Source organism: Kitasatospora sp. NPDC057015 (genome assembly GCF_042673745.1).
GTDB lineage: Bacteria > Actinomycetota > Actinomycetes > Streptomycetales > Streptomycetaceae > Kitasatospora.
Genome location: NZ_JBHUSG010000039.1, coordinates 17,323 through 106,448, shown reverse-complemented (window position 1 = coordinate 106,448; position 89,126 = coordinate 17,323). Strand labels below are relative to the sequence as shown.

The 89,126-nt window shown below is 74.0% G+C and carries 74 protein-coding genes; 45 read left to right on the top strand and 29 right to left on the bottom strand.

Features of this window, described 5'->3' with window-relative positions; genetic code table 11:
* The first annotated feature begins 295 nt into the window (after positions 1 to 295).
* The 4 genes from ACFTWP_RS29750 (at position 296) to ACFTWP_RS29735 (ending at position 3,506) form a co-directional block, all read left to right on the top strand.
* Positions 296 to 889, top strand: a complete 594-nt coding sequence (locus tag ACFTWP_RS29750) for a hypothetical protein (RefSeq protein ID WP_380268018.1) — start codon at positions 296 to 298, stop codon at positions 887 to 889.
* 397 nt (positions 890 to 1,286) lie between these two features.
* Positions 1,287 to 2,405, top strand: coding sequence for an IS630 family transposase (locus tag ACFTWP_RS29745; protein WP_380268017.1), 1,119 nt, complete (start codon positions 1,287 to 1,289; stop codon positions 2,403 to 2,405).
* Between the two features lie 235 nt (positions 2,406 to 2,640).
* Positions 2,641 to 3,069, top strand: a complete 429-nt coding sequence (locus ACFTWP_RS29740; protein WP_380268016.1) for an organic hydroperoxide resistance protein — start codon at positions 2,641 to 2,643, stop codon at positions 3,067 to 3,069.
* A gap of 65 nt (positions 3,070 to 3,134) precedes the next feature.
* Positions 3,135 to 3,506, top strand: a complete 372-nt coding sequence (locus tag ACFTWP_RS29735; protein WP_380268015.1) for a VOC family protein — start codon at positions 3,135 to 3,137, stop codon at positions 3,504 to 3,506.
* A gap of 252 nt (positions 3,507 to 3,758) precedes the next feature.
* Here the strand turns inward: ACFTWP_RS29735 and ACFTWP_RS29730 are convergent, their stop codons facing one another.
* Positions 3,759 to 4,328, bottom strand: a complete 570-nt coding sequence (locus ACFTWP_RS29730) for a TetR/AcrR family transcriptional regulator (protein ID WP_380268014.1) — start codon at positions 4,326 to 4,328, stop codon at positions 3,759 to 3,761.
* A gap of 70 nt (positions 4,329 to 4,398) precedes the next feature.
* On the opposite strand from ACFTWP_RS29730, the gene ACFTWP_RS29725 reads away from it, so the two are divergent.
* Positions 4,399 to 4,890, top strand: coding sequence for an FBP domain-containing protein (locus ACFTWP_RS29725; protein WP_380268013.1), 492 nt, complete (start codon positions 4,399 to 4,401; stop codon positions 4,888 to 4,890).
* 184 nt (positions 4,891 to 5,074) lie between these two features.
* On the top strand, positions 5,075 to 8,332 hold the full coding sequence (locus ACFTWP_RS29720) for a tetratricopeptide repeat protein (protein WP_380268012.1): 3,258 nt from the start codon (positions 5,075 to 5,077) through the stop codon (positions 8,330 to 8,332).
* Between the two features lie 64 nt (positions 8,333 to 8,396).
* On the opposite strand, the gene ACFTWP_RS29715 is transcribed toward ACFTWP_RS29720, so the two are convergent.
* The 3 genes from ACFTWP_RS29715 to ACFTWP_RS29705 all read right to left on the bottom strand — a co-directional run bounded on the left by ACFTWP_RS29715 (position 8,397) and on the right by ACFTWP_RS29705 (position 11,084).
* Positions 8,397 to 9,095 (bottom strand): phytanoyl-CoA dioxygenase family protein, encoded by a 699-nt coding sequence (locus ACFTWP_RS29715; RefSeq protein ID WP_380268011.1) that lies wholly within the window; start codon positions 9,093 to 9,095, stop codon positions 8,397 to 8,399.
* Positions 9,096 to 9,270: 175 nt separating this feature from the next.
* Entirely contained in the window at positions 9,271 to 10,509 is a 1,239-nt protein-coding gene (locus ACFTWP_RS29710) for a DUF1116 domain-containing protein (RefSeq protein ID WP_380268010.1), read from the bottom strand.
* Positions 10,506 to 11,084 (bottom strand): O-methyltransferase, encoded by a 579-nt coding sequence (locus ACFTWP_RS29705; protein ID WP_380268009.1) that lies wholly within the window; start codon positions 11,082 to 11,084, stop codon positions 10,506 to 10,508. The genes ACFTWP_RS29710 and ACFTWP_RS29705 overlap by 4 nt, the downstream gene beginning before the upstream one ends.
* A gap of 153 nt (positions 11,085 to 11,237) precedes the next feature.
* Here ACFTWP_RS29705 and ACFTWP_RS29700 point away from each other — a divergent pair, with 153 nt between their 5' ends.
* From ACFTWP_RS29700 to ACFTWP_RS29655, 10 genes are read left to right on the top strand one after another with little or no spacing between them, the layout of a single operon-like run.
* Positions 11,238 to 12,170 carry an LLM class flavin-dependent oxidoreductase gene (locus ACFTWP_RS29700; RefSeq protein WP_380268008.1) on the top strand — a complete coding sequence of 311 codons (933 nt, stop codon included), beginning with the start codon at positions 11,238 to 11,240 and terminating at the stop codon, positions 12,168 to 12,170.
* A 57-nt stretch (positions 12,171 to 12,227) separates the two neighbouring features.
* Positions 12,228 to 13,244 carry a thiamine pyrophosphate-dependent dehydrogenase E1 component subunit alpha gene (locus tag ACFTWP_RS29695; protein WP_380268007.1) on the top strand — a complete coding sequence of 339 codons (1,017 nt, stop codon included), beginning with the start codon at positions 12,228 to 12,230 and terminating at the stop codon, positions 13,242 to 13,244.
* A complete protein-coding gene (locus ACFTWP_RS29690) occupies positions 13,241 to 14,194 on the top strand; it encodes an alpha-ketoacid dehydrogenase subunit beta (RefSeq protein WP_380268006.1) in 954 nt (317 codons plus the stop codon). Before ACFTWP_RS29695 ends, ACFTWP_RS29690 begins: the two co-directional genes overlap by 4 nt.
* Positions 14,191 to 15,384, top strand: a complete 1,194-nt coding sequence (locus ACFTWP_RS29685; protein WP_380268005.1) for a pyridoxal phosphate-dependent aminotransferase — start codon at positions 14,191 to 14,193, stop codon at positions 15,382 to 15,384. Before ACFTWP_RS29690 ends, ACFTWP_RS29685 begins: the two co-directional genes overlap by 4 nt.
* A complete protein-coding gene (locus ACFTWP_RS29680) occupies positions 15,381 to 16,631 on the top strand; it encodes an aminotransferase class III-fold pyridoxal phosphate-dependent enzyme (RefSeq protein WP_380268004.1) in 1,251 nt (416 codons plus the stop codon). Before ACFTWP_RS29685 ends, ACFTWP_RS29680 begins: the two co-directional genes overlap by 4 nt.
* The gene (locus ACFTWP_RS29675; RefSeq protein WP_190213341.1) at positions 16,621 to 16,893 is read left to right on the top strand and encodes an acyl carrier protein; all 273 of its coding nucleotides are present in this window, start codon (positions 16,621 to 16,623) and stop codon (positions 16,891 to 16,893) included. Before ACFTWP_RS29680 ends, ACFTWP_RS29675 begins: the two co-directional genes overlap by 11 nt.
* On the top strand, positions 16,890 to 17,582 hold the full coding sequence (locus ACFTWP_RS29670; protein ID WP_380268003.1) for an RraA family protein: 693 nt from the start codon (positions 16,890 to 16,892) through the stop codon (positions 17,580 to 17,582). The genes ACFTWP_RS29675 and ACFTWP_RS29670 overlap by 4 nt, the downstream gene beginning before the upstream one ends.
* Before the next feature lie 6 nt (positions 17,583 to 17,588).
* Positions 17,589 to 18,824 (top strand): cytochrome P450, encoded by a 1,236-nt coding sequence (locus ACFTWP_RS29665; RefSeq protein WP_380268002.1) that lies wholly within the window; start codon positions 17,589 to 17,591, stop codon positions 18,822 to 18,824.
* A complete protein-coding gene (locus ACFTWP_RS29660; RefSeq protein ID WP_380268001.1) occupies positions 18,821 to 20,083 on the top strand; it encodes a hypothetical protein in 1,263 nt (420 codons plus the stop codon). The genes ACFTWP_RS29665 and ACFTWP_RS29660 overlap by 4 nt, the downstream gene beginning before the upstream one ends.
* Entirely contained in the window at positions 20,080 to 21,507 is a 1,428-nt protein-coding gene (locus tag ACFTWP_RS29655) for a condensation domain-containing protein (protein ID WP_380268000.1), read from the top strand. Before ACFTWP_RS29660 ends, ACFTWP_RS29655 begins: the two co-directional genes overlap by 4 nt.
* 85 nt (positions 21,508 to 21,592) lie before the next feature.
* Here the strand turns inward: ACFTWP_RS29655 and ACFTWP_RS29650 are convergent, their stop codons facing one another.
* The 4 genes from ACFTWP_RS29650 to ACFTWP_RS29635 are packed head-to-tail and all read right to left on the bottom strand — an operon-like array spanning position 21,593 to position 25,721.
* On the bottom strand, positions 21,593 to 22,399 hold the full coding sequence (locus ACFTWP_RS29650; protein WP_380267999.1) for an ABC transporter permease: 807 nt from the start codon (positions 22,397 to 22,399) through the stop codon (positions 21,593 to 21,595).
* Positions 22,400 to 22,455: 56 nt separating this feature from the next.
* Entirely contained in the window at positions 22,456 to 23,250 is a 795-nt protein-coding gene (locus ACFTWP_RS29645; RefSeq protein ID WP_380267998.1) for an ABC transporter permease, read from the bottom strand.
* A 33-nt stretch (positions 23,251 to 23,283) separates the two neighbouring features.
* Complete coding sequence (locus tag ACFTWP_RS29640; RefSeq protein WP_380267997.1) at positions 23,284 to 24,228, bottom strand: ATP-binding cassette domain-containing protein; 945 nt, start codon at positions 24,226 to 24,228, stop codon at positions 23,284 to 23,286.
* A complete protein-coding gene (locus ACFTWP_RS29635; RefSeq protein ID WP_380267996.1) occupies positions 24,225 to 25,721 on the bottom strand; it encodes a condensation domain-containing protein in 1,497 nt (498 codons plus the stop codon). The genes ACFTWP_RS29640 and ACFTWP_RS29635 overlap by 4 nt, the downstream gene beginning before the upstream one ends.
* Before the next feature lie 740 nt (positions 25,722 to 26,461).
* Here ACFTWP_RS29635 and ACFTWP_RS29630 point away from each other — a divergent pair.
* The 17 genes from ACFTWP_RS29630 to ACFTWP_RS29550 all read left to right on the top strand — a co-directional run bounded on the left by ACFTWP_RS29630 (position 26,462) and on the right by ACFTWP_RS29550 (position 45,775).
* The gene (locus ACFTWP_RS29630; RefSeq protein WP_380267995.1) at positions 26,462 to 27,739 is read left to right on the top strand and encodes a hypothetical protein; all 1,278 of its coding nucleotides are present in this window, start codon (positions 26,462 to 26,464) and stop codon (positions 27,737 to 27,739) included.
* 53 nt (positions 27,740 to 27,792) lie between these two features.
* Positions 27,793 to 28,026 (top strand): ferredoxin, encoded by a 234-nt coding sequence (locus ACFTWP_RS29625; RefSeq protein ID WP_380267994.1) that lies wholly within the window; start codon positions 27,793 to 27,795, stop codon positions 28,024 to 28,026.
* A gap of 49 nt (positions 28,027 to 28,075) precedes the next feature.
* A complete protein-coding gene (locus tag ACFTWP_RS29620) occupies positions 28,076 to 28,834 on the top strand; it encodes an iron-containing redox enzyme family protein (protein ID WP_380267993.1) in 759 nt (252 codons plus the stop codon).
* A gap of 114 nt (positions 28,835 to 28,948) precedes the next feature.
* A complete protein-coding gene (locus ACFTWP_RS29615; protein WP_380267992.1) occupies positions 28,949 to 29,740 on the top strand; it encodes an HpcH/HpaI aldolase/citrate lyase family protein in 792 nt (263 codons plus the stop codon).
* Between the two features lie 116 nt (positions 29,741 to 29,856).
* Positions 29,857 to 30,645, top strand: coding sequence for a hypothetical protein (locus tag ACFTWP_RS29610; RefSeq protein WP_380267991.1), 789 nt, complete (start codon positions 29,857 to 29,859; stop codon positions 30,643 to 30,645).
* Positions 30,638 to 31,690 (top strand): alpha/beta hydrolase fold domain-containing protein, encoded by a 1,053-nt coding sequence (locus ACFTWP_RS29605; protein ID WP_380267990.1) that lies wholly within the window; start codon positions 30,638 to 30,640, stop codon positions 31,688 to 31,690. Before ACFTWP_RS29610 ends, ACFTWP_RS29605 begins: the two co-directional genes overlap by 8 nt.
* A 48-nt stretch (positions 31,691 to 31,738) precedes the next feature.
* Positions 31,739 to 31,990: a phosphopantetheine-binding protein gene (locus ACFTWP_RS29600; RefSeq protein WP_380267989.1), complete on the top strand. Its 252-nt coding sequence runs from the start codon at positions 31,739 to 31,741 to the stop codon at positions 31,988 to 31,990.
* A gap of 244 nt (positions 31,991 to 32,234) precedes the next feature.
* The gene (locus ACFTWP_RS29595; protein WP_380267988.1) at positions 32,235 to 33,329 is read left to right on the top strand and encodes an aminomethyltransferase family protein; all 1,095 of its coding nucleotides are present in this window, start codon (positions 32,235 to 32,237) and stop codon (positions 33,327 to 33,329) included.
* Between the two features lie 23 nt (positions 33,330 to 33,352).
* Entirely contained in the window at positions 33,353 to 34,606 is a 1,254-nt protein-coding gene (locus ACFTWP_RS29590; RefSeq protein ID WP_380267987.1) for a cytochrome P450, read from the top strand.
* 3 nt (positions 34,607 to 34,609) lie between these two features.
* Positions 34,610 to 35,593: an NAD(P)-dependent oxidoreductase gene (locus ACFTWP_RS29585; RefSeq protein WP_380267986.1), complete on the top strand. Its 984-nt coding sequence runs from the start codon at positions 34,610 to 34,612 to the stop codon at positions 35,591 to 35,593.
* A gap of 108 nt (positions 35,594 to 35,701) precedes the next feature.
* Positions 35,702 to 36,139 (top strand): GNAT family N-acetyltransferase, encoded by a 438-nt coding sequence (locus tag ACFTWP_RS29580; RefSeq protein WP_380267985.1) that lies wholly within the window; start codon positions 35,702 to 35,704, stop codon positions 36,137 to 36,139.
* A complete protein-coding gene (locus ACFTWP_RS29575) occupies positions 36,136 to 37,644 on the top strand; it encodes a class I adenylate-forming enzyme family protein (protein ID WP_380267984.1) in 1,509 nt (502 codons plus the stop codon). The genes ACFTWP_RS29580 and ACFTWP_RS29575 overlap by 4 nt, the downstream gene beginning before the upstream one ends.
* Positions 37,645 to 37,759: 115 nt before the next feature.
* A complete protein-coding gene (locus ACFTWP_RS29570; RefSeq protein WP_380267983.1) occupies positions 37,760 to 38,599 on the top strand; it encodes a hypothetical protein in 840 nt (279 codons plus the stop codon).
* Positions 38,600 to 38,695: 96 nt separating this feature from the next.
* Positions 38,696 to 39,391, top strand: coding sequence for a GNAT family N-acetyltransferase (locus ACFTWP_RS29565; RefSeq protein WP_380267982.1), 696 nt, complete (start codon positions 38,696 to 38,698; stop codon positions 39,389 to 39,391).
* A 12-nt stretch (positions 39,392 to 39,403) separates the two neighbouring features.
* Positions 39,404 to 41,479: an amino acid adenylation domain-containing protein gene (locus ACFTWP_RS29560; RefSeq protein WP_380267981.1), complete on the top strand. Its 2,076-nt coding sequence runs from the start codon at positions 39,404 to 39,406 to the stop codon at positions 41,477 to 41,479.
* Between the two features lies 1 nt (position 41,480).
* Complete coding sequence (locus ACFTWP_RS29555; RefSeq protein WP_380267980.1) at positions 41,481 to 42,551, top strand: thioester reductase domain-containing protein; 1,071 nt, start codon at positions 41,481 to 41,483, stop codon at positions 42,549 to 42,551.
* Between the two features lie 467 nt (positions 42,552 to 43,018).
* The gene (locus ACFTWP_RS29550; protein WP_380267979.1) at positions 43,019 to 45,775 is read left to right on the top strand and encodes a molybdopterin-dependent oxidoreductase; all 2,757 of its coding nucleotides are present in this window, start codon (positions 43,019 to 43,021) and stop codon (positions 45,773 to 45,775) included.
* Between the two features lie 83 nt (positions 45,776 to 45,858).
* Here ACFTWP_RS29550 and ACFTWP_RS29545 read toward each other — a convergent pair whose 3' ends face one another.
* A complete protein-coding gene (locus ACFTWP_RS29545; RefSeq protein WP_380267978.1) occupies positions 45,859 to 46,704 on the bottom strand; it encodes a DedA family protein in 846 nt (281 codons plus the stop codon).
* A 285-nt stretch (positions 46,705 to 46,989) separates the two neighbouring features.
* Here ACFTWP_RS29545 and ACFTWP_RS29540 point away from each other — a divergent pair, with 285 nt between their 5' ends.
* Positions 46,990 to 48,504, top strand: a complete 1,515-nt coding sequence (locus ACFTWP_RS29540; protein WP_380267977.1) for a cryptochrome/photolyase family protein — start codon at positions 46,990 to 46,992, stop codon at positions 48,502 to 48,504.
* Between the two features lie 149 nt (positions 48,505 to 48,653).
* Here ACFTWP_RS29540 and ACFTWP_RS29535 read toward each other — a convergent pair whose 3' ends face one another.
* Both ACFTWP_RS29535 and ACFTWP_RS29530 read right to left on the bottom strand, forming a co-directional pair.
* On the bottom strand, positions 48,654 to 51,197 hold the full coding sequence (locus ACFTWP_RS29535; RefSeq protein ID WP_380267976.1) for a hypothetical protein: 2,544 nt from the start codon (positions 51,195 to 51,197) through the stop codon (positions 48,654 to 48,656).
* A 222-nt stretch (positions 51,198 to 51,419) separates the two neighbouring features.
* The gene (locus tag ACFTWP_RS29530) at positions 51,420 to 54,653 is read right to left on the bottom strand and encodes a discoidin domain-containing protein (protein WP_380267975.1); all 3,234 of its coding nucleotides are present in this window, start codon (positions 54,651 to 54,653) and stop codon (positions 51,420 to 51,422) included.
* Positions 54,654 to 55,271: 618 nt separating this feature from the next.
* Here ACFTWP_RS29530 and ACFTWP_RS29525 point away from each other — a divergent pair.
* Positions 55,272 to 55,805: an RICIN domain-containing protein gene (locus ACFTWP_RS29525; protein ID WP_380267974.1), complete on the top strand. Its 534-nt coding sequence runs from the start codon at positions 55,272 to 55,274 to the stop codon at positions 55,803 to 55,805.
* Between the two features lie 138 nt (positions 55,806 to 55,943).
* On the opposite strand, the gene ACFTWP_RS29520 is transcribed toward ACFTWP_RS29525, so the two are convergent.
* Complete coding sequence (locus ACFTWP_RS29520; protein ID WP_380267973.1) at positions 55,944 to 56,447, bottom strand: GNAT family N-acetyltransferase; 504 nt, start codon at positions 56,445 to 56,447, stop codon at positions 55,944 to 55,946.
* A gap of 174 nt (positions 56,448 to 56,621) precedes the next feature.
* Here ACFTWP_RS29520 and ACFTWP_RS29515 point away from each other — a divergent pair, with 174 nt between their 5' ends.
* The gene (locus tag ACFTWP_RS29515; protein ID WP_380267972.1) at positions 56,622 to 57,053 is read left to right on the top strand and encodes a PPOX class F420-dependent oxidoreductase; all 432 of its coding nucleotides are present in this window, start codon (positions 56,622 to 56,624) and stop codon (positions 57,051 to 57,053) included.
* A 57-nt stretch (positions 57,054 to 57,110) separates the two neighbouring features.
* On the opposite strand, the gene ACFTWP_RS29510 is transcribed toward ACFTWP_RS29515, so the two are convergent.
* The 8 genes from ACFTWP_RS29510 to ACFTWP_RS29475 form a co-directional block, all read right to left on the bottom strand.
* On the bottom strand, positions 57,111 to 60,494 hold the full coding sequence (locus tag ACFTWP_RS29510) for a glycoside hydrolase family 3 C-terminal domain-containing protein (protein WP_380267971.1): 3,384 nt from the start codon (positions 60,492 to 60,494) through the stop codon (positions 57,111 to 57,113).
* A gap of 553 nt (positions 60,495 to 61,047) precedes the next feature.
* On the bottom strand, positions 61,048 to 62,082 hold the full coding sequence (locus ACFTWP_RS29505; protein WP_380267970.1) for an N-acetylglucosamine kinase: 1,035 nt from the start codon (positions 62,080 to 62,082) through the stop codon (positions 61,048 to 61,050).
* The gene (locus ACFTWP_RS29500) at positions 62,069 to 62,932 is read right to left on the bottom strand and encodes an ABC transporter ATP-binding protein (RefSeq protein ID WP_380267969.1); all 864 of its coding nucleotides are present in this window, start codon (positions 62,930 to 62,932) and stop codon (positions 62,069 to 62,071) included. The genes ACFTWP_RS29505 and ACFTWP_RS29500 overlap by 14 nt, the downstream gene beginning before the upstream one ends.
* Positions 62,911 to 63,741 (bottom strand): ABC transporter permease, encoded by an 831-nt coding sequence (locus ACFTWP_RS29495; RefSeq protein ID WP_380267968.1) that lies wholly within the window; start codon positions 63,739 to 63,741, stop codon positions 62,911 to 62,913. The genes ACFTWP_RS29500 and ACFTWP_RS29495 overlap by 22 nt, the downstream gene beginning before the upstream one ends.
* The gene (locus ACFTWP_RS29490) at positions 63,738 to 64,733 is read right to left on the bottom strand and encodes an N-acetylmuramic acid 6-phosphate etherase (RefSeq protein WP_380267967.1); all 996 of its coding nucleotides are present in this window, start codon (positions 64,731 to 64,733) and stop codon (positions 63,738 to 63,740) included. Before ACFTWP_RS29490 ends, ACFTWP_RS29495 begins: the two co-directional genes overlap by 4 nt.
* A 91-nt stretch (positions 64,734 to 64,824) precedes the next feature.
* Positions 64,825 to 66,099 carry a discoidin domain-containing protein gene (locus ACFTWP_RS29485; RefSeq protein ID WP_380267966.1) on the bottom strand — a complete coding sequence of 425 codons (1,275 nt, stop codon included), beginning with the start codon at positions 66,097 to 66,099 and terminating at the stop codon, positions 64,825 to 64,827.
* 80 nt (positions 66,100 to 66,179) lie between these two features.
* On the bottom strand, positions 66,180 to 67,058 hold the full coding sequence (locus tag ACFTWP_RS29480) for a MurR/RpiR family transcriptional regulator (protein ID WP_380267965.1): 879 nt from the start codon (positions 67,056 to 67,058) through the stop codon (positions 66,180 to 66,182).
* A complete protein-coding gene (locus ACFTWP_RS29475; protein WP_380267964.1) occupies positions 67,051 to 68,187 on the bottom strand; it encodes a hypothetical protein in 1,137 nt (378 codons plus the stop codon). The genes ACFTWP_RS29480 and ACFTWP_RS29475 overlap by 8 nt, the downstream gene beginning before the upstream one ends.
* Before the next feature lie 237 nt (positions 68,188 to 68,424).
* On the opposite strand from ACFTWP_RS29475, the gene ACFTWP_RS29470 reads away from it, so the two are divergent.
* Positions 68,425 to 69,495, top strand: coding sequence for an ABC transporter substrate-binding protein (locus tag ACFTWP_RS29470; protein ID WP_380267963.1), 1,071 nt, complete (start codon positions 68,425 to 68,427; stop codon positions 69,493 to 69,495).
* A 262-nt stretch (positions 69,496 to 69,757) separates the two neighbouring features.
* Complete coding sequence (gene pip / locus ACFTWP_RS29465; RefSeq protein ID WP_380267962.1) at positions 69,758 to 70,717, top strand: prolyl aminopeptidase; 960 nt, start codon at positions 69,758 to 69,760, stop codon at positions 70,715 to 70,717.
* Between the two features lie 61 nt (positions 70,718 to 70,778).
* Here pip and ACFTWP_RS29460 read toward each other — a convergent pair whose 3' ends face one another.
* Positions 70,779 to 71,684, bottom strand: coding sequence for an arginase family protein (locus ACFTWP_RS29460; RefSeq protein ID WP_380267961.1), 906 nt, complete (start codon positions 71,682 to 71,684; stop codon positions 70,779 to 70,781).
* A 235-nt stretch (positions 71,685 to 71,919) separates the two neighbouring features.
* On the opposite strand from ACFTWP_RS29460, the gene ACFTWP_RS29455 reads away from it, so the two are divergent.
* Complete coding sequence (locus tag ACFTWP_RS29455; RefSeq protein ID WP_380267960.1) at positions 71,920 to 72,402, top strand: DUF4231 domain-containing protein; 483 nt, start codon at positions 71,920 to 71,922, stop codon at positions 72,400 to 72,402.
* A 235-nt stretch (positions 72,403 to 72,637) separates the two neighbouring features.
* Complete coding sequence (locus ACFTWP_RS29450; protein ID WP_380267959.1) at positions 72,638 to 73,216, top strand: 1,4-alpha-glucan branching protein; 579 nt, start codon at positions 72,638 to 72,640, stop codon at positions 73,214 to 73,216.
* 571 nt (positions 73,217 to 73,787) lie between these two features.
* Here ACFTWP_RS29450 and ACFTWP_RS29445 read toward each other — a convergent pair.
* A complete protein-coding gene (locus tag ACFTWP_RS29445; RefSeq protein ID WP_380267958.1) occupies positions 73,788 to 74,657 on the bottom strand; it encodes a peptidoglycan recognition protein in 870 nt (289 codons plus the stop codon).
* Positions 74,658 to 74,797: 140 nt separating this feature from the next.
* On the opposite strand from ACFTWP_RS29445, the gene ACFTWP_RS29440 reads away from it, so the two are divergent.
* The 3 genes from ACFTWP_RS29440 to ACFTWP_RS29430 all read left to right on the top strand — a co-directional run bounded on the left by ACFTWP_RS29440 (position 74,798) and on the right by ACFTWP_RS29430 (position 77,017).
* The gene (locus ACFTWP_RS29440; protein WP_380267957.1) at positions 74,798 to 75,181 is read left to right on the top strand and encodes a hypothetical protein; all 384 of its coding nucleotides are present in this window, start codon (positions 74,798 to 74,800) and stop codon (positions 75,179 to 75,181) included.
* Between the two features lie 137 nt (positions 75,182 to 75,318).
* A complete protein-coding gene (locus ACFTWP_RS29435) occupies positions 75,319 to 75,924 on the top strand; it encodes a hypothetical protein (protein WP_380267956.1) in 606 nt (201 codons plus the stop codon).
* A gap of 355 nt (positions 75,925 to 76,279) precedes the next feature.
* On the top strand, positions 76,280 to 77,017 hold the full coding sequence (locus tag ACFTWP_RS29430) for an alpha/beta hydrolase (RefSeq protein WP_380267955.1): 738 nt from the start codon (positions 76,280 to 76,282) through the stop codon (positions 77,015 to 77,017).
* A 132-nt stretch (positions 77,018 to 77,149) separates the two neighbouring features.
* On the opposite strand, the gene ACFTWP_RS29425 is transcribed toward ACFTWP_RS29430, so the two are convergent.
* The 3 genes from ACFTWP_RS29425 to ACFTWP_RS29415 form a co-directional block, all read right to left on the bottom strand.
* Positions 77,150 to 77,527, bottom strand: a complete 378-nt coding sequence (locus tag ACFTWP_RS29425; protein WP_380267954.1) for a hypothetical protein — start codon at positions 77,525 to 77,527, stop codon at positions 77,150 to 77,152.
* Between the two features lie 51 nt (positions 77,528 to 77,578).
* Positions 77,579 to 79,603, bottom strand: coding sequence for a CHAT domain-containing protein (locus ACFTWP_RS29420; protein WP_380267953.1), 2,025 nt, complete (start codon positions 79,601 to 79,603; stop codon positions 77,579 to 77,581).
* Between the two features lie 145 nt (positions 79,604 to 79,748).
* On the bottom strand, positions 79,749 to 80,501 hold the full coding sequence (locus ACFTWP_RS29415) for a hypothetical protein (protein WP_380267952.1): 753 nt from the start codon (positions 80,499 to 80,501) through the stop codon (positions 79,749 to 79,751).
* 558 nt (positions 80,502 to 81,059) lie between these two features.
* On the opposite strand from ACFTWP_RS29415, the gene ACFTWP_RS29410 reads away from it, so the two are divergent.
* Positions 81,060 to 81,896: an undecaprenyl-diphosphate phosphatase gene (locus tag ACFTWP_RS29410; protein WP_380267951.1), complete on the top strand. Its 837-nt coding sequence runs from the start codon at positions 81,060 to 81,062 to the stop codon at positions 81,894 to 81,896.
* A 305-nt stretch (positions 81,897 to 82,201) separates the two neighbouring features.
* A complete protein-coding gene (locus tag ACFTWP_RS29405) occupies positions 82,202 to 83,977 on the top strand; it encodes a glycosyl hydrolase (RefSeq protein ID WP_380267950.1) in 1,776 nt (591 codons plus the stop codon).
* 50 nt (positions 83,978 to 84,027) lie between these two features.
* On the opposite strand, the gene ACFTWP_RS29400 is transcribed toward ACFTWP_RS29405, so the two are convergent.
* The 4 genes from ACFTWP_RS29400 to ACFTWP_RS29385 all read right to left on the bottom strand — a co-directional run bounded on the left by ACFTWP_RS29400 (position 84,028) and on the right by ACFTWP_RS29385 (position 88,853).
* On the bottom strand, positions 84,028 to 85,062 hold the full coding sequence (locus ACFTWP_RS29400; RefSeq protein WP_380267949.1) for a LacI family DNA-binding transcriptional regulator: 1,035 nt from the start codon (positions 85,060 to 85,062) through the stop codon (positions 84,028 to 84,030).
* Between the two features lie 110 nt (positions 85,063 to 85,172).
* Positions 85,173 to 86,906 carry a glycoside hydrolase family 43 protein gene (locus ACFTWP_RS29395; protein WP_380267948.1) on the bottom strand — a complete coding sequence of 578 codons (1,734 nt, stop codon included), beginning with the start codon at positions 86,904 to 86,906 and terminating at the stop codon, positions 85,173 to 85,175.
* Positions 86,907 to 86,975: 69 nt separating this feature from the next.
* Positions 86,976 to 87,878, bottom strand: coding sequence for a carbohydrate ABC transporter permease (locus tag ACFTWP_RS29390; RefSeq protein ID WP_380267947.1), 903 nt, complete (start codon positions 87,876 to 87,878; stop codon positions 86,976 to 86,978).
* Between the two features lie 21 nt (positions 87,879 to 87,899).
* Complete coding sequence (locus ACFTWP_RS29385; RefSeq protein WP_380267946.1) at positions 87,900 to 88,853, bottom strand: carbohydrate ABC transporter permease; 954 nt, start codon at positions 88,851 to 88,853, stop codon at positions 87,900 to 87,902.
* Positions 88,854 to 89,126 lie beyond the last annotated feature (273 nt).

Below are 89,126 nucleotides of genomic sequence, written 5' to 3'. Positions count from 1 at the left end.
CTCAGGTCCCTCGCCGACTACCTCGCCAAGATCAACCCGGACAGCCAGCCATCAAGGTCATAGTTGCCCTCGTGATTTGCGGTGCGTCACACTAGTGCTGTGACCACATAGGTTCGCCGGGTTGCTTGGTCACGCGGCGAGAGCGGGCCTGCCGCCTCAATCGACGCCCCGAGACCCACTCTTCCGTGTGAATTCCCTGGCCCCACCGGAACCGTTCGCTGAAGTCCGATTCCCGGACGGCGAGGATGGTCGATGGATCGAAGTCCGGCCATGCCGAACGCTGAGGGGTACGCCCATGTGGAAGTCACTGCTGCTGCACCGATCGCTGCGACGCACGGCGGTCGCCGCGGCCGGCTGCCTCGCCCTGCTGGCGGGTGCCGCCCCGGCGTCGACGGCCGAGGGCACCGCGAACCGCGCCGCCGGTCACCGGTTCCCCGCGAGCTTCGCCCACCCCGCGCCCTCGAAGCGGGAGACCGTCTTCGACCCCGTCTACCTCGTCCAGGCCAACTCGGGCCGCGGGGCGACGTTCGAGGTGTACGCGGGCTGGGACTACGCGCTCCTGACGAACCAGCCGGGCAACGGCACCGCCCTGGTCTTCACCCTGCACGCCGACGACCTCACCTACAGCATCGAGTCGACGTCCGCCAACTGGGGCGAGTACCGCACCTGGTGCCTCTACGGAGCCGACATCAGGCTGGAGAAGAGCAGCTGTGGCACCCGCTGGCAGATCGAGGACCTGGGCGGCGACGAGTTCTACCTCAAGGTGGCGGGGACGAAGAAGAGGATCAAGACCAGCAAGCTGCAGGACCGCAAGCGGTGGCTGGCCGCCGAGGAGGAGATCTTCATCGTCAACGAGGAGTTCGTCAGGTTCAAGCTCGTCCACCCCTGACCCCTGACCCCTGGACCCGGATGGCGTCGGAGCCGATCGACAGCACCTCCGCCATCCGGTCGCCTCACTGCCGGGTCATTGGCAGGTGACGTTGAAGGTGGTCTCGTGCGTAGCGGCGACGTTGCTGCCCCAGTTGCCGAGGACATCCTTTGTCGAACACCCACGCCAAGCACTCCGGGCGCCCCTGGTTCCATACCCGCGCACGCGTCGTCGATGCGGAGAGCGGCGCCAATTTGAGATCTGACGCGCCGACGAATGCGACTGCCCTGCCCATGTGAGCTGCCGGGTCCTGCACGGCTGCCCGGGTCTGTCGTACCGAGACGAGTCGGGTCTCGCGGCGGCGCGCTCCGGACCGGTTGGATGTGGGACACACCCCATCCGATACGTGGAGGCGTCGATGGCAGAGCCGGTCCGAGTACGAAGACTGACCGATCAGGAGGGGCGGCAGTTACAGCGGATCGTGCGCCGGGGCAGCACCAGCACGGTGCGCTACCGACGGGCGATGATGCTGATGGCCTCGGCCGGCGGTAACCGGGTGCCGGTCATCGCCCGGCTGGTGCAGGCGGACGAGGACACGGTGCGTGACGTCATCCACCGCTTCAACGAGATCGGACTCGCCTGCCTGGACCCTCGCTGGGCGGGAGGCCGTCCCCGCCAGCTCAGCCCTGACGACGAGGACTTCGTCGTCCAGACGGCCAGCACCCGACCCACCAAGCTCGGCCAGCCCTTCACCCGCTGGTCGATACGCAAGCTCCTCGCCTACCTGCGCCGCGTCTACGGCCGGGTGATCCGCATCGGCCGCGAGGCCCTGCGCTGTCTCCTCGCCCGACGCGGCGTTACCTTCCAGCGGACCAAGACGTGGAAGGAATCCACCGACCCCGACTACGATGCCAAGCTCGACCGGATCGAGCATGTCCTGGAGCATTTCCCCGACCGAACATTCGCGTTCGACGAGTTCGGACCGCTGGGCATCCGCCCCACCGGCGGCTCCTGCTGGGCCGAGCAGGGCCGGCCCGACCGGCTGCCGGCGACCTACCACCGCACCCACGGCGTGACCTACTTCCACGGCTGCTACTCGATCGGCGACGACACCCTGTGGGGAGTGAACCGCCGCCGCAAGGGCGCCGCGAACACCCTCGCCGCGCTCAGATCCATCCGGGCCGCCCGACCCGACGGCGCCCCCATCTACGTGATCCTGGACAACCTCTCCGCCCACAAGGGGACCAAGATCCGGCACTGGGCCCGGAAGAACAAGGTCGAGCTGTGTTTCACCCCGACCAGCGCCTCTTGGGCCAATCCGATCGAGGCGCACTTCGGACCACTGCGGCAGTTCACCCTGGCCAACTCCAACCACCCCAACCACCCGGTCCAGACCCGCGAACTGCACCGTTACCTGCGCTGGCGCAACGCCAACGCACGCCATCCCAACATCCTGGCCGCCCAACGCCGCGAACGAGCCCGCATCCGCGGCGAGAAAGGCCTCCGCTGGGGAGGCCGCCCTGCCCTCGCTGCCTGATCGAGCAACACGGCGAACCTTCTCGGTCACAGCACTAGACATCGCGCTTCCCGTTCCTGAACGAACTCGCTTCCGCAGAAGGCCGTTGCGGCCATGTCCAGCACCGGTGCGGGTGGTCGAGCCTCGGTCTCGTCGTCAACCCTCCCGTGGGTCCGTAGATCTGATGATACGTCATTGACTTCCTGATTTTGAAGTGTCAGATTCTGAATCAGGTAGCGATGAAGGGGAGTTCGGCATGACCAAGGCGCGGTACACGGCGCAGGCACACGTCGCCGGAGGCAGGAACGGCCACGGCCGTACGCAGGACGGCCGGCTGGATCTGGACCTGCGGCAGCCCGAGGAGCTGGGCGGGGACGGTGAGGGCGTCAACCCCGAGCAGCTGTTCGCGATCGGCTACGCGGCCTGCTTCGGCACGACACTCGCGCTGGTCGGGCAGCGCAGCGCACTCCCGGCGGACGACGTGGAGATCGACTCCTTCGTCTCCCTGATCCCGGTCGACGGCGGACGCCTCCAACTCGGCGTCGAGCTAAGGATCTCGTTGCCCTCGGTCACCGCCGAGCAGGCGGTCGAACTGGTGAGGACGGCCCACCAGGCCTGCCCGTACTCGGGCGCCATCCGCGGCAACATAGACGTGGCACTGGTGGTCGACGGCACCCTGGTGTGACACCCGCCCGCTCCCCTCGCCGAGGGGAGCGGGCGGTCCGCGCGATCGAAGGGACACCGGCCGACATGCCTCTCGCACTGCATCACATCGTCATCGACGCCCAGGACCTGCCCGCCCTGGCCCGGTTCTGGGCCGAGGTGCTGGGCTGGCGGATCCTCTCCGAGCGGGAGCGGGAGGTCGTGATCGGGCCGGATCCGACGGCCCCGGTGGGCATCTGCTTCATGCCGGTGACGGACCGCAAGGTGACCAAGAACCGCCTGCACCTCGATCTGACCTCCGCCGCGGAGGACCGGGAGGACGAGATCGAGCGCATCCTCGCACTCGGCGCCCGCAGGGTGGACGTCGGGCAGAGTGCTGACGAGTCGTGGACGGTGTTGGCCGATCCGGAGGGGAACGAGTTCTGCGTGGTCCGCCCGAAGGCGACCCTCGTCGGCTAGGGCCTGTCCGGCGGATCTTTGCGGATCGGCGCGCGGAGTCGGGCGCCCGTCTGGGTGCGCGCCCGGATCGTCCTCGTACTGGACGTACTTGGATGATTCGGGCGTGCGTCCAGACGGGGGGCACCTCCCGGCCGAAGGCTGGGGGAGCACCCCGGGCCGCCGGTTCGAGGCCGCCGCCCGCCGCTTCCTCCCGGCTCGGCCCGCCGCGAGGTGCCGGCCGGGCGGGTGGGGTCCGGGGGTGGCGGTCGTGGGTCAGCCGGTGGTCCGCGTCCGGAGCAGGGTGTCGAGGGAGTCGATGACCCAGGACCAGGAGTCCTGCGAGTCGACGGCGGTGTGGCTGAAGCCGCCGCCCGCCTCCAGGGTGACGTAGCCGTGGAAGACGCTGCCCAGCATGCGGACGGCGTGGGTCTGGTCGGGTTCGTCGAGGTCGTAGCCGCGCAGGATCGCGCGGGTCATCTGCGCGTGCCGCACGCCGGCGCTGGCGGCCGCCGTCTGCGGGTCGAGTCTGAACTGTGCGGCGGCGTAGCGGCCGGGGTGTTCCCGGGCGTAGTCGCGGTAGGCGTTCGCGAACGCGGCCAGGGCGTCCTTGCCGGCGCGTCCGGCCAGTGCGGAGGAGACCCGGTCGGCGAGTTCCTCCAGGGCGAACAGGGCGATCCGCGTCTTGAGGTCCTCGGAGTTCCTGAGGTGTGAGTACAGGCTGGCCACCTTGACGTCGAACCGCCTGGCGAGCACCGAGAGGGTCACCTGGTCGAAGCCGAGCTCGTCGGCGAGTTCGGCCGCCGCCAGGGTCAGTCGTTCCGGGGTCAGCCCTGCGCGCGCCATGACGTTCCTCTCGTTTGCCTGTATCCATTATGCATTTGCCTAAAGGCTATAGGCAAATTAGCCTGCCTTCATGAAGCCGCTGACCGAGCAAGAGATCCGTACCGCCTTCGTGAACTGCTCCAAGGGCGAGGCGAAGCGCCTCTCCGTCCCCCGCGACCTGACCGACCAGCCCTGGGACGACCTGGACTACCTGGGCTGGCGCGACCCCCAGGCCCCGGACCGCGCCTACCTCGTGACGGAGTTGGACGGCCGCCCGCAGGGCCTCGCGCTCCGCTGTCCGAGCGCCGCCTCCTGGCAGACCCGGCGCAGCCTGTGCTCGCTGTGCGTGACCCTCCACACCGGAGGCGTCTCCCTCATGGTCGGGCCGAAGGCCGGGCCGGCCGGGCGGCAGGGGAACTCGGTGGGCACCTACATCTGCAGCGACCTCGCCTGCTCGCTCTACGTGCGGGGCAGGAAGGACGCCGGGGCCGGCACGGGGTTCCACGAGTCCCTCACGGTGGAGGAGAAGATCCGGCGGACGACGGCGAACCTCGCCGCGTTCTTCGCCAAGATCACCGCCTGAGCGCGGCCGGCGCCGGACCGACCGCCGACCGCGGCGAGCCGCCTCCACCGCTGTGGCGCGCCGGCCGTACGCCGCCGGATCCTCGAAACGCCCGGTGCCCGGAACCCGTGCCGGGGCATGCTGGGACGGGGCGGGCGGGGCCCGCCGGCCGGCGGATGCCGGGTGCGGTTCGGGGAGGGGCAGGGTGACGGGGAACGAGGGGCCGGCGGGAGCCGCGGCGCGGCAGCAGGCGACGGCAACGGGCTTCGCGAGGGTCTTCCAGGCGGCCGGTGACCTGGTGGTGTACGAGGGCGGCGAGCCCTACCGGCTGGCGTCGTGGCCGGTGGCCGCGCCGGGCGGCGGGCCCGCGGCGCCGGATCCGACGGGGGAGCAGGGCCGGCGGCAGCCGAGCGTGCTGCTGCGGGCGGGCAACGCGGTCGTGCGGTTCGCCGGCCGCACCGCCGAGCGGGAGTGGCTGCGGAACTGGCGTGACGGCGAGGACACCATGGCGGTCTGCCTGCTGCACGCGCCGGGTGGGCAGGGCAAGACGCGGTTGGCGTTCCAGCTCGCGCAGGAGTGGCAGGCCCAGGGCTGGGTGGTGCTGGGCGCCTTCCACCACCGGGAGCGGCAGGCGCCGCAGGCCTTCGCGGTGCCGGTCGGCCTCGCCGAGGCGGCGGGGGTCGTGGTGCTGGTGGACTACGCCGAACGATGGGACACCGCGGACCTGCTGACGCTGCTGGGGGACACCCATCTCGGTGCGGGCCGGGGAATCCGGGTCCGGGTCCTGCTGCTGGCGAGACCGGCCGGGGCCTGGTGGCAGAGCCTGTCCCACCGCATCCACCAGGACGTCGGAGTGCCGGCCACGCGGTACGAACTCCGGCCGCTGGAGCACGATCCGGGGGTGAGCCGGGTCGCCCTGTTCACCGCCGCCCGCGACCGCTTCGCCGACCTGCTGGGCGTGCCCGCCGCGAAGGCGGCGGAGCCTCCGGGGGAACTGGCCACCCACGCGGACTACCGGCTCGTCCTCGCCGTCCACATGGCGGCCCTGGCCGCCGTCCTGTCGACCGGACTCCCCGGCGCGGCGCCGGGCGACCCCGTGGACGTGTCCGCCTTCCTGCTCGCCCGCGAGCGGGTGCACTGGCAGGCCCTCCACGACCGGACCGAGGACCGCCTCGCCACCTCGCCCGACGCGATGGCCCAGCTCGTCTACACCGCGACGCTCACCGGCCCCGTCGACCGCGAGGACGGCACGGCGGCGGTCGAGCGGGTGGGCGTCGAGAGCGAGCGGGCACCCGGCCAGCTGCTGAAGGACCACGCCCGCTGCTATCCGGCTCCCAGCGCGGACCCGCCGACCACCGGCCAGGGGCGCCCGATGGGTGCGGCGGCGGTGACGGTCCTGGAGCCGCTGTACCCGGACCGGCTGGGTGAGGACTTCCTGGCGCTGCTCACCCCCGGCCACGCCTACGAGCACGCCGTCGACGACTGGACGGCCCGGGCACCCGCCCGCCTGCTCCTGCCCGCCGCACCGCGGACCCCGCAGCCGGGCCGGTCCGAACCGCATCCGGCCTGGTCGCGGCACGCGCTGACGACCCTGATCGAGGCCGCCGGCCGCTGGGAGCACCTCGCACGGGAGCAGCTCCACCCCCTGCTGCGTGCGCACCCCGGCCTGGCGCTGCAGGCCGGGGGCTCGGCCCTGGCGACGCTCGCGGGCCACCCGGACGTGGACCTGGAGGTGCTGGCCGCGATCGACGACCTGCTGCCGGAGCGGCACGTCGAGCTGGACATCGCGGCGGCCGCGATCGCCACCCGCCTCGCCGACCACCGGCTGGCCGCCGCCGACCCCGTGGGGCAGGCCGGGATCCACGACCGCCTGGCCGTCCGGCTGGCCAACGCCGGTCAGAGCGACCCGGCCCTGGCCGCGAACGAGCGCAGCCTGCACGGCTGGCGGCGGTTGGCCGACTCGAACCGCGGCTACCTGCCCGCCCTGGCCAGGGTGACGAACAACCGCTCGTTCCTGCTCCGGCAGGCGGGTCGGTTGAAGGAGGCACTGGTCTGCTCCGAGCAGTCCCTCGGGGCGTACGGGGAGGTGGTCGGTCCCGACCGGGAGGTGGCCCTGCCCTGGATCGCCACGGCGCTGGTCAACCATGCGGCCCTGCTGTCCGAGGCGGGTCGGCGGGTGGACGCGCTGGCGTTCTCGGAGCGGGCGGTGGGGGCCTACCGCGTGCTGGCGGGTGCGGACCGGGGCGTCCACCTGCCGAACCTGGCCGTCGCGGTGAACAACCACGCGTTGCGGCTGGCCGAGGCGCGTCGTCCGGCCGAAGCACTGGCGTTCTCGGAGGAGGCGGTGGCGGCCTACCGTGCGCTGGTGGATGTGGACCGGGGCGTCCACCTGCCGACCCTGGCCGCAGTGGTGAACAACCACGCGGTGCGGCTGGCTGAGGCGGGTCGTCCGGCCGAGGCGCTGGCCGTCACGGCGGAGGCGGTCGGCACCCAGCGCGAACTGGCCGCTCTCAACCCCGCCGTCCATCGGCCGACTCTGGCCATCGCGCTCGCCAACCACGCGGTGCGGCTGGCCGAGGCGGGTCGTCCGGCCGAGGCGCTGGCCGTCTCGGCGGAGGCGGTCGGCACCCAGCGTGAACTGGCCGCTCTCAACCCCGCCGCCCATCGCCCGAATCTGGCCACCGCGCTCGCCAACCACGCCGGGCGGCTCGCGAAGGCGGATCGCCCGGCCGAGGCCCTGGTGCTCTCCGCGGAGGCGGTCGCCGTGCGGCGGGAGCTGGCGGGCGCCGACCCGGGCCCCCATCTGCCGTATCTGGTCATCGTGCTCGCCAACCACGCCGGGCAGCTGGTCGACGCCGGTCGTTCGGCCGAGGCCCTGGTGTTCTCCGCGGAGGCCGTCGCGGTCCAGCGTGAACTGGTGGCGCCGGACCCGGCCGCGCACCTGCCGAACCTGGTGACCGTCCTCGCCAACCACATCGTGTGGTTGTCCGGGGCGGGCCGACAGGCCGAGGCCCTGGCGTTCTCCGAGGAGTCCGTCGAGGCTTACCGAGACCTGGCCCGTCGGAACAGCGCCGACCACCTGCCGAGCCTGGCGGACGCGCTTGAGGACCGCCTCGTGCGGCTGGCCGACGCCGACCGGCTGACCGACAGCCTGGCCCTCGCCGAGGAAGCCGTCCACGTGCGCCGGCTGCTCGCCGGCGCCGACCCGGCCACCCATCGGCCCGCGTACCTGCAGAGCCTCGTGGTCCTGGGGCTGGCCCGGCTGCAGAACGCGCGGTTCGGCGAGGCGGTCGTGCCGCTGGTCGAAGCACTGGTCATCGCTCGGGACCTGCCCGGGCACCACGAGGACCTCGTCCGTACGATCCCGGGTCTGCTGCGACGCGCCCGCGCCGAGGACCGTGCCGCGGTCGACGAACGGTTCCGGTCGCTCACGGGTCGGGGCTTTCCGGAGTGGATGCGGTAGCCGCCGCCGGGCCCGGCGGGGCGACCGGGCCGGGCGGCGCGAGCGGCCGTGGCGACCGGGCCGGTCAGGGGCGTTCGATGCCGAGCCGGATCCGCGCCGCCCGGGTACCGGACCACGGCCCCGGCTCCGGCGGGTCGGCCATCGGGCGGACCCAGGCCTCGGTGAAGCTGAGCAGGATGGCCGTGCGCGGCCCGGCGGTGCGGTTGACGCCGGCCCGGTGCCAGGTGGAGGCGGCCAGCACGATGAGGTCCCCGGGGTCGGCGACGGCCGTGACCGGTGCACCGCCGGGCGTCAGCGGCGGCTGCTTGTAGCGCTGGTGGCTGCCCGGCATGAACTCGGTGGCCCCGCTCTCCGCGGTGAAGGGAGTGAGCGGCAGGACGCACTGGAGGGCGAGCAGGCTGCCCTCGACGACCTGGGTCATGTCGTTGTACGGGTAGTCGATGTGCCAGCGGTCGGGCTTCGCCCCGGGGTTGACCCGGTTGAGGCTCAGGTCGTTCATCAGGGCGTGCGGGCCGAGCAGGGTGTCGGTGAGCTCGGTGAGCCGGGGGTCGTTCATCAGGTCGACGAACGCGGCTCCGTGGCGGAACAGTTGGAAGACGCGTACGGACTCGGGGGTGTGCAGCGCGGATTCGGCTGCGAGCAGTTCGTCGGCCAGCGCGCGGAGTTCGGTGACCTGCGAGGCTTCGAGGAAGCCGCGCCACACGTGGTGGCCGTTGCGGTGGAAGTGCGCCGCGGACGGCGCGGCGGTCGCTGTCTCGATCATGGTGTCCTCATTCCGGAGCGGGTGGGGGCGGCGGAGCGGGCGGGGTGGCGGAGCGGGCGGGATGGGCGGCCGTCAGTGGGCGTGGCGAACGGAGTGCTGGCGGACGGGGCGGTGGCGTCGGGCGTCCCCGCGTCGGCGGGTGGGGGCGGGGACGGTGGGGCCCGGCGCCGGTCGCTCAGTCGGAGCCGGTCAACGCGCGCGAGGCGGCGAGGAAGGGCGCGACCGGGAGTTCGGCGAGCCCGGCGCCGATCCGCCCGACGCCGGGGGAGCGGTGGAGCAGGCCGGTGGCGAGCAGCGGGGTGATGCCGCTGCGGGCCACCCGGTGGACGTCGATGCCCTGCGGGATCCCGGTGGAGCCGTTCCCGGGGATGCGGTACAGCCTGCTCTCGGCGCTGGCGATGGAGCGCATCCGGCGGGCGTCCGCCTGCACCCGGGCCGCGCTCAGGCCGAGGTGGTCGGTGGCGGCGGGCGCCGCCGGCAGCGCCATCGCGCCGAAGCCGGCGACCTCGGCGGCGAAGGAGTCCCCGATGACGGGGTGGACGTCGGCGGGCGAGTGGCCGCCGAACAGCACGGCGCTGCCGACCGGCGCGGGCGCGGTGAACCACCGCCCGCCCAGGCCGGCCACCTGGATCCCCACCCGGTGGCCGTTGGAGACGACCGTCCGGAGGAGGGGACTGCCGGGCCGCTCGGGGATCGCCCGGGCCAGCAGCCTGGCGGTCAGTACGGCGAAGGCGCCGAAGAACTGGGGGTCGGCGCTCATCCATCGCAGCACCCGGGGGGTCTCGGGCGAGCGGATCTCCCGCTTGAGGATCAGGCCGGTGAGCTGGACGAGGAGGTGGGCCGTGCCGGCGGTGGTCCGGCTGTGGCCCTCGTCGCCCTGGGTGAGTGCGGTGCGCAGGATGCGGGTGACGTTGAGTTCCGCGCCCTCGCAGGCCCGTTGGAGCAGCGGCAGGACGGCGGCGGCGACCCAGCGGAGCCGGTCGAGGGTGCGCGGGTCGTGGTGGCCGGCCCGCAGGCAGGGGCCGGCGCCCTCGCCGAGGGTGCCGAAGACCGTGCCGCCGTGGGTGTCGCGCAGGACGGCCACCGGCATGGAGCGGGAGATGATCCCGGTCAGTGCGCCGAGCGCGTCGTGGTCGGCGCAGGGCAGCAGGGTCAGCCGGCCGTCGTCGATCAGGCGGCCGGCCTGTTCGGGTGTCCCGGCGGCCCCTTCGAGCAGGAGCGCGCCGATCAGGGCGGAGCGCATCGGTGCCGGCGGGGCGTCCGGGCCGAGCGGCGGCCCGGCGTGCAGGTAGGTGCGTTCGTCCAGTCGCGGGCAGATCCGGCCGGCCGTGGTGAAGGAGTCCAGGAAGACCTGCACGTCGTCCAGGACGGCGGCGTCGGCCGCCGGGAGGTGCTCGGCCGCGGCCGGACTCACGCGACCGCGGCCGCGTGTCGCCGGGTCGCGATGATGTGGCCGGTGCCCACCGGGAGGTCGACGAGGACGAGGCCGGGCTCGGCCCGGAGGGTGGTCCGTACGGCGGCGATGGCGGCGTGGTGCTCGGCGAGCGTGTAGCGGTCCGGGTCCATGTCGTCGAGCAGCAGGACGCCGCCTTCGCGCAGTGCGGCGAGGGTGCGGTCCAGGCCGCTCCACTTGCCGCCCTCGGCGTCGGCGAAGACCAGGTCGAAGGAGCCGAGTTCGGGCAGCAGGGCCACGGCGTCGCCGGTGTGCGGCTCGACCCACGCGGGCCAGTCGGTCGTGGCGGCCAGTGCGGCGGTCTTCGGGTCGTGCTCGACGGTGACGAGGGCGACGTCCTCGCGTCCCTGCAGGCCGTGCAGGACCCAGGCGAGGCCGACCCCCATGCCGGTGCCCAGTTCGAGGATCCGGCCACCGGGCGGGACGGCGGCGGCGAGCGCCGCGAGGAGTTCTCCGGTCAGCGGTGCGCATGAGTATGCGAAGCCGTTGTCCGCGGCCCGCTGCTGGGCCTGGGCGACGAGGGGCGGGACGTCCACGGGGCCGACCTCCTTGAAGGGGGAGTGACAAGAGTGAGGGGAGTGGAGCATATTTTTGCGTCAAGGTGCAAGTAATTAACAAGAGTTCGGTGATCATCGGCGGCAGGCGGGTGGGATGTGGCCGAAAGTCATCCCCTGGAGAGGTGGGCCGCGATGCGGAACCCGGTGAGTGTCGGCTTCAAGGCGCCCCAGCAGCACGTGGCCTACGAGCGGGTGCTGCGCCTGTGGGAGGAGGGCGAGGAGATGGCGGAGTTCACCCACTCCTGGCTCTTCGACCACCTGGATCCGGTCGGCGCCGCGCCGGACGGCGGTGGCCCGGCGGGCTGCCTGGAGGCCTGGACCCTGCTGGCCGCGCTCGCGGCGCGCACCTCCCGGCTGCGGCTGGGGGTGCTGGTCACCGCGAACACGCTGCGCGAGCCGGCGGTGCTGGCCGCCATGGTCTCGACGGTGGATCACATCTCGGGCGGTAGGCTGGACTTCGGATTCGGGGCCGGCTGGTACGAGGCGGAGCACCGTGCGCGCGGCCTGCGGCTGCCGCCGCCCGGTGAGCGCTTGGCGCGCTGGGCGGAGGCGTGCGGGCTGATCCGGCGGCTGTGCGCGGGCGAGGAGGTGGACTTCGAGGGCCGGTACTACCGCCTCCGGGGCGCCCGGCTCGCCCCGGCGACCGTCCAACGCCCTTGCCCGCCCTTCGTGTTGGGGGCCACCGGGGTGCGGGCGCTGGCCGTCGTGGCGCGGCACGCGGACGTCTGGAACACCGCCGCCGGACTGCCCGGCTTCGCGGCCCGGCTGGCCGCGCTGCGGGCGCACTGCGAGGCGCAGGGGCGGGATCCCGACACCCTCGCGGTCTCGGCGCAGATCCCGGTCGACTTCGCCGCGCCGGCCGCCGTCCGGGCGACGGCCGAGCGGTTCGTGGCGGCCGGCGCGAGCCATCTCGTCTTCGAACTGCCCGCCCCCTGGCCGGTGGACGCCCTGGAGCGACTCCGTCGCGAAGTGGTGCAACGTCTTTCTGTTGACATCCAAACGCAAAAAAGTCTCCTAAAGCGGACTGATGAACGATCAGACCTTGTAAATCTCCGATCAAGCTGACTACCGTCACGTCTGCCCCAGGAGCAGGCCCCTGCTCCGGCGACGGATGGAGCCGTGATGGCATTAGCCCTTCCCGCCGACCCGGCCGCATCGCCGATGGACCCTCCACAGGACGGCGGACTCGACCTGGTCGCCGCCTACACGGCGATGGTCCTCATCCGGGCCTACGAGGAGCGCATCCTCCAGGCACGGACCGACCGCGAGGTGATCGGCCCGGTCCACCCGTACATCGGCCAGGAGGCCGTCGCGGTCGGCGTCTGCGCCGCGCTCCAGCCCCGCGACCACCTGGTGAGCCACTACCGCGGACACGGACACGCGCTGGCCCGCGGCGTCGACCTCGACGCCCTCACCGCCGAACTCTTCGGGCGGGTCGACGGCCTCTGCGGAGGGAAGGCCGCCGCCCTGGTCAGCGACCCGGCGACGCACCTCCTGCTCTCCTCGGGCATCGTCGGCGCCGGCATCCCGGTGGCCGCCGGGGCGGCCATGACCTCCCAGGTCCGACGCGACGGCGCGGTGGCCGTGGTCTTCTTCGGCGAGGGCGCGCTCGGCGCCGGCGTGATGCACGAGACCCTCACCCTGGCGGTCGCCCAGCGACTGCCGCTGATCCTGGTCTGCGAGAACAACGGCTACCAGGGCGCCACCCGGACGGAGGAGGTCTACCCCGACACGTCCGTCGCGCGGATCGCCGAGGGCCACCGGATGCCCGTCCACCGCGTCGACGGCAACGACACCCTGGCGGTGCACGCCGCCGCCGCCGCCTCGGTGGCGGCGGCCCGGGCCGGGCGGGGGCCGGCGTTCATCGAGGCGAGCACCTACCTCACCCGGTTCCACCTGCAGTTCGACCGGCCCTCGGGTGAACGCCGGCCGGCCGAGGAGCTCGACGGCTGGCTCGCCCGCGACCCCCTCGACGCCCTGCGCGGGCACCTGCTGGCCGCCGGCACCGCGCCGGCCCTCCTCGACGCCCTGCACACCGACGCCCAGCAGCGCGTCGAGGCGGCCGTCGCCTTCGCCCGCACCTCACCGTGGCCGGCCCCCGAGCTAGCCCTGACCAACCTCTGGGCGGGTACCCCGTGAACGAACTGGCAGTCCTGGACCTCATCCTGGAGCAGGAACTCGACCGCAACCCCGACCTGGTGTTCCTCGCCACCAGCACACCGCCGAGCTGGCGCGCCCGTTTCGGCGCCGAGCGCGTCCGGACCTGCCCCATCTCCGAACCGGCCATGGTCGGCGCGGCGCTGGGCGCGGCGATGACCGGACTGCGCCCGGTGGTCGACCTCAACCGGGCCTCCTTCGCCTTCCTGGTGATGGACCAGCTGGTCAACCACGCGGCCCGGATCCACTACCTGAGCGACGGCTCCTACCGCGCCCCGATGGTGCTCACCTCGGCGACCCGCGGCCCGCAGCAGCTCGGACCGCAGAACGAGCAGTGCCCGTACGGCGTCTTCATGCAGACCCCGGGCGTGCGGGTGGCCGTCCCCGGCTCCGCCACCGACGCCTGCGCCCTGCTGCGCACGGCCGTCCGCGACGAGCAGGGCCCGGTGCTGCTGTTCATCGCCCCCGGCCTCGCGGACCACTGCGACCTGCGGGCCGCGCTGGCGGCCGAGCCCCAGCCGTTCGGCGTCGCCCGCCTGGTCCGCGAGGGCGACGCCGCGACGGTGGTGGCGATCGGCTCCGCGGTGCACGCCGCCACCCGCGCCGGTGACGAACTGGCCGCCCAGGGCGTCCACGTGGAGCTGCTCGACCCGCGCACCCTGGTGCCCCTCGACCTGCCCGCGCTCGCCGCCTCCGTCCTGCGGACCGGCCGGCTGGTGCTGGTCGACGACGGACCGCGCTCCGGCGCCCCCGCGCAGATCCTCGCCGCACTGCTCGACGTACCGGGCGTCGCCCGGGCCCTCGGCGGCCGGATCGCCCACGTCAGCGCCCCCGAGGTGCCCGTGCCCTCCTCACCGGTGCTGGAGGCGCAGTACTGGGCCACCCCGGAGCGGGTGGCGGCGGCGGTCCGGCGGCTGACGGCCGCCGCATGACCGGCAGCGCCGCCACCGGCGTCGGCCACCGCCCCGGCCCCGGCGCCGCGGCGCCCGCGGAGCGGCTGCTCGGCGGATCGGCGTTCGCCCTCTCCGCGCAGGCCCGGCGGCTGGAGGCCCGGGGCTTCGACGTGGTGCGGCTGGAGGTGGGCCAGCCCGACCTGCCGGGCCCGCCGGCCGCGGTGGCGGCGGCCACCGGCGAACTGGCCGGCGGTCACGCCGGTTACACCGATCCGGCGGGTGACCCGCTGGTCCGGGAACAGGTGGCCGCGCACTACGCCGCCCGGCTGGCCCGCCCGGTGGCGGCCGACCAGGTGCTGCTCCTGCCGGGCAGCAACCTCGCCCTCTGGTTCACCCTGCTGGGCGTCCTCGCCCCGGGCGACGAGGTACTGGTGCCCGACCCCGGCTTCCCGCCGTACGCCGAACTCGTCCGGCTGGCCGGCGGCACGCCCGTCGGCTACCCGCTGCGTCCGGAGCACGGCCACGTCCCCGATCCGGCCGAGGTCGGGGCGCTGGTCACCGCGCGCACCCGGGTGCTGGTCGTCAACAGCCCGCACAATCCGACCGGTTCCGTCTGGCCGCAGGACTGCCTGGCGGAGCTGGCGGGGCTGGCCCGCCGGTACGGGCTGCACACCGTGACGGACGAGGCGTACCGGGAGCTCGCCGAGCCCGGCCTCGACACCCCGCTGTACCCCGCGGACGAGCGGACCGTCGTGATGGACAGCCTCTCCAAGAGCCACTCGATGTGCGGCTGGCGGATCGGCATCGCGATCGTCCCGCCCGCCGCCGTCCGCCGCTTCACCGACCTCCTGGTGAACACCAACTGCTGCATGCCGTCGTTCGTCCAGCGGGCGATCCCGGCGGCGCTCGCGGCCACCGGTCACGTGGCCCGGGCCAGGGCCGAGTACGCGCGCCGGCGGGCCCTGCTCGTCGACGGACTCTCGGCCGTCCCCCGCGTGCGGGTCATCCGCCCGCTCGGCGGCCTGTACGTCCTGGCGGACGTCCGCGACAGCGGCCTCGACGACCGCCGGCTGGCCGAACTCCTGCTCCACGAAGCACACGTGGCAACCGCGCCTGGCAGCCTCTTCGGCGCCCACGGCGCGGGCCACCTCCGTCTGTCGCTCACGCTGCCGCCGACCCGCCTCACCGAGGGCGTCGCCCGGCTGCGTACCCGTCTGGAGGACCTGTGACCACCACCCCGCTCGCGCGCCCGCCCCGCCGGACCGCCCACAGCCTCAGCGCCCTGGACGAAGGGGCGGCGCTCCCCGCGCGCTACACCCTGGAGGGCTCCGAGAACGCCACGCTGCACCTGCGCGGCGAGGACGGCGCCGCGCGCCGCTGCACCGACCTGATGTCCGCCTACGCGTCCGTCAACTTCGGCCACCGGAACCCGGAGTTGGAGCCGGTCCTGGCCGGCGGCTCCGACCTGGCCGCGCTCTTCTACCCGCCGCAGGCCGAACTGCTCGCCGACTGGCTCTGCCGGCGGCTCGGCCTCGGCGCGGACGGCCGCGTCCTGTTCCAGGTCGGCGGCAGCTTCGCCGTCTCCTCCGCGCTCGCCCTGGCCCGCCGGGCCCGGCCCGGCCGGGTGCTGGCGATCCGCGGCGCCTTCCACGGCCTCGGTGTCGACGCCCAGGCGGTGACCACCGTGCACCGCGCCCACGCCCTGCAGGACACCGGCTTCGCCGACCGGATCGCCGACCAGGTCACCCACCTGGAGCCCGGCACCGTACCCGAGGACTGGGACGACGTGTCGTGCGTCCTGTACGAGACCGTCCAGGGGGCGAACGGCTACGTCCCGTTGGACGTCGCCTGGCTGGCCGAGCTCCAGCGGGCGGCGCGTCGGGCCGGCGCGCTCACCGTCGCCGACGAGATCCAGGGCGGCTACTACCGGCACGGCCACCTCAGCCCGGCCGTCGCCGCCGGACTCGACCCCGACATCCTGCTGTTCGGCAAGTCGCTGACCAACGGCCTCTTCCCGCTGTCGGCCGTCGTGTACCGCAGCGGCCTGGAGTCCGCCGCCACCTCCGAGGTCCACCTCGCGCACACCTTCCAGACGGCGACCCTCGGGTTCGCCGCCGGCTGGGAGGTGGCCCGCTACCTGGACCGCTCACCCGTCGAGAGCTGGTGCCGCCGGGTGGGCGCCGCGCTCGAACACGCGGCGCGGCACTGGAGCGAGGCGGGCCTGGCCACCGCCGTCCGGCTCACCGGCCCCACGCTCTCCTTCGAGCCCGTCGGGCCGAGCGCCGCCGAGGTGGTCCAGGGCGCCTTCCGGCGCGACGTCCTGGTCTTCGCCGGCGGCGACGACGGCCGGCGGATCCGGATCGCACCTCCGCTGACCATTCCCGAGACCCAACTGGCCACCGCCCTGGACGCGGTGACCGCAGCCCTGACCGAAGACCGGCCCACCCCACCGCTGGGAGACCACCATGGATCGTGACGACCTCTACGCGCAGCTCCGCGAGTTCCTCGCCGGGCTGGCCGCCGAGTCCGGGCGGGAGTTCCCCGACCGGCTCGACCCCGATGACAACCTCTTCGACCTCGGCCTGGTCACCTCCTTCTCCGTCATCCGGATGATCCTCTTCGTCGAGGACGTCACCGGCTGCCCCATCGACCTGGCCGACCACGAGCCGCAGGCCTTCTACACCCTCGCCGGCATCCACACCCTCGTCGCCTCGCAGCGCCAGGAGGAGAGCGCGTGACCACCACCGTCGAGCACCGCTTCGACGAAGCCGCGATCACCCGGCTTCGGCAGGAGTTCAGCCAGGTCAGCACCTCCCAACTCGCTGACGCCTCAGGTGACCTGGTCACCGCCCTGCGCCTGCCGCTGCGGGCCAGGAACGGCCTTCCCCGCGTCGCCGGCCCGGCGTTCCCGGTCGCCACCGACGACGACATGCTGCCCTGCCTGCAGGCGCTGGCCGCGACCCCGCCCGGCTGGATCCTGCTCCTGGTGAACCGGAAGCAGCCCTCCGAGGCCCTCGCGGGCGACATCCTCACCGCCTCGGCCCTCGCCCAGCGGCTGGGCGGGCTGGTGGTGGACGGCGCGGTCCGCGACCTCGACGACCTCGCCGAGCTGCCGATCCCGGTGTTCTCCACCGAGGTGACCCTGGTGTCCGCCCGGACCACCCGCGAACGCGCCCCGCACGTACCGCAGACCGTGCGCACCGGCGGGGTGGAGGTGCGGCCCGGCGACTGGCTGGTCGGCGACGCCGACGGCTTCGTCGTGGTGCCCGAGGACAAGGTGACCGCCGTGCTGAGCGCCGGCCGGCTGCTGCGGGCCCGCGAGGACCGCCTGAAGCAGTCCATCCGCGACGGCGCCGGCACCCTGGCCGAGCTCACCGGCCTCGCCGACTTCCTGGCGGGCACGGGCGAGCTCCGATTCGAGGTCTGACGCCCCGTGACGACGACCCCCGCCACCCCGGCCCCGGGCACCCCCCACTCCGCGACACCCGGCTCCGCGCCGGCCCACCCCGGCACCGCCGTGCTCGACTTCGACGACCCCGGCTTCCAGGCCGACCCCTGGGCCCTGTACGACCGCTACCGCGCGCACGAGCCCGTCCACCGCTCCGAACTCCTCGGCGGCTACGCCGTCTTCGGCTACGAGCTGGTCCGCGAGGTGCTGGTCTCGCCCCGGTTCTCCGCCTACCACCCCTTCCGCACCAGCCGCCGCGCGTTCGGCCCCTCGATGCTCGACCGCGACGGCGCCGAGCACCAGCGGCTGCGCTCCGCCGCGGCCGGCCCGTTCCGCCCGCGCGCGGTGGCCGGCTACGCGGAGCGGATCGTGGAACCGCTCGCCGGCGAGCTGCTCGACGAACTGGTCGCCGACCGCCGGACGGACCTGGTGGACGCCCTGGCCCGCACCCTGCCCTTCCGCGTCATGTGCCGGGTGCTCGGCCTGCCCGTGGAGGAGGCGCCCTGGCTCGCCGCCACCCTGGCCCCGCTGGTCGACTACGTCGACCACGGGCCGACCACGCTCGCCGAAGTCACCCGGCGGCGCGAGGAGCTGCGCGAACGCCTCCAGCGGGCCCGGGCGGGCGAGGCCCGCGACGGCCTGCTCGCCGACCTCGCCGCCGACGAGCGGCTCAGCCCGGCGGAGGTGGTCAACACGGCCGTCCTGCTGCTGGCCGCCGGCACCGAGACCACGGCGGCCGGCATCGCCAACGTCCTGGTCGCCCTCGGCACCAGGCCCGAGCTCTACCGGCGACTGCGCACCCGACGCGAGGACGTGCCGGGCGTGGTCGCCGAGACCCTCCGGCACGAGCCGCCGCTGCACGTCACGCTCCGCTTCGCCGCCGAGGACGTCCACCTCGACGGGGTGGAGATCCCGGCCGGCGCCCCGGTCAACGCCTTCCTCGCCGCGGCCAACCGCGACCCCTCGGTCTTCCCCGAACCCGACGTCTGGGACCCGCTGCGCCGCCCGCAGCGCACCCCGCTCACCTTCGGCGCCGGCCGGCACGTCTGCCTGGGCGCCGGCCTCGCCGTCGCCGAACTGGAGACCGTCGTGAACGCCGTCCTCGACCGCGTGGAGGCCCTGGACGTGCTGGCGCCCGCGCCCCTGCCCAGCGGACGCACCTTCCGGGCGGCCTCTCCCGTCCGCTGCTCCGTGCGCCCCGCCGCCGGGGCCGGGCGATGACCGCCGCGCGGGAGCGGACCGCCCCGCCCGGCCACAGCGACCCGCACGACGACAGCGACCCGCCCGGTCACAGCGCCGTGCACGACGACGCCGCCGGGGACGCCGCCGCCGGGGACAGCATCCGCTGGACGGCCCCCTCGCCCGTCCCCGAGAGCGGGCGGCAGGCCTTCGACGAACTGCTGCCGTACTGCGTGCCCCCGGGCGGTCACCGGTGCGAACACACCGACCTGGCCACCGTCGTCCACTACCGGCCGACCGCCGACTGGCCGGCGGCCCGCGCCGAGGACCTGCTGGCCGCCGCCCACGCCCGCACCGCCCGCCGCCAGGGCGCCCCGCGGGCCAGGTTCGACCAGGGCGCCACCTCGACGGTCACCCGACCGGCCCCGGCCGGACACCGCCGGGTGGGCACCGGCCTGGAGGTGGGCCCGGGAGCATCGGCCCGGCTGCTCCGCGCCCTGGACACCGTCCTGCTCGACCTGGCCCTGGACAGCGGCGCCGACGAGTACACCGCCCCGCACCTGGTGGACTGGTCGACCGTCGAACGCGCCGGATACACCCGCTCCTTCCCGCAGAACCTCCTGGCGGCGGCCGAGGTCGGCCCCGACCTGGCCGCCCTCGACCGGTTCGCCGCCGCACCCGACCGTGCCGCCCGCCGGGCCGAACTCGTACCCGGCGGCGCCGTCCTGGCCCCCGCGGTCTGCCTGCACCTGTTCGCCGCACTGGCCGACCGGCCGCTGCCGGCGCCCGTGCTCGCGACCGCCCGGGCCGGCTGCGCCCGGCGCGAACTGCCGTCGGCGGTCTCCGCCACCCGGCTGACCTCGTTCACCATGCGCGAGATCGTCTACGTCGGCGACGCGGCCGGCGCCCGCGCCTTCCGGGACGACATGCTGGAGCGGCTGGAGTCCCTCGCCCGCGCCGTCGGCCTGCCGTGCCGGCTGGAGACGGCCAACGACCCGTTCTTCACCCCGGACCGGGTCGACTACCTCGCCTTCCAGTCCGCCTACGAGGTCAAGCACGAACTGCGCGCCCGGCTGCCGCACGGCGCCCCTGACGTCGCCGTGGCCTCGGTGAACCTGCACCAGCAGCACTTCGGCACCGGCTTCGCCATCGACGGCCCGAACGGCGCCGCCTACTCGGCCTGCATCGGATTCGGACTCGAACGGTGGGCGCACTGGATCCGGGCCCACACCGGCGACGACCCCGCCGACTGGCCCGCACCGCTGCGCGAGGCCGCCGCCGCACGGAGGGAACCAGCATGAACCGACCACCCGCGGGCGACACCCTCGCGATCGGCTTCGGCACCGACGGACCCCCCGTCACCGCCGCCATGACCTGGGGCCAGGTCGCCATCTGGGACGTGCTGCGCTGGCTGCCCCCGGAGGACACCTCCACCAACCTGGTGCTGGCCGTCCCCGCGCCGCCCGGCACGGCCGTCGAACGGGCCGCCGCGGCCGTCCGGCTGCTCGTCGAACGCCACGACTCGCTGCGCACCCTGTTCTCGGAAGGACCGCGGGGGCCGCTCCAGAGCGTGCTGCCCGGCGGCACCCTGCCCGTCCGGCTGCACCCGGCCGGCGCGGCGGGGGCCCGGGAGACCGCCGAGGAGGTCGGACGGCAACTGCGCTCCACCCCCTTCGCGGCGGCCGAACCACCCGTCCGGGCGGCGGTCGTCACCGACGGACCGCACGCCGCGGTGGTGGTGCTGTGCCTCAGCCACCTCGCCATCGACGGCTGGAGCCTGTCCATCCTCCGGGCGGACCTCACCCGGCTGCTGACCGACCCGCAGGGCCTCGCGCCCCGGGCCCAGCAGCCGCTGGAGCGCGCCGACTACGAGGCCTCCGAGCCCGCCCGCCGCAGCGAGAAGCGGGCACTGCTGTTCTGGGAGCAGGCGCTGCGCGAACTGCCCGCCGCCATGGTGGAGGACCTGCGCGACGGCGGCCCCTCCGACCGGCAGTGGTCGCGGCTGAGGTCGCCGGCCCTGGCCCTGGCCGCCGGCGAGCACGCCCGGCGCGCCCGGCTGAGCCCCTCCGTGGTGCTGCAGGCCGGCACCCTGCTGCTGCTGGCGCTCTACACCGGCGAGCCGTCCGCGGCGCTGCGCACCATCGTGGCGACCCGGTTCCGCCCGGAGAACCAGGCGCTGGTCGGCGCGTTCAACCAGAACGCGCTGGTGCGCGCCGAGCTCCGCGAGGAGACCTTCGACGCGTTCCTGCGCCGGGTGGGCAGCGCCGCCGCCACCGGGTACCGGCACACCGAGTACGAGCCCCGGGCGCTGGAGGAGCTGATCGAGCGGATCGGCGCTGAGCGGGGGCTGCGCACCGGGGGCTTCTGCTTCTTCAACGACGTCCGCTTCGGCTCCGGACAGCAGCCGCTCGCCGCACCGGCCGCCGGATCGGCCGAGGCCCTCGCCGGCGCGCTCGACCGAACCGAACTCTCCGACCCGGAGTGGGACTTCGACCAGAAGGGTGCCAAGTTCTTCCTGTTCCTCCAGGAGTTGGAGGCGCCCCGTGGCCCGGAGACCGCGCGATCGGTGATCACCCTCTGCGCCGACCGCAGGTTCCTGGCCGGCCGCGGGAGCGCGGTCTTCCTCCGCGACCTGGAGTGGCTCCTGGTCGAGACCGCGTACGCGGACACCACGGTGGGCGCGCTGGCGGCCGCCCTGCGCGGGCGCGCCCCCGCCGGCGGCTGACCGGCCGGCCCCCGCCGGCCCGCAGCGCACGACGACGGCCGGGCCCCCGCGGGCCCGGCCGTCGACGTCCCGCCCCCGCCCGGTGCTACCGGGTCAGCGCCCGGTCGATCCGCCGCATCGCCCAGCGCAGGCTCACCGCCCCGAAGACGGTCAGGTAGACCACCGGGACGATCAACTGCGCGCCGACGTGGCCGAGCGACGGCTGCCGCACCAACTCGATGCTCTGGTACAGCGGCAGGCACTCGACCACGATCTGCAGCCAGCGCGGGTACACCCCGAGCGGGTAGAAGGTGGTGGCGAAGAGGAACATCGGCAGCATCGCCAGCTGGATGAACTGGAAGTCCTGCCAGCTGCGCAGGTAGGTGACCACGACCAGGCCGGCGGAGGCGAAGGCGAAGCCGATCAGGGCCGCGCCCGGCAGGACCAGCAGGATCCCGGCCGAGTGCGCCAGGCCGAGGACGGACACCACCACCAGGAACCCGGTGGTGATCAGCGTGCCGCGCAGCACGGCCCAGAGCGCCTCACCGAGGGCGATGTGCTGCGCCGTCATCGGGGTGGCCCGGATGGACTCGTAGGTGCGGTTGAGCCTGAGCTTGGCGAACATGTTGAAGGTGGTCTCGTTCATCGCCCCGTTCATCGCCGCGGTGGCCAGCAGGGCCGGTGCCACGAAGGCCGAGTAGGCCACCGGCGAGTCCCCGAGCCCGGGCACCCGGCCGACCAGCTGGCCGATGCCGACGCCGATGGAGAGCAGGTACAGCACCGGCTCGAACACCTCGGCCAGCAGCAGGTACCAGGTGTGGCGGTAGATCAGGAGGTTGCGCGCCACCATGTTCCCGGCGCCGCGCAGGCGTCCGTGGTGCACGGCGGTGTGAGGGGCACTGAGGACGGTCACGGGCGGACGGGCCTGCCTTCCGGGTGGCGGGGAACACGGCGTGGGGGACGGACGGATCAGCCGTACAGATGGCGGGTGTAGCTGCGGCGCCCCAGGAGCAGGCCGGCCGTGGCCATCGCGGCCAGGTAGAGCACGTGCGCGCCGCTGTCCAGCGGCGCGGCGGTGCCGAGCGCCAGCTCCCGGCAGAGCTGGATGCCCTGGTAGAGGGGCGTCACCGACACCACGGCCTGGAGCCAGTCGGGGAGTTGGGTGGTGGAGTAGAACGTGCCGGAGAACATGTACATCGGCAGCAGGACGAATCGGAAGACACCGTTGATCCGGGTGGACTGGGTCACCGTGACCGCCCAGGCGGCCACCGGCGCGGCGAAGGCCAGCCCGGTCAGCAGCGCGGCCGGCAGGAGCAGCAGGCTGTGCCGCCAGGGCACCGCCCCGGTGGCGACGATCACCGCGACGAAGGCCAGCGCGCTGGTCAGGACCCGGAAGCCGGTGAACAGCAGGTGACCGGTGAAGATGTCCGCCGGACGCATCGGAGTGGCCGCCGCCGCACGGTAGTTGCCCCGTTGGCGGGCCGACTGGAAGACCGGTCCGGCCGAGTCCAGGAAGGCGTTCTGCATGGCGGCGGCCGCCAGCAGGCCGGGGGCGAAGAACGCCAGGTAGGAGGCGCCGTGCAGGTGGTCGCTGCCGCCGTCGTCCACCAGCCTGCCCAGCCCCACCCCCATCGCGGCGAGGAAGAGCAGCGGGTTGGCGACGTTGACGACGACGGTGCCGCGCCAGGTCCTGCGGTAGCGGTGCATCCAGTACGTGAACTCCCGCAAAGCGGGCGACCGGGCGAGGTCCGGGAGGAGCGCCATGGACGGGCCTTTCGAAGGTGATCGCTCGACGGGTCAGTCGACGAGGGTGCGGCCGGTGAGGGTCAGGAACACGTCCTCCAGGCTCGCCCGGCGGACCAGCGCGGTGAGGGGCGTGATCCGCTCGGCGTGCACGGCGGCCAGCGCGGCCTCGCCGTCCTTGCAGTAGAGGAGCACCCGGTCCGGCAGGACCTCGACCCGCTCGGCGAGTGCGGCCAGCCGCCCGGCCGTCCGCTGCTGCTCGCCCGGGGGGAAGCGCAGTTCCAGCACCTCGCGGGTGGCGTGGGTGCGGATGAGGTCCTGCGGGGATCCCTCGGCGACGATGCGGCCGGCGTCCATCACCACCAGCCGGTCGCACAACTGCTCGGCCTCGTCCATGTAGTGGGTGGTCAGGACGAGCGTCACGCCGTCGGCCTTCAGCTGGTAGAGCCGCTCCCACAGCAGGTGGCGCGCCTGCGGGTCGAGCCCGGTCGTCGGCTCGTCCAGCAGCAGGATCTCCGGCTCGTTGACCAGCGCCCGGGCGATCGTGAGCCTGCGCCGCATGCCGCCCGACAGGGCCTCCACCTGGGCGTCGGCCTTGTCCGTCAGCCGGGCGAACTCCAGCAGCCGTTCGGCCCGCTCCCGGATCACCGCCCGGCCGAGCCCGAAGTACCGGCCGTAGATGAGCAGGTTCTCCCGGACGGTGAGTTCGGTGTCGAGCGTGTCGTCCTGCGGCACCACGCCGATCCGGGCCCGGATCTCGGGGCCGTGCTCGGCGGTCTCCATGCCGAGCATCCGCAGGCTGCCGGAGCTGAGCGGGGACACGCAGCCGAGCATCCGCATGGTCGAGGACTTCCCGGCGCCGTTGGGCCCGAGGAACCCGAACGCCTCGCCGCGGTGCAGCTGGAAGTCGATTCCCTCGACCGCGACGAACCCCGAGTCGTACACCTTGCGGAGGGCGGAGGCCTGGACCAGGAGTTCGCTGGAGATGGTGACTGTCACTTCGTACCCTTTGGCTGTTGTGTGCTTCGGTGCGACGGGGGCGGTGGTGCGGGCGCCTCGGGCCGGTCCGGGGCCGCGTCGGGGTCGGCGAACGACCGGCGGAGCGCGCCGATCCGCCGGTCCGGGTCGGTGACGGCCAGCACGAGCAGCCTTTCGAGGTCGCCGAGCAGGTCGACGGCCCGGTGGCGGCCGAGGAAGGCCGGGTCCAGCGAGAGCGTGATGAGGCAGGTCTCGTCCAGCCGGTGCAGGGAGAGGAAGAGCTTGGCGCCCTTCTGCGGGTCCTGGCGGGGCAGTTGCTCCAGCCTGGTGAGGGGCAGCGCGGCGGTGACGGCCTCCGGGTCGTGTTCCGCGCCGGCGTCGGCCGGCCGGCCCTCGGTGCGCGGCGGGCGGTCCCCGTGGAAGCTGACGTCGTTGAAGAAGCAGTAGCTGTCGGGGGTGAAGCCGCGTTCGGCGGCGATGTCGGCGACGAGCCGCTCCACCCGGCGGGGATCGGCCTCGCACCGCCGGTGTGCGGCGAGCACGGTGGTGACCGCTCCGCGCAGGTACCGTTCCAGCGGCTGGTCGGCCACCGTCAGGTGCAGCATGGCGTTCTGGTTGAAGGCGCCGACGTAGTCGCGGTCCTCGGGGGCGAACCGGGTGGCGACGATCAGGCGCAGGGCGGCCTCCGGCTCGCCGGTCCGGAAGGCCAGCAGCAGGCCCAGGAGCGCGACCAGCGAGGTGCCCGGGGTGACGCCGGTGCGGGCGGCGAGCAGGCGCAGCGCGCGGGCCATCGCCGGGCTGTCGACGCTGGCCCAGTCCCTCCCGGTGGCGAGGCTGCGCGGGGACTTCTCCAGCATGGTCGGCGAGACCACCCGCAGTCTGCGCTCCCAGTGGGCGAGGGTGGCGGCCTCCCGGCGCGCTCCGGCCTCGGAGCGCTCGTACCGGGCCCGTTCGGCGGGCTGTCTCGCCCGGGCCGGCAGGACGTGGTCGGCGGGCGCGTCGGCCGCCAGCAGGGTGGCGAGGTCCCGGAGGACGATCCGGAAGCTCCAGGCGTCCACCGCGAGGTGACTGATGGTCAGGACGACCGCGGCCGGGGCCCCGTCGCGGTTGAGGACGGCGGCGCGGATCGGCAGGTCGTGGGCGTGGTCGGTGGCTCCGCGCCGCAGTCGCTCGCCCAGCCCCTGGGCCTCGGCCGCGAGGTCGGGGCCGGTCGCCTCGTGCACGGCGACGCGCAGTTCGCCCTCAGCGAGGACGCGCTGCGTCGCGGTGCCGTCCTGCTCGAAGTAGTGGCTCCGCAGGGCCTGATGACGTTCCATGAGGACGCGCAGCGCGGCCCGCACCTGCTCCGGGCGGGTGCCGGCCGGGACGGCGAGCCAGCGGTACAGGTTGGGCGAGTCGTCGCCCTCGGGCAGCCAGCGCAGCACGTCCCAGAAGGCCAACTGCCCCCAGGCCAGCGGTGTGGGCGGGGGGCAGTCCGCCCGGAAGCGGACCGTGTGGTGCGCGGGTGAGAGCATGCGTGGTCTCCTGTGAGGTGCCGCCCGATGTCGCTGTGCCGGGGCCCGCCGGGTGGCCCGTGGCGGCGGGTGCGGCAGGGCCGGCCGGCCGGTTCCGGTCGCGCGGGCGGTCCGGTCCGGGCGCGGTGGTGCGGTGGGGGTTCGGCGCCGCTGTCGGGAGCGGCTCGGCGGCGCGGTCCGCTTGTGGCGGAGGGTGCGGGCCGGCCTGGCGGGGGTGCCCCGGTGACGCTGGTGGTGGGGAGCGTCCGAGGCCGCCGTGGGCCGGGCCCCGATCGCGACGGGCCACGTCGCGCGGGGCCCGGCCCTCCGTCACCAGCCCATGGTGTCTCATATTTTCACCGTATTGCAAGTAGATTGCGGATCTGTCTGGCGTGGGCGTTTGCCTCCGGGGGCCGCCATGTCCGTGGGCGAAGCGGCCGATCGTGACCTGTGGCTGACCGTCAGGTCGACTGCTCCCGGCGTCGATCGCGCGCCGTGGTGGCCGCCCTGGGGTGGCCGACGGTCGTCGTGCGGTCGACCGGGAGGCGGCGCGGGGGAGGCGGGTGGGCCGGCTCGGCGGGACGTGGCCGAGTGTCAGGGTACTGACCATCAGGTAGTTGCAGGAGTTAGCGAAAAATATTCAAGTCCTTGCAAGGGCACGATCAAGTATGTAAGGCTGCCGCAGCGCCGCACCGACGTCTCGGCCTCCGCGCCTCTCCGCATCAGGACAGCTGACCCCACCCAGCACCCCAGGAGATTCGATGACCTCGCTCATGCCCGGACGTACCCACGTCCTGGAGGCGGACACCGCCGACCAGTTCCGCACCGCCGTGGCCGCGGCACCGGACGAGCACTGCCTGGCCGGAGTGCTCGACGCCTGCTTGCGCCCCCTCGTCTACAGCCGCCACCACTGGCTGGTCTACAAGGGGGAGTACCGCGTCCGCGCCGACCTCCGATCGGCCTACGAGTCGTGCCGGCAGCGCGATCCGCGCCAGTGGGACGACGAGGAGGCGGATCTGATGCTCTCCCTGTTCGCCCTGGACACCGCGTCCACCGGACTCGACGACCTCCTCGACCGGGTCGACTCCGCCGCGGTCCGCGCGGTGCTGCACGCCCGCCACGCGCTCTACACGGGCGTCGTGGCGCCGGCGGAGCAGGCGCCGGACGGGCTCCTCGCCCTCGCCCGGCGGGTCGAGAGCCTGCGCCCCGCCGTCCAGCAGACCCACGAGCTCTTCTCGGTGATCGACGGGCGCGCCTGGTTCCGCACCGAGGGCGTCCTGCCGCACGCGGACATCGACACCGAGCAGCTCACCCCCGTCGTGGACGAGGTGCTCGTCGAGGTGTTCGGCGAACCGGCCGGCCCCGCCACCTCCGACCGGCTCCGGGCCGCCACCAGGACGGCCGTCGCGACCGACGGGGACAGCGCCTCGGTCCTCCGGGCCGTGATGCGGGCCGCGCTCGCCGACCCGGTGCTCCGCGCCGACCACGTGACGCTGACCTGCCCCATGGGCGACATGCTCGACCGCCCGCACGAGATGACCACCAGCGACGCCTTCTTCACCGAGACCCAGCTGCGTGACGGCATCGAACTGGGCGACTACGCCGAACAGTTGGGCCACGAGTCCACCGACCAGCTGCACCGGACCATCCGGGCCCGGATGCTGAAGCTCAAGCGCGGTGCGATCCGCAGCCTCTACGGACCGGGCTGCCTGCAGGGCCAGTTCGTCGAGAAGCACGGCGGCCACATGCTGTTCCGCAACGAGGACGCCCACTACCGGGGGCACAAGAGCATCGGGTGCTCCAGCGGTGGCCGGGCCTCGTTCGCGCTGCGCCACGCCACCGGCGGGGCCGAGCAGGTCATGACGCCGATGATCGGCGACTTCCGGGTCGTGCGGATGAGCCACGACGAGGACCAGACCTTCACCGCCGCCGAACTGCCGCAGGTCATCCGCTACGGCGAATGGCTGCGCGTCGTGGTGGAGGAGACCTACCGGCTGGGCGCGGTCCTGCGGACGGACGCCCCCAAGCCCACCGTGTGAAACCCGGCCCGCCCTCCCGCGACGAGGTCCGGCCTCACCAGAAAGGACGAACCGTGCGGATCTGGATCGACCAGTCCACCTGTCAGAACAGCGGACTGTGCGAGGAGGAGGCGCCGGAACTCTTCGGCATCGGCAACGACTTCCTCGCGTACGTGCGCCAGGACGGCCGGCTGCTGGAGGAGCCCGGCGGTGAGGAGAGCCAGGCCGAGGTGCCCGAGCACCTCGAGGAACTCGCGGAGCTCACCGCGCGGGCCTGCCCGGCCTCCTGCATCCACCTGATCGACTGACCGACCACCCGTGTGGTGAACCCACCCGCCCAACCCATCGGGGAATGACATGACCACCATGATCGACCAGACCGTAGAGCTGTCGCCCGAAGAGGCCCACGACCGGATCCACGCCCTCGCCCGGGGCTGCTCGGACCACCCGGCCCTGAAGAACCCGTTCTACGAGCTGTGGATGACGCAGGAGCTCACCGCGGACGAGGTGGAGCTCGTCGCCAGGAACTTCTACGAGCGGGTGCGGCGCACGCCGGTGCGCATCGCCCTGGCCTTCCTCCACATGACGGACATCGCGGCCCGGGCCGAGACGGTCGAGAACCTGTACGACGAGATGGGCCTCGGAAACCCGCGGAAGGTCCACTCGGTCATCCTGAAGGACTTCTTCGAGACGCTGCTCGGCCGGCTGCGCGGGCACGAGGTGGACCTGGACTCGGTGGCCGCGCCGCTGCTGCCCTCCACCGTACGGCTGATCGAGGAGGGCGAGAAGGTCTTCAGCAGCCCGTACGCGCAGGAGGTCTGCGGCGCGCTGCTCGCCCAGGAGTGGCACGCCTACCCGCAGCTCGTCCAGCTCTACGAGGGTGTGCGCAACTACCGCGGCCACTACGGGCTGGAGGAGTTCCACGAGAACTGCGAGTACTTCTACCTCCACATCGGCGCCACCGAGAAGGAGCACAAGATCCACTCCCTCTCGACCGCCGCCAAGGCCTGCCGCACGGTCGAGGACATCGCCCACATCGAGCGCGGCTTCACCACCTACCTCGACCTGCTGGCCGAGAACTGGAACGAGATCCACCGCACCATCCGTCCGGCCTGACACACCGCCGGCGCCCCGGTCCGGCGTCCCCGCCGGTCCGGCCCCGGGCGGCCCGGGCGCCGGCGCCGGCGGTGCCGCCGGACGGGGGCGACCGGCGCGACGAGAGGAGCAGCGGTGACCGAATCGGAGCAGGACCCGCCGCCACGGCGGCCGGGAGGCGGTCTCCTCCGTGCCCCGGAGGACGGCCCCGCGTACGGGCTCTTCCTGGTGAGCGGGAGCGCCCTGCTCGCGGAGGCCGCCGCGTACACCCGGGTCGACTGGGCGGTGATCGACATGGAGGGCGCCGCCATGACCAAGGCCGACGCGCTGCACCAGGCGCAGGCCCTGGCCGGAACCGGGGTGGCCCCGATCGTCCGGGTGCCGCGGCTGGACCGCCACGACATCGAGTTCGCCCTCGACCTGGGCGTGGCCGGCGTGATGGTCCCCAAGGTCGAGCAGGCCGAGGACGCCGCGCGCGCCGCCCGCTTCTCGCACTACCCGCCGCAGGGCAGCCGAGGCGTCAACCCGATCCGGGCGAGCGCCTACTACAGCGCCTCCGACCGGTACTTCGAGTCGGCGAACCGGGAGATCCTCTGCATCGTCCAGATCGAGAGCCGCGAAGGCGTGCGCAACGCCGGGGAGATCGCGCGGACCGACGGGGTGGACCTGCTCTTCGTCGGGACGGGCGACCTCGCGATGGATCTCGGGCAGCCGGGCCGTCCGGGCGGGCCGGCCTTCGACCAGGCCCGGCAGGCCGTGCTGGCGGCGTGCGCCGCCGCCGGCAAACCCGCCGGGATCTTCGCGCCCAGCACCGGACTGGCACGGCAGTACGCCAAGGAGGGGTTCCGCTTCGTCGCGGTCGGCAACGAGGTGAAGTTCTTCGTCCAGTCGGCCGCGCTCGCGGTGACCATGCTCCGCAAGCAGTGAGACCCGGACGCGACCAGCGGAACCACCGAACGCCCGAGGACGGGAACCCCCGAGCGGGAACCCCCGAACGGGAACCCGAGGACCGAACCCCCGAGGACCGGAAGGAGCACACGGCCATGGACCAACCCCGGTGGGTCACCCGCCAGCGGGCGGTGTCGCGGAGGGTGGTCTTCGAAGGACGGATCAGCCGGGTCGTCGACTACTTCGGCGGCGCGGCGCCGGACGGCGGACCGCAGGCCTACCTGGTGGAACAGCGGAACCACGTGCTGCGTCCGCACTTCCACCCCGTCGACCAGTTCCAGATCCTGCTCGGCGCCCCGGGCGCGTACTTCGGCCGCCGGCCGATCGACCTCCCGGTCGCGCACTACGCCGACGCCCGCACCGTGTACGGCCCGCTCACCGGCGGCGACCCGCCCCTGCGCTACTTCACCCTGCGGGCCGAAACGACGCACGCCACGGAGTTCATGCCGGAGTCCCGGGCGCTGCTCCCGGCCCGCCCCGGGCGGAGCCTGCACCGGGAGATCGCGCCCGCCCCGGTGGATCCCGCGGCGGAGCGGGCCGGCCGCACGACCCTGCTGGCGGACGAGCACGACGGCCTGGAGATCAGCTGCCTCACCGCCGGCGCCGGTGCGTCCGTCGAGCTCCCCGGGGCGGGACCGAGCGGGCAGTTCCTGTTCGTCCTCGCGGGCGAGTTGGAGTACGGGGGCGCCGGCCACCCCGCCGAGTCGATCGGCTGGCAGCCGCCCGGCGGCGCCGGCTGGACGGGGCGCGCCGCGAGCGCCGGCACCCGGCTCCTCGTCCTGCGCTTCCCGGCCCGGACCGCGGTCGGGGCCCCGCCGGCGGAGACCGGCGCGGACGCCGACCGGCGCGCCGCACGTGGCGAGAAGGGTGGGAACCATGCATGACGACCTCGGGCTCGCACCCGTACGCCGGCTCGACCCGGAGCCCGGCCGGCAGCTCGACCCACAGCTTGCGCCGGAGCCCGCCCGGCAGCTCGACCCGGAGCTCGAACGGGCCGCCCGGCTCTACCGGCTCGTCGACCACGCCGATCCGCACGCCGTCCGCAGGGAGGCCGCCCGCCGGATCCGGGTGGCCCGGATGACCGGGCAGTGGGCCGCCGCCGACGCCGGCGTCCGGGTCGAGGACACCGTCGCCTCCGACGGCGCGGGTCGCGCGGTGCCGGTGCGGGTCTACCGGCCGGTGGCGGCCACCGCGCCGTACCCGGCGGTGCTGTACCTGCACGGCGGCGCGTTCATCTCCGGGGACCTCGACTTCGAGCACCCCCGGTGCCTGGAGATGTGCCGCGAGACGGGGGCGGTCGTCGTCTCCGTCGACTACCGGCTCGCACCCGAGCACCCCGCCCCCGCGGCGCTGGAGGACTCCGTAGTCGCCCATCGGTGGCTCTGCGGGGCCGGCGGCGAGGCGCTGTCCGTGGACCGGAGCCGCATCGCGGTGGCCGGCACCAGCGCGGGCGGCGCGCTGGCCGCGGGGGTCTGTCTGACGGTCCGCGACGAGGGCGAACTGCCGCCGCCCACACTGCAGATGCTGCTCTACCCCGTCGTGGACGACCGGATGGAGACCGTCTCCGCCCGGGCGTTCACCGACACACCGGCCTGGGACTCCCCGAACTGCGCGCACATGTGGCAGCACTACCTGGGGCCCGCCGGCACCCGCGGCGGCGTCCCGCCCCACACCGTGCCGGCCAGGACCGCTGACCTGTCGGGCCTGCCCGCCGCGTACGTGATGACGGCCGAGTACGACCCGCTGAGGGACGAGGGCGCGGCCTACGCCCGCCGGCTCGCCGCCGCCGGCGTCCCCACCGAACTGCACGAGTACGCCGGGACGTTCCACGGCTTCGACACCCTGGCCCCCGCGACGGTGTCGCGACGGGCCCTGCACCAGCAGCACGCCGTCCTGCGCGGCGCCCTGCACCGACCCCGGCAGACCTGACGCGCGGCCACGCCCGCCCCACCCGGCCGGGCAGAGAGAGGACACACGATGTCAACCGAAACCGAGTTCGTCAGCGACGCGCTCCGCTTCCTCCAGGAGATCGGCGCGGACACCACCGGCGTCGAGGCGGGGACGAACCTCTTCGACACCGGGGTGCTCGACTCCCTGGGCACCCTCGCCTTCCTCGACTTCCTGGAGCAGCAGTTGGGCGAGGAGATCGAGGTCGAAGCCCTCGACATCGACTCCATCGCGACGCTGCACGGTGCCCACCGGTTCGTGCAGGCCCACACGCAGGTCTAGGGCCTGTCCGGCGGATCTTGCCGGGCGCGCGACGCCGGATCATCCTCCCCCAGCCTTCGGCCGGGAGGTGCCCCCATCTGGACGCACGCCCGAATCATCCAAGTACGTCCAGTACGAGGACGATCCGGGCGCACGCCCAGACGGGCGCCCGACCCCGCGCGCCGATCCGCCAAGATCCGCCGGACAGGCCCTAGCCGCCCGCCCTCCCGAGCCGGGAGGCCGACCTCCGATACGGGGCCCACAGATGAACCCGCACCGCTCGCCACTGCACGAGGAGCACATCCGCCTCGGCGCCCGGATGACCGAATCCGAGGGCTGGAGCATGCCGTTGGAGTTCGCCGGCCCGTTCAAGGAGTACCGGGCCCACCGCAACGCGTCGGTGCTGTGGGACGCCTCCGACCTCGGCTCGATCCGGGTCTGCGGCCCCGGCGCCCGCGACCTCCTGCAGCGCACCCTCACCAACGACCTCGCCCGCTGCGGGCCGGGGCGCAGCCAGTACACCCTGCTGCTCTCCGGGGCGGACGGGAGCGTGCTGGACGACCTGATGCTCTGGTGGGTGGAGCGCGACCACTTCCTCCTGACGGCGAACCGTCCGGCCGCCGTGCTGGACGCGCTGCGGTCCGCGCGGGCGGCCGGGCCATACCCGGACTGCCGGATCGAGGACGTCTCCGCGGGGCGGGCGCTGCTCGCCCTGCAGGGCGCGCAGGCCGCCGAGCGGATGGCCGAACTCGCCCCGGCGGCAAGCCCGGTGCCGGTGGCCGGCGTGGCACGGCTGCGGCTGTGCGGTCACGAGGCGCTGGTGGCCGCCACCCGGTTCGGGGGCCGCGGCGGCTACGAGCTCCAACTCCCCGCACCGGCCGCCCGGGAGGTCCACCGGGCCCTGCTCGCCCGCGGAGTCGCGCCGGTGGGCCTCGCGATGCGCGAGACGCACCGCCTGGAGGCCGGAATCCTCCGGCACGGCTTCGAGTTCGGGCCGGAGGTCACCCCGCTCGAAGCGGGCCTGGAGCGGATCGTGGCCTTCGACACCGAGTTCACCGGCCGGGCGGCGCTCCTCCTGCGGCGCCGGCGCGGCATCCGGCGGATCCTGCGGACCGTCGTCATGGACGGCCGCCGGATCCCCCCGGCCGGGGCCGAGGTGCTCCAGGGCGGCGAGCCGGTGGGTCGCGTGACCAGCGGCACCTTCTCGCTCGGCCTGCGCCGCGGACTGGCGCTCGCGTTCCTGCGGCCCGACGTCGCCGCGGGGAGCGCCCTGAGCGTCCGCACGCCGGCCGGGGAGGCGGGCGGCGCGGTGGCCGTCATGCCGTTCGTCCCGGCTCCGCCCGCGGCGGCGCACCGGTGACCGCCGCGATGAGGCCGCGACCGGTGCCGGCCATCGAGATCTTCGACCCGATGCGCCCGGACGTCCTGAAGGATCCGTACGCGGCCTACCGGGCGCTGCGCCGGCACCGTCCGGTCGCCGAGCTGGAGCCGCTGGGCATCTGGGTGGTCAGCCGGTACGCGGACGCGCAGCGGGTGCTCGGCGACCCCGACGGGTTCTCCGCCGCGCTGGCCTTCGGCAAGGACGCGACGCTCCTCGACGACCGGGGCCCCGTGCGGCGGCAGCTGAACCTGAAGTTCGCCGGGGACGCGGGCGGGGTCGTCTCCTCCAGTGACGGCGAGGTGCACGCCCGCCTGCGCCGGACGGTCGCCAGGCTGCTGAGCAAGCCGCGGCTCGACGCCGTCGACCCGGCGATCGGAGCCCACGTGCGCCGCGTGATCGCCGCACTCGCCTCCCGCGGTGAGCACGTCGACATCGTCGAGGACCTGGCCAAGCCGGTGGCCGCGCAGTCGATCGGCGCCCTCATGGGTCTCCCCGAGAACGTCGTACGGGTGCTCGCCGGATGGGCCGACCTGACGGCCCGCGCGCTGGACCCGGGGGACGAGCTGTCCTCGGTGGCCGCCGGACCGCGGGTGATGCGCAGCAACCTCGCCTCCTTCCGCGCGGTGACGGCGTTCCTGAACGCCGCCGCCCGCGCGGCGCCCGGCGACCCGTCGCGCGCAGCCGGTAGCGGCCTGGCCGACTCCTGGCGCGAGGCGGACACCCCCGCCGCCCGCGAGGAGGTCATCCTCGCCGTCCTCCAACTGTTCCAGGCGGGCTACGAGACCATCGTGTCGGCGGTCTGCCACCTGTTGGCCGCCTTCGTGATCGACCGGCCGCGACCGCCGGGCCACCCGGCCGGTCCGGACCTGTCCGGCGCCCTGATCGAGGAGGGCCTGCGGCTGGCCTCCCCGGTCCGGGCCACGCTGCGGACGGCGGTCGGGCCCCGGACGGTCGGCGACGTGCCGGTACCCGGCGGCGCGCGGCTGATGGTGCTGATCGGCTCGGCGAACCGGGACGAGCGGGCCTTCGAGGAGCCGGGGACGGCGCTCGCCGGGCGCCGGCCCGCGCACCTGGCGTTCGGCGCGGGCCCGCACCGCTGCCTCGGACGGATGCTGGCCCACACGGAACTGCGCCACATCATCGGCGCGCTGGCGAGCGCCACCTCGCGGATCTCGTCCGTCGCGGGGGCCAGGGTCAGCGCCAACATCCTGAAGGCCGGCTACGAGTACCTGCCGGTACGGGTCGCATGGCGCTAGGCCATGTCCGGCCTAGGCCGTGCCCGTCCGGCGAGTCGACAACCCCCATCAACCCAGTGCTCATCAACCCAGTACTCAGCAACCCAGTACTCAGCAACTCAGTGCTCAGCAACTCACGAACGGGAGCGCCCCGCGATGCGCGTAGGTTTCATCGGAGCCGGACTCATGGGAGCACCCATGGTGGAGCGACTCCTCAAGGCGGGGCACGAGGTGGTCGTCTCCTCCCGCACACCCGACCGGCTGCCCCCGCACTGGACCGTGGTGGACGGCCCCGCGGCGGCCGCCGCCGGCGCCGAGGTGATCTGCTCGATCCTGCCGGACTCCGCCGAGGTCCGCACCGTGGTGGCGGCGGTGCTGAGCGTCGCCGAACCCGGCGCGGTGCTGGTGGAGATGACGACGCACTCGCCGGTGGTCGCCCGCGAACTCGCGGGTGAGGCCGAGGCGCAGGGGGTCGGCTACCTGGACTGCCCGGCCGGCGGTGGCATCGCCGCCGTACGCGACGGGACGCTGGCCTTCTGGGTCGGCGGGAGCGAGGCGACGCTGGAACGGGCCCGGCCGGTCCTCACCGCCATCGGTGACGAGGCGAAGCTCCGGCACTGCGGCCCGGTCGGCGCCGGCCTGGTGGTCAAGTTGGCCAACAACTACCTGGTGGCCGTCAACGCGGTGGCGTCCGGCGAGGCCCTGGCGATGGTCCGCGAGGCCGGGATCGACCCGTCCGCGGCGATCGGGGCGATCACGACCGGAGGCGGCGGCGCCAACGCGCAACTGGCCAACCTGTACCCGAACCGGGTCTTCGCCGGCGACTTCCGCGCCGGCTTCAAGCTCGGCTACCTGCTGAAGGACCTCCGGCACGCCCTCGACCTCGCCGCCGGCACCGGCCTGGCCGTCCCGGTCGGCGAGGCCGCCCGGGACCGGATCGGCGAGGCCGGGCAGGAGTACGGCCACGAGGTGGACTTCGGTTCGGTGGCCCGGCTCTACGGCTGGTAGTCCACCACACGCACGGGCCGGACACCGACGGGGGCACCGACGAGCGGGGCATCGACGGGCGGGCCGCCGGCGGGCATCGACGAGCAGGACATCGAAGAGGAGAAGTGCATGAGCTGGGACATCCGCGAAGCCCTGGACGAGGGCGAGGTGCGCAGCTGCTGGCCGGTCTTCCGGGAGCTGCGGCTGAACATCCCCTCCGAGGAGCTGTTCGTCGACCGCTGGCGGAACCAGCGCGCGGAGGGCTACCGGATCGTCCTCCTGGAGCGGGAGGGGGAGGTGCAGGCGGTCGCGGGCTTCCGCATCCTGCACTCGATGGCCTGGGGCCGGATCCTCTACCTCGACGACCTGGGGGCGCTGAGCGAGCAGCACGGCGGCGGACTCGGCACGGCCCTGCTGCGGCACGTCCAGGAGCTGGCCCGCGACGCGGGCTGCGAGGCGGTGCACCTCGACACCGGGTACCAGCGGCACCGGGCACACCGGGCCTACCTCCGCAACGGGTTCGTGTTCGACAGCCACCACCTCCAGTGGAGGGTGACGGACGCATGAGGGAACTGCTGAAACGCCATGAGGAGCTCGCGTCCGCCCGGCCGGACGACCCCGCCGTGGAGTACCACGACGAGCGCTCCGCCGGGACGGTCCTGACCTGGGCCGATCTCTGCGAGCGGGCGGAGCGGATCCGTACGGACCTGCTCGCCGGCGGAGCACGGCGCCACTGCGTGTCGGCCCTGGTGCTGAACGACCACCCGGACCTGGTCCCGACGCTGCTCGCACTGTGGCAGCTCGACAGCCCGCCGGTGCTGCTCGACCCCCAGTGGGGCGGCCGGCTGACCGCGTCGATCCTGGCGCACAGCACGCCGGTCTTCCGGGTCGACCTCGAACCGACCGTGACGGTGACGCCCCTGGCCGCCGGGGCGGGTTCCACCGACGTCCCGTCCGACGCCGTCTTCATCGGCTACACCTCCGGCAGCACGGGCGACCCGAAGGCGATCGTCTTCACCCACGAGCGGCTCTACGACGGGACGTTGGGAAACGTCTCGGCCTCGCTGCGACTGCGTGGCAGGCCGCCGGCCCGGCTGGCCCGGTCCATGCGGATGTCGGGATCCGGGGTCATCAACCTGCACCACACCTGGGCCGCCGTGCTCGGCGCCTGCGTGGTGGTCCTCCCGGAGCTGACCGTCGCGACGGCCTCGGGGTACTGGTCGCGGCTGGCGGAGCACCGCATCGACCAGACCTTCCTCGTCCCCCAACTGGTCGAGCTGGTCAACCGGTTCGCGCAGGACCGGGACACCACCGCGCCCGGCCCGCTGTGCTTCACCGGCAGCGCCCCGCTCTCGCCCCGGACCCAGGAACGGTTCCAGCGCCGCTTCGGGCTGCCACTGCTCAACGCCTACGGGCTCTCCGAGACCTCGTCGGCGGCCTTCTTCGGCCACCTCGGCGACGACGGCATGGCGACCAACCGGATCGGGGTGCCCGAGCGGGTCGCCGCCCGCCTGCGGGACTCGGCCGGCCGGATCGTCGAGGGCCGGGGCGAGGGCGAGATCGAGCTGTCCGGGGCCCAGGTGTTCGCCGGCTACTACCGCAACCCGGCTGCGACCGCCGACACCCTCGTCGAGGGATGGCTGCGCACCGGCGACATCGCGCGGCGCGACGAGGACGGTGTGTACCAACTGGTCGGGCGCAGCAAGGACGCCGTCATGAAGGGGAGTTACGCGATCTACCTGACCGAGGTGGAGGAGGCCGCGGCCGCCCACCCGGACGTCCTGGAGGTGGCGGCCGTGCCGCTGCGGCTGGCCGACAGCACGGAGGACATCGGATGCCTGGTACGGCTGGTCGAGGGGGCCGCCACCGCGCCGGAGGACGTCCTCGGCTGGCTCCGCGAGTCGCTGGGCGCGCGCCGTGCGCCGTGCCGTGTCGTGCTGACGGAGACGCCGCTGCCACGCGGCGGCCAGGACAAGCTGGTCCGGCCGGCCATCACCGCGCTCTGGGACGCGCTGCCCAACGTCCCGCGGACGCTCGGCAGTTCGTGGGAGAGCGCCGGGGCGAGCCGATGACCTCCCAGCAGGCGCAACCGCAACCGCAACCGCAGGCGCCGCGACCGGCGGGCCACCGCTGGTCCGCCGCTCCGCGCCGCCCCGCCGGCAGCGCCGGTCATCCGGGAGGTGGACGGTGATCGCCGGTGTCACCCATCTGACCATGGAGTCCCCGCTGGAACCCGGGATCGCCCTGGGCACCGCCCTGGGCTTCCGACTCGACTTCGTCGACCGGGTCGAACTGCCGGCCGCCTTCGAAGCGGTGGAGGACGACGACCACGTCCTCCCGCTCGCCCTGCTGGCCGCACCGTCCGGCATCCGGCTGGAGGTGGTGGACCACGGCCGGTCGAGCGGGCGGCGCGGCGCGTACGAGGCGGTCTTCCGCTCCCGGCCACCGTCCGGGCCGCCGGTGGGCGGCCGGGAGGCGACGCGGGAGGCCCTGCGGCGGGCCGGGCCGCTGACCGACCCGGTCTGCCGGGCGGTGGCCGGCCCCGCCGGGACGGCGTGGTTCGATTCCGGATCCGACGCCGAGTCCGGAACCGGATCCGCTCCGGACGCCGCACCGGACACGGCGGCCGGCGGGCTGGCCGGCCTGCTCTGCCGGGTGGCGGACGTGCGGGCCGAGGCGGACTTCTGGTCGGCGTTCGCCAAGGCCCGCTGGGACTCGGTCCAGCGGGACGCGGCCTGGGGCACCCTCTCCTCGCCGCTGCTCCCCGCGGAGTGCCGGCTGCTGCTCGTCCCCGGCGACGGGAGCCGGCCCGTGCACGCCATGAACGACCTGGGATTCCCCTCCATCGGCGTCGCGAGCACCTCGATCGAGGCCGACTGCGCCAGGGCGGTGGCCGCCGGGGCGACGCTGCGCGCCGAGGCCGTCGTCACCTCGGTCGGCGGGCGTCCGCTGCGGATGGCCCTCATCGAGACCCCCGGCGGGGCGCCCGTCGAACTCCTCTCCGTGCACCGGGCGGGAGCCCGGTAGCGTCCGACTCGCGCGGCCCGCGCCCGCCCGGCCGGGGTGCGCATCCCCCGTCCTCCGTCCCGCCCTCCGTCCCGATCACCGCAGGAGCACAGCCCGATGACATTCAAGCTTGACGGACCGGTCCTCGAAGGCGCGGTCGTGCGCCTGGAGCCGCTGGCGCACCGGCACCGCCCGGACCTGGCCGCGGCGGCCGAGGAGAACCGCGACTCGTACGACTTCACCTGGGTTCCCCGGGCCGAGGAGGTCGAACGGTACATCGACGAGCAGCTCGGCCGGGCCGCCACCGGCAGGCTCGCCCCGTACGCGCAGGTCGAGCGGGCGTCCGGCCGGGCGGTGGGCGTCACGGCCTTCTGGGAGCCGCGCCTCTGGCCGGAGCAGGACCGGCTCTGCGCGGTCGAGGTCGGCTTCACCTGGCTGGCGGCCTCCGCTCAGGGCACCGGCGTCAACACGGAGGCCAAGCTGCTGCTCTTCCGGCACGCCTTCGAGGAGTGGGGCGTCTCCCGGGTCGATCTCAAGACGGACGCCCGCAACGGCCGCTCCCGGGCCGCCATCGAGAAGGCGGGCGCCCGGTTCGAGGGGGTGCTCCGCAACTGGTCGAAGTCCTGGGCGCCGGGTGAGGACGGACGGCTACGGGACTCGGCGATGTTCTCCGTGGTCGTCGAGGAGTGGCCGCAGTGCCGCGCGGCGCTGGAGCGGCGGCTCGCGGTGGTCCCGCACCCGGCCCCGGGCCCGCAGACGTCCCCGGGCCGACCCCCGACGCCGGCGGTTCCGGCATCCGACCGGACGGCGTGAGAGGAGCCTCGGATGGCACTGTGGGACAACTACGACGACGTGGACTTCCAGGTCGTGGCGAACGCCGCAGGGCAGTACTCGGTGTGGCCCTCGACCCGCCCGTGCCCGCCCGGCTGGTCCGACGCCGGCTTCGCCGGGCCCCGGCAGGCCTGCCTCGACGAGATCGACGCGATCGAGCGCCGAGGGCAGGGCCGGCCGGGCGCGGCGGCGCGGCCCCCCGTCGCCGCCGCCCTCGCCGGCCCGCGGCCCGCTCCCGAGGAGGGCCGCTCAGCCCTGCACGGCCCGCACCGCGCCGTACCCGACGGCTCCGTCACGGAGCTGATCCGGGCGCGGGGCCTGCCGGCCGACCTCACAGCCGCGGTCTGCGGCGAGCAGCGGCTGACCAGGGGCGAGCTGTTCGACACGGCCGCCGGCTGGGCCCGCGTGCTCACCGAGGAGGGCTGCGGACGCGAAGTCCCGGTCGGACTGCTGCTGCCGCGCGGCCTGGACGCGCTCACCGCGATCTTCGCGGTGCTGGAGGCCGGCGGCGGCTACGTCCCGTTGTCCTGCGACGATCCGCCCGAGCGGACCGAGGCCGTCCTGCGCGACTGCGGGGCGCGGACGGTGGTCACGACGGACGAGCTGGCCGCCACCCTGAGCTCGCACACCGGCCGCGTCCTCACCCTGTCGGAGCTCCGGGCCCGGGCGAAGGACTCCACGGCGCGGCCACGGCCCGCCGCCGGCGACGACCTCGCGTACGTCTTCTACACCTCCGGCACGACCGGGCGGCCCAAGGGCGTCGAGGGCACCCACCGGCAGCTGGTCAACTACGCGCTCTGGTGCGGCCGGGCGTTCGAGCACCGGCCGGGGGAGGTGACCTTCCTCAGCGCCTCGCTGTTCTTCCTCGGCTCGCTCACCACGATCTTCACTCCGCTGCTGGAGGGCCGGCCGATCGTCGTCGCCCCGGACGGCGTGACGACGGACGAACTGCTGGAGCTCACCCGGCGGTCCGCGGGCGGCCTGCTGAAGGCCACCCCGACGCACCTGCGCATGATGACGGCCCGGGGCGTCCCGCAGGACGGGCTGGCGCGCCAACTCATGGTGGGCAGCGAACCGTTGACGTTCACCCGCGAGATCAGGGCGTGGCTGGCCGGTGACCCGGGCCGGGTGATGGTCAACCACTACGGCCTGACCGAGACGCACGGCTGCTTCTGCCACTGGCTCGGCGGCGCCGAGGAGATCGGCGACCGGATCCCGGTCGGGACGCCGATCGACAACGTCGACGCCTACCTCGTGGACCGCGACGGCGAGCTCGTCGGCATCGGCGAGGTCGGCGAACTGCTCGTCGGCGGGCCGTCGTTGGGGCGGGGCTACCGGCACCGGCCGGCGCTCACCGCGGAGCGCTGGATCCCGCACCCCTGGGGGGCCGACGGGGCGCGCCTGCTGCGCACCGGCGACCTGGCCCGACTGGGCGCCGACGGCGTGGTGACGGTGCTGGGCCGGGCGGACCGGCAGGTGAAGATCCGCGGCCACCGGGTCGAGCCGGCGGCCGTCGAGGAGGCACTGCGGGGCCTGCCCGGGGTCGGGGAGGCCCTCGTCCTGCCCCGGTCCGCCGACGGGACGACCGCACTGGACGCGTTCGTGCTCCGGGACGCCGGGGCCGGTGCGGGCCCCGACCCGGTGGCGCTGCGCGAAGCCCTGGAGACGGCGTTCCCGCCCCAGTGGATCCCGACCCGGATGGCGGTGCTGGACGAGTTCCCGGTGACCGCCAACGGCAAGGTCGACATCGCCGCGTTGCCCGTACCCCGCCCACCGGTGCCGGCGAGCGCCGCCGGCGGACCGGCCGAGCGCTGGAGCAGGCTGGACCGGATCGTCGCCGAAGCCTTCTGCGACGTGCTGGAGGTGGACGACATCGGGCTGGCGGACGGCTTCTACGACCTGGGCGGCGACTCCCTGACGTCCGTCCGGGTGGCGGCCCTGGTCGGGCGGGCGCTCGGCCGGGACGTCCCGGCGCCGTCGGCCGACGCGGCCACCGTGCGCGGCTACGCCCGTCGTATCGGCCCCGCCGGGATCGCCGCGCCGGCCACCCGACCGAAGCGGGGGAGCTGACGTGCCGCCGAACCGCCCGGTGACGCTGCTCACCGGGGCGACCGGATTCCTCGGCTCGGCCCTGGCGGCGCGCCTGGCCGAGCAGGGGGACACCGTGCGCTGCCTCGTCCGGGGAGCGACCGCGGACCAGCGGGCCGCGAGACTGCGCGCCGCCCTCGACGGCCGACTCGCCGAGGAGCACCGGCACCGGATCGAGGTCGTCCGGGGAGACCTCGCCGAGGAGCGCCTCGGACTCCCGCCCGCCGCCTTCGAGGCACTGGGTCAGGGCGTCTCCCGGGTCGTCCACTGCGGGGCACGGGTCAACATGACGCTGCCCTACCAGTCCCTGTACGGCGCCAACGTCCGCGCCACCGAGGACCTGCTCGAACTCGCCGAAGCCCGTTCGGCGTCCTTCTGCTACGTGAGCAGCCTCGCGGCGGTCGGCCGGGGCGTCGCGGGGGAGCCCTTCGAACTCACCGCCCCGGTGTCGGGCGGGTACGGGCTGACGAAGTGGTCGGCCGACCGGCTGGTCAGCGTGGCGCACCAGGAGGGCCGGCTGCGAGCCGTCGTCCTGCGGCCGGGCCGGATCACGGCGCACTCCCGGACGGCGCGCTCGAACCCCGACGACCTCCTGGAGGGCGTCATCCGGGTCTCGGTGCGACTCGGCGCGGCCCCGGTGCTCGACACCAGGATCCGGCTCAGCCCGGTCGACTGGGTCAGCCGGCTCGTCGTCGAGCTCTGCGGGACGGCCCGGGCCCACGGGCAGGCCTACCACCTGATCACCGCCCGGACCCTGCCCTGGGCCGCCGTACCGACCGCGCTGCGCGCCGCGGGCCACCGGCTCACCGACCTGCCCTACCCGCGGTGGCGATCGGCCGTCCTGGACGCGGGGCGGGCGGACCCGGCGCTGGCCAGGCTCGCCCAGGCGCTGCCCGAGAACCCGCTCTCCTTCGACGACCGGACGGCCTGCGACCCCCGCAACGCCGCCCGGACACTCGGCGACGCCTACCCCGAACCGCCCTCCCCGGAGCAACTGCTCGAAAGGACCGTCGGCCACTGGCAGCTCACGGGCGAGCTGCCCCGCGTCCCCTGAGGGCACAGCGGGGCCCGGGAATGCCGGAACACGGGCGGCGGCACCGGGTGTACGGGCTCCGGGCGGCGGGGTAGGCCGGGGAGAGGTGACGGACGCGGGTGGTCGCCACTGTCACGGCCCCACCGCTCCGCCGAACCCCACGGCGTCCACCGGTGTCGTCCGGGCCGGCTCCTGGTCGATCGTCCAGCGCGGGTCCTGCCGGCTGGTGTGCCGATCCACTCGTTTCGGCCGGTCAGGGTTGCTGCAATGACCTGTGTCGACGTTTCGAGGACGGTGGTTGCGGTGGATCTGAACACGGTGGTCGAGGAGCGCGGTCGCGGGTGGTGGCGGCCCGCCGACGCGAGGCCGGGCGACGCGAGGCCGGGCGGTGGGACGTCCCCGGCCGCCCAGCCGCAGCCGCAGCCGCAGCCGCAGTCGCAGCCGCACCCGGCGGAGATCCACGGCGAATCGACTGCGGAGGACGGGAGATGAGCTACTCGATCCGGGTCAACGGTGAGGACTTCGACGCCGCGCCCAGGGCGGGCCAGTGCCTGCGCACCTACCTGCGCGACCGCGGCTGGTTCGGGGTGAAGAAGGGCTGCGACGCGGGTGACTGCGGCGCCTGCACCGTCCAGGTCGACGGGGAGCCCGTGCACAGCTGCCTCTACCCGGCGGTGCGCGCCGAGGGCCGCTCGGTGACGACCGTCGAGGGGCTGGCCAAGGGCGGCGAACTCCACCCGATGCAGCAGGGGTTCCTCGACGCCCAGGGCTTCCAGTGCGGCTTCTGCACGGCCGGCATGCTGATGACCACGTCGGCCTTCACCGAGGAGCATCTCGCCGATCTGCCACGGGCGTTGAAGGGCAACCTGTGCCGCTGCACCGGCTACCGGGCGATCGAGGACGCCGTCCGCGGCGTGAAGCACACCGAGGAGCCCTGCGCGGGCCAGGCGGTCGGCCGCAGCCCCGGGGCCCCGGCCGGCCCGCAGGTGGTCACCGGCACCGCCCGCTACACCTTCGACGTCGAGGTGGAGGGCTTGCTGCACATGAAACTGCTGCGCTCCCCGCACCCGCACGCCCGGATCGTCTCGATCGACACCTCCGCGGCGCTGCGCGTCCCCGGTGTGGTCGCGGTGTTCACGCACGAGGACGCGCCGGACAAGCTGTACTCCTCCGCCCGGCACGAGCACCCGACCGAGGACCCGGACGACACCCGGGTGCTGGACGACGTGGTCCGCTTCGTCGGCCAGCGGGTCGCGGCGGTGGTGGCCGAATCCGAGGGCGCGGCCGAGGAGGGCTGCCGGCGGATCGTCGTGGAGTACGAGCAACTCCCGTACGTCCTCGTCCCGGAGGAGGCGATGGCGCCGGGCGCGCCGGTGATCCACCCCAAGGGGCCCGAGTCGCGGATCGCCCGCCCGGAGAACAACGTCTGCGGCGAGGCCCACGGTGAGCTGGGCGACGTCGAACAGGGCTGGCGCGAGGCCGACGTGGTCTACGAGGAGACCTTCCGGACCCAGCGCGTCCAGCACGCCAGCCTGGAGACGCACGGCTGCGTCGTGTACTTCGAGGAGAACGAGGACACGGACGAGGAGCGGATCGTCGTCCGGTCGAGCACCCAGGTGCCGTTCCTGACCCGGCGGGCCCTGTGCGACCTGTACGACCTGCCGATGGAGAAGGTGCGGGTGGTGGCGGGCCGGGTCGGGGGCGGGTTCGGCGGCAAGCAGGAGATGCTCACCGAGGACGTCGCCGTGCTCGCCGCGATGCGCCTGCACCGGCCGGTGAAGCTGGAGTTCACCCGGGCCGAGCAGTTCCACGGTGCCACCACCCGGCATCCGTTCACGATCACGGTGAAGCTGGGTGCCAAGGCGGACGGCACGCTGACCGCCCTGCAGTTCCGGGTGGTGTCCAACACCGGTGCGTACGGCAACCACGGCCCGGCGGTGATGTTCCACAGCGTCGGTGAGTCGATGGGTGTCTACCGGGCCCCGCACAAGAAGGTCGACGCGTACTCCGTCTACACCAACGGCGTGCCCGCCGGGGCCTTCCGGGGTTACGGGCTCGGTCAGGTCACCTTCGCGGTGGAGTCGGCGATGGACGAGCTCGCCCGCAGGCTGGGGATCGACCCGCTGGTGCTGCGCGAGCGGAACGTCATCGGCCCGGGCGAGCACATGGAGGGCCCGCTCGGCGAGGAGGAGGACCTGCACATCGCCTCCTACGGCCTCGACCAGTGCCTCGGCGTCGTCAGGAACGCCCTCGCCGGCGACACCAGCGCCGAACTCGCCCCCGAGGGCTGGCTGGTGGGCCAGGGCTTCGCCATGGCGGCGATCGCCTGCGGTCCGCCCGGCGGCCACATCGCCGACGCCACGGTGAAGCTGCTGGAGGACGGCACGTACGACATCGCCGTGGGCACGGCGGAGTTCGGCAACGGCACCACCACCGTGCACAAGCAGATCACCGCCGGTGCGCTCGGCACGACGGTGGACCGGATCTCGATCCGGCAGTCCGACACCGACGTCGTCCGGCACGACACCGGGGCGTTCGGCTCCGCGGGGACGGTGGTGGCGGGGAAGGCGGTGATGAAGGCCGCCAACGCACTCGCCGAGCAGATCCTCTCGTTCACCTCCGAGTACGCGAGGACGCCGCGGAGCCTGCTGCGGCTCACCGCCGACGCGGTGGAGTGCGAGGGGCGGCCGGTCACCCTCAAGGAGATCTTCGCTGCCGCGCAGGGCAAGGGGGTCGATCTCGCGGCCGACGGCCACTTCGGCGGCTCACCGCGTTCGGTGGCGTTCAACTCGCAGTGGTTCCGGATCGCCGTCGACCCGGACAGCGGGGAGATGCGGATCCTGCGCAGCGTGCACGGCGCGGACGCCGGCAAGGTGATGAACCCCCTGCAGTGCCGCGGCCAGGTCGAGGGCGGAGTCGCCCAGGCGCTCGGCGCGACCCTGTTCGAGCAGGTGCTCCTCGACGAGCGCGGCGAGGTCACCACCGCCGCGTTCCGCCGCTACCGGCTGCCGGCCTACGCGGACGTACCGCGTACCGAGGTGCACTTCTCGGAGACCTCCGACGCGATCGGCCCCCTGGGCGCCAAGTCGATGAGCGAGAGCCCGTTCAACCCCGTCCCGCCGGCCTTCGCCAACGCCCTGCGCGACGCCACCGGCATCCGCTTCACCGAGGCGCCCTTCCTCCGGGACAAGGTGTGGCAGGCCCTGGAGGAACACCGCACCGGGAGGCCGGTGGCGCAGCCCTGAGACCCGGTCGCGCGGTCGCGAGCGTCGCGGCGGGGTCGGCCCGCCGGAGGGGGCCCGGGCGGGCGGGTGCTCCCCGCGTCACGTCAGCGCGGCCGCTCGTCGGCGCTCCGCGCGGTCGGGAGGTCCGCGCTCCCGGCGGCCCGGCCGTCCGCTCGCCCGTCGGCCTGTTCCCCGGCCCGACCGCTCGCGCTCCCGCGCCCGCCGGCGGTCGTCCCGCCCGCGTCGCGGTCCCTGTGGCCGTCCGCGTCGTCCGCGTCGCCGTCCCGAGGGGCGTCCGCTCCGTCCGCTCCGTCCGCGTCGCCGCGGCCGGCGCGCCGGGAGAACAGCAGGGGCAGCGCGGACACCGCCACCAGCGCCAGGACCAGGGGCAGCAGGTAGTCGTCGATGCCGGGGAAGGACGCGCCCAGGGCGTAGCCCGCCAGGATGGTGCCCTGGGTCCAGAGCAGCCCGCCCACCACCTGCCAGAAGGTGAAGGTCGCCGTCGGCACCCGCAGCAGGCCCGCCGCCGGCCCGAGCACGGACCGCACCATCGGCACGAAGCGCCCGAACACGATCGCCTTGCGCCAGCCGTAGCGCTCCAGCAGCTGTTCCGAGCGCGCCGTCGCGCGTCTCAGTCGCGTACCGCGGCTCCGGGCCAGCAGGGACGTCCCGCCGTGCCGCCCGATCACGAACCCGAGCTGGGTGCCCGCCAGCGACCCCACGGCCGCGCAGAGCAGCACCTGCCAGAGGGTGAGGTACGGCCCCTGGTGCCCCGCCGTGCCCGTGCCGGTCGCGCAGAGCACACCCGCGGGGAAGAGCAGCGTGTCGCCGGGGACGAAGAAACCGATCACCAGCAGCCCGGCCTCGACGAAGGTCACCAGCAGCACGGCGAGGGCGCCGTAGGCGGCCAGCAGCTCGGATCCGCTGGTGAGATCCAGCGCCGACGTCATTCGTCACCCCTGCTCGCCTGGTCCGCCGTGGGCTGCGTGATCTCCTCCCCACAGTAGTCCGGTGCCGCCGGAGCGCACCGCCGGTGAGGACCGTCGCCGGCCGGCCCCCGGCCGCCGTGCCCGTGCCCGGGCGAATCGCTGCGCGAGCGCTGCGAGTGTCCGTCGGCGCCCCGGACGTCGAGGCTTGACGCGGGGCCGCAGCCGTGCGGCGGCCAGCTGCGGAGGGAGCGGAGCGATTCACGACGGACGAGCGGCCGGCCCGGTGAGGGTGTCGGGGAGGCCCGGATGAGCGGACCGCGCCCGCACTGGGTCTTCGGCGACCAGCTGGGACCGCACTTCCTCGCTCCCGGGGACGGCGGCCCCGACCCCGACGCGCCGGTGATCATGATCGAGGCCCGCTCGGTGCTGCGCCGACGTCGCTTCCACCGGGCCAAGGCCCATCTGGTGCTGTCCGCGATGCGGCACGCCGCCGACGACCTGGGCGACCGGGTGCGGTACGTGCGGGCCGACACCTACCGGGAGGGCCTCGCCCGGGTGGCGGGGCGCCGACGGGTGACGGTCTGCCATCCGACCTCGTACCCGGCCCTGCGGCTGGTGGAGGGCCTGCCCGGGGTGACCGTGCTGCCGCCGCGCGGCTTCTTGGTGCCGTTCGGCGACTTCCGGCGGTGGGCCGACGGGCGCGGTGGCGCCCGGCTGCTGATGGAGGACTTCTACCACCGGGTGCGCCGGGCCGAGCACCTGCTGCTGGAGCCGGACGGCACCCCCGTCGGCGGCAGCTGGAACCTCGACCGGGACAACCGCGAGCCCCCGCCCCGGGGCGCCGCCACCCTGCCCGTCCCGCCGCCCTTCGAGCCGGTGGAGGACGAGATCGACGCCGGGGTCCGGGCCGACCTGGACCGCTGGGAGCGCAGTGGCGAGGTCGCCTTCGTCGGCCGCGACGGGCCGCGGCGCTTCGCCGCCACCCGCGCCGAGGCACAGCAGGCACTGGGCCACTTCGTCGCGCACCGCCTGGCGGACTTCGGCCGCTTCGAGGACGCCATGCTGCACGCCGACCCGTGGATGGCCCACAGCGCGCTGTCCGTCCCGCTCAACCTCGGGCTGCTCGACCCGGCCGAGTGCGTGCGCGCCGCCGAGAGCGCCCACCGGGCCGGGCAGGTGCCGCTGAACAGTGCCGAGGGCTTCGTCCGCCAGGTCGCCGGCTGGCGCGAGTACGTCTGGCAGCTCTACTGGTACCTCGGGGAGGACTACCGCGAGGCCAACCGGCTCGGCCACCACGAGCCGCTGCCCGCCTGGTTCCGGGACCTCGACGCCGAGGCGGTCGGCGCCCGCTGCCTGTCCCGGGTGCTGGCCGAGGTCCGCGACCACGGCTGGGTGCACCACATCCCCCGGCTGATGGTGCTGGGCAACTGGGCGTTGCAGCACGGCTGGGACCCGCGCGAACTCACCGACTGGTTCCACCGCTGCTTCGTCGACGGCTACGACTGGGTGATGACCGCGAACGTCGTGGGCATGTCCCAGTACGCCGACGGCGGGCGGATCACCACCAAGCCCTACACGGCCGGCGGTGCCTACCTGAACCGGATGAGCGACTTCTGCGGCCCCTGCCGCTACCGGCCCACGGACCGGCTCGGAGCCCGTGCCTGCCCGTTCACCGCCGGCTACTGGGCGTTCGTGCACCGCCACCGCGCCCTGCTCGTCGCCAACCACCGCACGGCCCGGGCCGTCGCCGGCATGGGGCGCCTGGCCGATCTGCCCGAGGTCCTGGCCGCCGAGCGCGCCCGCGGCCAGTCACCGCCCTGACGCGCCGCCCGCACACCCCGCCCGACCGCCCGGCCCGCACCGCCCGGCCCGCACCGCCCCACCAGCGCCGCCCTGCCGCGCCGGGGTTCGGCGCGACAGGGCGGCACGGGGGAGTGCTGCGCGGCTACTCCCCGGAGTGACGGTCCGGATCAGTCGCGGCCGGGCGCCGCCAGGATGCACAGCAGCGAGCAGGCCACCGCCGAGGACGGTGCGGTCGTGGTCGGGGCGGTGCCGGCGGGCGAGTTCGCGGGGACGAAGCTCGCGGTCGCGGTGTTCTTCAGCGGCAGCGCCAACAGGAAGGAGTCGCAGTGGATCCGGCGGCTGCTCCCGGCCGTCAGGGTGAAGGTGCCGGCGGCCTTGCGGCAGCCGGGCGTGACGGCGTCGTTGACGGTCACCGCCGTGGCGTCCACGGGCCCCGCGTTGGTGACGGTGATCCGCCAGTACGCGGTGCCGAGCAGGCTCAGCAGGCCCACCGGACTCGTCTTGACCCACGGGCCCGGGCCGTCGGGCCCGCAGTCGTGCGGGTGGCCGGAGGCGCAGATCTCCTTCTCGACGCTCACGATCGGCCGGCAGCCGGCGCCGGGCGCGACGGCGGCGGTGACGGTGTTGGAGGTCAGGGGTCCGCTCGCGTCGGTACCGGTCGCGGTGTTGCTGAGGGCCGTGGTCGCGCAGTCGGGCGTGACGGTGGTGCGGAAGCAGACCTGCGGTGCGTCGCCCCGGTACTCGACCACCAGCGCGGGGTGGTTGTCGGCGGTGAAGTCCCCCGTCCCGGTGAGCACGAGCTGCACGGTGACGGTGATCGCGGGGTGCGTGCCGACCGCGATGCCCGACAGGTCGACCGTCCCGGAGGCGGTGAGGGCCCCGGTGGCCACCGGGCTGCCGTCCGGGTCGGTGACGACGGCGCGCGAGGCCGCCAGGTCGACATGGGAGAGGTCGATGTCCGTCAGCCGGGCCCGGTCGTACGCCTGCACGTGGCCGGAGCCGCCGTCGCAGTAGAAGTCGGCGGGCTTGAGGGTGACGGCGGCGCCGCTGTGGACGCAGGGGGAGGCGCCGGTGGCGGGGTCGAGGGAGAACAGCACGCCGGCGTCGCCGAGGCCGATCAGGCAGCGGGTGGTGGCGTCGTAGGCGTAGCCGTAGTCACGGGTGTTGCCGCCGTTGACCCCGGGGTGCGGCGCGGGTGCGGGGAACCCGGTGCACGGCGCGGCGTGCGTCCAGTCGTGGCAGACCGTCGCGCCCGGCACGCCGCCGCCCCAGACGGGGAAGTAGCTCCGGGTGACGCCGTCGGAGGTGACCGTCTCCGGGTTGAACGTCAGCACGCCGCCGCCCAGCGACGAGAGGGTGGCGGGGGCGGGGTGCGGGGAGCCGTCCTGGCCGTAGCAGGTCGTGAGCAGGTTCGTGCCGCCGACGGTGGTGGTGCAGACGCCGTCGGGCCGCCCCGCGGCGTCGTAGGAGGTGTACGCGTTGTAGGTGTAGTAGCCGGCGCCGGGGCCGGCCGGGTGCTGGTCGGCCCAGCCCGTGCAGACGGCCCGGGTCGTCGTGTCGAAGCAGCCCAGGACGGGCGGGCCGGAGGCGGTGGAGCCGCCCTGCGGGGACGAGGACGCGAAGACCTTGTCCCCCACGGCGGTCAGGGCGCCGAGGTAGAGCGCGGAGGGCGTGCCGGGCAGGTCGTGGTTGGGTGCGACGACCGGCGCGTACGGCTGACCGGCGCACGGGGTGCGGTGGGCGAGCGAGAGGCAGAGCACCTGCCCGGTGCTGGCGACGCCGTAGAGGCTGCCGGCGACGGCGACCAGGCCGGCCAGGCCGTTGACGCTGCTGGGCGTCCCGCCGGTGCTCGCCAGGGCGACGAAGCCGCAGTTGGCCCGGGCGTCGAGGTCCAGGCAGCCGACCCCCACCGCTCCGGCGGTGACGGCGGGGTAGTACAGCAGGCCCGGGCGCTCGGGATCGAGCACGTACTGCGGGGTCAGCGGGCTGCCGATGTCGCCGGTGTTGCCCGCTCCCAGCGGGCCGACGGCGGTGTTCAACGGCCGCGGCCACGGGCCGCCGGCGCACGGCAGGCCGGTCGACAGGCTGCTGCAGACGACCTGCCGGGCGGTGGGGCCGGCGTGGTGGTAGATGTTCCACGCCTCGACCTCGCCGGAGGCCGTCCGGTGCAGGACGGGCGTGAACCCGTCACCGCCGGTGGACTGCGGGGTCGGCTGCACGGGGGCGAGCAGCGGCGCGGAGAGCGCGGTGCCGCCGGCGCGGGCGGCGGGGTTCTCGGCGCGGACGGCGGTGGTGGCCGTCCCCGGGTCGGTCGTCGCGAAGGACGTGCCGTCGGTGGACCACGACGGCGTCCAGCCGGGCGGGACGTGCAGCGAGCCGGGGACGTAGGTCTGGGCGCTTCCGGCGCCGGTGACCTGGTCGGTGACCGCGGCCGGGGCGGCGCCGCCGCCGGTGGTCCCGTTCTCGTACCGGATGGTCCAGTTGACGGTGTCGCCGTGGTCGACCGGGAGCGCCCCGGGGTGGGTGATGTTCTGGACGCTCTTGACCAGCGCGGATGCCGTGCCGGTGGCGGCCGGGCCGGCCGTGGTCGCGGCGGTGGCCACCGGGGCGGTGTTCCCCAGGCCGAGCAGCAGGAGGGCGGTGGTGAGTGCGGCGGCCGTGACGGCGCGCGGCGGGCGGATCGAAACGGGCGGACGCGGGCTTCTCAGCACAGGTTCTCCACCTCAGGTCGCCAGGCGGGCTGACGGATCGTCAACCCGCACCGTCGATCAGGCTAGATCGAGGGCGAAGCAGCGGGCGGACCGTTTTTCGTATTGGTCATGTCATGTCGGAATATGACTGAACCGAGAAGTCCGATGGCGGCCGGCCGATCAAGGACCGCCGGCGGGCCGGCCCGCTCCGGTGCACGGGGCGGACCGACCCGGGCGGTGCGGTCAGCTGACGCCGATCTCGCCCAACTGGAGGTAGTACGCGCCGAACTGGTCGGCGCTGAACCGCGTGCTCTCGACCTTCACGTACCGCGCGGCGACCGGCGTGAACGAGAAGACCTGGTCGGCCGAGCCGGGGCGGGGGTAGCCCGTCCGGGACACCACGGTGGTCCAGGTGACGTTGTCGTCGGACACCTGGACGGTGAAGTCCACCGGGAAGCCCAGCCCGGTGTTCGCGCCGTCCGTCCGGGCGGTGAGGCGGACCTCGCCGACCGTGCTCCGGCCCTGCAGGTCGACCGTCGCCCAGGCGTCCGCCGCCGCGGTCGGGGACTGCGCGCTGCTCCAGCCCATGGAGTACCCGAGCCCCGAGGTGGTCACGCCGTCCGTCGCGGCAGCGCGCACCCAGCCGGCGGCCGGGTTCTCCACCGAGCTGGAGGCGGTCACCGGGCGGCCCAGCGCCAGGTTCCGGCCGGCGGCCTCGATCTCGGCGAGCTGCATGTGGTAGTTGCCGTGCGGGTCGGTGCGCAGCTTGGTGCCGGTCACCCGGATGTAGCGGACGTCGGTCGGGGTGAAGGCGAACGACTGGCCCGCGGCGTCCGGCCTCGGGTAGCCGGTGCGGGAGGCCACGGTCGTCCAGTTCACGTTGTCCGTGGAGACCTGCACGGTGAAGTCCACCGGGAAGCCCAGCCCGGTGTTGGCGCCGTCCGCGCGGGCGTAGAGGTCGATCCGGCCGAGCCGCTCGGCGGCGCCCAGGTCGGTCGACACCCACTCGGTGTGGTCGTGCGTGAGGTCGCCGCCGCTGCTCCAGCCGTTGGTGCCGGTCGGCAGGCCCCTGCGGCCGTCCGTGACGGCGCCGGTGCTCCAGCCGTCGCCCTCGTACGAGCTGGACGCGGTGACGGCGGCGCCCTCGACCGGGTCGGTCGCCGGGTTGACCCGGACGTTGTCGAACCTGGCGCTCGCGCCGCCGGTGGCCAGGCCGACGCTGCCCACGGGGTAGCCCGGGTCGGTCAGGGTGATGAGCGGCACCGGGCCGGCGAACACCTTGAGGGTGCTGCCCTTCGTGATCACCCGGAGGGTGACCTGCTGCCCCTTGGTGTAGCCCGGTACGGTCGCGGTGGCGAGCTGGCTGCCGTTGCGGTTCACGAACACCTGGCCGGTGTCGCGCAGGGCGACGAGGTAGCCGGTCTGGGTGTCGGACGGGTTGAGGCTGTGGACGGTCAGGCCCGCCCAGTTGGTGTCGCCGCCGGCGGCGCCGACCCCGGTGATCTGGACGTCGGCGCTCACCGCCACGTCCCGGTAGGCCCGGCCGGCCACCGCCGACACGACCTCCCAGTCCTGCCAGCCCGTGGCCGCGGTGCTGCTCTGCACGTACGCCTGGTCGCCCGTCACGGACCAGGAGCCGCGGACGTGCCGCCAGTTGGCGTCGCTGCCCGAGGAGAAGTCGTCACCGAAGGGGTACACCGCGTCGCCGGCGGGGGAGGTGAGTGCGTCCAGCATCTGCTTGTGCCGCACGTCGATCTCGGCGCCGGAGGTGGTGTAGACGGTGGTGCCGGTGATCAGTCCGGCGCTCAGCGTGCGGGCCAGCGCCGGCTTGACGGCGGCGAGCTGGTGCAGCAGCTCGTAGTCCTGGATGCCGGCCAGCAGGGCCTCGCTGCGCACGCTGTCGTAGACGCCGTACGTCGCCTTGTTCGGGCGGACCAGGAACGGGTCTCCGGTCGTCCAGTCGTTGAAGGTGTCGGCCGGGGTGTAGGCGGGGCCGTCGTTGTTGGCCCAGATGTTCCAACCCCAGTGCAGGAAGCCGTTGCCGCCGGTGGACGCCACCATCCACGGCGTCAGCCGGGAGTCGGCGAGGGGGTAGCTGATGAACCGGTTGAGGTGCTGGTTCGTCGGGCCGTTGCAGTAGTAGAGCCAGAGGTCCTTGCCGGCGAGCCGCTGGGCCTGGTAGTAGCCGGCGTTGAAGTCGTAGTTCTCCGAACTGTCCTGCGGTGTGAGGGTGGTGGTGAACGTGTCGGTCTCGGTGAACCTGGTGTAGTGGGCCTCGTTGCTCATCCCGTCCGGGAAGGCGGCGCGGTAGCGGCCGTAGAGCCATTCGGACGCCGTCGCCTGGTCGCTGGTGGACGGCTCGTCCGAAGCACTCATGTAGAACACGTCGCTCCACCGACGGCCCGCCGCGCAGGTCGGCCCGGGATCCAGGCACTTGGTGTCGAGGTGGGCCTTCAGCGCCGGCAGGACGGTGTCGAGGTAGGCCGTCGCTCCCGGGCTGCCGGGGGTCTGGTAGCCCATCTTCACCCCGCCCTGGCCGTTGCTGACGAGGGTCTCCAGCCCACTGCCCTCCAGCAGGTGGGGGGTGGAGATGAACTGCAGCGCGCCGGCGTCCTTGAACAACTGGACGAAGCGGTCGAACACGCCCCAGGTGAAGGTGTACTGGCCGTTCACCAGGGTGGTGTCCGGGATGGCGAGCGCCTGGAAGTCGGCGTGGATGACGTTGTTGCGGTGCTTGGCGTGGTCGGCGGCGAAACTCGCCATGACCTTCCACCAGTTGTCGTCGTAGTCCTGCACCCCGTACTGGCCGGGGATCGACCGGGAGGTCCAGCTGTAGTCCCAGCCGACCGAGGTGAACCAGTTGTCCATCCGGAAGGTCGACCGGTTGGTCGGGGGCAGCGCCACGTCGTAGACCGTGACGGACACCGGGACGTCCACCGGGCCGGCCGAACTCTGCACGCTCGCCGTACCGGTGTAGGTGCCGGGGGCCTGACCGGCGGGCACCGCGACACTGTAGTAGTACGGCTGGGTGGTGTTGGCGCCCAGGTCGTACGCGGTGTTCTCGACCAGGGCGTCGTAGTAGCTGGTGCCGCCGTCCGGCGGCTCCTGGTGGGAGTTGTCCGGGTCGCTGATCTTCCCGATGTGCGGGTGGTTGTACTCCCGGTTCACCGTGATGGCGGACGCCGGGATGGTGGCGCCCGCGGGCCCGGTGAGGCTGCTCGGCACGACCCGCAGTCCGGTCAGGGTCGAGCCGGAGCGCACCGCGATCTGGGCGGCCTGGGTCTCGTTCCGCGCGGCGAACAGGGACACGGCCCCCGTCGGGCGATCCGGTACCCCGGAGGAGGAGAAGACGTGGTCGGAGCCGCTGGCGACCCAGACCGCGGGCGGGGCCGCGGCGACGGCCGTGGCGGGGGTGGAGGCGAGGAGCAGGAGGCCCAGGGCGAGTGGGACCAGGGCCTTGGCTGGCGATCTGTTCACGAGTTCGCTTTCGATTCTCGACGCGGCTGCGCCTGGTGAACGCGCGTGTGCGCACCAGTCATATCGCATGCACGTTCGCATGGTTGGTGAATTTCGCCCAGTGGATCACGCATCACTCCGGGGCCGGGGGATCGGGAGTTCGCAGCAGCGCGGTCGTCGCCGAGGTGGGTGCGGGCGGATCCTCCCGTATCGGGGAATTCGTGCGCAGTTCACGGTTGCGGTACCAAGTCGTCAATCCGGCCGGCGCGACTTCCGGGTCCGGCCGGAGGGGTGGGCGTTCGGGCGGACCTTGCGCGCCGTGCTGACCCCCGGCGGTGGCCGGCCCGGCTGCGGGGACGGAAGGATCAAAGCCCCCTTTGCCGGTCCATTCATTTCGATACCGGCCTATGTGACGACTTTGCGGAGCTGCCGGTGGCATGGAAAGGGCTATTTCCGGCAAGTCCTGATTCGGCGAGGAAGTCACTTTGCGGTATGGGCGGGGTAAGAAATATTGCGACGCATACCACCCGAATCGGTGGATACGGCCCGGAGCGATCTTCCCGTCGGGGGAGCGGCTTGCTATTCTCGCTTTTCGGGGGAGCGGCCATGCTTTCCCGTGTCGCAAAAAAGGGGGGCTTCGTGAATAGGAAGATGCTCGGACTGCTCGCGGTTCCGTCGGTTCTCGCAAGCGTGCTCGCTTCGGCCGGATCGGCGTCCGCAGGGCAGACGGGAACCGACAGCGTCATCAATCCGCCGGGGATCTACCACCTCTCGACGGAGACCAGTCTGAACAGGTGTCTGGTGGTCTTCGCGAACGGTTCGCAGGGTTCGGCGGCGACTCTCACCCAGTGTGCCGCCTTCGACGACCAGAGCTGGTCCGTCCCCGCGGCCGGCACCACGGGCGAGATCCGGAACAAGTACTACAAGAACACGTACGGCACGGGTTGCCTGACGGTCCAGGGCGACAGTCTCGGCGCTCCGGCCTTCATCTACGACTGCACCGGCCTGCGGGACCAGAAGTGGAGTGCCGAGCTCATTCCCTTCCACAACGGGTCGGTTCGGCTCAGGAATGTCAATAGCGGCAAGTGCCTGGTCGTGCAGGGCAGCTCCGACGGCACCGCTGCCATGCAGTACACCTGCGGCAACTTCGCCGACCAGTACTGGCTGGCGTAGCGCCGAGAACGTCCTCGTGGTGAGCGCTCCGAGCCGGGGGCGCACTCACCACGAGGACGTGCCGCGGATCCAGGACTTCCCGGACCAGGAGGACGCGCCGCGGTAGGCGACTTCGAGTCCCGGGGTGAGGCCTGCCGGTCATCGCGACGCGGACGCCGGTCGGTTCGGCGCGATGGGCGGGTGCGCCCGCTCCCGCGCCGCCGGAGCGGGCGGGCGGACGAGGTAGACGTCGACGGCGTCCTCGCTGTCGAGGGTGAAGCCGTGCCGCTCGTAGAGCCGCCGCGCGGGGCTCCCCTGGAGGACGTTCAGCCGGACCGGCACGCCGTCCCGGTCGCACCGGTCGAGCAGTTCGCGCAGCACGGCGGCGCCGGTGCCCCGGCCCTGGAGGTGCGGCGCGAGGTAGAAGTGCTCCAGCCAGTGGGCGTCCTCGGCGGGACGCAGTGCGACGCAGCCGGCGAATGCGCCGTCCACCTCGATCACCCGGGTGTGCGACGCGACGAACGCCTCCCGCAGCCGTTGCCGTACCCGCTGCTCGTCGAAGCGGCCCAGCCGCTCCAGGTCGGCGCGCAGCACCACGGCCCGCAGCTCGGCCACCGGCTCGACGTCGGTGTCCCGGGCAGGCCGCATCCGCCATGAGTTCATGATCACGATGCTACGCGCTTCGGCAATCGATGCCCGGCCCGGCCCCGGGGCCTCCCACCGGGCCGGGACGTTCGGCCGGGGTGTCCGGTCGGGGCGTCTGGTCGGGGCGTCTGGTCGGGGCGTCTGGCCGAGCGCCGGGAATAAAGGGCAGCGCTCGGCGACTTGGTCCCGGACATGACTGCTTCCTCGTTCGACCCGCGCACCCTGCTGGGGGAGAGCCGGCTCGGTGTCCTCGCGACGATCAAGTCGGACGGCCGCCCCCAACTCTCCCCGGTCATGCCCTTCTACGACCGGGAGGCCGAAGTCCTCTACGTGTCGATGACGGAGGGACGGGCCAAGACCGCGAACCTGCGCCGTGACCCGCGGGCCGCGCTGGAGGTCACCAGCCCCGAGGGCCTGGCCTGGGCCACGGCGGAGGGCACGGTCACCCTCGTCGGGCCGGGAACGGACCCGCACGGCCCCGAGGTCGAGGCGCTCGTGCGCTACTACCGCACCGCCGCCGGGGAGCACCCCGACTGGGACGAGTACCGCTCGGTGATGGTTGCCGACCGCCGGGTGCTGATGACGATGGCGGTCGACCACGTGTACGGCGCCCGGGTCGGCTGACCGGGCGCGCCCGGGTGGCACGGGGCCACCGCCGCGGCGGCGGCGGCCCCGGCCGGATCACGCGTAGGCGTTGAATTCGGTGATGGACCACCAGGAGGTGGCGGTGCCGGTCTGGACGACCTTGACGTACCGGGCGTTCTGCGCGGGGAAGTCGACCGTGACGAGGGGGCCGGTGCCGTTGCCGGTGGCGACGGGTGTGCCCCAGGTGGTGCCGTCGGGGGAGAGGTAGACCTGGTAGCCGCGGGCGTAGTCGTTGGCACTGCCGCCGGAGTCCATGGTGATGCGGGCGAGCGGTCGCAGGGCGCCGGTGTCGACGGTGACGGACTGCCCGGAGGCCATCGGTACGCCGGACGACCAGCGTGAACCGGCGTTCCCGTCCAGCATGTTGGCCGGCACGTCGCCCCCGCCGGTGGAGGAGGCCGTCGCCGACCACCCCGTCCGCGGCAGCACGGTCGGCCCGCCGCCGCCCGAACCACCGCCGGTGGTGTAGGCGTTGAGCTCGGTGATGGACCACCAGGAGGTGGCGGTGCCGGTCTGGACGACCTTGACGTACCGCGCGTTCTGCGCGGGGAAGTCGACCGTGACGAGGGGGCCGGTGCCGTTGCCGGTGGCGACGGGTGTGCCCCAGGTGGTGCCGTCGGGGGAGAGGTAGACCTGGTAGCCCCGGGCGTAGTCGTTGGCACTGCCGCCGGAGTCCATGGTGATGCGGGCGAGCGGTCGCAGGGCGCCGGTGTCGACGGTGACGGACTGCCCGGAGGCCATCGGTACGCCGGACGACCAGCGTGAACCGGCGTTCCCGTCCAGCATGTTGGCCGGCACGTCGCCCCCGCCGGTGGACGAGGCCGTCGCCGACCACCCCGTCCGCGGCAGCAGGGTCAGACCGCCGCCCGTACCCCCACCGCCGGTGACCGTGGTCTGGCCGCTGAGGCGGATGTCGCGCGAGGAGGAGCCGACCGAGACGGTGTGGGTGCCCGCGGCCGTCGTCCAGGAGCCCGCCCAGTACTGGAAGCTGCGGGCGTCGAGGGTCAGCGAGACGTGCTTGCTCTGCCCCGGGTCGAGGGCGACCTTCTGGAAGCCCCGCAGGTTCTTCGGCGGTTCGCCGCTGGACGCCGGCTGCCCGACGTAGACCTGGGCGACCTCGGCGCCGGCCCGGGTGCCGGTGTTGGTGACGTCGAACCCGACGGCGACGTTGCCGGAGGCGTCGGGGGCGGAGACCGTCAGACCGGAGTAGCCGAAGGTGGTGTACGAGAGGCCGTAGCCGAACGGGAAGAGCGGCTCCTTGTTCTTCGCGTCGTACCAGCGGTACCCGACGTTCACGCCCTCCGAGTACTGCACGGCGCCGTTCTGTCCCGGCCACTGGGCCGTGGTCGAGGCCGGCACGTCGGCGAGCGACTTCGGAAAGGTCACCGGCAGCTTGCCGGAGAAGTTGACGTCGCCGTAGAGCAGTGCGGCGATCGCGGCGCCGGCCTCCTGCCCCGGGTACCAGTTCGCGACGATGCCCTGGACCGAGCCCGCCCACGGCATGGTGACCGCGGAGCCGCTGTTGACGACCACGACGGTGCGCGGATTGACCGCGGCGACGTCGGCGACGAGCTGGTTCTGCTCCGCCGACAGGTCGATGTCGCGCAGGTCGGAGCCCTCGGACTGGAAGTCGCTGACGAAGACCACGGCGAGCTCGGAGTTGCGGGCGGCCGTCACGGCCTGGTCGTGGGCGCTCTGGCCGGGCACCTGCCAGCCGAGGGTGGCGCTGCTGCCGCCGCCCGCCTGGTAGTAGTCGACCTCGATGCTCACGGGCTGACCGGCCGTCAGGGTGACGCTGCCGGTGCGGGTGGTCGGGCCCTGGTTGTACCAGTTGTTGATGACCTGCTGGCCGCCCACGATCAGCCGGCTGCCGTCGTCGCTGTTGAGCGAGAACTGGTAGCTGCCGGTGGTCGGCGGGGTCAGCGTGCCGGTCCACTTGACCGACCAGTCGGTGGCGTTGACGCCGGCGGCGGGCGACTGCCCGCCCCACACGGTGTCGACGGCCGCGTCGACCCGGCTCGCCACCACGGCGCCGGACAGGTCGGTGCTGTTGTGGTACTCGCCGTACAGGCCGGTGCCGGCGCCCGTGGACGGCTTGAGCGCGGAGCTCGGCACCGGCGGCAGGGAGCCGTCCGCGGACGGCACGCCCTGCGCGAAGGTCACCGTCGTACCGGCGCCGGCGCGGGACTTGATGCCCTGGTACGGGGTCACCACGTGCGGGGGGTTGACCGCGGCGCTGCCGCCGCCCTGCGTCATCACGCCGACCCCGGCGTCGTCGCCGATCACCGCGATCGAGCGGACGGAGGGCGCCACGGGCAGCACCGAGGCGCTGTTCTTCAGCAGGACGCTGCCCTCCTGCGCGACCTTCTGCGAGACGGCGGCGTTGGCGGCGGTGGTGACGACGGCGTCCCGGTTGCCGGTCTGCGTGCGGTCGAAGAGTCCGCGGCGGAACATCGACACCAGCACCCTGCGGGTGTGGTCGTCGACCGTCGCCTGCGACACCTGGCCGGAGTTGACGGCGTTGGTCAGCGCGGTGCCGTAGTAGTCGCTGCCGGGCATCTCCACGTCCAGGCCGTTGTTGGCCGAGGCGACGGTGGAGTGGGTGGCTCCCCAGTCCGCGGTGACGAAGCCCTTGAAGCCGAGGTCGCCCTTGAGGACGCCGTTCTGGAGCGGGCCGTTCTCGCAGGCGAAGGCGCCGTTGACGGACGAGTACGAGCACATCGCGGAGTCGACGCCCTGCTTGACGGCGGCTTCGAAGGCCGGCAGGTAGATCTCGCGCTCGGCCCGGTCGGAGATCACCGCGTTGTCGGCCGCGGAGTTCCGGTTGGTCTCCTGGTTGTAGACCGCGAAGTGTTTCACCTGCGCCATCGGGCCCTGGCTCTGGACGCCCGCGATGTCGGCCGCGCCGATCTCCCCGGCCAGGTACGGGTCCTCGCCGAACGACTCGAAGGCCCGGCCCCAGCGGGGGTCACGGACGATGTTGACCGTCGGCGCGAGCACCACGTTGGTGCCCTTGCCCCACTGCTCGGCGCCGAGGACCTGCCCGTACTGGCGCATCAGCGCCGGGTCCCAGCTCGCCGCGCCGGCCACCGGTGCGGCCAGCTGCGTCACGCCGGTCAGGCCGTCGCCGGCGCCGACCGGGCCGTCCTGGAAGTGCAGGGAGGGGATGCCGAGCCGGGTGTTGGCCGGGACGCAGCCCGCGTAGCTGCACGACGGGCCGCCGTGCAGCATGGTGAGCTTCTCGGCCTGGGTCATCGCGGCGAGGAGTTCGTCGGCGCGCTGCTCGGGGGTCTGGGCGGCGTTGGTCCACGGCTGGTCGGCGGCCTGCGCCACCGGGCCGCCGGAGGCGGCGAGGAAGCCGGCCACCAGCAGTGCGGCGAGTGGCCCGGCGAGGGTGGATCGCGGTTTGGGACGACGCACGGCGGCGACTCCTGTCGGCGGAGGGGGCACGCGGGCCTGCGGCTCACGTGGGTGGCGGGTGGTGCGCCGGGTGGCACGCCGGTCCGGTGCGTCCGGGTGTCCGGGGTGGGCGGGCCTCCGGGGTGGTCGGTGGACCGGATCGGCGGCGGGCCGGAGAGGGCGCCGCGCGGTGGGGTGGGCGCGGGCGGAGACTCCGGGAGGGCCGGCACTGATCGGCGTGCCGGCCGTACGCGGGCGCGACGGAGCCCGGTGCCGACCGGTCCGGAGCCGACCCGTCCGGTGGGTGGCCGGGCAGGGCGGCAGAGCTGAGAGAGCGCTCTCCCGGAGTCTCCTGGGCTCTCCCCGGACCTGTCAAGACGTCACCCCGGCACGGCCCCGCGAGCTTCGCGACGGTCGCGGGCGAACCTTCGGGGCGCCCGGACCCGGCCCGCTCGCCGTCCGGCCCGCGCTCCGCCCCGCGCTCTGCTCTCCGCCGGACCCGCCCGCTCGCCGCCTGACCCGCGGTCGACGGCATTGACGGCATCGACGACGACGGCGCCGTCCCCGGCCTGGCTCAACCGGCGGGCGTCGAGCCGGCAGACCTCCCCGCGGGTGCGTCGTCGTCAGGGCGCGGCAGGAAGGCCTCGTGAGCGGTGCCCGGCGCAACCGCGCGGGCGGCCAGCCAGGCGGCCGCCATGGCGGTGTCGCCGGCGACGGTGACCGGGCCCGGCAGCTCGCGCACGGCGGCGGTGAGCTGCTCCCGGACCGGGCCGGGGGAGACGGCGACACCGCCGGCCAGCACGATCGGCTCGGGTGGGGCACCGGGCGTGAGGGCCGACTCCACCAGGGCGCGCAGGTGGCCGGCTGCGCGGGCCACGATCCGGGCCGCGGCCGGGTCGCCCGCCGCGGCCGCCGCCCCGAGCAGTGGGGCGAGGGTGGCCGGAGTGGTGGACGGGGCGTCGTAGACGGCACGGAGCAGGCCGGCGACGGCGCCCGCCCGGGGGCGGGCGGGGATGCCGAGCGCCGCGAGCACCGCCGTCGCCAGCGCGTCCGGTGCGCCGGGCCCGGCCTCCAGGGCGTCGAGGGTGTGCCGGGCGGCCTCCCGGCCGAGCCAGTGCCCGGAGCCTTCGTCGCCGAGCAGCCAGCCCTGCCCGCCGCGGGTGGCGCTGACGCGGCGTCGCCGGAGCCGGCAGGCGACCGCACCCGTGCCGGCGATCAGCACGACGCCGTCCGCCGCCGGCGTTCCGGCGGCGAAGGCCACCTCGGCGTCCGGCCGCAGGGACAGTCGCAGGGAGTCGGGCACGGCCGGCCCGGCTGCCGCCCGGCACTGCTCGGCGAAGGCGACGGCGGCCGTGTCGGTGGCGAACCGGCGGTAGCCGGCGAGGCCGATCACGCAGGCGGCGACCCGGCCCGGGTCGTGGTCGCCGAGCGCCTCCCGGATGACGGCGCCGATCCGGCCCGCGGCCACCGCGCCGCCTTGGGCCTGCGGGTTGCCGCCGGACTCCCGGGCCGAGCCGAGGCGCCGGCCCGCCAGGTCGGTGAGGACGCCGCGGACGGCGGTGCCGCCGACGTCGACGCCGAGCACCAGCCGCCGCTCAGCTCCGGGCATCGGCCGGGTCCTCCTCCGGCTGCCGCGGCAGCGGCCCCACCGCCTGCCCCGGATGCGCGGCGGTGGTGGTCGCCGTGTGCTCCTCCACCGCGTCGGGGTGTACGCCGAGTTCGGCCAGCAGCCGGGCGCGGAGTTCGCGGAAGGCCGGTCCGTCCCGGTCGGGCGCCCCGGCGGCGGACCGGTCGACGGTGATGTCCAGGGAGAACCGGCCCCGGGTGAGCACCAGGACCCGGTCGGCGAGCAGCAGCGCCTCGTCGACGTCGTGCGTCACCAGCAGGACGGCGGGCCGGTGGCGCTCACAGAGCCGGCGCAGCAGGACGTGCATCCGGATCCTGGTGAGGGCGTCGAGGGCGCCGAACGGCTCGTCGAGCAGCAGCACGTCCGGTTCGCGCACCAGGGCCCTGGCCAGGGCGGCGCGCTGGGCCTCCCCGCCGGAGAGGGTGGTGGGCCAGGCGTTCTCCTTCGCGGCCAGGCCCACCTCGGCGAGGGCCTCGCGGCCGAGCCCGCGGCGTTCGGCGCGGCTGCCGGGCAGGCCCAGCACCACGTTGTCGAGGGTGCGGGCCCAGGGCAGCAGGCGGGCGTCCTGGAAGACCACGGCGCGCCGCTCGGGGACGGCCACGGTGCCGGACCCGGCGGCGCCGTGGTCGAGGCGGGCGACCGCACGCAGGAGGGTGGACTTGCCGGAGCCGCTGTGCCCGAGCAGGGCGACGAACTCGCCCGGCGCGATGGCGAGGTCGACCGCGTCCAGGACGTCGCGGCCGTCGAAGGTGCGGGTGAGCGCGCCGACCCGGACGGCGGGGGTGGTGGCCGGGACGGGTCGGGGAGGGGTCAGGGTTGCGTCCGGCGCCATGTCAGCACACGTCCTTCCAGCAGTCGTACGAGGGTGTCGGAGAGCAGGCCGAGCAGGCCGTAGACGACCAGGCCGACCACGATGACGTCGGTCTGCCCGAAGGTGCGGGCCTCGGTCATCAGGTAGCCGATGCCGCTGTCCGCGTTGATCTGCTCGCTGACGACCAGCACCAGCCAGGAGATGGTGACGGACATCCGCAGGCCGGTGAAGAAGCCGGGGGCCGCACCGGGCAGCGCGATCCGGGTCAGGTAGGTCCAGCGGCTCAGCCGCAGGGTCTGGGCGAGTTCGGCCCACTGCGTGTCCTGGCCGGTGAGCGCGGCGTGGGTGTTGAGGTAGACGGGGAAGAAGGTGCCGAGCGCCACCAGGATGATCTTCACCTGCTCCCCGATGCCGAACCAGAGGATGGCGAGCGGGACGAGCGCCAGGATCGGCAGGGCGCGCAGCAGTTGCACCGTGCCGTCGAGCAGGGCCTCACCGACCCGGCTGAGCCCGGCGGCGAGTGCCAGTAGCAGCGCCGCGAGCACGCCGAACGCCAGCCCGGCCGACGCGCGGCGCAGGGACACCAACAGGTGGTGCTGGAGTTCGCCGTCGGCGAGCAGGCCCCAGCCGGTGCCGGCGACCTCGCCGGGCGGGGCCAGCGTCTGCGGGTCCAGGACGCCGGTGGCGGAGGCGAGTTGCCACAGGGCCAGGACCAGCAGGGGGCCGAGGGCGCGGGCGAAGGGCACCCGGCGGGCGCGCCGTCCGACCGGGCGGGCGGGCCGGCGGCGGGCCCGGTGCTGGTCGGCCGCGAGGCCGGTGGTCGTGGTCACGGGCGGTCCTCGGGGGTGTGGGGGTGCGGGGCGCCGTCGGGCCGGGTCAGTGTCCGGACGGCGGCCCAGGGCAGCCCGCCGGCCTCCCGGAGCGCGGCCCGGGCGGCCGCGGGGCCGGCGCCGGTGGTGAGCGAGACGAGGGCGGTGGCGGTCTCGTCGGCGCAGTCGTGCAGTGCCTGTTCGGCCTCGTCGACGGCGGCGCCGCTCGCCCTGGTGAGGGTGCGGACGGCTCGACGGCGCAGTTTGGCGTTGCTCGCCGAGGCGGTCACCATCAGGTTCGACCAGGTGTGTCCGGTGCGGACCATGAGGGCGGTCGAGAACATGTTGAGGGTGAGCTTCTGAGCGGTGCCGGCCTTCATCCGGGTGGAGCCGGTGACCACCTCGGGGCCGGTGTCCAGCACGATGTGGAGGTCGGCGTCGGCGGCCAGCGGGGCGGCGGGGTCGCCTGAGATCAGTGCCGTGACGGCGCCCGCCGCCCGGCTGCGGGCGAGGGCGGCGCCGACGTACGGGGTCCGGCCGCTGGCGCTGATCCCGATGGCGAGGTCGCCGGCCCGTACGTGGTCGGCGTCGACGCCGTCGGCGCGGTCCTCCGCGGCCTCGTCGGCCGTGCCTCCGGCCGGCGGGCCGCCGGCGAGGTGGGGGCAGACCGTCTCGGGGCCGACGCCGTAGGTGGGCAGCAGTTCGACGGCGTCGGCGAGCGCGGCCCGGCCGGAGGCACCGGCCCCGAAGTAGTGCACCCGCCCGCCTCGGGCGAGGGTCGCCAGGCCGGCTCCCACCAGCGCCTCGATCGAGGGCAGCGCGACGGCGACGGCGCCGGGCACGGTGGCGTCCTCACGGTTGATCAGGGCGAGCAGTTCGGCGGTGCCGAGCCGGTCCAGTCCGATGCTGGCCGGGTTGCGCCGTTCGGACGGCGGAAGGGAGTCCTCGGAGGCGGGATCGTGTCCGCGGGCGCGATCGTGTTCGGCCGGCTGGGCGGCGCTGGGTCGGGTCACGGGGGTTCCTTGGCGGGAGGCTTCGGGGCGGGCGGGGCGTGAGGGGCGTGAGGGGCGGGGCGGCGCCGGGGCGGACCGGGCCGGTGGCAGGTCAGTCGCCGTACAGGTTCAGGCTCCACAGCGAGTACCCGTAGGAGGTGCCGCGCGCGGTGCCGAGCAGCCGCACGTACCGGGCGCTGCCGGTGAACGGGCCGATCAGTTCGGTGCCACCGGTGCCCGTGTCGGTGGAGTGCAGCGTGGTCCAGGTGGTGCCGTCGACGGATCCCTGGAGGAGGTACGCGGTGCCGTAGGCCGTCTCCCAGACCAGCCGGGCGCCGGTCAACGGCCGTACCGCGCCGAGGTCCAGGCTCAGCCACTGCGGGTCCGCGTACTGGCTGCCCCAGCGGGTCAGCGGATCGCCGTCGGCGGCTTTCGCGCCCTCGCGGCCGGCCACGTTGACCGAGGAGGCGCTGACGACGGCCTGCCGGGCCAGGTCGTCCCGTCGGTCCGCGCCCGAACCGGTCCAGTCGAGGAAGGCCCGGGTCTGCGGCAGCCAGCCCTGACCGCCCGCGGCGGCCTGGCAGGCACCGTCGCACACCGCGCTGTTCGACCCGCCCCAGACCACCGCGCCGCGGAGCCCGAGGTCGTGCAGGGTGGCCAGCTGGTACGACCACTGGGCGGCCGGGACGAACCCCAGCGAGAGCGAGTCGGGCGAGGAACCCTGGTGGTACTGCGGCCAGATGTACGGGTACACCGGCACGGTCGGCGCAGTCGCCGCGGCCGTCGCCAGATTGGCGGCGAGGGTGGAGCTCCAGGTGGTCTCGTTGGCGGAGAACGTGTAGGCGGACGGGAAGAACGCGGTGGCTCCGGCCTGCTGGATCAGCTGCTGGTAGAGCGGCCGGTACGCCGCGGAGGTGTTGCCGAGCAGGCCGTACCAGCCGATGATCTGCCCCGGGGCCGCCACCTGGCGTGCCCAGGCCTGCAGTTGGGCGAGCCGGTTCAGGTGGTCGGCGGCGTTGGCGGCGCTGCCGTTCAGGTAGAGGCTCTCGCAGTCCAGGACGAGCGGGGCGTCCGGGTTGACGTCGGCCGCCGCGACGATCTCCTTCCAGCGGGCCTCGTCGGGCAGCGCACCACCCGCCACCAGGGGCGTGCAGGTGTAGTTGGGCACCAGGTTGGCGCGCACCGCGCCGTGGCCGATGTTCGCGGAGGCGTACGCGGTGTTGTCGAAGAGGGTGAAGCCGGCCGTACCGGCCGACGCGGTGGCGGGTGCGGTGGCGGGTGCGGTGGCGGGTGCGGTGGCGGCGCGGGCCGGCAGCCCGAGGGCGGCCGAGGCGCCCACGGCGAGGCAGACGAGCAGCCTGGCCAGGGCGGTGCGCGGGCGGGACATCGAAGCTCCTTCGAGCGGGAAAGCGGGCAGGGGTGACGGCGGGGGCGCGCGGGCGGTGCTGCCGATCGGGCGTCCGCGGCCTACGGGCGGGGCGTGCGCAGCGTCCGGGACCTCACGGCCTCGTGGGCACGCTCCAGGTCCTCCAGCGTCTGCTGGTAGGAACGCTGGACCAGCGCCACGTACAGACAGTCGACGACGGTGAGTTGGGCGGTGCGGGAGGCGGTGCCGCCGCTGCGGAAGATGCTCTCCCGGGCGGAGGTGACCAGCACGATGTCGGCCTGCTCGGCGGCCGGGGAGCCCGGGTTGCTGGTGACGGTGCAGGTCACGGCCCCGGCGGCGCGTGCCTGCGCGAGGAAGTCCACCACCTCGCGGGCCCGGCCCGAGTGGCTGACCGTCAGCGCGAGGTCGCCCGGGCGCAGCAGCGCCGCGTTCATCAGCGCGGCGTGCACGTCCGTCCAGACGCTGGCCCAGTACCCGAGCCGCAGCAGTTTGTGCGCGGCGTCCTGGGCGGCCAGGGCGCTGGAGCCGAGCCCGAACAGCTCGATCCTGCGGGCCGACCCGACCGCGTCGGTGAGCGCCGCGAGCGCCGTCAGGTCGAGGTGGGCGGCGGTCTCCTCGGCGGCCCGGGCGTCGGAGCGGCCGACCTTGCGGACGAGTTGTTCGAGGGTGTCCTCGGGGCCGATGTCGCCGCCGATGGCCAGGTCCGCCCGACTGTCGGCGCGCAGTCGTTCCGCCTCGGCCGCCAGCCCGAGGCGCAGTTGGGCGTAGCCGCGGAGGTCGAGCGATCGACAGAAGCGGTGCACGGTGGTCTCGGACGTACCGGCGGCCAGGGCGAGCGCGGTGATGGTGCACTCGGCGGCGGCGCCGGGGTCGCGCAGGACGAGGTCGGCGATGGTCCGTTCGGCGCGGGGCAGTTGCTCGCGCCGTAGGCGGATGCGCGTCAGCAGGTCGTCACTCATCAGGGCCTTCTCCTTCAGGTCGTCGTCGCGGCCGCCCCGGCCGCGCTGCGCCGCTCGGCTCCGCCAGGTGCGCGGCGGTGATCCGCTGCCGGGTCAGCCGGAGCAGTTCGTCGTCCAGTGCCTCGCCGGGGAAGAGGCAGACGTAGCCCCGCCCGGCGTGCAGGCCCCCGGCCAGGGCCTCGGCGTACTCGGCCGCGCCGACCGGCGCCCCCCAGTCCGCGCCGCGCGCGTACGCCGGGTCCGCGGTCACCTGGACCATCGGGACGACGGGGCCGTCCGTGTGCCGGCGCGCCTCGGCGGCGGCCCGGGCGGGGAGGTCGGGCGAGTGGCGCAGGATCGCGTGGTAGCTCATCACCAGCACCGCGTCGAACAGGCCGCCGAGGGCGGCGGTGTCCTGGCCGAGCAGGTCACGGCGCTGCTCCTCGGGTGCGGGCACCAGGAAGACGCCGGTCCACAGCTCGGGGCGTACGGCGTGTACGGCGGCGCGAACGGCGGTCGCGACCGCGGTGACGGTGGCGGTGCGATAGGCGTGCCAGGCTTCGCGGTGCCGGTCCCCGATCCACCGGGCGGCGGCCCGCGCGTCGTGGCCGGTGCCGGGATCGGTGCCGGTGCCGGGGCCGGTGGGGCCGGGCGGGTGCAGGCCGGTCCGGTGCTCGAAGTCGGCCAGGGTGATCGGGTCGTAGGAGCCGTCACGGGGGCGGGAGCCGGGGCGCAGTTCGAGCTCCCAGTGCAGCGGCCAGCGCAGGAAGTCCAGGGCCAGGCCGTCCAGGTCGGGCGAGGCGGCCGCCCGGGCGCAGTGCCGTACCAGGGCCCGGTTGTAGCGGTCATGGCTGGGGATCAGGCCCTCGTACCACTTCATCCGCTGCCAGCGGCGGCCGTCGGCGTCCACCGGGCGCAGCTCGGCGTCGGGCGGCAGACCGGAGCCGGCGGTGTCGGCGTGCGGCCCGGCCCCGGCCCGGAAGCAGGGGACGCTCCCGATCACCCGCAGACCGCTGCCGCGCGCGGCGGCGGCGAAGCCGGGTGTGACGGCGGCCGCCTTGGTGATGACGGTGTCCAGCCCGGCGCCGGCGAGCGCGGCAAGCCGGCCCGGGTGCTGGGTCGCGGGATCGAGCAGATACGCCGCTCGCATGGTTCACCTCCTGGGGTCGGGTCGAGCCTAGGCTTCGCAAAGCCCGGTTGGAAAGAAACTTCCCAACATTTCATGCGGTTGCAACAAAGGGTCGGAGGTCCTGAAAAAGTGCCTCTGACCTGCGTATTTGTCGTGAGGTCAGGAGATCTGAGGCGGTTGACACCCCTGATGTCTCGGATGAATCTATCGGCCATACCGAAAGTTATTTCCCAACTCTCCCCGTCCGAGGAGCCCGCCATGCCCGCCCTGCCAGTCGTTGGACCGCGCCCGCCCCGCCTGCTCGCCGCCCTCGTGGCCCTCGCCTTCGCCGCGCCCGCGCTGACCGCCTGCGCCGGCTCGGCGGCGGGCGGCGACGCGGCCCCGGCCGCCGCCCGGACGGCCGCGCTGCCCACGGCCGTGCCGGCGGGCACCGAGCTGAGGGTCGGCGACCAGAACGACCTGCTGCAGACCCTGCTCAGCGCCTCCGGCCAGGACAAGGACCTGCCCTACAAGCTGACGTACGGGAAGTTCCAGGGCGGCCCCGCCATCCTGGAGGCCTTCCGGGGAGGCTCGCTGGACGTCGGGATCGTGGCCGAGACCCCGGCGATCTTCGCGCAGGCCGCCGCACAGGACGTCAAGGTGGTCGGCGTGGTGCAGTCCAGCAAGGACGCCGTGCACATCGTCACCTCACCCGGCAGCTCCGCCCAGAAGGTCGCCGACCTCAAGGGCAGGAAGATCGCCTACACCCAGGGCACCACCTTCCAACCGGCCGTCCTGAAGGCCCTGAAGAACGCCGGGCTCACGCCCTCCGACGTCACGCTCGTCAACCTCACCCCGCTGGACGTTCCGGCCGCACTGGCCTCCGGCCAGGTGGACGCGGGTGTGGTGACCGAGCCGCTGGGCACCAAGTACCTGGTGGCCAACAAGGACAAGGGCGCCCACGAACTCGCTGACGACAAGGGCCTGAACAGCGGCCTCCAGTTCCTGGTGGCCCCGGGCGCGGCCCTGCGCGACGAGGCCCGGACGGCCGCCCTGCGCGACCTCTCGGCCCGCTTCACCAGGGCCGAACTGTGGCTGGCGGAGCACCAACAGGACTGGGTGCGGGCGTACTTCACCGGCGTCCAGAAGCTGCCCCAGGAGGTCGGCGAGGCGGTGGTCGCCAACAACGGCAAGCCCACCATTCCCGACTACGCCACCGCGATCTCCCAGCAGCAGCAGGTCGCCGACCTGCTCGCGGAGGCGCACGCCATCCCCGGGAAGCTCGACGTCTCGGCCGAGTTCGACACCCGCTTCGACGCCGTCCAGCAGGCCGCGAAGAGCGCGCCCTGACCTCCCCGGCGCCCCCGGCCGGCGCGTTCGGGCAGGAGCCCGCTCGTGCGCGCCGGCTCCGCTCCGCCGCGCGGTCGACCCGCTCCCGGCCGCGGACCCCGGCGGGTCTCAGCGGGCCTCGCCGGACGTCGGCGCCGCTTCCCCCGGGTCAGGCCGTGCCCGACGGCTGCCGCGCCCGCGCCGTCGGCCCGGCGTCCTTGTCCGTGGGGAAGGGCGGGAAAGGCCGGACCCCCGACCACGATCAGGCCTAGGATCGGCGGTCATGGTTGACCTCTACCCCCCGACCGGTCCCTACGACAGCGGAATGCTCGACACCGGAGACGGCAACCGCGTCTACTACGAACAACTCGGCAACCCCGAGGGCAAGCCCGCCCTGTACGTCCACGGCGGTCCGGGGGCGGGCGCGCCGCGGCGGCCGGCGAGGGGCTGGGACCCCGGGCGCTACCGCGTCGTCCGTTTCGACCAGCGCAACTGCGGTCGCAGCACCCCGCACGCCAGCGACCCGGCGGCGGACATGAGCCTCAACACCACGCAGCACCTGGTCGACGACATGGAGCGGCTGCGCGAACACCTCGGCATCGAACGGTGGTTGCTGGACGGCGCCTCCTGGGGCTCGACGCTCATCCTGGCCTACGCGCAACAGCACCCCGAGCGGGTCAGCGAGATCGTCATCCAGGCGGTGACGACCACCCGCCGGGCCGAGATCGACTGGCTCTACCGGGGCGCCGGGCGGTTCAACCCCGAAGCGTGGGACCGGTTCCGCGACGGTGTCCCCGAGCACGAGCGGGACGGCGACCTGCTCGCCGCCTACGCGCGGCTGATGGAGAACCCCGACCGGGCGGTCCGGGAGCGGGCCGCCGCCGACTGGCTGGCCTGGGAGGACGCGGTCGTGTCGGACGAGCCCAACGGACTGCCCGGCATGTACAGCGATCGTGAGGTGGACGAGCGGATCGCGTTCGTACGGATCTGCGCCCACTACTTCAGCCACGGCGCGTGGTTGGAGGAGGACCAACTCCTGCGCAACGCCCACCGGCTGGCCGGGATCCCGGCGGTGCTGGTGCACGGCCGGCACGACATGGGCAGCCCCGTCCAGACGGCGTGGGAGCTGGCCAAGGAATGGCCGGACGCGCGGCTCCACATCTTCGAGGACTCCGGGCACATCGGGGGCGAGGCGATGCGGGAGACGGTCCGGGCGGCCATCGAGGAGTTCAAGCACCGCTGATCCCGGGCGCCTCGTGCGGTGCGCGGCGGGACGCGGGGGAGGAGTCGAGGTCCGGCGCCGGTCACGGGATCGCGCGCAGGGCGTGCTGCAGGCCGGCGATGAACCGGTGCAGGACGCTGAGGTCCCCGGCGGCGCGGGCGGGGTTGAGTTCGCAGATCGAGAGCACGCGGAAGCGAGGGTCCCGGCAGGCGGTGTCCAGCACCTCGGACAGGGCGTCGAGGGTGGGCCCGCTGTTGCGGCCGCCGGTGCTCTCGGCGAGCGGCGCGTCGGTGAAGTCCAGCACGTCGACGTCGAGGTGGACGGCCAGCGCGCCGGACGGGAGCGCCCCCAGGGCCCGCGTCACCTCGGGCCCCGGTGCGGTGGCGAGGTCGGTGTGCGAGCCCCATCGCAGGCCGAGGCGCGCCGCCTGTTCCTGCTCCCAGGCGGTGGCCTCCCCGGGGTCGACGCCGAGGAGGTGGAGCTGGTCCGGAGCGAGCAGCGGGCGGCGGGCGAAGGCGGCCGCCAGCGGCTCCGCGGCTCCGGGCAGGTCCAGTCCGTGCGCGAGCCCCATCCAGTCGAGGGCGCCCTCGTGGGTGCTCTCGGGTGTGTTGAGGTCGAAGTGCCGGTCGATGTAGAGCAGGCCGGCGTCCGGGTCGCTCGCCGTGAGGGCGGCCATCACCCCCAGCGCGACGGTGCAGTTGCCGCCGACGACCAGGACGTCCGCGTCCTCCGCCAGCGCCGCGGCGACGCGGTCGGCGACCGCCTTGACGGCTCGGACCGCGGCCTCGACGTTCTGGGCCCGCGGGTGCTGCGGGTCCGGCGCCCAGACCTGCAGCGGTCCGTCCCCCGCGTCCCGTACCCGGCGGCCCGCGGCCGTGAGGCGCTCGATCAGGCCCAGTTCGCGCAGCACGCGCGGGGCGGCCTCCTGGCCGGGCGCGTAGCTGCCCGCACTGGTCGGCGCGCCCACCAAAACAAGATCCCGTGCCATCCACCCATCATCGCCGCCCGCCCGGAGGGGCGCGAGCGGGCCGCGCACCGCGAGGCACCCGTGGTCCGGAGGACACACCCGCGCAGGCGGAGGGGCGGCACACCGGAGGGCTCCGGACGCGCCGTCCCCCGTACGCGACGACCCGACCGGGACGCCTCTTGACCGCGTGGTCCTGCGGTGTGAGAACCTACGGACGGGCGTCGCAGGGGGTGCGCACCATGGGGCGGAGGGCGACATGGGTTCGACCGAGCAGATGCCGGCGGGGCTGACTCCGCTGGAGACCGCCGGCCACCTCCTGGAGAGGATTCGGCAGGGCAACGCGTACGCCCGAAGCAGGAAGAAGCGCTTCCGCCTGTCCTCTTCGGCGTTGAAGGTGCTGACGCTCTCGCTCTCCGCGGCCTCGACCATCATCCTCGGCTTGCAGAACCTGGGCTTCTGGGCGGGCTTGGCCTTCGCCTTCGTGGCACTGGTCACGCTGCTGGGGGCCGTCGAGTCGTTCTTCAACTGGCGATCGCGCTGGGTGTTGATGGAGGAGACGCAGTACCGCTTCCAGCGTCTCGCCGACGACCTCGAGTACCTCGTCGCGTCGACGCCCACGGCCGGCCTCACCTACGACCGACTCCAGCCGATCTTCGACGAGTACCAGAGCGTGTGGGCACACCTGAGCGAGCGCTGGCTGCAGGAGCGCCGCACGATCTCGCCTTCCGAGGGCCGGTGAGACGTCGGTTCCCTGGCGCCGCGTGATGGTGGAGGCGACGGCACACCTCCGGACGGGACGTCTGGAGCGGCACTACGACGGGGCTGTCCTCGAACCCGCCCCGCGACGACCGTGCATGTCGTACGGGTGGGCGGAGCGAGGCCGCACACCGCCCCGCGGGACCCACGGCCGGTCCGGTAGGTTCGTTCGCATCCCGCCCGAGGCCGGGCCCGGACCTACCCGTGAGGAAGCGCCGATGGCCACCGTTCACCGCACCACGTTGACTCCTGGCAAGCTGGAACTGCTCACCGGTTGGCTCCCGACGCGGAGCTGGTACGTGGGCGACGCGGAGAAGCCGGACCTGGTCAGGGCCGGCGGGTTCCGGCTGGACGATCCGGAGGGCGAGGTCGGGATCGAGGTGATGGTCGTGGCGGACGTGAGTGCGCGCGAGCCGGTGGCGTACCTGGTGCCGATGGGCTACCGCGGTGCACCGCTGGAGGGCGCCCCCGACGAGGCGTTGATCGGCACGTCGGAGCACGGGGTGCTCGGCACCCGGTGGATCTACGACGGCGTCCACGACCCGGTGGTGGTGGCGCAGTTGCGCGCGCTCCTGCTCGGCCGGGCGACGCCGCAGCACCAGAGCGAGAGCGACACCCCCGACACCACCGTCACCGTGCTCGGAACGGGCTCTGACGATGGGTCCGGCCTGCGGATCACCCGTGTCCTGCGGGCGGAGGACGCGGTCGAGGGTTCGGCCGCTCGCCTGGTCGCCGGATGGACCTGGCCGGACGGCGCGCCTGCGCGGGGCGTGTTCGCCGCTCTCGCACCGGAGTAGGCCCCGGCGGTGCGCCCGCCGGCCGGCCGGCCCCGACCCGGATCCGTGGGATTCGAGCCGTGTCGCCCGCTCCGCTCCGGGGCGGGTTTGAAACGGCCCGGTTGCTCCGTTCGGGTGGGCCCGGGTTGGCCGGGAGCTCGGGCGGGCACAGCCGGAGGGTGACGACGACTTCTTCGACCAGCCGCCGACGCCGCCGCCAGGCCGCGCCCACCACTCCGGCGCCCGCGGCGCCGGCCCGCAGCCGCCACTCGGCGCCCGTCCGGCCGGGCGGCAGCGGCTGCTGCCGGACCTGGTCCAGCGAACACATCTCCCCGGGGGACCAGGTCGTCCGCACCACCTGGCACGAACCCGCCTGCCAGCGGGGCAACCGGCCATGACCGCGCCGGCCGCCGCAGCTCACCCGGCGCGGATCCCGCCCGGCGCCGCGGTGGTGTACCGCGGCCGCCGCCCCGGGGGCCGGGCGGCTCCAGCTCCCCGCGCCGGCGGGGGCGCCTGAGGTCGGCGGCGCCCGAGGCCCTTCGCGTGCGGGACCGGCGCCGTTCGAGGCCGGTCCGCCGGTCCGCCGGTTCGGTCAGCTGCGGGGGGAGAGCCGGCGGACCAGCTCGGAGGGCTGCCCGGCAGGCCGTGGCGGGGGAGTCGCGGTGCCCGGGCGGGCGGGGGGATCGCCGCGTAGGATCTCGGCGGCGCGGTCGGTGATGCGCGGCAGGGCCAGGTAGAGCGCGTCGCCGGGGCAGAGGGTGCAGAACGCGTCGCGGTGGCCGGAGATGGCGTCGAACGCGTGGCTGGTGCCCGAGGGGAACCGGCTGCCGCTGCTCTCGGAGGTCAGTTCGGACCGGCCCCGGGGGTCGATGCCGTACCTGCCGAGCTTCCAGGCCGCGAGCCTGGCCATCGCGTCCAGCACGGGGGCGGGCACCTGCGTGCCGGCGGTGTAGGTGCCGATCGCGGCGATGCCGACCGTCTCCCGGTTGAAGCCCATCGTGTGAGCCCCGACGACCGGCTCCTCGGTGCTGCCGAGGCGGCCCTCGTAGACGGTCCCGAAGCGGTCGACCAGGAAGTTGTAGCCGATGTCGTCCCAGCCCTGGTTCTCCCGGTGCTCCCGGTAGATGGCCCGGAGGATGTCGGGTACGTCCTGGGGGCCGTAGGAGTTCGGGTCGTCGGTGTGGTGGATGAACACCGCCCGCACGGCCGGGTCGCGTTGTCGCTCGATCTCGGGTTCGTGCGCCTGCCAGGTCGACCGGCGTACGATCACCGGCGGCGCGGCCGGTACGAACGCCGGGCGCGCACCCGGCGGCGGGGCCGGGGCCGGCGCCGCCGCGGGCGGATTGCGGTCGGCGGCGGGCCCGGGGTGCCGTGGTGGCCCGGCCGCCACCAGCGCCAGCGCAGCCCCCGCCGAGGCGGCCTGCGCGGCGCGGCGCAGCACTGTGCGACGGTCGATGTCCATGGTGCGAGGATATGGAGCGTCACCGACTCCCGGCCTGTTGCGGGCGGCGGACGGCGGCGCGTGTGAGCGCCCCGGGCGACGGTCCGACGGCGCCGCAACACCTAGGTCAAACCCCGGAACTGGCATCGGATCAGCCCGCCATGGACCCGTTCGCGATGGCGCTTCGGTGCCGAGGTCCGGTCCACGCTCCCGGAGTATGCGGCACCGCCACCTGGGCCAGCAGGCCGCCCGGCGGCGGCCCCCGGTCGCCGGAGCGGGTCGGCTGGAGGACGAGCCGCGACGGGCGCCGGGGCCGCGCGCCCTGCGCTCCGACCGCGCTTCCGCACGCCGGAGAGCATCACCCGTTCGTCGAGTGCGTCGCCGGCGCCGAGTGGCCCGGTCTGTTCACCGGCACCCTGACGGCCACCGGCGACACCCCGCTGCCCGCCGACCGCCCCGCCCTCCTCGGCACCCTCGAACTCCCCGACCGCCTCGGCCCCATCACCCGTCTCTGGCTCGTCTGCGGCTACCGCACCCGCTCCTGAGCCGGCGTCCGGACGCCGCCCGGGCGTGCGTGCGGCCTGACGGGGGCGGCGGGCGTCATCCGGGCCCGGAGTCGCCGCGGTGGTGTCGTAGCATCCGGACGGCAGCACGCACACCTGTTCACGGGGGAGTACCGCACTTGTTCAAGAGATCGACGTCCGTGCCGTCCGGGGCGACCGCACGAGCGGCCCGGGCGACCGTGCTGATGGTGTCGGGTGCCTTGGTGCTCGGCTCCTGCTCGCTCGTGGATTCGCCGGGCGGAGAGCTGGGAGTGCCGAGCGAGCCCACACGTGTCGAGTCGCGAGAGGAGGCGCTGACCCGGGTGGAGCAGGTCCAGGAGCACGTGCGCGAGCTGACGGGCCTCCAGCGGAACCTGTGGATCAAGCTCGTCGCCTACCACCGGTGCCAGGGGCGGGGCACGGGCATGGCCGAGGAGGGGGAGGCGTACCGGCTCAGCTCCGCGATCGAGTTGGAGGCCACGGACGAGCAGCGTCCCGAGGTGTACCGGGCACTGCGGGAGAAGCTCGCGAACGAGGGCTTCAAGATCACCTCGACGGAGTCCGGTGCGGACACCCGGTCCCCCTCGCCGACCGGGGGTTTCGACGCCCTCCACGAGCCGGACCGCTACACCGTCTCCCTGGGAGGCGGGGCGAAGGCCGGCCAGGGAGTGATCGTCATCGTCACCCTGCCCTGCCAGGCCCCGCGGACCGGCGCGGCTTCGCCCGCCCCGACGGCCACCGCCTGAGCCCGGTACGGCGGTTCGGAGCGGCCGGACGGTCCGGTCGTCCGCCACGGGGGCCACGCGATCGCCCGCGACCCCGGCCAGGCGCCGCGGCGCTCCACCGCCGCGCCCGGCCGGAACGGCTCGCCGTCGAGGCACCCCCTCCGGAAGCCGTGCGGCGAGCCCGACCACGGAGCCCGCGCGGAAAACCGTTGGGCGGGCCACGGCGACCACTGCTAACCTTCCGGAGGCCGTGCGAGAGAACGAGGAGGTGGTACCCGTGAACGCAGTTTCGACATGGGTGCTCCCCTCCGGGGTCACGGTCGGGCGGTAGGTCGTCCGGGAGCGCCATCTCTGAGCACTCCCGAAAGGCACGACCATGCGATTCACTTCCGAACAGCGCCTCGACGACGGCGTTCTCGAACGCGAATTCACCCTCGGCGAGATCCCCGGCATCCTGTGGACGCCCCCGTCCGCATCCGCTCCGGTGCCGCTGATCCTGATCGGCCACCCCCCGCTCGGACTGCGCAGGATGTACCCGCGACTGGTGGGGCGGGCCCGGTACTACGCGGCGGAGTACGGCTTCGCCGCGGCCACCATCGAGCTCCCCGGGAGCGGTGACCGGCCCCGCTGGCCCGAGGTCGAGCAGGCCCGCGCCGACCTGCGCCGGGCCATGGAGGCCGGCGGACCGGTCGGCGACGAGATCGTCGACGCCCTCGTCCTCCCGCTGGTGGAGAAGGCGGTCCCGGAGTGGCGGACCGCCCTGGACGCCCTCCTGTCGCTGCCCGAGATCGGCGGCCCGGTCGGGTACGAGGGGGGAGTGATCTCCATCGGCATCCGGCTGGCGGTGGTCGAGCCGCGCATCGTGTCCGCCGGTTTCTTCGCCGGGAGCCTGGTGCCCGCCGCCATGTTCGAGGAGGCCCGCCAGGTCACCATTCCGCTGCAGGTCCTGCTGCAGTGGGACGACGAAGGGAACGACCGGCAGGCGGCCCTGGACCTGTTCGACGCCTTCGCCTCCAAGGAGAAGACCCTGCACGCCAACATGGGCGGTCACACCGGCGTCCCGCAGTTCGAGCTCGACCCCGGGGCCCGCTTCTTCGCCCGGCACCTGAAGTGAGGCCGACCGGCCGGGCCGGCGGCGGACGGTAGCCGGAGTCGGCCGGGCCACCGCTCGTCGAGGACGGGCCACGACCCTCCTCGACGAGCGGTGGCCGACGGCCGCACGACCGCGGCGACCGCCCGACCGGCGTCAGGCCTCGTCGAACTCGATCGTGTGTTTCCGCTCGCTCCTGGTCAGGCGCCCGTCGCTGTCGACCGTCTCCTCCGTCCAGTTGATGGTCGCTCTCCTGATGGCCGCTCTCCTGACCCGGCGGTCCTCCTCGTGGCGTCGGAGGTACTGCTTGACCCGGTCGGCGGCCACGTCGACGGTGATCCCGACCGGTACGGTCAGTCCGAGCGTCAGCAACTGCTCGCCGACGCCGCCGCGCGGACGGGGCGGGCTCAGGCGGACACCGTCGGAGACCGGTGCGTCGCGAGCACCCGCCGCGGCGGCGTCCGCCCGGACGGCCGAGGCGAGGTCTGCGGCGGCGTCGGGATCGGCGGTCGTCACCTTGAGGTAGTACGTCATCACTGCACTCCCAGCCTTGTCGGGCAGGTCAGGTGGCCCGTGTCGGGCAGGTCAGGTGGCCCGCCGGCCGCTCGCGGTCGCCTTGGGGTCGCCCACGACGAACCAGGGGGACCACCAGGTGGGGTCCGCCGGATACGGGTGGTCGCAGTCGGGGACGAGGGCCAGGACGTCCGCCTCGCGGACCTCGCGGCGCATCGTCCGCTGCGCCCAGGCGACCGCCGGACCGACCGGGAGCGGGCGGTCGGGCGTCCGCCACGGGCGTTGCGGGCCGTGGCCGTTCAGAGCCGAGACGAACAGGTCGGCGAAGAGCACGCCGGCCTCGTCCACCACGGGGGCGACGCTGGCGACGGCGGCCCGGGCCCCGGTCACCACGATCAGTTGGCGGACGACTCCGAGGAACTCGTTGTTCTCGTCCTTGGCGAAGTCGCCGGCGTTGCAGCCGGTCAGCAGGAGGACGTCGGCGCCGAAGGTGCGCCCGGGGAGGTTGAGCAGGTCGGTGGGCCGGGTCCAGGTGCCGTCCCGGGACAGCAGCAGCCCGTGCGGCTCGGCGTGGCACGCGAGGTGCAGCAGGCCCGTGTCGCAGCCGCGCTGCAGGAACCGGTCGCAGTCCGCGGTCACGAGGCAGCCGGATCCGGGCTCGTCGGCGAAGTGGTCCCGCTCGGTCGTCTCCACCTCCAGGTCCACGAAGCGCAGCGGCTGGTAGGCCCCTCCGTTGCAGGCCACGCCGAGGTAGGCGGTGTCCCGCCCGGCCGTGACCGTGCTCCGCGTGTTGCGCAGGTACCTGAGGACGCCCGCCGCGGGAACGACCGAGATCGTGTAGCGCTCACCGAGTGTGCGGTCGGGATCGGTCGGGCTGGGGAGCGAGTGCCACGGCAGGCCGAGGAGGAGGGCGTCGGGTGAGATGACGAGCGTGTCGATCCGCTCGGGGAGCGGCTCGACCAGATTGCTGCGGGGGATGCGGTCGCCCTCGCGGCAGGCGGCGACCGCCTGGTCGACGAATTCCGCGGACACTCCCGTGGCGAGACCGGCGACCACGCTCGTCCGGGTGACGACGGAGCGCAGGGGAGCGCCGTCGTTCCACCGGTAGCCGATGTAGGCCTCGCCCGGGTCGAGACAGCCCTGCAACTCGCCCGGGGTCACCGGGGAGGTGCTGAGCAGTTCGGTCAGCTCCGGGGCGTCGTGGTAGATGCGCCGGAACCGTTCGGCCACCTTGCGGTCCGTGTTCTCCAACTCCTCGGCCTTCTGTCGGAGCTTCTGCTCCATCGCCTCGATCCGGTCGTACGAGCGCCCGGTCATCAGCGCCGCAGAGATCATGAGTTCTAGGTCGGAGTGCTCCCGGACCAGGTTCCTCCGGCGCGTCATCAGCTCCGACAGGCTGCTGTCGTCGGCGGCCAGCCGGCTCCAGGTGTCGTCCTGGAGCTGCTGGTCCTGGAACGAGCGGGCCTTGGGTGCCTCGCCGAGCAGCCAGACCAGCTCGCCCCACAGCGGGTGGGTGCCCAGGGTGGCGACGGACCTGCTGAGCTTGCCGGTGAGGACGCGGGCCCCGTCGGCGATGATCGTCCGGTCGTTGACCTCCCGGTCCTTGGGCACGCGCAGGCTCGGTCGGGCCAGTTCGTAGGTGCGCATGGCCTGGACGGCGGCGGTCATCCACTCCGTGCCGTCGGTGCGGGTCAGGGTGACCGCGGCGGTCATCTCGGCGGCCGCCGCCTCCACCGGGCGGTTCGCGCGGGTGAAGGCGTCCGCCGCACGGCGGAGCGCGGGCAGGTTCCGTGGGTCCGGCGGGTCGCCGATGCCGTCCGTCCGCAGGGTCTGTCCCGCCAGGAACTCGGCCATTCCCTCGCCCCACCAGTCACCGGCGGCGCCGAGGCGTCGAGCGGCCGTGAGGCAGGTGGAGTAGCACTTCTCGCGGTACTCGGGGCGGTTCAGGCCGAGCCAGTTGTACTCGTACGCGGCCTGGTAGAGGCACCGGCCCACCTCGCCCACGAGGTCGACCCGGTCGAAGAGCTCCGCCGCACGCTCGTACTCCGCCGCCCGTTCCTCCCGCAGGTCGAGCAGGGGCGAGATCGACGTTTCCATGGAGCGCAGGAGACTCTCGCGGGCGCTCCGGCCGCGCCCCAGGCTCTCGGCCCGCTGATATCGGCACTGGGCTTCCATGCGGGTGTTTCCGGAGGCGGCGTACCGATCCGCGAGCTGACGGAATCGGTCGGCACCCGTCAGCGCGTCAGCCATCCAGTGTCACCTTCAAACCGATCAGGGCCTGCTCTTCGAGACCGGCGGCACCGGGCAGGTCGCTCGCCAGGGATACCACCTGCTCGTATTCCCGGGCCGCCGCTTCGAAATCCCTCAGAATCCGAAGATTGTGGGCGAGGGCCAGCCGGAACGTCGCCTCGATGCCGCGGTCCCCCAGTCGACCCGCGACGTCGGCGGCCCGCCTGGCCGGCTCCAGGGATCCCACCGGGTCTCCTGCCGCCAGGCGGGCCTGCGTCCGGTAGCGGAAGACCACCAGTCGGAAGGTGAGCAGGCGCGGGTCGGCCGTGTGTCGGGTGGCGGCGATGATCTTTTCACTCAGCTCGGTGTCGGACCACCGGTCCAGGTCGGCCAGGGTTTCGAGCTTGGCCGCCGAGGCCTCCAGCTCCCCGGCCCCGTCCCCGGCGCGGGCGAACCCGCTGATGGCCCGGTCGAACCAAACCAGGCCGTCCCCGGCCCGGCCCGCGGTGGTCATGGCGTGACCGCAGCCGAGGAGCGCCTGGGCCGCGGGGGCCGCGAGCCCCGCCTGGTCGAAAAGCTCCGCCGCGCGGCTGAGCTGTTCGAAGGCGTCGTCGACGCGGTTCAGGTGGAACAGGTGACTGCCGAGCTCGAAACGGGCGGCAGCCTCCCGGCCACGATCGCCTGCCCGCATGAATGCGTCGGCGGTGGCGGCCAGCGCGGCGGAAGGTCGATCCGTGAAGGTACTGCTGCCACTCATCACGATCATCTCCGAAGTCGGTGGGAATGCGATCGTCGGGGCCGGTGGACGGATCCCCGTGAAACCCGCCGGTCTGATCTCGGGAATTCCCGGCCGGGAGGATCGGCGAATCCCGGTGGCCGCCGGAGGTGGGTATCGCCGCCCCCGGGCAGGGGGGAATTCGACTCCCCGGTGACGGCGATGCGGTGTTCCCCGTTCCTCCCGGTGGAAGGGCACGGCGAGAGGTGTCCTCCCATTCTCGACCGCGGCCTCCGGTGGGCAAAGAGGCAGGAATGCCCAAGCCGCACGGGGTACTTCCGCCCCTGACGTGCGGCCCGGGGCTCCGCCCCGTTCGGGGAGGCGCCCGGCCGGGGCGGCATCGCTGCGATGCGGCCCGGCGGCGGACCGGTGGTGAGGCGTGGCCGACCGCTCGTGCGTGCGTCTTGGGGGTGGCGTGGCCGGGGCCGAGGGTCCAGGCGGTTGGACGGGGGCCGCCGCTGACGTCTACATTCCTGTAGTCACATGCGAGGACGGAGTCCCGCATGTCGATCTCCGGATGGTTCGCCCGACATCACTGGGAAGGTGCACGTGAGCGCGATCACTGTCGGACAGGCGGTTGTCCTGGGAATCGTCGAGGGGGTGACCGAGTTCCTGCCCGTCTCCTCGACCGGGCACCTGAAGATCACCGAGGGCCTGATGGGCATCCCGGTCGACGACACCTCGGTCGTCGGCTTCACCGCCGTCATCCAGGTCGGCGCCATCGCCGCCGTGCTGCTGTACTTCCTCAAGGACATCGTGCGGATCGTCTCCGCCTGGGGGCGGGGTCTGGTGAACCGCGAGGAGCGGTACCGCCACGACTACAAGTTCGCCTGGTGGGTCGTCTACGCCACGATCCCGATCGTCGTCGTCGGCCTGGCCGCCAAGCCGCTGATCAAGGGCCCGCTGGCCTCGCTCTGGGTGGTCGCCGGGTCCCTGATCGTCGGCAGCGGTGTGATGTGGGCGGCCGACCAGATAGGGCGGCACAAGCGCGGCGAGGACGACACCTCCTTCAAGGACGCGATGATCGTCGGCTCGGCGCAGATCCTCGCCCTGCTCTTCCCCGGCTTCTCGCGCTCCGGCGCGACGATGTCCGCCGGCCTGGCCCTCGACCTCGACCGGGTGGCCGCCACCCGGCTCTCCTTCTTCCTCGGCATCCCCGCCCTCACCGGCGCGGGCCTGTACGAGCTGAAGGACGCCCTGGGCGCCGGGGTCGGCACGGCGCCGCTCATCGTCGGCACCGCGGTCTCCTTCGCCGTCGCCTACGCCTCGATCGCCTGGCTGCTGAAGTACGTCGCCAAGCACTCGTTCAACGCCTTCGTGGTCTACCGGATCGCCATCGGCGTGATCCTCTTCGGCCTGCTCGGCTCGGGCGTGCTGAGCTCCTGAGGCTTCCGTCCGGCTGACCGGCGGCCCGGTCCGGAGCTACTCCGGGCCGGGCCGGACCCGCGCGGCCGGGCCCGGAGCGCCACCGGCCGTGGGGTCCGCCGCTCACCCGCCGCTCACCCGCCCGTCGCACTGACCATCCGTCAAGCATTGCCGCGGGCAGTCGGCATGGAATGTGGGAGCGCTCCCATAAATCCTGCCCAAACCGTTGACACCGCGTCGCCGACCGTTGAAGCTCCTGTGTCGTGCCGGGTGAACCGACGACCGGTGCGGCCCCCCTCCCGCCGAGCCGTCCGAAAGGCCGACCCGTGTCCAGAACACGCCCCACCCGACCCCGGGCGGTGCTCGCCGCCGGCGTGCTGCTCCCCCTGCTGCTCGCGCTCGCCCCCGCCGCCCCGGCGGCGGCCGGCACCTCGGCCACCGGCACCCCGGCCTCCGGCGCCGCCGCCGTCTACGAGGCCGAGGACGGGCAGCTGAACGGCGTGCAGAGCGCCTCCGCCGAGCCCGGCCACTCCGGCACCGGATACGTCGAGGGCTTCGACGCCCCCGACGACACCGTCACCGTCACCGTGCCCGACAGCCCCGGCGGCCTCTACGACCTGACGGTGCGCTACCGCTCCCCGTACGGTGACAAGAAGACCGCCCTCCGGCTGAACGGCGCCGGCGCCGGCGAGGTGTCGCTGGCCTCCTCGACGGTGTTCGCGGACGCCCCGGCCGGCCGGGTCCTGCTCAGGGCGGGCGTCAACACCGTCGCCCTGCAGACCGACTGGGGCTGGTACCAGATCGACGCGATCTCCCTCGCCCCGGCGCCGCCCCCGCCGCCGCACCGGCTCTCCGGCACGCCGGTCGACCCCGCCGCCACCCCCGAGGCCCGCTCCCTGCTCTCCTACCTCGGCTCCGGCTACGGCGACCGCATCCTCAGCGGCCAGCAGGACACCGCCTCCGTGCAGTGGCTGGAGCAGAACATCGGCCGCGCCCCCGCCGTCGAGGGCCTCGACCTGATGGACTACTCGCCCAGCAGGGTCGAGCACGGCGCGAGCTCCCAGGAGGTCGAGAACGCCCTCGCCTGGGACGCCCGCGGCGGCATCACCACCTTCGTCTGGCACTGGAACGCCCCCAGCCACCTCGTCGACCAGCCCGGCAAGGAGTGGTGGCGCGGCTTCTACACGGACGCCAGCACCTTCGACCTCGCCGCCGCGCTGGCCGACCCCGGCTCCGACGACTACCGGCTGCTGATCCGCGACATCGACGCGATCTCCGTCCAGCTGTCCCGCCTCCAGGACGCCGGCGTACCGGTGCTCTGGCGTCCCCTGCACGAGGCCGAGGGCGGCTGGTTCTGGTGGGGCGCCAAGGGTCCCGGCCCCGCCAAGGAGCTCTACCGGCTGATGTACGACCGGATGGTCAACCACAACCACCTGCACAACCTGGTCTGGGTGTGGAACTCCGTCGACGCCGCCTGGTACCCCGGGGACGACGTGGTCGACGTCGTCAGCACCGACTCCTACCCGCCGGCCGGCGACCACGGGCCGGTCAGCGGCACCTACGACCGGCTCGTCGCCCTCGGCAAGGACGCCAAGCCCGTCGCCCTCGGCGAGGTCGGCACCATCCCCGACCCGGACCTGCTGCGCGCCTACCACGCCGACTGGAGCTGGTTCGTCACCTGGTCCGGCGGCTTCCTCACCGACGGCACCGCCAACTCCCGGGACTTCCTGAAGCGCGTCTACGACGACCCGTACGTCGTCACGCTCGACGAACTCGGCGACTTCAAGCACAGCGGCGGCTGCCGGGCCGAGATCACCACGCTCACCACCTGGAACGCCGGCGCCGAGTACCGCGTCACCGTCCGCAACACCGGCAGCACGCCCACCAGCGGTTGGCAGACCGGGTGGAACCTGCCCGCGGGCAGCGTCGTCACGCAGTCCTGGAACGCCGACGTCAGCGCGGCCGGCGGCCGGCTGCGGGCCTCCGCGCTCTCCTGGAACGGCGTCCTCCAGCCCGGCCGGAGCGCGGAGTTCTACCTGCTCACCAACGCCCCGCCGGCGTTCCCGGTCACCACCGCCCCGAGCTGCACCACCACGGGCTGACCGCACGACTGCCGCCGGGCCGCCCGAGGGGACGGCCCGGCGGTGCACGCTCAGCCCCCGGCCGGCGGCGGGGCCGTGCTCCCCCGCTCGACCAGCCGGGTGGCCAGCTCGACCCGCGGCAGGTCGACCTCCTCCCCGTCGACCAGGCGCAGCAGCGTGCGGGCCGCCATCGCCGCCATCTCCTGCAGGGGCTGGCGGACGGTGGTGAGCGCCGGGTCGCTCCAGCGGGTCACCGGTACGTCGTCGAAGCCGACGATGCTGATGTCCTGCGGGATGCGCAGGCCGCGGTCGCGCAGGGCCGCGTACGCGCCGAAGGCCTGGAGGTCACTGGCGGCGAAGACGGCGGTCGGCGGCTCCTGCCCGGCGGCGGCGACCTGGTCGAGCAACTCGGTGAGCTCGCGCCGGCCGGAGCGGTCGTTGAACTCGCCGAAGCGCAGCCAGCCCTCCGGCACCGGGAGTTCGGCGCGCTCCATCACGGCACGGTAGCCGTCGGCCCGGGCCCGGCTGCACAACAGCTGCCGGGGGCCCGCGAGGTGGGCGATCCGCCGGTGGCCCAGGCCGACCAGGTGCTCCACCGCGGAGATGGCGCCGGCCCAGTTGGTGGCGCCGATGGTCGGCACCCCGGCGTCCACCGTGCCCACCGGGTCCACCAGGACGAACGGCACCTTGAGCGCGGCCAGCCTGGCCCGCTGGCGCGGCGTCAGGTCGGACACCACCAGGATGGCGCCGTCCGAGCGGCGTCCCGCGATCTGCTCCAGCCACTCCCCGGTGCCGGTGCTGGTGCCGTGCACGGCGGACAGCACCATGCCGACCCCGGCCTCCGCCAGGGCCTCCTGGGCACCGCGGATGATCTCGATCGACCAGAGGCTGTCGAGTTCGTTCATCACCAGGTCGACCAGGCCGCCGCGGCGGCGCGGCCGGCGCCGCTGGTAGTGGTGGCGGTCCATGATCTGCTGGACGCGCTCGCGGGTGGCGGCCGACACGTCGCTGCGCCCGTTCAGCACCTTGGAGACGGTGGCGTTGGAGACCCCGGCCTCGGCGGCGATCTCGCCGATCGTCACCTTGTGTCGTGCCTGGCCCGCCATCTGCCGTCCGTTCCTCGTGGTCCTCGCCCCGGGGGCGGCCGGGGCGCTCGCGCCGCCCCGGGTCAGAGCAGGATAGTGGGCCCGCGACTGGCCGCCCGGGGCGGCGCCGCTCACCGGCGCCGCCCGTCCGGTCCGCCGGGGGAGTGCCGCGGTTGCCCGCCGACGGCACCGGGGGAGCGGTAGAGCGGCTCGGTGAACTCCGCGCTGAGCCGGGCGCCGGTGAGGTCCTGCGCGCAGGCGCCGACGAACGCGCCGGTGAACCCCCAACTGGTGTAGTGGCCGGTGGCCTGGTCGCCGACGGTCGCGTAGTCGTCCGAGAGCCGGGCCGCGTCCAGCTCGGGCCCGGCGTCCCGCCAGCGGGGGGCGCCCTCGGCGGGCGACCAGGCGAACCGGGCCGCGGCGCCGCGCACCGACAGCCGCAGGCGCAGCGGGCCCGGGCCGACCGGCAGCGGTGCCATCGGCTCGCCGTAGTGCCCCAGGTCGCAGACCCCCAGCCGCAGGACCCGGCCGAGCGTGTCGTCCCAGCTCAGGTGGAGGTAGTGCCAGAGGCCGGTGTTGTAGAGGTGCACCAGTCCGGCGGCCTGGCGGGCCGAGACGGGTGCGGTGTCGAGCGTCGTCTCGAAGGAGAAGTCCGTGTGCTGGCAGCGCCGGGCGAGCAGGCTCTGCCGGTGCCGCGAGGTGAGCGACTCGTCGCCGTGCAGCAGCAGGCGCCCGTCCCGCAGCGACAGCCAGGACGGGTCGGCGTGGCGGCGCAGCGTCATCCACTCCGGCGCCGGCCGGTCGGCGCCGAAGCCGGTGAGCGCCACCGGTCCGTCCGGCGCGGGGGCGTGGGCGGCGATCGGTGCCGGTGCGTCCACCGCGGGGGCGCTCCCGCCGTCGGCGAGCCGTGGCCAGCCGTCGGCCGTCCACCGCATCCGCTGGATCGCGGTCTCCCGCCCGAGGACGCAGGCGCCGAGCGGGGTGAGCGGGCGGGCGGTGAGGTGGGCGAGGTACCACTCGCCGTCCGGGGTCTCCACCAGGCTGCCGTGGCCGGCCTTCTGGAGTTCCAGGTCGGGCCGGCCGGCGGAGGTGAGGAGCGGCCCGGCCGGGTCCGCCGCGTACGGGCCGGTGAGGGTGCGGGAGCGGGCGACGGTGACGGCGTGCGCCCAGGAGGTGCCGCCCTCGGCGGTCATCAGGTAGTACCAGCCGTCGCGGCGGTAGAGGTGCGGGCCTTCGGTGCAGCCGAGCTCGGTGCCGTCGAAGATCCGGTGGACCGGGCCGGTGACCTGCCGGGCCGCGCGGTCGTACTCCTGCAGCAGGATCCCGGAGAAGGGGTTGGTGCCCGGCCGGTGGTCCCACTCCAGCCAGAGCAGCCAGCTGCGGCCGTCGCCGTCCGGCCCGTCGTCGTGGAAGAGCGAGGGGTCGAATCCGTGTCCGGGCAGCGGGACGGGCTCGGACCACGGGCCGACGGGGGTGGGGGCCGTGACGACCTGGTTGTGGACGTCCTTGTAGGCGCCGGCGAGGCTCTTGACGTCGGAGTACACCAGGTGGAACCGCCCGTCGGTGTAGGACAGGCAGGGCGCCCAGACGCCGCCGGAGTCCGGGGCGCCGGTGAGGTCGAGCAGCCGTGTCTCGCCGAGCGCGCCGCCGAGCGGCCGCCAGGTCACCAGGTCGGTGGAGTGGTGCAGGGCGACTCCCGGCAGCCACTCGAAGGTGGAGGTGGCGATGTAGTAGTCACCGCCGACGCGCAGGATCGAGGGGTCCGGGTGGAAGCCCGGCAGCACGGGGTTGCGGATCAGCGGCGGACCGGCCGGGTGCGCCGGGTCGGCGGCGCCGGCGGCTGCGGTCGGTGCGACGGCGGTCATGGGACTCCTCGGGTCGGACGGGAGGTGCCTGGACGGTGCGGCGGGTGCCCGGCGGTTCGGGCGGGGCGCTCAGCCCTTGACGGCGCCGGCCATCACACCGGCGACGATCCTGCGGGCGAGCACGGCGAACAGCAGCAGCACGGGTACGACGGAGACGACGACCCCGGCGAGCATCAGCGTGTAGTCGGTGTAGTACCCGGCCGCCAGCTGGTTGAGGGCGATCTGCACGGTGCCGTTCTCCGGCGGCAGGGCGATCAGCGGCCAGAAGTAGTCGTTCCAGGCGAACATGAAGGTGAACATGCCGAGCACGGAGGCCGTCGAGCGCACGCCCGGCCAGGCGACGTGCGCGAAGGTGCGCAGCGGGCCGGCGCCGTCCATCCGGGCGGCCTCGATCAGTTCGTCGGGGATGTTCTCCGTCATGGCCTGCCGCATCCAGAACACGCCGACGGCGGAGACCAGCGCGGGCACGATCAGCGCGGAGAGCCTGCCGTACAGGCCCATGTCGGTGACGAGCAGGTACAGCGGGATGATGCCGAGCTGGGTCGGCACCATGACGGTGCCGATGACGGCGACGAGCAGGACGCCCCGCCCGGGGAAGCGGAGCTTGGCGAAGGCGAAGCCGGCCAGCGAGGACAGCAGCACGTTGCTGACGGCCGTGCAGCCGGCGACGGTGACGGAGTTGCCGAGGGCCTTCCAGAAGTCGACGGTGTCGAAGACCCGCCGGACGTTCTCCAGCAGGTGGCCGCCGGGGACGAGCGAGGGCGTCGCGCCGGAGAGCACCGAGTTGTCGCCGTGCGAGGCGACCACGAAGGTCCAGTACAGCGGGAAGAGCGACCCGAGCACGGCGGCGGCCAGCAGCAGGTGGGCGAGCGGGCCGGCACTGTCGTGGTGGCGCGGGCCGGCGCGGCGGCGTCCGCGTGCGGCGGCGGGGGCGGTCGGTGCGGCGGGTACGGGGGTGGTGGCGGTGGCCATGATGGTCTCCCGGTCGGTGGGTCAGCGCCCGGAGCGGCGGACGAGGAGGGCGTTGGCCGTGGCGACGACGGCGATGAGCAGGAAGAGCACCCAGGAGACGGCGGAGGCGTAGCCGGCGTCGTTGTTGATGAAGCCGTACTTGTACAGCATCAGCGTCAGCGTCTGGAACTGGTGCTCGGTGCCGCCCTCGGCGTTGCCCTGCTGGTCGAAGAGCATCGGCTCGGCGAACAGCTGCAGGCCGCCGATGGTGGAGATGACCACGGTGAACAGCACGGTCGGCCGGATCGCCGGCAGGGTGATCCGACGGAACGTCAGGAGGCGGCCGGCGCCGTCGACCATCGCCGACTCGTACAGTTCGCGCGGTACCGCCTGCATGGCCGCGAGGTAGATCAGGGCGTTGTAGCCGGTCCAGCGCCACATCACCATGAAGCTGATCGCCAGGTGCGAACTCCAGGTGTCGGCCGCCCAGTCGATCGGGTCGCCGATCAGGCCGAGCTGCTCCAGCGCCCGGTTGACGATGCCGAAGTCGCGGCCGAAGAGCTGGGAGAAGACCAGGGCCACGGCCACCACCGACACGTACTGCGGCACCAGTACCAGGGCGCGCCAGGTGGTGCGGGCCCTCAGCCGGCGGTCGAGCAGCCAGCCGACCCCGAGGGCGACGAGCAACTGGGGCGCCGTCGAGAGCAGGAAGATGCTGAACGTGTTGAAGGTCGCGGTGTAGAAGTCCGGGTCGGCGAGGAGCTCGCGGAAGTTGTCGAGCCCGGCGAAGCCCGCGTCGCCGGTCAGCCGGTCCCAGTGGTGCAGCGACACCCAGAAGGTGTAGGCGAGCGGGTAGAGCCCGAAGATCCCGAAGACCAGGAAGAACGGGGCGACGAAGCTGTAGGCGGGCAGGTGCCGCAGCGGGTTGGCGCGGCGTCTCGGCGGGGCGCTCTCGGCGGGGCCGGCCGTGGAGCCGAGGCTGGTGGTGGCCGCCATGACGTACTCCTCTGGGTGGGGTCGGTCGGACGGGCCCGGCGCGGTCCGCCGGGAGGGCGGACCGCGCCCGGGGCGTGGTCCGGGGCAGCGTCCGGAAGCGGGGGCGGGTGCTGCCCCGGGCCGGGGTGGTGCCGGCCGGTGCGACGGCGTCGTCGCGGGCCGGTCCGCCGCGTCGGGCCCGGCGTCGGGGCCGACCCGGCGGGGCCCGGGGCGAGGGGCTTCCAGGGCCCGGGGGGGGGGGTGTGCCCGGCCCCCCGGCCCCCGGGGGCCCCG

Coding starts and splice junctions, on each gene's coding strand:
- ACFTWP_RS29500 (WP_380267969.1), bottom strand. CDS start 62,932: ATGGCGCCGGACGCAACCCTGACCCCTCCCCGACCCGTCCCGGCCACC.
- ACFTWP_RS29630 (WP_380267995.1), top strand. CDS start 26,462: ATGACCTCGCTCATGCCCGGACGTACCCACGTCCTGGAGGCGGACACC.
- ACFTWP_RS29395 (WP_380267948.1), bottom strand. CDS start 86,906: ATGACCGCCGTCGCACCGACCGCAGCCGCCGGCGCCGCCGACCCGGCG.
- ACFTWP_RS29445 (WP_380267958.1), bottom strand. CDS start 74,657: ATGGACATCGACCGTCGCACAGTGCTGCGCCGCGCCGCGCAGGCCGCC.
- ACFTWP_RS29645 (WP_380267998.1), bottom strand. CDS start 23,250: ATGGCGCTCCTCCCGGACCTCGCCCGGTCGCCCGCTTTGCGGGAGTTC.
- ACFTWP_RS29575 (WP_380267984.1), top strand. CDS start 36,136: ATGAGGGAACTGCTGAAACGCCATGAGGAGCTCGCGTCCGCCCGGCCG.
- ACFTWP_RS29610 (WP_380267991.1), top strand. CDS start 29,857: ATGGACCAACCCCGGTGGGTCACCCGCCAGCGGGCGGTGTCGCGGAGG.
- ACFTWP_RS29565 (WP_380267982.1), top strand. CDS start 38,696: ATGACATTCAAGCTTGACGGACCGGTCCTCGAAGGCGCGGTCGTGCGC.
- ACFTWP_RS29540 (WP_380267977.1), top strand. CDS start 46,990: ATGAGCGGACCGCGCCCGCACTGGGTCTTCGGCGACCAGCTGGGACCG.
- ACFTWP_RS29560 (WP_380267981.1), top strand. CDS start 39,404: ATGGCACTGTGGGACAACTACGACGACGTGGACTTCCAGGTCGTGGCG.
- ACFTWP_RS29740 (WP_380268016.1), top strand. CDS start 2,641: ATGACCAAGGCGCGGTACACGGCGCAGGCACACGTCGCCGGAGGCAGG.
- pip (WP_380267962.1), top strand. CDS start 69,758: ATGGTTGACCTCTACCCCCCGACCGGTCCCTACGACAGCGGAATGCTC.
- ACFTWP_RS29545 (WP_380267978.1), bottom strand. CDS start 46,704: ATGACGTCGGCGCTGGATCTCACCAGCGGATCCGAGCTGCTGGCCGCC.
- ACFTWP_RS29385 (WP_380267946.1), bottom strand. CDS start 88,853: ATGGCGGCCACCACCAGCCTCGGCTCCACGGCCGGCCCCGCCGAGAGC.
- ACFTWP_RS29745 (WP_380268017.1), top strand. CDS start 1,287: ATGGCAGAGCCGGTCCGAGTACGAAGACTGACCGATCAGGAGGGGCGG.
- ACFTWP_RS29725 (WP_380268013.1), top strand. CDS start 4,399: ATGAAGCCGCTGACCGAGCAAGAGATCCGTACCGCCTTCGTGAACTGC.
- ACFTWP_RS29430 (WP_380267955.1), top strand. CDS start 76,280: ATGCGATTCACTTCCGAACAGCGCCTCGACGACGGCGTTCTCGAACGC.
- ACFTWP_RS29595 (WP_380267988.1), top strand. CDS start 32,235: ATGAACCCGCACCGCTCGCCACTGCACGAGGAGCACATCCGCCTCGGC.
- ACFTWP_RS29460 (WP_380267961.1), bottom strand. CDS start 71,684: ATGGCACGGGATCTTGTTTTGGTGGGCGCGCCGACCAGTGCGGGCAGC.
- ACFTWP_RS29675 (WP_190213341.1), top strand. CDS start 16,621: ATGGATCGTGACGACCTCTACGCGCAGCTCCGCGAGTTCCTCGCCGGG.
- ACFTWP_RS29660 (WP_380268001.1), top strand. CDS start 18,821: ATGACCGCCGCGCGGGAGCGGACCGCCCCGCCCGGCCACAGCGACCCG.
- ACFTWP_RS29425 (WP_380267954.1), bottom strand. CDS start 77,527: ATGACGTACTACCTCAAGGTGACGACCGCCGATCCCGACGCCGCCGCA.
- ACFTWP_RS29390 (WP_380267947.1), bottom strand. CDS start 87,878: ATGGCCACCGCCACCACCCCCGTACCCGCCGCACCGACCGCCCCCGCC.
- ACFTWP_RS29700 (WP_380268008.1), top strand. CDS start 11,238: ATGCGGAACCCGGTGAGTGTCGGCTTCAAGGCGCCCCAGCAGCACGTG.
- ACFTWP_RS29415 (WP_380267952.1), bottom strand. CDS start 80,501: ATGATCGTGATGAGTGGCAGCAGTACCTTCACGGATCGACCTTCCGCC.
- ACFTWP_RS29605 (WP_380267990.1), top strand. CDS start 30,638: ATGCATGACGACCTCGGGCTCGCACCCGTACGCCGGCTCGACCCGGAG.
- ACFTWP_RS29750 (WP_380268018.1), top strand. CDS start 296: ATGTGGAAGTCACTGCTGCTGCACCGATCGCTGCGACGCACGGCGGTC.
- ACFTWP_RS29505 (WP_380267970.1), bottom strand. CDS start 62,082: ATGCCCGGAGCTGAGCGGCGGCTGGTGCTCGGCGTCGACGTCGGCGGC.
- ACFTWP_RS29695 (WP_380268007.1), top strand. CDS start 12,228: ATGGCATTAGCCCTTCCCGCCGACCCGGCCGCATCGCCGATGGACCCT.
- ACFTWP_RS29400 (WP_380267949.1), bottom strand. CDS start 85,062: ATGGCGGGCCAGGCACGACACAAGGTGACGATCGGCGAGATCGCCGCC.
- ACFTWP_RS29635 (WP_380267996.1), bottom strand. CDS start 25,721: ATGCTCTCACCCGCGCACCACACGGTCCGCTTCCGGGCGGACTGCCCC.
- ACFTWP_RS29485 (WP_380267966.1), bottom strand. CDS start 66,099: ATGTCCCGCCCGCGCACCGCCCTGGCCAGGCTGCTCGTCTGCCTCGCC.
- ACFTWP_RS29735 (WP_380268015.1), top strand. CDS start 3,135: ATGCCTCTCGCACTGCATCACATCGTCATCGACGCCCAGGACCTGCCC.
- ACFTWP_RS29730 (WP_380268014.1), bottom strand. CDS start 4,328: ATGGCGCGCGCAGGGCTGACCCCGGAACGACTGACCCTGGCGGCGGCC.
- ACFTWP_RS29420 (WP_380267953.1), bottom strand. CDS start 79,603: ATGGAAACGTCGATCTCGCCCCTGCTCGACCTGCGGGAGGAACGGGCG.
- ACFTWP_RS29685 (WP_380268005.1), top strand. CDS start 14,191: ATGACCGGCAGCGCCGCCACCGGCGTCGGCCACCGCCCCGGCCCCGGC.
- ACFTWP_RS29580 (WP_380267985.1), top strand. CDS start 35,702: ATGAGCTGGGACATCCGCGAAGCCCTGGACGAGGGCGAGGTGCGCAGC.
- ACFTWP_RS29470 (WP_380267963.1), top strand. CDS start 68,425: ATGCCCGCCCTGCCAGTCGTTGGACCGCGCCCGCCCCGCCTGCTCGCC.
- ACFTWP_RS29450 (WP_380267959.1), top strand. CDS start 72,638: ATGGCCACCGTTCACCGCACCACGTTGACTCCTGGCAAGCTGGAACTG.
- ACFTWP_RS29515 (WP_380267972.1), top strand. CDS start 56,622: ATGACTGCTTCCTCGTTCGACCCGCGCACCCTGCTGGGGGAGAGCCGG.
- ACFTWP_RS29620 (WP_380267993.1), top strand. CDS start 28,076: ATGACCACCATGATCGACCAGACCGTAGAGCTGTCGCCCGAAGAGGCC.
- ACFTWP_RS29440 (WP_380267957.1), top strand. CDS start 74,798: ATGGACCCGTTCGCGATGGCGCTTCGGTGCCGAGGTCCGGTCCACGCT.
- ACFTWP_RS29715 (WP_380268011.1), bottom strand. CDS start 9,095: ATGATCGAGACAGCGACCGCCGCGCCGTCCGCGGCGCACTTCCACCGC.
- ACFTWP_RS29520 (WP_380267973.1), bottom strand. CDS start 56,447: ATGAACTCATGGCGGATGCGGCCTGCCCGGGACACCGACGTCGAGCCG.
- ACFTWP_RS29655 (WP_380268000.1), top strand. CDS start 20,080: ATGAACCGACCACCCGCGGGCGACACCCTCGCGATCGGCTTCGGCACC.
- ACFTWP_RS29600 (WP_380267989.1), top strand. CDS start 31,739: ATGTCAACCGAAACCGAGTTCGTCAGCGACGCGCTCCGCTTCCTCCAG.
- ACFTWP_RS29480 (WP_380267965.1), bottom strand. CDS start 67,058: ATGAGTGACGACCTGCTGACGCGCATCCGCCTACGGCGCGAGCAACTG.
- ACFTWP_RS29585 (WP_380267986.1), top strand. CDS start 34,610: ATGTCCGGCCTAGGCCGTGCCCGTCCGGCGAGTCGACAACCCCCATCA.
- ACFTWP_RS29455 (WP_380267960.1), top strand. CDS start 71,920: ATGGGTTCGACCGAGCAGATGCCGGCGGGGCTGACTCCGCTGGAGACC.
- ACFTWP_RS29550 (WP_380267979.1), top strand. CDS start 43,019: ATGAGCTACTCGATCCGGGTCAACGGTGAGGACTTCGACGCCGCGCCC.
- ACFTWP_RS29475 (WP_380267964.1), bottom strand. CDS start 68,187: ATGCGAGCGGCGTATCTGCTCGATCCCGCGACCCAGCACCCGGGCCGG.